The 88856-nt window shown below is 65.3% G+C and carries 81 protein-coding genes, 1 tRNA gene and 3 pseudogenes; 43 read left to right on the forward strand and 42 right to left on the reverse strand.

The features are described 5' to 3' along the window. Nucleotides 1-879 precede the first annotated feature (879 nt). Together GGR45_RS16165 and GGR45_RS16170 are read right to left on the reverse strand one after the other, a co-directional pair. Nucleotides 880-2319 carry a sensor histidine kinase gene (locus GGR45_RS16165; RefSeq protein WP_175312431.1) on the reverse strand — a complete coding sequence of 480 codons (1440 nt, stop codon included), beginning with the start codon at nt 2317-2319 and terminating at the stop codon, nt 880-882. Beyond that, a complete protein-coding gene (locus GGR45_RS16170) occupies nt 2309-2974 on the reverse strand; it encodes a response regulator (RefSeq protein ID WP_175312430.1) in 666 nt (221 codons plus the stop codon). Before GGR45_RS16170 ends, GGR45_RS16165 begins: the two co-directional genes overlap by 11 nt. A 100-nt stretch (nt 2975-3074) precedes the next feature. Between GGR45_RS16170 and GGR45_RS16175 the strand changes: the two genes are divergently transcribed. Genes GGR45_RS16175 through GGR45_RS16195 form a run of 5 tightly spaced genes read left to right on the forward strand, consistent with a single transcriptional unit; the run spans nt 3075 to nt 8322 of the window. Then, the gene (locus GGR45_RS16175) at nt 3075-4151 is read left to right on the forward strand and encodes an ABC transporter substrate-binding protein (RefSeq protein WP_175312429.1); all 1077 of its coding nucleotides are present in this window, start codon (nt 3075-3077) and stop codon (nt 4149-4151) included. Further along, nucleotides 4148-5644: an OprO/OprP family phosphate-selective porin gene (locus tag GGR45_RS16180; protein ID WP_415640713.1), complete on the forward strand. Its 1497-nt coding sequence runs from the start codon at nt 4148-4150 to the stop codon at nt 5642-5644. The genes GGR45_RS16175 and GGR45_RS16180 overlap by 4 nt, the downstream gene beginning before the upstream one ends. 33 nt (nt 5645-5677) lie before the next feature. Further along, entirely contained in the window at nt 5678-6979 is a 1302-nt protein-coding gene (locus GGR45_RS16185; protein ID WP_175312428.1) for a CitMHS family transporter, read from the forward strand. A 4-nt stretch (nt 6980-6983) separates the two neighbouring features. After that, on the forward strand, nt 6984-7628 hold the full coding sequence (locus GGR45_RS16190) for a YjbE family putative metal transport protein (protein ID WP_175312427.1): 645 nt from the start codon (nt 6984-6986) through the stop codon (nt 7626-7628). Between the two features lie 37 nt (nt 7629-7665). Then, nucleotides 7666-8322: an alpha/beta fold hydrolase gene (locus GGR45_RS16195; protein WP_175312426.1), complete on the forward strand. Its 657-nt coding sequence runs from the start codon at nt 7666-7668 to the stop codon at nt 8320-8322. A gap of 311 nt (nt 8323-8633) precedes the next feature. Here the strand turns inward: GGR45_RS16195 and GGR45_RS16200 are convergent, their stop codons facing one another. Together GGR45_RS16200 and GGR45_RS20050 are read right to left on the reverse strand one after the other, a co-directional pair. Further along, nucleotides 8634-9104, reverse strand: coding sequence for a J domain-containing protein (locus GGR45_RS16200; RefSeq protein ID WP_175312425.1), 471 nt, complete (start codon nt 9102-9104; stop codon nt 8634-8636). Between the two features lie 174 nt (nt 9105-9278). Further along, nucleotides 9279-9911 (reverse strand): annotated as a pseudogene (locus GGR45_RS20050) (integrase core domain-containing protein); the annotation flags it as partial. A 236-nt stretch (nt 9912-10147) separates the two neighbouring features. On the opposite strand from GGR45_RS20050, the gene GGR45_RS16210 reads away from it, so the two are divergent. From GGR45_RS16210 to GGR45_RS16270, 13 genes are all read left to right on the forward strand, one after another. Then, nucleotides 10148-11146 carry a thiamine pyrophosphate-dependent dehydrogenase E1 component subunit alpha gene (locus tag GGR45_RS16210; RefSeq protein WP_217498044.1) on the forward strand — a complete coding sequence of 333 codons (999 nt, stop codon included), beginning with the start codon at nt 10148-10150 and terminating at the stop codon, nt 11144-11146. A gap of 15 nt (nt 11147-11161) precedes the next feature. Beyond that, nucleotides 11162-12190, forward strand: a complete 1029-nt coding sequence (locus tag GGR45_RS16215; RefSeq protein ID WP_175312424.1) for an alpha-ketoacid dehydrogenase subunit beta — start codon at nt 11162-11164, stop codon at nt 12188-12190. A 4-nt stretch (nt 12191-12194) separates the two neighbouring features. Then, nucleotides 12195-12434 (forward strand): biotin/lipoyl-containing protein, encoded by a 240-nt coding sequence (locus GGR45_RS16220; RefSeq protein WP_175312423.1) that lies wholly within the window; start codon nt 12195-12197, stop codon nt 12432-12434. A gap of 4 nt (nt 12435-12438) precedes the next feature. After that, nucleotides 12439-13104, forward strand: coding sequence for a 2-oxo acid dehydrogenase subunit E2 (locus GGR45_RS16225; RefSeq protein ID WP_175312422.1), 666 nt, complete (start codon nt 12439-12441; stop codon nt 13102-13104). A 202-nt stretch (nt 13105-13306) separates the two neighbouring features. Next, nucleotides 13307-13942 carry a TetR/AcrR family transcriptional regulator gene (locus GGR45_RS16230; protein WP_175312421.1) on the forward strand — a complete coding sequence of 212 codons (636 nt, stop codon included), beginning with the start codon at nt 13307-13309 and terminating at the stop codon, nt 13940-13942. A 267-nt stretch (nt 13943-14209) separates the two neighbouring features. Beyond that, nucleotides 14210-15310 carry a zinc-dependent alcohol dehydrogenase gene (locus GGR45_RS16235; RefSeq protein ID WP_175312420.1) on the forward strand — a complete coding sequence of 367 codons (1101 nt, stop codon included), beginning with the start codon at nt 14210-14212 and terminating at the stop codon, nt 15308-15310. Between the two features lie 201 nt (nt 15311-15511). Next, the gene (locus tag GGR45_RS16240; protein ID WP_175312419.1) at nt 15512-17041 is read left to right on the forward strand and encodes a carbohydrate porin; all 1530 of its coding nucleotides are present in this window, start codon (nt 15512-15514) and stop codon (nt 17039-17041) included. A gap of 89 nt (nt 17042-17130) precedes the next feature. Next, nucleotides 17131-17898: an SDR family oxidoreductase gene (locus GGR45_RS16245; RefSeq protein ID WP_175312418.1), complete on the forward strand. Its 768-nt coding sequence runs from the start codon at nt 17131-17133 to the stop codon at nt 17896-17898. Nucleotides 17899-17916: 18 nt separating this feature from the next. Then, nucleotides 17917-19083 (forward strand): epoxide hydrolase family protein, encoded by a 1167-nt coding sequence (locus GGR45_RS16250; RefSeq protein WP_175312417.1) that lies wholly within the window; start codon nt 17917-17919, stop codon nt 19081-19083. A 599-nt stretch (nt 19084-19682) separates the two neighbouring features. After that, nucleotides 19683-20117 carry a pyridoxamine 5'-phosphate oxidase family protein gene (locus GGR45_RS16255; protein WP_175312416.1) on the forward strand — a complete coding sequence of 145 codons (435 nt, stop codon included), beginning with the start codon at nt 19683-19685 and terminating at the stop codon, nt 20115-20117. A gap of 28 nt (nt 20118-20145) precedes the next feature. Further along, entirely contained in the window at nt 20146-21138 is a 993-nt protein-coding gene (locus GGR45_RS16260; RefSeq protein WP_246358272.1) for an SDR family oxidoreductase, read from the forward strand. Between the two features lie 112 nt (nt 21139-21250). After that, a complete protein-coding gene (locus GGR45_RS16265) occupies nt 21251-23296 on the forward strand; it encodes a M13 family metallopeptidase (protein ID WP_175312415.1) in 2046 nt (681 codons plus the stop codon). Between the two features lie 404 nt (nt 23297-23700). Further along, nucleotides 23701-26094, forward strand: coding sequence for a TonB-dependent receptor plug domain-containing protein (locus GGR45_RS16270; protein WP_175312439.1), 2394 nt, complete (start codon nt 23701-23703; stop codon nt 26092-26094). A 43-nt stretch (nt 26095-26137) separates the two neighbouring features. Here GGR45_RS16270 and GGR45_RS16275 read toward each other — a convergent pair whose 3' ends face one another. Next, nucleotides 26138-27361 (reverse strand): histidine-type phosphatase, encoded by a 1224-nt coding sequence (locus GGR45_RS16275; RefSeq protein ID WP_175312414.1) that lies wholly within the window; start codon nt 27359-27361, stop codon nt 26138-26140. Nucleotides 27362-27502: 141 nt separating this feature from the next. Between GGR45_RS16275 and GGR45_RS16280 the strand changes: the two genes are divergently transcribed. Beyond that, nucleotides 27503-29311 (forward strand): DUF885 domain-containing protein, encoded by a 1809-nt coding sequence (locus GGR45_RS16280; protein ID WP_246358273.1) that lies wholly within the window; start codon nt 27503-27505, stop codon nt 29309-29311. Nucleotides 29312-29317: 6 nt separating this feature from the next. Here the strand turns inward: GGR45_RS16280 and GGR45_RS16285 are convergent, their stop codons facing one another. The 9 genes from GGR45_RS16285 to GGR45_RS16325 form a co-directional block, all read right to left on the reverse strand. Continuing rightward, the gene (locus GGR45_RS16285) at nt 29318-31057 is read right to left on the reverse strand and encodes a chloride channel protein (RefSeq protein ID WP_175312413.1); all 1740 of its coding nucleotides are present in this window, start codon (nt 31055-31057) and stop codon (nt 29318-29320) included. A 149-nt stretch (nt 31058-31206) separates the two neighbouring features. Beyond that, nucleotides 31207-31527, reverse strand: a complete 321-nt coding sequence (locus GGR45_RS16290; protein WP_175312412.1) for a hypothetical protein — start codon at nt 31525-31527, stop codon at nt 31207-31209. A gap of 133 nt (nt 31528-31660) precedes the next feature. After that, on the reverse strand, nt 31661-32083 hold the full coding sequence (locus GGR45_RS16295; RefSeq protein WP_175312411.1) for a c-type cytochrome: 423 nt from the start codon (nt 32081-32083) through the stop codon (nt 31661-31663). Further along, nucleotides 32076-32948, reverse strand: a complete 873-nt coding sequence (locus GGR45_RS16300; RefSeq protein WP_175312410.1) for a cytochrome c oxidase assembly protein — start codon at nt 32946-32948, stop codon at nt 32076-32078. Before GGR45_RS16300 ends, GGR45_RS16295 begins: the two co-directional genes overlap by 8 nt. Beyond that, on the reverse strand, nt 32936-33244 hold the full coding sequence (locus GGR45_RS16305; protein ID WP_175312409.1) for a hypothetical protein: 309 nt from the start codon (nt 33242-33244) through the stop codon (nt 32936-32938). The genes GGR45_RS16300 and GGR45_RS16305 overlap by 13 nt, the downstream gene beginning before the upstream one ends. Further along, nucleotides 33241-33861 (reverse strand): cytochrome c oxidase subunit 3, encoded by a 621-nt coding sequence (locus GGR45_RS16310; protein WP_175312408.1) that lies wholly within the window; start codon nt 33859-33861, stop codon nt 33241-33243. The genes GGR45_RS16305 and GGR45_RS16310 overlap by 4 nt, the downstream gene beginning before the upstream one ends. Further along, nucleotides 33858-35732, reverse strand: coding sequence for a cbb3-type cytochrome c oxidase subunit I (locus tag GGR45_RS16315; protein ID WP_175312407.1), 1875 nt, complete (start codon nt 35730-35732; stop codon nt 33858-33860). Before GGR45_RS16315 ends, GGR45_RS16310 begins: the two co-directional genes overlap by 4 nt. Continuing rightward, nucleotides 35729-36691, reverse strand: a complete 963-nt coding sequence (locus tag GGR45_RS16320; RefSeq protein ID WP_217498042.1) for a cytochrome c oxidase subunit II — start codon at nt 36689-36691, stop codon at nt 35729-35731. The genes GGR45_RS16315 and GGR45_RS16320 overlap by 4 nt, the downstream gene beginning before the upstream one ends. Continuing rightward, nucleotides 36688-37194 (reverse strand): c-type cytochrome, encoded by a 507-nt coding sequence (locus GGR45_RS16325; RefSeq protein ID WP_175312406.1) that lies wholly within the window; start codon nt 37192-37194, stop codon nt 36688-36690. Before GGR45_RS16325 ends, GGR45_RS16320 begins: the two co-directional genes overlap by 4 nt. Before the next feature lie 214 nt (nt 37195-37408). Between GGR45_RS16325 and GGR45_RS16330 the strand changes: the two genes are divergently transcribed. From GGR45_RS16330 to GGR45_RS16380, 11 genes are all read left to right on the forward strand, one after another. Beyond that, nucleotides 37409-37690 carry a hypothetical protein gene (locus GGR45_RS16330; protein WP_175312364.1) on the forward strand — a complete coding sequence of 94 codons (282 nt, stop codon included), beginning with the start codon at nt 37409-37411 and terminating at the stop codon, nt 37688-37690. A gap of 17 nt (nt 37691-37707) precedes the next feature. After that, entirely contained in the window at nt 37708-38091 is a 384-nt protein-coding gene (locus GGR45_RS16335) for a DUF4267 domain-containing protein (RefSeq protein WP_175312405.1), read from the forward strand. A 140-nt stretch (nt 38092-38231) separates the two neighbouring features. Continuing rightward, nucleotides 38232-38684, forward strand: a complete 453-nt coding sequence (locus tag GGR45_RS16340) for a MarR family winged helix-turn-helix transcriptional regulator (protein WP_175312404.1) — start codon at nt 38232-38234, stop codon at nt 38682-38684. A gap of 4 nt (nt 38685-38688) precedes the next feature. Further along, a complete protein-coding gene (locus GGR45_RS16345; protein WP_175312403.1) occupies nt 38689-40698 on the forward strand; it encodes an FUSC family protein in 2010 nt (669 codons plus the stop codon). Then, on the forward strand, nt 40698-40919 hold the full coding sequence (locus GGR45_RS16350) for a DUF1656 domain-containing protein (protein WP_175312402.1): 222 nt from the start codon (nt 40698-40700) through the stop codon (nt 40917-40919). The genes GGR45_RS16345 and GGR45_RS16350 overlap by 1 nt, the downstream gene beginning before the upstream one ends. Before the next feature lie 4 nt (nt 40920-40923). Further along, nucleotides 40924-41817: an efflux RND transporter periplasmic adaptor subunit gene (locus tag GGR45_RS16355; protein WP_217498050.1), complete on the forward strand. Its 894-nt coding sequence runs from the start codon at nt 40924-40926 to the stop codon at nt 41815-41817. Further along, complete coding sequence (locus GGR45_RS16360) at nt 41814-43238, forward strand: efflux transporter outer membrane subunit (RefSeq protein ID WP_175312400.1); 1425 nt, start codon at nt 41814-41816, stop codon at nt 43236-43238. The genes GGR45_RS16355 and GGR45_RS16360 overlap by 4 nt, the downstream gene beginning before the upstream one ends. 933 nt (nt 43239-44171) lie before the next feature. Continuing rightward, nucleotides 44172-44444: a PadR family transcriptional regulator gene (locus GGR45_RS16365; protein WP_175312399.1), complete on the forward strand. Its 273-nt coding sequence runs from the start codon at nt 44172-44174 to the stop codon at nt 44442-44444. Beyond that, nucleotides 44441-45079, forward strand: coding sequence for a hypothetical protein (locus GGR45_RS16370; protein ID WP_246358274.1), 639 nt, complete (start codon nt 44441-44443; stop codon nt 45077-45079). Before GGR45_RS16365 ends, GGR45_RS16370 begins: the two co-directional genes overlap by 4 nt. Nucleotides 45080-45224: 145 nt before the next feature. Continuing rightward, nucleotides 45225-45752, forward strand: coding sequence for a hypothetical protein (locus GGR45_RS16375; protein WP_246358275.1), 528 nt, complete (start codon nt 45225-45227; stop codon nt 45750-45752). 153 nt (nt 45753-45905) lie between these two features. Then, nucleotides 45906-46250 carry a UrcA family protein gene (locus GGR45_RS16380; protein ID WP_175312434.1) on the forward strand — a complete coding sequence of 115 codons (345 nt, stop codon included), beginning with the start codon at nt 45906-45908 and terminating at the stop codon, nt 46248-46250. Nucleotides 46251-46349: 99 nt separating this feature from the next. Here the strand turns inward: GGR45_RS16380 and GGR45_RS16385 are convergent, their stop codons facing one another. The 7 genes from GGR45_RS16385 to GGR45_RS16415 all read right to left on the reverse strand — a co-directional run bounded on the left by GGR45_RS16385 (nt 46350) and on the right by GGR45_RS16415 (nt 55610). Then, a complete protein-coding gene (locus tag GGR45_RS16385; RefSeq protein WP_175312398.1) occupies nt 46350-46994 on the reverse strand; it encodes a hypothetical protein in 645 nt (214 codons plus the stop codon). Continuing rightward, entirely contained in the window at nt 46991-47338 is a 348-nt protein-coding gene (locus tag GGR45_RS16390) for a thioredoxin family protein (RefSeq protein WP_175312397.1), read from the reverse strand. Before GGR45_RS16390 ends, GGR45_RS16385 begins: the two co-directional genes overlap by 4 nt. A 54-nt stretch (nt 47339-47392) precedes the next feature. Next, a complete protein-coding gene (locus tag GGR45_RS16395) occupies nt 47393-48838 on the reverse strand; it encodes a metallopeptidase TldD-related protein (RefSeq protein ID WP_175312396.1) in 1446 nt (481 codons plus the stop codon). Beyond that, nucleotides 48835-50187, reverse strand: a complete 1353-nt coding sequence (locus tag GGR45_RS16400) for a TldD/PmbA family protein (RefSeq protein WP_175312395.1) — start codon at nt 50185-50187, stop codon at nt 48835-48837. The genes GGR45_RS16395 and GGR45_RS16400 overlap by 4 nt, the downstream gene beginning before the upstream one ends. Beyond that, nucleotides 50184-51968 (reverse strand): ABC transporter ATP-binding protein/permease, encoded by a 1785-nt coding sequence (locus GGR45_RS16405; RefSeq protein ID WP_175312394.1) that lies wholly within the window; start codon nt 51966-51968, stop codon nt 50184-50186. The genes GGR45_RS16400 and GGR45_RS16405 overlap by 4 nt, the downstream gene beginning before the upstream one ends. A 17-nt stretch (nt 51969-51985) precedes the next feature. Further along, nucleotides 51986-54319: a TonB-dependent siderophore receptor gene (locus GGR45_RS16410; protein ID WP_175312393.1), complete on the reverse strand. Its 2334-nt coding sequence runs from the start codon at nt 54317-54319 to the stop codon at nt 51986-51988. Between the two features lie 286 nt (nt 54320-54605). After that, nucleotides 54606-55610, reverse strand: coding sequence for a LysR family transcriptional regulator (locus GGR45_RS16415; RefSeq protein WP_246358276.1), 1005 nt, complete (start codon nt 55608-55610; stop codon nt 54606-54608). 104 nt (nt 55611-55714) lie between these two features. Here GGR45_RS16415 and GGR45_RS16420 point away from each other — a divergent pair. After that, nucleotides 55715-55964 (forward strand): annotated as a pseudogene (locus GGR45_RS16420) (hypothetical protein); the annotation flags it as partial. Nucleotides 55965-56091: 127 nt separating this feature from the next. On the opposite strand, the gene GGR45_RS16425 reads toward GGR45_RS16420, so the two are convergent. Then, nucleotides 56092-57087 carry a CE1 family esterase gene (locus GGR45_RS16425; protein WP_175312391.1) on the reverse strand — a complete coding sequence of 332 codons (996 nt, stop codon included), beginning with the start codon at nt 57085-57087 and terminating at the stop codon, nt 56092-56094. A gap of 91 nt (nt 57088-57178) precedes the next feature. Between GGR45_RS16425 and GGR45_RS16430 the strand changes: the two genes are divergently transcribed. Continuing rightward, nucleotides 57179-57781, forward strand: a complete 603-nt coding sequence (locus GGR45_RS16430) for a TetR/AcrR family transcriptional regulator (RefSeq protein ID WP_175312390.1) — start codon at nt 57179-57181, stop codon at nt 57779-57781. Nucleotides 57782-58347: 566 nt separating this feature from the next. Here GGR45_RS16430 and arsB read toward each other — a convergent pair. The 6 genes from arsB to GGR45_RS16460 form a co-directional block, all read right to left on the reverse strand. Then, entirely contained in the window at nt 58348-59427 is a 1080-nt protein-coding gene (gene arsB / locus GGR45_RS16435) for an ACR3 family arsenite efflux transporter (RefSeq protein WP_175312389.1), read from the reverse strand. Between the two features lie 3 nt (nt 59428-59430). Further along, nucleotides 59431-59859: an arsenate reductase (glutaredoxin) gene (gene arsC, locus GGR45_RS16440; protein WP_175312388.1), complete on the reverse strand. Its 429-nt coding sequence runs from the start codon at nt 59857-59859 to the stop codon at nt 59431-59433. An 11-nt stretch (nt 59860-59870) separates the two neighbouring features. Further along, entirely contained in the window at nt 59871-60203 is a 333-nt protein-coding gene (locus tag GGR45_RS16445; RefSeq protein WP_175312387.1) for an ArsR/SmtB family transcription factor, read from the reverse strand. A 43-nt stretch (nt 60204-60246) separates the two neighbouring features. Then, on the reverse strand, nt 60247-60516 hold the full coding sequence (locus GGR45_RS16450) for a hypothetical protein (protein WP_175312386.1): 270 nt from the start codon (nt 60514-60516) through the stop codon (nt 60247-60249). A gap of 485 nt (nt 60517-61001) precedes the next feature. Beyond that, nucleotides 61002-61076, reverse strand: a tRNA-Gln gene (locus GGR45_RS16455). A gap of 64 nt (nt 61077-61140) precedes the next feature. Then, on the reverse strand, nt 61141-62238 hold the full coding sequence (locus tag GGR45_RS16460) for a branched-chain amino acid aminotransferase (RefSeq protein ID WP_217498046.1): 1098 nt from the start codon (nt 62236-62238) through the stop codon (nt 61141-61143). 57 nt (nt 62239-62295) lie between these two features. Between GGR45_RS16460 and GGR45_RS16465 the strand changes: the two genes are divergently transcribed. Next, complete coding sequence (locus GGR45_RS16465) at nt 62296-62793, forward strand: MarR family transcriptional regulator (RefSeq protein ID WP_175312384.1); 498 nt, start codon at nt 62296-62298, stop codon at nt 62791-62793. Nucleotides 62794-62936: 143 nt separating this feature from the next. On the opposite strand, the gene proC is transcribed toward GGR45_RS16465, so the two are convergent. The 5 genes from proC to GGR45_RS16490 all read right to left on the reverse strand — a co-directional run bounded on the left by proC (nt 62937) and on the right by GGR45_RS16490 (nt 66042). Beyond that, nucleotides 62937-63737, reverse strand: coding sequence for a pyrroline-5-carboxylate reductase (gene proC, locus GGR45_RS16470; RefSeq protein ID WP_285138824.1), 801 nt, complete (start codon nt 63735-63737; stop codon nt 62937-62939). Next, nucleotides 63734-64237, reverse strand: a complete 504-nt coding sequence (locus GGR45_RS16475) for a type III secretion system chaperone family protein (protein ID WP_175312383.1) — start codon at nt 64235-64237, stop codon at nt 63734-63736. The genes proC and GGR45_RS16475 overlap by 4 nt, the downstream gene beginning before the upstream one ends. Nucleotides 64238-64375: 138 nt before the next feature. Then, a complete protein-coding gene (locus GGR45_RS16480) occupies nt 64376-64645 on the reverse strand; it encodes an accessory factor UbiK family protein (RefSeq protein ID WP_175312382.1) in 270 nt (89 codons plus the stop codon). 20 nt (nt 64646-64665) lie between these two features. After that, nucleotides 64666-65184 (reverse strand): TspO/MBR family protein, encoded by a 519-nt coding sequence (locus GGR45_RS16485; RefSeq protein ID WP_175312381.1) that lies wholly within the window; start codon nt 65182-65184, stop codon nt 64666-64668. A gap of 123 nt (nt 65185-65307) precedes the next feature. Then, nucleotides 65308-66042 carry a TlyA family RNA methyltransferase gene (locus GGR45_RS16490; RefSeq protein WP_175312380.1) on the reverse strand — a complete coding sequence of 245 codons (735 nt, stop codon included), beginning with the start codon at nt 66040-66042 and terminating at the stop codon, nt 65308-65310. Nucleotides 66043-66205: 163 nt separating this feature from the next. On the opposite strand from GGR45_RS16490, the gene GGR45_RS16495 reads away from it, so the two are divergent. After that, on the forward strand, nt 66206-66886 hold the full coding sequence (locus tag GGR45_RS16495) for an RBBP9/YdeN family alpha/beta hydrolase (protein WP_175312379.1): 681 nt from the start codon (nt 66206-66208) through the stop codon (nt 66884-66886). 64 nt (nt 66887-66950) lie between these two features. Here GGR45_RS16495 and GGR45_RS16500 read toward each other — a convergent pair whose 3' ends face one another. The 3 genes from GGR45_RS16500 to GGR45_RS19735 are packed head-to-tail and all read right to left on the reverse strand — an operon-like array spanning nt 66951 to nt 69262. Next, complete coding sequence (locus GGR45_RS16500; RefSeq protein ID WP_175312363.1) at nt 66951-67118, reverse strand: hypothetical protein; 168 nt, start codon at nt 67116-67118, stop codon at nt 66951-66953. Further along, on the reverse strand, nt 67115-69040 hold the full coding sequence (gene dxs, locus GGR45_RS16505; RefSeq protein ID WP_175312378.1) for a 1-deoxy-D-xylulose-5-phosphate synthase: 1926 nt from the start codon (nt 69038-69040) through the stop codon (nt 67115-67117). The genes GGR45_RS16500 and dxs overlap by 4 nt, the downstream gene beginning before the upstream one ends. Nucleotides 69041-69058: 18 nt before the next feature. Further along, nucleotides 69059-69262 carry a hypothetical protein gene (locus tag GGR45_RS19735; RefSeq protein WP_246358277.1) on the reverse strand — a complete coding sequence of 68 codons (204 nt, stop codon included), beginning with the start codon at nt 69260-69262 and terminating at the stop codon, nt 69059-69061. On the opposite strand from GGR45_RS19735, the pseudogene GGR45_RS16510 reads away from it, so the two are divergent. Beyond that, nucleotides 69189-69664 (forward strand): annotated as a pseudogene (locus GGR45_RS16510) (GNAT family N-acetyltransferase). The gene GGR45_RS19735 and the pseudogene GGR45_RS16510 overlap by 74 nt on opposite strands. Here GGR45_RS16510 and GGR45_RS16515 read toward each other — a convergent pair. The 4 genes from GGR45_RS16515 to GGR45_RS16530 form a co-directional block, all read right to left on the reverse strand. Continuing rightward, nucleotides 69661-70371 carry a hypothetical protein gene (locus tag GGR45_RS16515; protein ID WP_175312377.1) on the reverse strand — a complete coding sequence of 237 codons (711 nt, stop codon included), beginning with the start codon at nt 70369-70371 and terminating at the stop codon, nt 69661-69663. The pseudogene GGR45_RS16510 and the gene GGR45_RS16515 overlap by 4 nt on opposite strands. Nucleotides 70372-70485: 114 nt before the next feature. Beyond that, complete coding sequence (locus GGR45_RS16520; RefSeq protein ID WP_175312376.1) at nt 70486-70797, reverse strand: hypothetical protein; 312 nt, start codon at nt 70795-70797, stop codon at nt 70486-70488. Between the two features lie 156 nt (nt 70798-70953). After that, complete coding sequence (locus GGR45_RS16525) at nt 70954-71547, reverse strand: hypothetical protein (RefSeq protein WP_175312375.1); 594 nt, start codon at nt 71545-71547, stop codon at nt 70954-70956. A gap of 109 nt (nt 71548-71656) precedes the next feature. Further along, nucleotides 71657-73468, reverse strand: a complete 1812-nt coding sequence (locus tag GGR45_RS16530) for a DUF885 domain-containing protein (RefSeq protein ID WP_175312374.1) — start codon at nt 73466-73468, stop codon at nt 71657-71659. A 194-nt stretch (nt 73469-73662) separates the two neighbouring features. On the opposite strand from GGR45_RS16530, the gene GGR45_RS16535 reads away from it, so the two are divergent. The 3 genes from GGR45_RS16535 to GGR45_RS16545 are packed head-to-tail and all read left to right on the forward strand — an operon-like array spanning nt 73663 to nt 77473. Next, a complete protein-coding gene (locus GGR45_RS16535; RefSeq protein WP_175312373.1) occupies nt 73663-75171 on the forward strand; it encodes a DUF4153 domain-containing protein in 1509 nt (502 codons plus the stop codon). Nucleotides 75172-75182: 11 nt separating this feature from the next. After that, a complete protein-coding gene (locus GGR45_RS16540; RefSeq protein WP_175312372.1) occupies nt 75183-75890 on the forward strand; it encodes a response regulator transcription factor in 708 nt (235 codons plus the stop codon). Then, nucleotides 75887-77473 (forward strand): sensor histidine kinase, encoded by a 1587-nt coding sequence (locus GGR45_RS16545; RefSeq protein ID WP_175312371.1) that lies wholly within the window; start codon nt 75887-75889, stop codon nt 77471-77473. The genes GGR45_RS16540 and GGR45_RS16545 overlap by 4 nt, the downstream gene beginning before the upstream one ends. On the opposite strand, the gene GGR45_RS16550 is transcribed toward GGR45_RS16545, so the two are convergent. Beyond that, nucleotides 77464-79077, reverse strand: a complete 1614-nt coding sequence (locus GGR45_RS16550; RefSeq protein ID WP_175312370.1) for a DUF5597 domain-containing protein — start codon at nt 79075-79077, stop codon at nt 77464-77466. The two genes, GGR45_RS16545 and GGR45_RS16550, sit on opposite strands and share 10 nt — an antisense overlap. Nucleotides 79078-79136: 59 nt before the next feature. Beyond that, nucleotides 79137-80120, reverse strand: a complete 984-nt coding sequence (locus tag GGR45_RS16555; RefSeq protein ID WP_175312369.1) for a methyltransferase — start codon at nt 80118-80120, stop codon at nt 79137-79139. A 283-nt stretch (nt 80121-80403) separates the two neighbouring features. Between GGR45_RS16555 and paoA the strand changes: the two genes are divergently transcribed. From paoA to GGR45_RS16580, 5 genes are all read left to right on the forward strand, one after another. Next, nucleotides 80404-81042 carry an aldehyde dehydrogenase iron-sulfur subunit PaoA gene (paoA, locus tag GGR45_RS16560; protein ID WP_246358278.1) on the forward strand — a complete coding sequence of 213 codons (639 nt, stop codon included), beginning with the start codon at nt 80404-80406 and terminating at the stop codon, nt 81040-81042. Further along, nucleotides 81039-81989 (forward strand): FAD binding domain-containing protein, encoded by a 951-nt coding sequence (locus GGR45_RS16565; RefSeq protein ID WP_175312368.1) that lies wholly within the window; start codon nt 81039-81041, stop codon nt 81987-81989. Before paoA ends, GGR45_RS16565 begins: the two co-directional genes overlap by 4 nt. Continuing rightward, nucleotides 81986-84205, forward strand: coding sequence for an aldehyde oxidoreductase molybdenum-binding subunit PaoC (paoC, locus tag GGR45_RS16570; RefSeq protein ID WP_175312367.1), 2220 nt, complete (start codon nt 81986-81988; stop codon nt 84203-84205). Before GGR45_RS16565 ends, paoC begins: the two co-directional genes overlap by 4 nt. A 170-nt stretch (nt 84206-84375) precedes the next feature. Beyond that, nucleotides 84376-85737 (forward strand): cation:proton antiporter, encoded by a 1362-nt coding sequence (locus GGR45_RS16575; protein WP_175312366.1) that lies wholly within the window; start codon nt 84376-84378, stop codon nt 85735-85737. A 363-nt stretch (nt 85738-86100) separates the two neighbouring features. Next, nucleotides 86101-88614: a glycoside hydrolase family 9 protein gene (locus GGR45_RS16580; protein WP_175312365.1), complete on the forward strand. Its 2514-nt coding sequence runs from the start codon at nt 86101-86103 to the stop codon at nt 88612-88614. Nucleotides 88615-88856: the final 242 nt, after the last annotated feature.

Raw genomic sequence — 88856 nt, forward strand, 5'->3', positions numbered from 1 at the left:
CCGGTTCCGCTTCGCTCCACCTGCGCCCGGCAATGGCGGCGGAGACGACAATGCACTAACTATCTACCCGGACCACCCGGTGGGGGCTGCTCAGCCCACGATGCCGGTTAAAGCGAGAGTGTCCGATTGGTCGTCTGGAGTCACTATCTTCCCCGGCTTTATGGTCGACCCGCCGACGCCGCGGCGTGGAGGACGGTTTCCAATCGATTGTTAACGCTGTTCGCTGTCGGTCTGATTGTCCAGCATGATTAGGGACAAAAGGCAGCCTTGCATATCCCGGGGTTCTGCTCAGCTGTACACCATGCCGAAAAAACTTTGGCGCAAGATTGCGACTAAACGCTGGTACCCCACAAAGTTCCACAACTTGCCATAGGTTAGTTCTATTGCGGAAAGTATCGAAACTGACGCCGGTTGCGCGGACCCCCTTGTCTTTTCCAGCGCCTGGTTTGCAAAGCTGTGCCGGTCCCACGGAGATAAAAGCGCTCACGCCCGGCAGATGACCCGGACATTTGGTAGGCCAGTTCCCCCGTCCGAAGAAGTTCATGAAGGATATGTCCATCGCATCTCGACCGGCTGCGATGGTTTCGAGCCCCTCAACGGGAGCAGGACCGCTCGCGTTGACTAAGCGCCGATGGCCGCCGAGCCACACGTCGACGACAGTGTGGACGTCGTCAGGTTTGGGTTCCTAGGCGTAAGCTGCAGCCAGCCGCGCGGGGAAGGCCATTGACGCACTGTGGATCGAGAGGACCCGGATACGGTCACTCGGAATGCCCGTCCTGCATACCGAAGAATTTCATTCGGTCATCTTGCATGATCGCAGCCCTCTGCGCGTACCGTTCCCCACCTGGCTTTGGAGATCACGTGGGAGACGACAGTCGCTCAACAGAGCGGACCCACGGGTCCATTTGATTTGGTGAAGCCACCGGCGGCTGTTCGGGCTGCAGGTTCGAAGCCCAGCGTGATGCGCAGTCCGGGTCGGGTACTGACGATATCCAACGACGCATCAAGGCGCGACGCGGCAGAACGGACGATGGCGAGGCCGAGGCCGCTCCCCTCGCTGTCGCGCGCGCTTGAAAGGCGGGTGAAGCGTTCGCCCAGACGGACGAGCTCGGCATCGGGCAGGCCAGGCCCGTCATCAGCCACCACGATCCTGGCTCCCTCCCCTTCTTCGCATGATATGGTCAGCATCACCTGGCCACCGCGACGATTATAGCGGATCGCATTGTCGAGCAGGTTGGATAGGATTTCGAATATCAGGGTGCGGTGGCTGACGATCACGATGTCAGCGGGCGCATCGAGATGGATTTCCACCCCCGCTTCGATCGCCTGCGCGATCCGGCGGTTAATGACGGCGACCGCCACCTCGCGCAGGTCGACCCGCTCGCGCGGTGGCGCGACGCCTGCCTCTTCCGCCCGGGCCAGCGCCAGCAGCTGCGTCACCAGATGCTCCAGCCGGTCGGCGGCGTCCGCGATCTCGCCCAGCGCGGTCGGGCTGCCACGCCGGGCCAGTGCGACCTGCACCTTCAGCACCGCCAGTGGCGTGCGCATCTGGTGCGAGGCATCGGCGGTAAAGCGCCGCATGCCCGCCGTGGCGCTGTCCAGCCGGGCGAGCAGATGATTGAACGCATCGGCAAGCGGGCGAAGCTCGACCGGCAGCGGCCCGGTATCGAGCGGCGACAGATCCGGCGTCGCGCGTGTGTCTCGCGCCGCAACCGCCTCGCGCAGCCCCGCGAGCGGCCGCAGGCTCCAGGCAAGCGCCGGGCGGATCAGCAGCATGGCGACGCCCACCAGCAGTAACTCGCCCAGCACCAGTGCGATCACCAGCCGCCGTTGCAGCGCACGGCGACCATCGAGCGTCTCAGCCACCTGCACGATGACCGGCGCGTCTATGCGCGGCAGCGCCCGACGTACCTCGGCGATGCGAATCTCCTGATCGCGGTAGCGCGCGAAACGAAAGCGCGGCGTGTCCAGCGCCAGTTCGGCGATGTTCGGCGCGGATAGATCGGCGTAGCCGGTCAGCAGCCGGCGCCCTACCGCGATCCGATAATAGACATTGTCGCGCTCGCTATTCTCCAGCATCCCGAAGGCGGCGGCGGGCAGGTCCAGTGTCACCTCGCCACGTTCCACCTGCACCGTCTCGGCCACCGCGCCCAGCGCGCCGCCGAGCACGCGGTCATTAGTACGGCGAACCACGTCCGCGATGAGCGTCGCCCCCGCCAACCCCAGCAGCACCGCGATCGCCAGCATCGGCGCGAGCATTGCCGCGAACAGCCGATTGCGCAGCGCCAGCGCGCCGCCACGCGGAGGCTTAATGGGCATCGAGCATATAGCCGACTCCGCGCACGGTGCGGATCGCCGGGCCGTCGGGGGCCAACTTGCCGCGCAGCCGCGTGATGTTCACCTCGATTGCGTTGGGGCCGACCGGCTCGTCATAGCCGAACACCTCGGATTGCAGCGTCTCGCGCGGCACGATCTGCCCGGCGCGGGTTGCTAGCGCGTCGAGCACCGCCCATTCCCGACGACGCAAGTCTAGTGTCCGCTCCCCCACCCGCGCCACGCCGCGCGATCGGTCGAGGACCAGCGCTCCGACCGCCAATTCGGGCGTGGGGTCGCCGCCGCGCCGCCGCCCCAGCGCCCGGATGCGCGCCTCCAGCTCTTCCGGCGCGAAGGGCTTTCGCAGATAATCGTCCGCGCCCAGGTCGAGCCCGCGCACCCGATCGTCCAGCGCATCGCGCGCGGTTAGCATCATCACCGGCACCCGGTTGCCCTGCCGCCGCAGCGTCTGAAGCACCGAAAAACCGTCGATATCCGGCAGCCCGACATCCAGGACGATGAGCGCATAGGCTTCGTCCGCCGCTACGATCAGCGCGTCCTCGCCGGTCGCGACATGATCGACCGCATGGCCCGCCGCGCGCAGCAGCGCGACAATCCCGCGTGCCAGCGCCGCATCATCCTCGACGATCAGAATCCGCATGGCGCGGCGCCTCCGTGAAAGGCGGATGACAGCTTGGGGGGATAATCCATGGCATTGAGCTTACCCGAACTCAGAGGCGGGAAGCGAGAGGACCTGAACGATGCGAATGGTAATTCTGTCGATGCTGATGCTGGGTGCCTTCGTGCCCGCTCGCGCCGATGCGCAGCGCCCGACCGGTTATCCCCGCTCCTATGACGCGCTGGTCGCCAATGCGCGCGGCGAGCGCATGGTGCGCATCTATGGCAATGCCGATACCGCCGCGATGCAGCCGCTGATCGCGGCCTTTCGCCGCACCTATCCGGGCGTCCAGGTGCGTTATGACGATCTGGAATCGCGCATCATCTATGATCGCGTCGTCGCCGAGGCGCGGGGCAAGACACCAGGGGCCGATCTGGTCTGGTCGTCGGCGATGGACCTCCAGGCCAAGCTGATCAACGACGGCTATGCGCAAGGCTATCTCAGCCCCGAAAAGCCCGCGCTCCCCGCCACGGCGGTGTGGAAGAATATGGGTTACGGCGTCACCGCCGAGCCGGTCGCCTTCGTCGTCAACCGCCGCCTGATCCCCGCCGGACAAGTGCCGCGCACGCATGAGGCGTTCGAGCGATTGCTCCGCATCCGTCGCGGCGCCCTGATGGGCAAGGTCGCCACCTATGACCCCGCCCGGTCCAATGTCGGCTATCTCTATCTGACCGAGGATCATGCCATCACCCGCGATACCCGTTCGCTGGTGCAGGCTATCGCGGCGACCCGGCCGATGCTCTCGCGCACGACCGAGCCCATGCTGGATGCGGTGTCGGCGGGGCGGATCGCCATCGCGTACAACGTGGTCGGCCCCTATGCGCTGACCCGTGCGATGCGCGACCCGAATATCCGGGTCGTTTTCCCGCGCGATTATACGATCATCGCCTCGCGCGTGGCCTTCATCGCCCGCGACGCGCGGCATCCGGCGGCGGCGCGGCTGTTCCTCGACTTCCTGCTGTCGCGCACGGGGCAGACGCTGCTCTCGAAGCAATGGCTGCTGCCGGTGCGCGCCGACGTCCGGGCACCGCGCCTGTCGCGCGAACAGCAGCGTCCGATCCGCGTCGGGCCGCAGCTTCTCGTCAATCTCGATACGATCAAGCGCCGCCGTTTCCTGGCCGACTGGTGCACCACTCTTGCTCAAGAGGTCCCCAAATGATGACCCCGATCCGAACCGCCACCGCGCTGGTCGCCCTGCTGGCCACCACCCCCGCGCTCGCCCAGACACCGACCAACGACGACCTCGCCACGCTGGTCCGCCAGCAGGCCGCCGAGATCGCCGCCTTGCGTGCCCGGCTCGACCGGCTGGAAGGCACGGCAGCCGCCGCTCCCGCTCCGATTGCCGCCACGCCCCCTGCTCGGACCACGCCGCCTGTGCCGCAACTGGCGCAAAACGACACCATCGGCCGTGATACCGTCACCCGCCCCTTCGCGCCGCAGCTGGTGCCCCCCGGCCCCGCCGAGCGCGACGTCGCACAGGCACGGCAGGCCAATGCGGCGGGCGTGACGACCGAATGGGGCGCGGGCCTGCCGGTCTTCCACTCGGCGGACGGCATCTACACCTTCAAGCCGCGCGGACGTATCCTAACCGATGTCAGTTCGACCTTGGGATCGCGCTATGACGGGCGCAACATCACGACGACCGGCATGCGCGCGCTGCGCCTGGGTCTGGAAGGCGGGGTCGGCACCCATTTCTTCTACCAGTTCGAGTCCGACTTCTCCGAGAACGAGGTCGATATCGTCACTGCGTTCATCGGCTGGCGCAACCGCATCCGGCCGGGTCTGGATTACGACCTTCGCGCCGGCCACCTGTTCAACGATCGCAGCTTCGAGGGCTCGACCGGCTCGGATTCGACGCCGTTCATGGAGCGCACCGTCGTATCCACCGCGATCATTCCGCAACGCGGCTTCTACGGCGTCGGCATCATGCCACGCCTGTTCTGGAAGACCGGCCACGCCTCGCTGACCCTGACCGGTGACCGGATCGACGGCAACCAGGCGACCAATGACAGCCGCACCGTGCTCGCCCGCGCGCACTGGAACCCAATCAAGAGCGACGATTCGGTCCTGCACATCGGCGCCTGGGGTTTCGACGAGGCGCTGTCCTCGGCCGCGACCACGCTGACCCGCAACACGGTGATCGGCGGCCGCTTTAACGGCGCGCTGCGCGTGTCGACCGGCGCGCTGCTCGGCGGGCGAAGCACCACCGGCTATGGAGCCGAGCTGGGCGGCTATGTCGGCCCGGTCTGGGTCATGGCCGAGGCTGGCGAGCGCCGCGCGCGCCTGACCGGCGGACGTCCCGACTTCCTGAGCAAGGCGTGGAGCCTGTCAGGCGGCTGGTTCGTCACCGGTGACCTGCCCCCCTATAACCCGCGTCTCGGCAGCTTCGGCCAGCCGCGCGTCCTGAAGCCGATCTTCGAGGGCGGGCCGGGCGCGATCGAGCTGACCGCGCGCTATGAGAATCTCGATTACACCAGTCTGCTGACCGGCGGGCGCGGCTGGGCCGCAACCGCAGGTGTTAATTGGTATCTCAACAGCTTCACCCGGCTTCAGTTTAACTGGGTCCATTGGGACACCGATAACCGCGCAGGCGCCTTTACCGGCCCCGACAGCGGCGAGACGATCGGTACCCGCATCGCCGTCACCTTCTAAACGCTCATTCCCCTTTTCGCGGAGCATCCTTCGATGGATCTTGCCCTCCTCGGCTTCCTGATGGTCGCCACCTTCATGACGCTTATCATGACGAAGCGGATGACCCCGCTGGTCGCGCTGATCGTCGTGCCCACCGCCTTCGCGCTGCTCGCCGGCTTCGCCTCCGGCCTCGGCGACATGATGATCGACGGTATCAAGAACCTTGCGCCGACCGGTGTGATGCTGCTGTTCGCCATCCTGTTCTTCTCGATCATGACCGATACCGGGTTGTTCGATCCGCTGGTCAACCGGCTGCTGCGCATCGTGCACGGCGATCCGATGGCAATCCTGATCGGGACGGTGGTGCTGTGCGCGATCGTCAGCCTCGATGGCGACGGGTCGACGACCTATATCATCACCATCGCCGCGCTGCTGCCGCTCTACAAGCGGTATGACATGAACCGGCTGTACCTGTGCTGCCTCCTCATGAGCACCAGCGGCATCATGAACCTGACGCCCTGGGGCGGGCCGACCGCGCGCGCGGCCAGCGCGCTGAAGCTCGATCCCGCGACGCTGTTCCTGCCGCTGATCCCCGGCATGATCGCGGGTCTCGCCTTCCTCGTCGGCCTGGCAATCTGGTTCGGCCGCAAGGAGCGTCGCCGCATCGGTCACGTAAAGGCGAACGAGCCCAGCGCCTTCACCGGCATGGCCGTGTCGCAATTTCCCGAGGCGCGCCGCCCGCACCTGCGCTGGTTCAACGGCGCACTGACCCTGACGCTGATCGCCGGGCTGGTGTCGGGCATTCTGCCGCTGTCGGTGCTGATGATGCTGGCCTTCGCGGTCGCCATGATCGTCAACTATCCGCAGGTCGCCGAACAGAAGGAGCGGATCGCCGCCCACGCGGGCAACGTCCTGTCGGTCGTCTCGCTGATCTTCGCCGCCGGTATCTTCACCGGCATCCTGTCGGGCACCGGCATGGTCGGGGCGATGAGTAAGGAGGTCGTCGGCTTCATCCCGCCGGTCCTGGGGCCGTACATGGCGCCGATCACCGCGATGCTCAGCCTGCCCTTCACCTTCTTCATTTCGAACGACGCCTTCTATTTCGGAATGCTGCCGATCCTGGCCGAGGCGGGCGCGCATTATGGCGTGTCGCCGATGGCGATCGCCCGCGCCTCGCTGATGGGCCAGCCGGTTCATTTGCTCAGCCCGCTGGTGCCGTCTACCTATCTGCTGGTCAGCTTGGCGGGGATCGACCTGGCCGATCATCAACGCTTCACGCTCGTCCCCGCCGCCGCGGTGTGCGGGGTCATGACGCTGGTCGGGATAGCGGTGCTCGCCTTCCCGCTGATGGGCTGATCCGATGGACATCTGGCAACACATCGTCGCCGACTTTTCCGCAATCGGCACCCCCGCCGCACTTGCCGCCTTTGCCCAGGTCGTCATGATCGACGTCCTGCTGGCCGCCGACAACGCCATCGTCGTCGGCGCGCTGGCGGCGGGGCTGCCCCCGGCGATGCGGCGCAAGGTGATCCTGGTCGGTGTCGTCGCCGCGCTGGTCCTGCGCATCGGTTTCGCGCTGGTCGTGACGCAGTTGCTCCAGATCGTCGGGCTGGTGCTGGCGGGCGGATTGCTGCTGGTCTGGGTCGCGTGGAAGATGTGGCGCGAGCTGCGCGGCGGCGCGGATGAGGACGATCCGCTCGCGCATCAGGCCCCGCGCCGCTTCTGGGCCGCCGCCTGGGCGGTCGCGGTGGCGGACGTGTCGATGAGCCTCGACAATGTCCTGGCGGTCGCGGGCGCGGCGCGCGACCATCCGGGCATCCTCGCCATCGGCCTGATCCTGTCGGTCGCCTTGATGGGTCTTGCCGCCAATGTGCTGGCGCGCGTGATCGAGCGTTATCGCTGGCTGGCCTATGTCGGGCTACTCGTCATCCTGTGGGTTGCAGGCAAGATGATTTGGGAAGGCCTGACCGACCCGGCGCGTGGCATCCTGACCCTGTTCGCCTGACGCCTCCGCTCAACCTCAATCTTCGGGAAACATTGCCATGATCCGCAACGCGCCGCCCCTCGTCCTGCTGCCTGCCATGGGGTGTGACGGACAGCTCTGGGCTCGGCAGGTGGTCGACCTCAGTGACATCACTCATCCGATGCTGGGCGACCTGACCGTCGACGATACGCTGGAGGCGATGGCCACGCGCGTGCTGGCCCATGCCCCGCCGCGCTTCACGGTCGCCGGGGTCAGCCTGGGGGGTTATGTCGCGCTGGAGATCATCCGGCAGGCGCCCGACCGGGTGCAGCGGGTGGCCCTGTTCGGCACCCGTGCCTCGATGCAGACTCGCCCGCGTACCGTCGCCGAGCAGGGACTGCTCGCGACCGCACCCCATGCCGACCCGACACTGACCCCAATCATCAGCGGCCCCGTCCAGGCGATGGCCGAGCGCGTTGGCGCAGCGGTCTTCGAGCGCCAGCAGCGGGCCATGCTCGCTCGGCCGGATATAAGCTCGGCTATCGCCGCAGTGCGCGTGCCAACGCTGGTGGCGGTCGGCGAGCATGACCGCATCTGCCTGCCTGCGGACGCACGCGAATTATCCGACCATATCCCCGGTTCGCAGTTCCATGAAATCCGTAACTGCGGGCATCTGGCCCCGCTCGAGCGCCCCGGCCAGGTCACCCAACTTTTGCGGGACTGGCTGCAAGGTTGAAAAAGACGAGAATGAGCAACAAGGGTTGCTCGGGAAATCTGCACAGCGGGGATAGGTGGATCGCCGATCTGACGGCGGCGATGCTGGCTGGCCGAGTTGGCGCAGCAGTATGATGCCCACCCCAACCTTACTAATCAATGGCGGTGACGGCGGCTGGACGGTGCGGCGGATGTGCTCGGGGCGGATCCGCCAACCCCTTTTCCGCTGCCGAACTTCCGCCGCTCGTTCATCACCGCGTTATTGCCGCTTTAGGAAGCAAGCTGTGCAAATCCGAGCTTCATGCCCGACACGGTGCGGACGGCTTCGGCGGGTTATGGTACGCGGTGAACTGCCACGCTATGTCGAACCGTAGATGCCGAACCGGGCTCCTCGTAATACAGAACAAGGATGGTAGCTAACGGTGCGGCGGTAAGGATTAACAGAAAAAGACCGATCAGCCAGTCGTTGGTGTCTAGCGGCTGCGAGAAACTGCCGCTGGGCTGCATCGACGGTTTAGGTCGCATCGCGTGCCGCCCGGCTTTCCTTGGGTGAACCGGGCGATCCGCAGCAGCCTGATGAGCGGACGGCTTGAAATGTAAGCGATCATAGGCGGCGCGTGCGTCCTTTCTTCCTAAAACGGCATACGCCTCATTGATCTCTTTCGCGCGAGCAGAAACGTCAACACCATGATTGGCATCGGGGTGATATTGACGGAGCAGCGCCTTCCACGCGGAGTGGATAGTGTCGCGACTTGCCGTCGAGGGCACCCCGAGAACGGCATAATAGTCGGGTGATAAAGCCATCCGGTTGTCACCTGTCGCTAAAACGCAAAAAACGAACGTCCACCTGGCGGGCGATCGCAATCGGGCCTTCTCGGCGATCCAAAGGGCGACTTTTGGCACTAACCGTCAGATGGCTACCGTTTCCATACGCAAATTTCGCGCTTTCGACAAAACTGCAATCGCCTCCGCGCACGAGGTGTTCATTCCGGGCATCTGGATCGGGTTGACGATGAACCGGTCTGGCTCTGACGTCGAGAGCTTGGCGATGTATTCCCAGGGTGTGAGCCCGCTGAGCGTCTTGAGCCGGCAGGCAAAGTTGTAGGCGGCCATGAAGTCGGCGAGGTGCGTCCGCGGTTGGTCGTGGCTGTCATAGTGGAAGCGTTTGACGGTCGCTTGCTGGATAGTCCGGTTCATTCGTTCGACCTAACCGTTGGTCCATGGGTGGGGCGGCTTCGTCAGTCGGTGCCCGATACCGTTTGCCTCGCAGATCATGTCGAAGCGCATCTGCCGCGACCAGGCGGTGTTGCGACTACGTGGCTGCTCAGCGAACTGAATGCGATTGTCCGTCAGGATGGTGTGGATGCTGTAAGGCACAGCTTTCAGCAGATGTTGTCGGGCGGTCGGCCTTGTCGTCCAGCGGCAGCACTGTGTTCTGCCGGAACGTCCCAACCATTGCCTCCTCGACCTCGGACAGGGTGGTGGAGAAAGGGCTTTTGACACGGTCTTCAAATCCTCGACGGTTGCCCGCGTGCGCCACTTCGCATCCGTCTTCACATGGATCCCCATCTCACGGCTCAGCGTACCGTCCGCCTCATTCGGCCTCGCCAATCGGCGTCATCCTGGACCCCATCATCTTTCCCTTGCCGTCAATGATACCTTTGGGTATCAATAATGGGGTTCGGCCTGAAAATGGTCGAGCGGAGAGGAATGCACAGAGCGATGGACGTCCCGTTCCAGTTCGCGCCCGTTGGGCGTGGCGATCAGCGAAGCCTGCTCAATCCGAACTACGGCATCAGCGGATCGTCGGGGAATGGGTCGTCCTCCAGATGAAGGAAACCCGATCCATGGTGGAACTATCGCGTGAAGCGAAGATCGAGATGTTGAGACGGATGCTTCGCATTCGTATTTTCGACGAGGTCGCTTCCGAGCTTCAGGCCAAGGGTGAAATACCAGGCCCGCTTCATACGTCGATCGGTCAGGAGGCCGAGGTGGTTGGCGCGTGCATGGCGCTGTCCCGGCAAGACTATATGACCGGCAATCATCGATCCCATGGGCATCCGATCGGCAAGGGCGCACCACTCGGACCGCTGATGGCTGAGTTGCTGGGTAAGGAAACGGGCGTTTGCAAGGGGCGCGGCGGTTCGATGCATCTTGCCGATTTTGCAATCGGAAGCCTTGGCGAATCCGGTATCGTCGGGGCGGGCATGCCGATTGCGACCGGTGCGGCCCTCAGCGCCAAGTTGCGCGGCACCGACCAAGTCGCCCTGACATTCTTCGGCGATGGCGCATCTAATACAGGGCCGTTTCACGAGTCGCTCAATCTGGCGGCAATCTGGAAGTTGCCCGTCATCTTCCTGTGCGAGAACAACGGGTACGCCGTGGTGACACGCGCCAGTGATATGGTCGCGGTGGAGAACATCGCCGACCGCGCGACTGCTTACGCCATCCCCGGGGAGGTCGTTGACGGGCAGAATGTACTGAGCGTCCACGAAGCGACATCGCGTGCCGTCAAGCGGGCGCAATCGGGCGCGGGGCCGACCCTCCTGGACGTCAGGACGTATCGCTACCGTGATCATGCCGAGTTCGGCAAGATGGGTGACTCAGTCGCATCTTATCGTTCCAAGGAAGAGGTCGAGGCGGCACGCAAGCGCGACCCCATCGAGATGTTTGCCAAGATCCTCATCGAAGGCGAAGTCCTCGACGAAGACGGTGTCGCGTCCGTCCGCGCGCAGGTCATAAGCGAAGTGGACGAGGCCGTAGATTTCGCCCGGGCGAGCGCATTTCCGGACGTTTCGACGGCGTTTGATTTTCTGTTCGTCGACGCCGTCGCCCCCCGGCACTGAAAGGACAACATTTCCATGTCATCCATCCTATCCGACGAAGTCCATCAGGATTCGAGCAACAGCACGGTCAAGCAGACCTTTCTCGAGGCAACGGTCGCGACGATCGTCGAGGAAATGCGAGCGGATCCAACGGTATTCACCATGGGTCAAGATATACGCGGTGGAGTTTACGGCGCCTATCCTCTCGCAGAGTTCGGCGAACGCGTCAGAAGCCTGCCAATCTCTGAGGCAGCAAATGTCGGCGCGGCAATTGGCTCCGCGATGACGGGCATGCGCCCCGTTCTGGACATGACCATCGCCACCTTCCTGTATTCCGCGATGGACCAGATCGTGAATCAAGCGGCAAAAAGCCGCTTTCTGTTTGGAGGCCAGGCCCGGCTCCCGCTCGTCATCCGATGCACGATGTTCTACGGATCATCGCAGGCCGCGCACCATAACGACCGGGCCTACGCCATGTTCATGCATGTGCCGGGCCTCAAGATTGTGGTGCCGAGTTCTCCTGTAAACGCGAAGGGCCTGATGCGGGCAGCAATCAGGTCGAACGATCCCGTCCTGGTGTTCGAGGATTCGACGCTGTGGGGAACACGCGGGGACGTGCCGGTCGATCCAGATTTCATTATACCGCTGGGCGAGGCCGAGATCCGGCAGCGGGGGTCGGACGTTACCGTCATCGGTATTGGCCAGAGCTTGCGTACGGTCGATCAGGCCCTCAAGCTTCTCGGCAAGGATGGCATCTCGATCGAAGTGATCGACCCCCGGAGCCTGTGCCCCTTCGATTGGAAAACGGTGCTCGCTTCGGTGGACAAGACGCGCCGTGTCGTCGTCGTCGATAACGGACCCATGACATGCGGCGTTGCTGGCGAAATTCTAGCCACCGTTGCCGAACATTTTCACGGCCGCCTGCTGGCCCCGCCAAAGCGCGTCACCGCACCCGACATGCACCTGGCGTTCAGCCCGCAGTTGGAGAAGGCGCTGCTGCCAAGCCGGGAAGCCGTGGCTGAAGCCATCAAATCAACGTTTGAATATCGCGGGAAGGAAATTTGAAGCCATGGCACGTATCGAAGTGAAAATGCCCCAGTGGGGCATGGGCATGAACGAAGGCACCGTCACGAAATGGCTGAAGTCCGTGGGTGACGATATCCAGGTCGGCGAGGAGATCGTCGAGGTGGAAGCCGCAAAGGCGAATGGTGCAGTCGAAGCATCGGACGCAGGCCGGCTGGTCGAGATCGTCGCGCAGGAGGGCGAAGAGATACCGGTCGGCGACGTTCTCTGCATCATCGAGAGCTAGTCCCATGGCAGAAGAGATCAGCCCCGCGCCAAGGGAAACAAAGCTGCGGGGGATGCGGGGTGCCATCGCTAGTGCGATGAGCGCAAGTCTCCAGTCCGCTCCACAGCTCACGCTGCATACCGAATTCGAGGTCGGCGCGATGCTGGCGCTGCGTAAGACGCTGAGCGAAAAGGTCAGCATCAATACGCTGATCCTGACGGCTGTCGCCCGCGTTCTTGCCCGGCGGCCCGACATCAATGCAACTCTCGAAAACGGTACCATCCAGCATCGGGATAGGGTCAATCTCGGCTTTGCGGTGGCATTGGACGCTGGGCTGGTGGTGCCGGTCCTGCGGGACGCCCAGGAATTGAGCGCGGGTGAACTCGGCACGCGTGTGGCTCACCTGACCGAGCAGGCGCGGTCGGGGTCTTTGAACTTCAAGGACATGACCGACGGGACGTTCTCAGTCACCAATCTTGGCAGCTTCGGGATCGATGCGTTCACGCCGATCATCAACCTACCCCAGGTCGCGATCCTGGGGATCGGGCGGGTGCGCGGCGAGGTCATGACCGCATCGCTGACGATCGATCATCGTGCGATCGACGGCGTTCCCGGCGCTACGTTTCTGGCCGAGGTGGGCCGGGAACTTGCTAGCCCAGCACTACTGCTCGCCACGCCAGCTATGACGTGAACTTTTACGGGTTTGCCGATGATCGAGAGGCGGCGCCGGGCTTCGTACCGGTGCCGTTCCGGCTGGCCGCATTCGTTGACAGCCGGATGACCCCCATGCCACTGCTGCGGAACATCGCGGCGGCCATACCAATGGCAGACGCCAAACACCTCCGCCGGCCGTACACCATGTACCCGAGGGCAAAGCACAGCAGGGGCCATCTATGGGTATGAATGAGCGCCGTCGCACGTCGGGCAGGCCTACGAAGGAAGACGCCGAACGTCTCGATGTCATGGTCCTGGCGGCAGCAAGAGCCGCGTTCCTCGAATACGGATTTCAGGCCGCTTCGATGAGCGAGATCGCCAACCGGATCGGTGCGGCGAAACCCACGATCTACAAGCGCTACAAAAGCAAGGAAGCGTTGCTGATGGCGATGATCGATGTGGAAGTGGCAAAGCTGGAACGCTTCGTCCGGGACGCCACGCTCGCATCCCGTCCTACTCTGGACGCACTGAGGGTCGCGGCCCAGCTTCTGTTCGACTACACGTCGGTCCCCGACGAATTGGCATTTCGCAAGCTGTTATACGGTGAGGCAGCCACAAAGCCTTTCATTGCAGACCAGATGTCGCAATGGCGATTGGTCCTGGAGGCGCCGCTCGTTGCCTTGGTGTCCCAGTGCCAAGAAGCAGGCGAGATCGGCAAGGAATTCGCTGCCGAATTTCTGACCGATATCCTTATCGACCTGATCGCGACCCCACTCGATCGGATCGCTCTTGAGCCATGCTTGCCTGAGCCAGCGCATCTGGCCCAGCTGTTTGAGGGCCGTTGGCGGGCGTTCGAACGCATCGCCCGCGCCTGAGCCGTCGATAGGGCAATGTCCTGCCCTTCTCTCCTGACTACGAAATAGAGCGGGTGGCAGCGCCTCGCCGCGCCTTGCCATCTTCCGGCGCGGCATCATCTCGCCATTTAATAATACTGCCGGGTTGCATTTTGCAGTGGCAGCGCTAGTATTCCTGTGACTCGACGAGCCCCGCCGCGACCGTCGAGCGATAGCTGGCCCTTGTTTGTACCGGGCCAGATATCCCGATGAAGCCGAAAACGGCATTGCGGAATTAGGAGAAGAGGCATGAAGGCATTGGTAAGCCGGGGTGCGGGAAACTTCGTTATCGAGGAGCGACCCGAGCCGAAGCCCGGCGCGGGCGACCTGCTGTTACGGCCCGCCTACACAGGCGTGTGCTTTTCTGACAAACATTGCTACGAAGGCTTGGTGGGCGCGGGCAGTTACGCCGACGGACTGGTGATAGGCCATGAGGTCAGCGCTATTGTCCAGGCTGTCGGAGACGGCGTTGCCGATTGGAAGCCGGGGGACTTGGTCTCGGTGGATCCCAGGCGATATTGCGGGGAATGCCCGCAATGTCGGGGCGGTGCCATGCTCCTGTGTGAGCAGGCGCCCAGCTTCATGGGTATCGGCAATGGTCCCGATGGCGCTTTTGCCGATCTTTTCGTGTCACCGGCATATACGTGCCACCAATTGCCGGATCATGTGGGCATGATGGAGGCCGCACTGGCCGAGGCGATGTCCTGCGCCACGCGAGCGGTTCGCCTATCGGGCTTTTCGGTCCATGACGACGTCGTCGTCTTCGGCGCTGAGGATTACGGCCTGTTCGCCGTGGAATGGCTCAAACGCGGCGGCGCGCGCCAGATCGTGGTTGTCGACCCCGAGGAGGTCCGTCGTCGGGCGGCGCTCGCCCTTGGCGCGACCGCGGTGGTCGATCCTGAAGTCGAGAATGTCGAAGCGGCTATCCGGGATCATATGCCGCGCGGCGCCGACGTGTCGTTTGTCTGCATGGAAGACTATGTCCCGGCCGCTCAGAATTACCTGCGGCACGCTTATAACGTGAGCCGTATCCAGGGAACTGTCGTGATTCTGCGTGCGTATGGCGCGGCACCGTTCGGGAATATCGACCCTTTGTCGCCGTGGCTGAAGGAATTGACGCTGCGACACTTCGGCTTCTTCTTCGGAAGCGAACCGCTGCGGGGCGGTTGGGCGCGCGGTGACTGGCAAGCGTCGCTGGAGGGAATGGCCGCCGGGATGAAAAGCTCGCCGCCACCCGGCACCATCATTGTCGATTGGGAAGACCTCCGCAGCAAGGAGGATGTCGACGAGTTATTCCGTGGGTTGCCGCATTCAGCGACGAAAGCGGTGGTCCGGATCGGCGGCGGCTAGGGCAGCGCCAGATGCCCGGCTGACGCCCAGGGCGGACTCATGACAGCAGAGCTGGGGGATGACCGCGACTAGCCGAACTCGTCGGACGGCGTCGCATCACTGTGGCTCGCACCCTGCCCGAGGATTCCGCTCTCGCCGCCGCATTTCAAAGGGCGACCGCCATAGCACTGATACCGGAACATCCATCCCGGGGGGATCAAGATGAGCTTGAAATCCAGTTCGCAATGCCATCAGGCCGTCATTACGGCGCGCCTACGCAAGCAGCAACGCCATCGCCTGTCATACGGCGGCATTCTTGCACTCGCCGCCTGTTGGGTGAGCGTCCCCGCCACCGCACAGCAGGCGCCGGTGCCTCCGGTTGCCGCAAATAGCCCGTCGACCGATGTGAAGGTCGGCGTCACCGACTTGGCCAATCAACCTCCCGCACCCACCGCGCCCCAAACTCCCCCGGCGATGACGCCGGAAATGCAGGCGAAGCTTGCCAAGGTGACCTTCGGACGGGACCCTGCCCTCTACCAGCATTTCGACAGGTGGCGGGAAAAAGGCGTTACGACCCAGTTTCCAGGGTCGATCGATTCATTGCTCGGCGATGTCGGGGGATTTCGCAGCTGGCTGTCCGACCGCGACATCAGCTTCGAGGGGCAGGTCGGCCCCAATGCAGTCTACAACATTCTCGACAACGCCAAGGGGCTTCCCCGCGCGTACAATGGTCAGACGTTTACGCTGCCCCCGGCGGGCCTCCTGCTAAAGGCGCAATTCGGGCTGAGCTCGGCCGGGTTGCCGAACTCCTACATCGGTCTCGGCGTATCAGCGATCGGTTGGACGAACTTTCCGCAGATCAACGGCAAATCCGGGTCCACGCAGCTTCTCAACGCCTATTATGCCCAAACGATCGGCGATCGTCTGCTCGTAAAGGCGGGCTATTTTCCGCTGCTCTTCGATTTCGCCGGCGTCTTCACGGGGGGGAATCCGGTTCTGGCCTCCGGACTTTCGGGCTTGATACCGGTGCAGGCGGGCATGACATTACCAAGCTCGGTGACGCCCGCGTTCGAGCTCTCCTATGACCTCAAGAACAATCTTTACATCAAGGGGGCCGTCCAGCGCAGCCTGAACCCCGCGGGGCTTGTTGCTGCAACCTATTCCAACCCCCATTCCATCAAATTCCTGGAGAATAGCACCGGAGCAAAGGTGCTGATGGTCGGGGAAGTCGGTTATAACCGCCCCGCCTCGATGGGGACGCGACGGCTCTGGTTACGCACCGGCTATATTTACAACACGTCGGATTACGCGGTTTTCGGGTCGACCGATAAATCCGACAATCAGGCCTTCTACATCCTCGGCGACTATCAGACCCTGCAGCCTGATCCCATGCTGCCTTATCGGGGGCTCTATCTTGGGGCGTCCGCACAGGTGGCGGCCGAAAACGTCAATGTCATTAGCCAGAATTACGAGTTGCGCGCCTATTGGTTGGGTCCGACGGATGCCCGACCGACCGATGCCATCAGTCTAACAGCGTCGTTCAACAAGTATAGCCAAGACGCGCGCAGGCAATTTTCCGGGGTCGGTGTTAGAACTGAAAGCAACCAGTTTTCCATCGGCGCAAATTACGCCTACCATATTCGACCCGGCCTCTACGCCACGCCAAGCATCGCATATATCGTGCACCCCTCGTTTACAGGAAAATATGCCGACGCCTTGAATGTTGGAATGATGGCGACGCTTCTATTCTGAAATAACCCGACAAGATCAGCATATGGCCGGATTTTACGCATGCAATCATTCCAATATTCTAGGAATTACCTTCTGTAGGGATTATCATTATGTCCAGAACATATGTCGTAACCGGAAGCGCGTCAGGAATAGGTCAGGCCACTACGAATCTGCTGGTGAAATTGGGTCACACGGTCATTGGCGTCGACCGCAGTCACGCCAATATCGTTGCCGATCTTAGTACAGCTGATGGCCGGAAGGAACTGGTGGATGCTGTTGCGAAACTGACAGATACCGTCGATGGCCTGATCTGCGCGGCGGGGCTGGGCCTGGACGCGCCGGTGACGGCACAGGTCAACTATTATGGAACGCTGGCCACGCTGATCGGCCTACGGCCATTTCTTGCGAATTCGGCGGCGCCCCGCGCGGTCGTGCTTGCGAGCGTCGCAGTTCTTTTCGATGCCGACGCCGATCTCCTTGGTGCCTTCGAAGGATATGATGAAGCGGCAGCCATTGTCCGGGCCGAAGCGATAACCGACCAACCAGGGGCCATTTACAGCACTTCGAAGCGAGCTGTCGCGCGGTGGGTTAAACGTCACGCACCGACGTCCGAATGGGCGGGCGCAGGGATCGCCCTGAATGCGATCGCTCCAGGCATGGTGATGACGCCAATGATCTCCGAGCAGATCAAGTTGCCGGAGGTCCGGCGCGCCATGCTGGAACGCGTACCGATGCCCCTCAACGGCATCGCCGAAGCCGACGATATCGCACGCGCCTTGGCGTGGTTCGCCGGTCCGGAGAACACCCATATCACTGGTCAGATCATCTACATCGACGGCGGGGCGGAAGCCTCGCTGCGTGGCGTCGGCACGCTGTAATCGCCATAACCTCAAGGAATGGATCAAGACATGACAGACAGGGCGATCAAGCCTTTTACCGTGAATGTCAGCGATGCAGAAATCGATGACCTGAAGTCGAGGATCAGGAACACGCGGTGGCTAGACGATTTCGAAAATGAATCGTGGAAATACGGCATGCCGCAAAGCTACCTTCGGGAACTTGCGGACTATTGGGTTACGGAATATGACTGGAGAAAGCACGAGGCCGAAATAAACTCCTACGATCATTTTCGCGTCGTTATCGATGACGTTCCGATCCACTTTATCTGGGTCAAAGCCAAAAAGCCTTCCAGTGGCGCACTGATCCTTACCCATGGTTGGCCATGGACGTTCTGGGATTATAAAGGCGTCATTCCGCTTTTGTCCGATCCGGAAGAGGGACCCGCATATGACCTCGTCATACCGTCTCTGCCCGGCTTCGGCTACTCATCGCCGCTATGCAAGACGGGCCTCAACCCCACAACCACCGCCGACCTGTGGGCAAAGCTCATGACCATGTTGGGTTATGACAAATTCGGCGCGGTAGGCGGGGACTGGGGCGCGTTCGTCACGGCCAATCTCAACCACGCCCATGCCGATCGACTTTATGGCGCTTATCTGTCGCTTTCGGCGATACCGGGACTGGATTTCAGCAAGCTGACAGCTGAGGATTATGACGGGCCGGGCGAAGAAGGCTGGTACGAGCGATGGACCGCACGTATGGCAACGGCCTATGCGCACAGCATGGTCAACTCGGCGGCGCCACAGACTATCGGCTACGCCTTGAATGACTCCCCGCTAGGCCTTGCATCCTGGATTGTCGAACGCCGCCGCCTGTGGAGCGACTGGGAGCATGATTTCGAGGAGGTCTTGTCGAAAGACGTGCTGCTGACGGGCGTGTCGATCTATTGGTACACCCAGACCGTGGGCACTGCTGCCCGTTTTTACGAAGAAGCGCATCTCCACCCCTTCAAGCCACGCCACGACAGCAAGACCTTGCCTGCGCCCACTGCGTTCGGCATCTTTCCGCGAGACCTTCTGCTCCTGCCCCGTAAGCTGGCCGAGCAGCATGCGAACGTCGCGCGGTGGACGGTCATGCCAAAGGGTGGTCATTTTGCACCATCGGAACAGCCCGAACTGTTGGCAGCCGATGTAAGGGCATTTTTCGCCGAACAGATGGGCTAATGTACGCGCCCTATCCCTAGCCCCACCGATGGTCAGGCCATATCGGTCATCGGTGGGGGGCGCACTTTGATCCTGCACCCGTTTCACCAAATGGAATCCAACGGTTGGAGAAACGAGTGCCCGATGCTCACTTCCGGTAGCAGCCTGCAAAGATCGCCAAACTGCTACCGGTCGACTTATCGTTGTTATATCGCCTCTGCCCGGCCACCGACCATCAGTTTAAACCCGCCTCGCTTTTCTTGTGCTCAGAACCTTCACCGCAATCGAAAATGCAGTGGCCGTCTCGATCGCGGTTGGTTTGCAGGTGAACTGCCCCCCCCATTTCGACCGGACGGATTTGAGTCCAGAAGGAGGTTTGGGGCTTTCCCCCTGAACATAGGCTTATGTCCGTGCCCGCTTCGGCACCATGCGCGCCACCCTCGCGCACCGGTGTTCAGCAACCGTTTGAACCCGTTTGGTGAAACGGGGACCAGATCATTTGGGTATCGCGCATCATTCGCCCCGATGAACCCTATCGGCTTTCGCCCGTTACGTTTCGACGCAATCTCAGGTATTTGGCCTTTTGCCATCGCCTGCGACATTGCCGGGAGAATGACCGCATGGCGACGATGACGCTGCCGGAACTGGCAAAGAAGATGGCCAAGCTCGATTTCGCGATGCTGGCGACGCAAGGGAGCTCCGGCGCAATGACCGCGCGGCCGATGAGCAACAATGGCGATGTCGACTATGATGGCGACAGTTATTTCTTCGCCTATGGCCAGTCGCGCAAGGTCGCCGAAATCCAGGCGCAGCCGCTGGTGACGCTCAGCTATACCGGCCCGGCCGGAATGCTCGGCGGGCCGCCGCTGTTCGTGGCAATTGAGGGCCACGCCTCGCTGATCGCGGATCGCGCGCAGTTTGAGGCGCATTGGACCAAGGATCTGGACCGCTATTTCCCCGACGGGATCGATACGCCGGGCGTGGTGATGATCCGGATCCACGCCGAACGCATCCGCTATTGGAATGGCGATGACGAGGGCGAGATCGCCGCCTGAACCTCTTCCCTGTCGTGAAGGACTCGACATGACCGATATCGAAACCTCGCGTCGCGGCATTTTGGGCGGAGCCGCGCTGGGTCTGGCCGCCGGTGCGGCCCCTGGCGCCGCCCTGGCGCAATCGAGCGGCAGCGGCGTCCCCAGCCTGCGCGATCCGCGCTCCGCCTATACCCGCACCCCCTTTCCCGAGCAGCGCCAGCCCTGGCCCGCGCTCGCCAGCAAGATGACCCCGCGCCCCGATCATGGCGAGACAAGCTATCGCGGCTCGGGCAAGCTGACCGGACGCAAGGCATTGCTGACCGGCGGCGACAGCGGCATCGGGCGCGCCGCGGCCATCGCCTTTGCCCGTGAGGGCGCCGATGTCGCGATCAATTATCACCCCAGCGAGGAGCCCGACGCGCGTGAGGTCGCCGACCTGATCCGGCAGGCGGGGCGCAAGGCGGTGCTGCTGCCCGCCGACATCCGCACGCAAAAGGCCTGCGAGGAGGTGGTGCGCAAGGCGATCGCGCAGCTCGGCGGGCTCGACCTGCTGGTCAACAATGCCGCCTATCAGCAATCCAAGGCTGACATCTCCGAGATCAGCGACGAACAGTTCGTCCGCACCTATGAGACCAACGTCTTCCACGTCTTTCGCTTTTCCAAGGCGGCGATCCCGTCGATGCCGCCGGGATCGGTCATCATCAATACCATTTCCCAGAACAGCTATGACCCGGGCGAGGACCTGATCGACTATGCCTCGACCAAGGCGGCGATCCAGAATTTGACCCGCGGCATGGCCAAGCAGTTGGCCAAGAAGGGTATCCGCGTCAACGCCGTGTCGCCCGGCCCGGTCTGGACCCCGCTTCAGGTCGCGGGCGGGCAGTTGCCCGGCAAGATGCACGAGTTCGGCCAGGACACGTCGCTGGGCCGCGCGGGGCAACCCGCCGAACTGGCGTCGCTCTATGTCGCGCTGGCCTCGGGTGAAGCGACCTTCTCCACCGGCACCGCCGTCGGCGCACATGGAGGCACGGGCTTCCCATAAGCATCAAGGGGGGACGGCCGGGGATCATGACACCGAGTTCATGTTATGATCCTTGACTTGAGCGGCGCAACGGGTGCTCCATCGGGCATAGACTCCGGTTTTCAGGATCATCATGAAGCGCTTTGCCTTTGCCGTCGCCCTCCTCGCCTCCTCTGCCGCCATCGCCCAGACGGGTCTGTTGCCCGGCGTCGACAAGGCGCTGATCGACGACAGCGTCAAACCCGGCGACAATTTCAACGACTATGCCAATGGGACGTGGATCAAGACCGCGCAGATTCCGTCCGATCGTTCGTCGATCGGCGTCGGCCTGGATGTCTCGCTACGGGCAGAGGCGCGTACCGCCGCGATCATCAAGGGTGCGGCTTCGGCGAAGGGCGAACCGGGTAGCGACGAGCAGCGCATCGCCGATTACTATGCCGCCTATACCGATACCGCCGGGATCAAGGCGCGCGGGCTGAAGCCGATCCAGGGCGATCTGGCCGCCATTGCGGCGATCAAGGACAAACGCGACCTGTCGCGCGCGATCGGTGCGGCGATGCGGTCGGACACCGACCCCTTCAACAACAACAATTACGCCAGCACCAACGACCTGTTCGGCCTGTTCGTCAGCCAGGACATGAACCAGCCAACCCGCAACGTGCCGTATCTGATGCAGGGTGGGTTGGGCCTGCCCGACCGCGACTATTATCTGTCCGACAAGCCGGAAATGGCGGAGATACGCACCGCCTATCGCGCCTATCTGACCCAGCTGATGCAGCTGGCCGGACTGTCCGATCCCCAGGGCCGCGCCGACCGCGTCTTCGCGCTGGAGATGAAGATCGCCGCCGCGCAGACCGACATCATCGCCAGCCAGGATGCGCATAAGGGCAACAATCCCTGGACCCGTGCCGATTTCGACACCAAGGCGCCCGGCATCGACTGGAACGCTTTCTGGACAGCCTCGGGCGTGCCTGCCAGCCAGCGCGACTTCATCGCGTGGCAGCCGGACGCGATCACCAAGCTGTCGACACTGGTCGCCAGCGAGCCGCTGCAAAGCTGGCAGGACTGGCTGGCCTTCCACGCGATCAACCAGGTGACGGGTTCGCTGCCCAAGGCGATAGACGATGTATCCTTCGGCTTTTACGGCCGCACGTTGAACGGCACGCCCGCGCAGCAGCCGCGCGAGAAGCGGGGCATCTCCGCCGTCAACGGCGCGCTGGGCGAAGCGGTCGGGAAGATCTACGCCGCCCGCTATTTCCCGGCTTCGTCCAAGGTCGAAATCCAGAAGATGGTGAAGAACATCGTCGCCGCTTTCGACCGGCGCATCGCCGCGCTCGACTGGATGGCACCCGCGACCAAGAAGGAAGCGCGCGCCAAGCTGGCGGTGCTGAAGGTCGGCGTCGGTTATCCCGACCATTGGTGGAATTATCCGAAGTTCGAGGTCCGCGCCGACGATCCGGTCGGCAATGCCCAGCGCGCCAAGCTCGCCCTTTATCGCTATCACGTCGGCAAACTCGGCAAGCCGGTCGATCGCAGCGAATGGTGGATGACGCCGCAGACGGTGAACGCGGTCAACCTGCCGCTCCAGAACGCGCTGAACTTCCCCGCCGCGATCCTGGAGAGCCCCTATTTCGATCCGAAGTTCGACGCGGCCGCCAATTACGGCGCGATCGGATCGGTGATCGGGCATGAGATCAGCCACAGCTTCGACAATCTGGGGGCCGATTTCGACTCCACCGGGCGCCTGCACAATTGGTGGACGCCCGCCGACCTCAAGCGGTTCGAGGGCGCCGGTCAGGCCCTGGTCGCGCAATATAGCGCTTATGAGGCGCTACCCGGCCTCCACCTGAACGGCGAGCAGGAGCTGGGTGAGAATATCGCCGATGTCGCCGGGCTGACCGCCTCCTATGAAGCGTACAAGGCCTCGCTGGGCGGCAAGCCCGCGCCAGTCATCGACGGACTGAGCGGCGACCAGCGCTTCTTCCTGGCCTTTGCGCAGAGCTGGCGGACCAAGATGCGCGAGAAAGCGCTGCGGGCACGGATCGCGACCGATGTGCACGCCCCGGCGCCGTGGCGCGTGCTGACCGTGCGCAACCTCGACGCCTGGTACGGCCCGTTCAAGGTCCAGCCGGGTCAGAAGCTGTACCTGACGCCCGAACAGCGCGTCCACGTCTGGTAAGCGCCTGAGGTGGCCAATCTTCCCCTCTCCCCTCACCGAGGGGAGAGGGTTGCGCAGACTTGGTCTTTGCGAAAGCAAAGGCTTAGTCGGAGCTGGGTGAGGGGTGAGCGCTCGCCCAAGCGAGCGCGCGAGCCAAAGGCTCGCTCAACCCCTCACCCAAGCTGCGCTAGCCAGCAGAGCTGGCAAGCTTCGCTAACCCTCTCCCCTTTCCAGGGGAGAGGGAGTAAAAAACGCCAGCGCGATTACCATCCGTCATCGCCAAGCCAACCTTATCGCCCCCCAAGGAAGCCTTGCGCCCCAATTCCCAGCATCGGTGTAGAGATAGGAGCAACAAGGCTCATCTTGATAATAATAGGGGGAATGTACCTGTGCGCACGGCGCGATCCCTGCTGCTTGCCAGCTCCATGTTGCTGACGCCGCTGCTGGCGGCACCAGCTCTCGCCCAAGACACCACCGATGCATCCGCCGAGGCCGAACCGGCCGTCGCGACCGCGCAGAACGACATCGTCGTCACCGGCACCCGCGCCCAGGGGCGCAGCCGCCTTGACTCCGTCTCGCCGGTCGATGTGCTGAGCGGTCAGGCGCTGCGAGCACAGGGCACGACCGAGCTGGCCCAGGCGCTGTCGAGCGTCGCGCCCTCGATCGACTTCCCGCGTCAGGCGGCGGTCGACGGAACCGATGCGATCCGCCCGGCCACGCTGCGCGGCCTGTCGCCCGACCAGACGCTGGTGCTCATCAACGGCACCCGCGCGCATACCTCCGCGCTGCTCAACATCAACGGCTCGATCGGGCGCGGTGCCGCGGCGGCCGACTTGAACACCATCCCCACGGTCGCGCTCGACCGGGTCGAGGTGCTGCGCGACGGCGCTTCGGCGCAATATGGCTCGGACGCGATTGCGGGCGTGGTCAATCTGCGGCTGCGCGAGGCCCGCTCGGGCGGCGGGGCCAACGTGACCTTCGGGACCTTCGCCACCCAATATGACGCCGCGCGCACCTCGCGCTCTGTCCGGGACGGTGAATCCGTGTCGGTCAGCGGCTGGAAGGGCTTCGGCCTGGGCAGCGACGGCTTCCTCACCTTGTCGGGCGAATATGTCGCGCGCCAACCGACCAACCGCGCCGATATCGATCCGCGCGGCCCCGCGCCGCAGCGCATCCGCGCACGCTTCGGCGATCCGCAGATCGAGCAGGGCACGGTGTACCTCAACGCCGCGCTGCCGCTCGGCGACAGCGGCTGGACCGCCTATGCCAATGGTGGTTTCCAGCAGCGTGACAGCGAGAGCGCAGCCTTCCCGCGTGTCGCGGGCGCAAACAATGTGAATGCCGAAGCGGTGCGAGGCCTCTACCCCGACGGTTTCCTGCCGCTGATCGGCACGACTTCGCGCGACTATAACGCGACCGGCGGCGTGCGCGGCACGATCGGCGACTGGAATGCCGACCTGACCGTCAGCTATGGCCGCAACACGATCGATTTCGCGACGCTGAACTCGGCCAACTCGACCTATGGCAATGCGACGCTGCGCGACTTCGATGACGGTCGCCTGACCTATGACCAGCTCGTCACCGGGCTGGACCTGTCGCGCGAATATACGCTGGGTGCAGCGGTCTTCAACGTCGCGGCGGGGGCCGAATATCGGCGCGAAGGCTTCAAGATCAATGCGGGCCAGCCCGAAAGCTATAACCGCGCACCCGGCGCCGCCGCCAATCTGGCCTCGGGCGCGCAGGGCTTTGTCGGGTTCCGACCCGAGAACCAGGTCGACGCGCATCGCAGCAACGGCAGCCTGTATCTGGATGTCGAGGCCAAGCTGTGGGATCGCCTGACCCTGGGCGCGGCGGTGCGCGGCGAGAGCTATTCGGATTTCGGCGAAACCGCGACCGCCAAATTCTCGGCGCGTTATGATGTGGCACCCTGGCTGGCCTTCCGTGGCACGCTGTCGACCGGCTTCCGCGCGCCGTCACTGCAACAGCAATATTACACCTCGACCCAGACGCTGGTGACGAACGGCCAGATCCTGGAAACCGGCCTCTATCCGGTCAGCGACGACATTGCCCGGAAGCTGGGCGCGCTGCCGCTGGAGCCCGAAAAGTCGCGCAACTATTCGCTGGGCACCGTCGTGCGCTTCGGCGGGTTCAGCCTGACCGTCGACGGCTATCGTATCCGTATCCGCAACCAGATCGTGCTGTCGGAGAATATCCAATCCTCGGCCAGCCCGCAGGTCGCGGGCTTGCTGTCGCCGTTCGGCGTGCAGGCGGCGCGCTTCTTCATCAACGGCGTCCAGACCACGACCAAGGGCCTGGACATCGTCGCAGCCTATAACTGGCGCAGCGAGACGCTGGGCAGCTTCAACCTGAGCGCGGCGGCGAACATCAACGACCTGTCGGTCGACCGGGTGCCGACATCGACGGCCGCGCTGAACCCTGCGCCCAGCCTGTTCGCGCGCAACCGCATCCTGACCATCGAGCAGGGAACACCGCGCAACAAGATCGTGGGCTCGGTCGACTGGACCCGGCAGGCGGTGGGCGCGACGCTGCGCGCGGTCCATTATGGCGATGTGTTGCAACCCGGCTCGGTGGTCGCCAACGACCTCTATACCGGCCCGCGAACGATCGTCGATCTGGAAGGCCGTTACCGCTTCAACGACAATGTGTCGCTAGCGCTTGGGGCGTCGAACCTGTTCGACGTCTATCCCCGCACGACGCCCGCCGCGCTGAACAACAACGGCGTGACGGCCTTCCCCTACTACTCGCCCTTCGGCTTCAACGGACGGCAGCTTTACGGGCGGTTGAACCTGACCTGGTAATCACGAAGGGGGTGCCGTTCCGACAACGGCACCCCCTTTTGACTTAACGGGTCAGCTGCGCCTCAAACGCCTGCATCGTGCACAGCCCCACGACGCCCCGCGCCTTGCAGCCCGCGATTGGCAGCACCGCGACATAGGGGGCCTCCGCCGCCGGATCGGCCAGCTTGCGAAGCTGCTCGACCGTCTGCGCGCGATAGAGCGCACGGACATAGGCCTGTCCCTGCGCATCGACCAGTCGCTCCAGCACGATCGCCCCGCCCGGCGCGGGATCGTCTTCCGCCAGTCCCGGCACCTTCCAATGCAAATCGAGCAGCCCACCCAGGCTCGCGATATTGGTATCATGGCCCGAGATCATGGTCACGACCGGCCCCCGGTCCGTCTTCAGCCCCTGAGCGATCAACGGGGCAATCCCTGCCATATTGGCCTTGGCGACATAGCGCGGCCGAGCCAGCAGGCGAAATTCCTCGGCATGGAAGACGCCCAGCCGCTCGATATCGGCGGGCGTGGCGTGGCCCCAGCCGACCTCGGCCGTCGGCTTCCCCTCGGCATATTCCAGCAGCAGGATTTGCGCGGCGGTCGAGGCGCGGTCGACTGCGCCGGTCAGCTTGGGCCGCTTGTCCGGCTTGGCGGGCGCCAGGCCGGTCGGCTTCTGCCGCACGCCGCAGGTCGGCGCGGCGGGCGCGCAGAGGATTGCATCCAACCGCGCCAGTTCGGGTGCCAGCCGCTTGTCGAGCGCCGCAAGCCCCGCCTCGCCCCCTACCCCCGCCAGCACCGCCTCGCGTGCGTTGCCAGCATCGAAGGGCACGGCCCGCTCGTCGATCGGCGAGAAGATCGGGTCGGCCACATCCTGCGGTTTATGTTCGATCGCAACGGTGCAGCCCGGCGCCAGCGCCCCGGCATAAGCCTCGGCCGTGCGGATCGTGCGTTCATCGCTGTCGGCGACGATCCGGATCGCGGCACAACCCGAGCGCGGCAGCACGCCCGCCGCCGTCCAGATGCGACGGTCATAGCCGCCCAGCCGCTCCACGCCCACGCGCCCATGCGGGGTCAGATAGCCGGGCGCGACCGGCCAGCTCGGCCAGGGCTGGTTCGCGGTGCCCTCGGGCATGGGGGGCGATTTCGTCGGCGGGCGGACACCGTGCCGCATCAGCAGGACCACCCGGTCGAGCTTCAGCCCCGGCGGTGCGGCGGGCTCCTGTGCCGCTGCCGTTCCCGCCAGCAACAGGCCCAAGCCAGAGCCCCCCACAAGCCGCGCAAAACTTTTCATAAAATCCCCCCTCTCTCTTTCCCAGCGTCGGTAGGTCGGCTGGAAGTCAGGAAAGCGACACAGGCATGAACATTATGTGACAGTGCCAAGTCGCCCGCATCCCCGTTTGACGTGGGGACAGGCGCCGGTCATCCTGCGGGCATGACCAGTGTTTTCTCCCGTCGCGAAACCCTTGCAGGCATCACCGCCCTTTCCGCCACCGCCTCCGTCCGAGCGGGCACCCCCGCCAGTGATGCAGGGGCGCTGCTCGATCGCCTGGCTTGGCAGTTGCTCGAACTCTTGCCCGAGCGGGCGACCACGCTGGGGGTGGATACCGGCACCCATGCCGACCTGCGCCGCAGGCTGGAGGATCGCTCGCCCACCGGCATCTCGGCGCGCCAGCATTTCCTGACCGATGCGCTGAGACAGGTGGCGCAGGTGCCGCGCGCCGGGCTCGATCCCTCGACGCTGACCAGCCTTGCGGTGGTCGAAAGCGCGTTCCGGACTGCGCTCGACGGCATGGCGCTGCCATACGGGGTCGCGACCATCGGCGACTGGCGCAATACGCCCTATGCCGTCATCCAGAATGTCGGTGCATGGCTCGACGTGCCGCAGATGCTGGACGGCGACCAGCCGGTGCGCGACAAGACCGATGCGGAGGCCTATCTCGCGCGCCTCGCCGCCATGCCCGCGCAGCTGGACGGCGAGACGTTGCGCATCCGCCAGGCACGCGAGCAGGGGCTGGTGCCCCCGTCCTTCCTGCTCGACAAGACTATCAAGGGCATGGCCGCCACCATCGCCGAGGCCGCGAAGGCAGACGGCCCGCTGATCGGCCCACTCGCCCGCAAGACCAGCGCGATCCCGGGCGACTGGACGAATCGCGCTGCGCAGATCGTCCGGGCGGCGATCGTGCCCGCGCTTAAGCGGCAATTGGCCGAGTTGCAGGCCGAACGCGCGGTGGCGGTATCCGCGCCCGGCCTGAACGTCCGCCCCCACGGCCCCGAATGGTATGGCTGGGGCCTGCGCGCCGGGACCACGACGAAGCGCAGCGCCGCCGATCTCCACGCCATGGGCAAGGCAAGGCTCGCCGATCTCCAAGCCCAGATGGATGCGATCCTGCGCAAGCAAGGGTTGACCCAGGGCAGCGTCGCCGAGCGTGCCATCGCGTACCAGAAGCGGCCCGGCATCGGCTTTCCCGATGGCGATGAAGGACGGCGGCAGATCATCGCCTATATGCAGGGCCGGATCGATGCGATCCGCCCGCGCCTGCCCGATGCGTTCCGCCGTTTGGCGCGCGGCCATTTGGAAATCCGGCGTATGCCGCTGGCCCAGGAACCGGGCGCACCCGCCGCTTATGGCGGTCCCGGCACGATCGACGGCAGCGTACCGGGGAAAGTCTGGGTCAATTTGGGCGATCCGTCGATCCACAACCGCGTGACCATTCCCGACCTCGTCTATCATGAAGGGATTCCCGGTCATGTCTGGCAGGGCGAATATGCGCAGCGCCTGCCGCTGATCCGCTCCATCCTGGCGTTCAATGCCTATTCGGAAGGCTGGGCGCTCTATTCCGAACAGCTTGCCGACGAACTGGGCATGTACCGCGACGATCCCGCCGGTCGGCTGGGCTATCTGATGGGGCTGGCGTGGCGCGCGGTGCGGCTGATCGTCGATACCGGAATCCATGCGATCGGCTGGTCGCGCGATCAGGCGCTGGCCGAGTTCATCGCCGCCACCGGCCTGCCGCGCAGCAATGCCGAGAGCGAGGTGGATCGCTATTGCGCCTGGCCCGGCCAGGCCTGCGGCTACGAGGTCGGACGGGCCGAGATCGTATCGCAGCGGACCCGCGCCCAGAAGGCGCTCGGCCCCCGCTATGATCTGCGCGATTTCGACCAGGCGGTGGTCGATGGCGGCAACGTGCCGCTGAACGTCCTGGCCGAGAATGTGACCCGCTATATCGACGGCACGCGCTGAGCCGGGTCAGTCCTCGCCGAACAGCGCCCGCTGCGCCTTGTCCAGTTCCTCGGCATAGCGACGGCGGACATAGGGTTCGGACAACAGGCCCAGAACCGTCCGGTCCGCCTCGATCACCGCCATCTCATCGGCTCCGGCGGTGTCGAAGGCGCGCATGACCGCCTGCACATCGGTATCGGGCGACAGCGCCCGGTCCTGATGGATGGCGAGCGTCGCGATCGGCTCGGCCGGGTCGAGGCCGTCGACATAGGCGCGTGCGGTCTGGACGATCCCGGCATAATGGTCCTGGTCGTCGACCAGTACGACGCGGCTGGTCGAACCGAGGGGGAAGGCGCGGCGAAACTCGGCGATGCTCCACTTCGCGGGCGTGGCGCGATCGACCCGGCGCATCATCCTGCCCGCGGTCAGCGTGCGCATCCAGCCGACATCGCGCGCGCTTTTGATCGTCTCGCCGCGCAGATGAAGCCGCCAGGTCGAGAAGGAATAGCCAAACGTCTCGCGCACGATGGTCGTGGTGACGAGCGACGCCGCGATCGCGGCCCCCGCCAGCGAAAAGTCGTGCGTCGCCTCCAGAACCAGCATCGCCATGGTCATTGGCCCACCGACCACCGCCACCGCAAAGGCCGCCATACCGACCAGCGCGGCATTCCGCGGATCGACGACCGGCGATCCCGCTGCCCAACCGATCAGGTCGGCATAGATATGGCCGAGCAGGCTGCCGAGGAACAGCGAGGCGAAGAACAAGCCGCCGCGAAAGCCGAAGCCCAGCGATACGATCGAGGCGGCGCTCTTCATGACGAAAATCGCAGCCAGAAAGCTGAGCGGCAGAGCATATTCCAAGTCGAGATGCAGCGCGCCATGTCCCGCCGACAATACCTGCGGGCTCAGCCACGCGAGCGGGATCAACAGGAACCCGCCGACCACCGGCCGCCATGCCGCGCGAACCGGCAGGCGGCGGGTCAATGCTTCCATTTCGGCCACCGCACGCATCAGCGCGATGCCCAGCGCAGCGGCAACCGCACCCAGCCCGGCATAGACGATGTAGTGATGGGTCAGCACCAGCTCGCCTGCGACGGCGTTGAGCAGATAGGGCTGCGCCCCCAGCATCTGGGCGACGAGCACGCCGGTCAGCGTCGCGGCGGCGACGGGCGCGATGGCGGCAGGGGTATAGGCGCCGATGACGATCTCAAACGCGTAGAAGGCCCCCGCCAACGGCGCGCCGAACGCTCCCGCGATAGCCGCCCCCGTGCCCGCCCCGACCAGCACGCGCAGATCGCCGCGCCGTAGCCGGAGCCAGCCGCCGGTGATGGAGGCCAGTCCCGCGCCCAGCTGGGCATAGGCGGCCTCCAGTCCGACCGAAGCGCCAAAGCCGTTGGAGATGATGGTCTGCCCGGAAATCACCAGGCTGTCCGACCAGGACACGCGCCCGCCATGCAGCGCATTGGCCTCCACCGCGTCGACCAGTCGCCGCTTGCGCGCGCCCGTGACCCGCGAGAACAGGACCAGCACCAGTCCCCCCAGCGGCAAAGCGAGCAGCCCCCAAGCCGGAACTGCCGGGGTAGCGCTGAGCCGCTGATCACCGTCGAGGGCGAACAGCACACGGTGCAACCCCAGCGCGATCGCCCCCTGCGCGACGCTGAGCAATCCCGCCGCCGCCCCGATCGCGATGGCGAGCAGGACGAGACTGGCCTCGCTCGATCGGACCCGGTGGCGGAACCAGGATGGCGAGAGTCGGGGCAAAGACATGGCTACCGCTATGTCGGCAAATGGGCGAATTCGCCAGCGCCCTCGGCGGCTATCGTCCAACCGATCGCGATCAGGGCGCCCCGAGCGCCGCGCGGGCCGGGCCGCGCGGCGAGCGTCGGCGGCGGGGGGCCAGCCCCGTGGCGGACGGATCAATTTCCTTCGGCGTCGACCGTGAAGACGACCGGTCTGCCGCGCGACATCGGATCCCAGCCCGCCGCTATCGCAGAGCGTACGCACCGCGAGATGGTCGCGTCATCAAGCTGAAGCCTACCGCGCGGCAGCCCCTTCAAAAGCCGCTTCGGGGCGGGAAATTCGACCAGTGCCTCACGCTTGGCGTCCTGCTGGAGCAGGGAAATCGTCATTCCCTTCCACCCCTCGTCGTCCGACAGATGTGGCTCGCGCTGTAGGCGCCAGTCATAGGCGACGCCATCGACGTTCACGCTACCGGCCTGAATTTGGGACTTGGACATGGTCCGCCCCTAGCATGGTAATCGGACAGAGGCACTGGTCGCCATCGATCCGCTGGCGGGCGCGCGAACGGCCTCGACACGACCTCCGGACAGCGGCGGTATCGGATGGCCGACATCCTCCACCGATCATCGCCTAATCGAGGGTATAGAGATAGGCCGAGATCGATCGGGCCTCCGCCTCGCTCAGTCCCTGTTCCGGCATGGCGGTGCCGGGGCGCATCTGCCGGGGGTGCATCAGCCAGCGGATCATCGTCTCGGGATCGTTGGGCAAGCCGCCCGCAATGTGTCGGCGGGTCGCCATCTTCGACAATGGCGGCCCGACCATGCCGGATGCCCCGGTGATGCCAGGAATATCATGACAGCTTCCGCAGCCGCGCCGCGTGATGGCGGTGCGCCCGGCATCGACATGCCCGCCGGTGATGGCCTGGGCCTGGGTTCGGCTTCTGGCGCGGGCCTCGACATAAAGCGTCACGCCGCCGATGAAGGCGGCGAGCACCGCAAGGCCGATCAGCATGGCCAGCCAGGCCAGCGTCGGTGGGACAGAACGTCTAGCCATGGGCCGTCCTCAACAGACGTCGCATGACGATCAGCGCGGCCCCGGCATGAACCAGGCCGCCCGGAACCCACATCAGGAGTCCCGCCAATTGCTGATCCTCGGCGGGTGTCAGGCCCCAGGGGGCAAGGCCCAGCCTGGCATAGCCAGCATACCAGGGGCTGGTCGCGAAGGCCATCAAGGCCCCCAGCGCGCCCGAGACGATCGAGGTCGCGACCAAGCACAGCGCAGCGGTCCCGGCGGCCGTGTGACGGCCCAGCATCGCGCTCCAGAAGAACAGGGCGCTGACGAGGAACGACAGATGCTGCGCGGCGTGCCACCCGTCATGGGCGAGCGCCAGGTCGAACAGCGCGGGCGCGTGCCACAACCACAATGCCGCTGCCTGCACCAGCGTGGCGGTGAACGGCGCGGACAAGGTGCGCCATGGCACCGCCACGGCCGGCGACGCGACCAATCGACCGATCGCCCGCCGTCCCGCCGCCGGAAAGGCCCAGAGCATCACCGGCAGCGGCCGCGACAACACCAGCAACGGGGCGGCAACCAGCATGATCACCTCATGCTCGAACATATGCGCGGCAAAGGATCGCTCCCCCGCTTCGTGGAGGGGCGAGACCAGCGCGATGCCGAGGATCAGCCAGCCCGTGCCGAACAGACGCGCGTTCCGCCCCCATCGCTCCATGCCCTGCCCCGAACGCCTGGCCAGCCGCCGCCATCCGACCACGAAGAGCAGCAACGCGACGAGCAGCGGGACGATGATCCCGGGATCGAGCGTCCAGCCCGGCGGCTCATCATGCGGCTGTCCGGAGTCATGTGCCCAAGCCGGGGCGGCAAGGAGCGCGGGAACGACCGCACCGATCAGGCGACGCATGGCGGCACCCATAAGACAGCGAGCGTCTGAAACCCAATGGCGAGCGCGAAGAAGCCGGCCACCAGCATGGCCGACCGCGCAAGCCAGACATTTGAGAGCGAACTCCGCCGCGTCCGATACGGCCAGCCGAACCAAAGGGCGCCGAGGCAGACCGCGAGGCTGGCAGCCCCCCAGGCCACACCCAGCCCGGATCGCCCGCAATCGCTGTGCAACACCGCCGACAGACCCTGCTCGAACACGAACCAGGTGACAGGCGGCACCGCCAGGGCGGTCCAGGCGCGGGCGCCAAGCCTCATAGCGCCCGCGGCGCCCAATAGATCAGCGCATAAAGCGGCATCCAGGTCAGGACGACGAAGCTCCAGTAATTGGCATTGTCCTCCACATCCGAGAATTGGTCGTCGCCGATCTCATGAGTGAACAGCCAGACCGCCTGCACCGCGCATTCGGCCCATTCGGTCACGATATGCGTCGTGTGCAGAACCAGCAGCAACCACAACACCGAGCCATAGCCGTCACGATCCCACGACACGCCCAGATGCGCAAACTCGACCCCACGCAGCGCCATCAGGATCAGGCCGATCAGCACCATCCCAGCCACTCCCCAGCGCACCGCCGCCGCCTTCTTGGCGCGGGCGCAGCGCAGCACCCAGAGGTTCGGCACCGTGCTGAGCGCCAGCGCGGCGGTGAAGATGCCGCTCCACAAGAGCCCCGGCAGGGCGTCGCCCGCCGGCGGCCAGGTGGGGCTTTGCGTCATCAGATAGAGATAGGCTGCCGCCGCCAGCGCGAAGCCCGTCCCCTCAATCACCATGAAGCCGATATTGCCCCACCAGACCAGGTGCCGCGCGCCAATGGCACCCGACGGCAGGCTCGACACGTCCGCGACGACCTGGAATTCGCGGGGGGGCGTGGTCATGCGCCGCTCCTCCGCGGTCGCTGGGGCCAGAACCATCCGGTCAGGGCTGCGCCGATCGGCACCGCGCCGACCACAATGGCCCAGGGCGTGAAGATGCTGGCGATGAACATCGCGCTGACCGCCAGCGCCGACAGGAGCGGCCATATGGAGGGCGACGCGCTTTTCTGCCGATAGAGCGGATCGGCGTCGGTGACCGAGGTGATGAGGACCTCCCGCCGCGCGATCGCCACCCCGTCCGCGACACGCAGCGGACGACCGCCGTTCCACATTGGGGTCAGGCCGTCGACCATCGGCGTATAGGCCAGGTTCCACGAGGGCGCAGGCGCCTCGCCCGCCCATTCGAGCGTTGATCCGCCCCAGGGATCGCCGCCCGATGGCGCGCCCCGCCAATAGCTGACCAGCGCATTGGCGACAAACACCAGCCCGCCCGCCACCGCGACGACGCTGCCCAGGGTCGCGACCTGGTTCAGCCCCTCCCAGCCCATGCCCGCCGGATAGGTATAGACCCGGCGCGGCATTCCCATGAGGCCGAGCAGATGCATCGGGAAGAAACCCAGATTGAACCCGCCGACGATCAGCGCGAAGGCGATCCTCCCCCAGCGCTCCGACATCATCCGCCCCGTCGCCTTGGGGTACCAGTAGCAGAACGCGCCGAAGAGCGGGAACATTGCGCCGCCGACCAGCACATAATGGAAATGCGCCACGATGAAGTAGCTGTCGGTCAGCTGCAGATCGAGCGCCGCCGACGCCGTCATCACGCCCGATAGTCCGCCGATAACGAAGGTCGTGACGAACCCGATCACCCACAGCATCGGCGTCGCCAGCCAAGGCCGCCCGCTCCACATGGTCGCGATCCAGCAGAATATCTGGAGCCCTGCGGGCAGCGCGATCGCCATGCTGGCGGCCGTGTAGAAATTGTTGCCGAGGCGCGGAAGCCCGACCGCGAACATGTGGTGCACCCACAGACCAAAGGCGAGTGCACCGATCGACAGGATCGCCAGCACGATCACCGAATGGCCGAACAGCGGACGACGCGAAAACGTCTCGACGATCGCCGAGACGAAGCCGGTTGCGGGCACGAAGATGATGTACACCTCCGGATGGCCGAAAAACCAGAAAAGGTGCTGGAAGAGCAGTACGTCTCCGCCGCTGGCGGGCGAGAAGAAATGGGTGGAGACCAGCCGGTCGGCGATCAGCATCGACGTCACCAGCATGATCGCGGGCATCGACAGGATCGTCATGATCGACGCGACGAGCATGGCCCAAAGAAAGACGGGCATTCTGGCCAAAGTCATGCCGGGCGGGCGCATCTTCAGGATGGTCGCGGCGACGTTGACCGAAGCGGCGAGCGCGGCAACCTCGGTAAAGGTGATCATCTGCGCCCAGATGTCGGCCCGGTGGCCGGGCGCATAGGCCGGGCCGCTGAGCGGCGGATATTCGAACCAGCCGAGATCGGGGGTGATGTCCAGCGCATGGCTGATCCACAGCGTCAGCACCCCGCCCAGATACAGCCAGTAGCTGAAAGCCCCCAGCCGGGGAAAGGCCATGTTGCGTTGCCCCAGCATCAGCGGGACCAGCCATAGGGCCATGGCCTCCATCACCGGCACCGAGACAAGGAACAACATCGTCGACCCGTGCAGCGAGAAGCTTTCATTGTAGAGCTGCGGCCCCATCCGGACATTTTCGGGCGTCGACAGTTGCCACCGCATGTCGAGCGCCAGCATGCCTGCCAGGAACATCAACAGCAGCGCGGTTACGATATAGCGCGCCGCGATCCGCTTGTGATCGACCGTAGTCAGGAAACCCCATAGCCCCGGGGGATCGCGCCAGGTCAGCGACAGGCGGTCGAGCCGATCCTGATCGGGCCTCATTTCAGGCTCTCCATATAGGCGGCGAGCGCGTCGGCGTCAGGACCCGATAGGGGCACGGCCGGCATCGACGTGCCCGGCTTCAACGCCTGAGGCTGCGTGATCCATCCCTGCAGGTTGCCACGCGTCATGGTCAGCGTGCCCGCCGCGATCGACTTTCGCGACGCGAGATGTGTCAGGTCCGGCCCGACGCGCCCCGACGCCCCCGTTCCGCGAATGGCGTGGCAAACGGCGCAGGCGTTCGCGAATACCGCCGCGCCGCGCGAGGCCGGTGATGGGGCGGGCCGCGCCTGCTCCGTCAGCCAGGCCTCAAACGCAGCGACACTCTCCACCTTCACGTCGAGCGCCATATGGGCGTGCTGCGTCCCGCAAAACTCTGCGCATTGGCCGCGAAACCAGCCGACGCGACGGGGCGTCAGGTCGAGCACGTTGCGGCGGCCGGGGATCATGTCGAGCTTGCCCGCGACATTGGGCACCCAAAAGCTATGGATCACGTCTGCAGAGCCCAGAGCGACGCGCGTCGTCCGGTCCAGCGGCAGATGGAGTTCATTGGCGGTTTCGATCCATCGCCCGGTCGCGGGATCGCGATATTCGATCCGCCACCACCATTGATGCCCGGTGACGCGCACCATCATCGCGCCCTGCCTCCGCGAGGCGAATACGGCGCGGTCGGCCACGAAGCTGCCGACGATCAGGACGGTCAGGCCGATGACGATGACGATGGCTGCCCCCCAGAGACTGCGCTCCGGCACCTCTGCGGCCTGGCCCGCCGAACGGACGCGCCGCAGGCTCCAGCCCAGTCCGACGAGGACCAGCGCATAGATTCCGCCGCACACCGCCATCATGAGCAGGAACAGATTGTGCAACGCCGTCGCCTGATCGCCGCCGGGCGCCAGCGGCGACTGCACCCCCTGGCATCCGGCGAGCAAGAGCATGATAGCCACCACGCCGATCCGTGTCATTGCGGCCCCCGCCATGTCGCGGCTTGGGGTTCGGATCTTTGATCGAGCATCTGCCGCCGCCGTTTCTGAGGCGTGTGCCGCTCCAGGTCCCGTACATAGGCGGTCAATTGCCAGAGCTGTTCGTCGGGGATGCGCGTGGCGTAAGACCGATCGCCATGGCCATGTGCGATCGATGCGAAGACAGCTGGGAAGTCGGCCCCCCGCCGCAGCCCGTCGGCGAGGTCGCGTGTTCCGGGAGCGCCGTCGTGGTGGCAGCCGGCACAGCCATAATATTGAAAATATCGGCCGCCCTGCGCGATCTGCCACACATTGCCCTGGAACAGGGCGATGCGCGGGTCCTTCTTACCGACCGGCGCGGTTTGTGCCACGGTCGGTCCGATGTCACGCGCCTCCTTGCCGCACGCGCTGATCAGACAGGCCAAGACCATCACCCTCCCCGGCCGCCATTGCGCCACATGACCCTCCACCGCCTGGTCGGGCGACCCTAATCCGGATCGCGCCATGTGCCATAATCCATGTGAAGTGATGGCGGGGCCTATCCCTTTGAATCCGTTTATCTCTAAGGCAGCGCCCTAGCCGTATGGATGATCGAGCGAGTCGTCCCTTCGCCTTTCCTCATCGCCCCTGTGCTGATCTGTGATAGCCGGTTGATGCCCCGCCATTTCGGAACGACGCGATCTTGCCCCTGTTGTGTCTTCCAGCAGCAAGGAGCGAGCCATGAAAGCCGTCATATGGCATGACATCGGCGATATCCGCATACAGGAACCCACCGATGTGATCGGCGTGGAGGCGGAACATGCCCATGATGGTTCCGCCGCCGAACGGGCCGATAGCGATAAGGACGCGGATCAGCTCGACCAGATCGCTCCCGATTACCGAGACACCCCACCCTTCATGCCAGGAGACGCCCCGACTCAGGCGCTACGGTGGGCGGTAAAAGCCCTGGCCAAAGCGGGCACGCTGTCGATCATCGGCGTCTATCCGCCGGCGGCCGCCTGAGACAGGGATACCGCCTCATGAACCGCAAACGCGCCTTCCTGGTACTTACTGGCGTGCTGGCGGCTGTGTTCCTGCTGCTCGGTGGATTGTTCGTCTGTGCACCCGAAGCGGGGGCCGCTATTTACGGCGTGCCCGGTAACGATCGGAGCGCGCTGATCTATGTCCGCGCTGTCGCCATTCGCGATCTCGCATTGTCCGCCTATCTGATCGGGCTGGCTCGGGCCGAAAACATTCGGGCGTTGACGATCCTTTGCGCCGCAACGATCGTCATCCCTATCGGAGACATGGCGTTGCTGATGCTGTCAGGCACCGGCGGCGCCCCTCACTATTTTTTGCATATGAGCAGCCTGCTGTGCTTTGCGGCCACCGCGCTGTGGGGGCATCGCCTCACGAGGCGATAGATGGCAGAAAAGCTGATGCAAGACGGCTTCGTCGGGTTGCCGCGCCATGCGGCATCAGCGCGGCAAGGGAGGCGTGCCTGGAGCGCCCGGTTCAGAGACAATTTGCATTCATCTAGATAGATAGCTACCTATCTTCTTATATGTCTGATTCTCGAAGCCAGCTCGAACGCCGCTTGGCGACGGCGCTGATCCCCCTGGCGCGCAGCTACCGGCGGCATCTCGATCGAGCGTTGGCGGAGCTGTCACTTTCACACTCGTCCGCCCTCGCGGTGATGTTGCTAGGTCGCATGGAGGACGGCGTGCGCCAGGGCATGTTGGCGGAGCAGCTTGGCGTGGAAGGTCCATCGGTCGTACCGCTCGTCGACCAGATCGAACGGGCAGGACTGGCCGAGCGGCGCGCCGATGCGACCGACAAGCGCGCCAAGACGATCCACCTTACATCAGCCGGCCGCGCGCTCGCCGCACAGGCGGAGGTTCGCTCCACGGAAATCCGGGCTGCGCTCTTCGCCGGTGTCCCGGCCGGTGATCTGGCCATCGCGATCGGCGTGCTAGAGCGGCTTGGCCAGGCGATCGGCTCCTCCGAGACGGATTGAGCATATGCGCATCGGGGTGCGGGAGGCGGCGTTTTCCGTCAATTGCTTCGCGGCGGCGATGCTGGCGCTGGTCGTGTCGTTCCGGCTTGGGCTGGATCGGCCGTTCTGGGCGATGGCGACCGTATACATCACCAGCCAGCCGCTGAGCGGGGCGGTGCGCTCCAAGGCGGTGTTCCGCCTGATCGGCACCATCGTCGGGGCGAGCGCCACCGTGGTGCTCGTACCGTTGCTGGTCAACGCGCCGGTCTTGCTGTCGCTGGCGCTCGCGCTCTGGGTTGCGGGTTGCCAGTTCGTCTCGCTGCTCGACCGAACGCCCCGTTCCTACCTCTTCATGCTTGCCGGCTATACCGCCGCGATCGTCGGCTTTCCGAGCGTCACCCACCCGGAGGCGATTTTTCAGGTCGCCGTGCTCCGCGCGCAGGAGATCGGCATCGGCGTCACTTGCGCGGCCGTCATCCACGCCGTCTTCTGGCCGCGCAGCGTCACCACATTGCTACGGACGCGGCTTCAGGCTGTACTCGACGAGGCGGAAAGCTGGATTGCCGACTCGCTCGCCCCCGAGAAGCTGGCACGTACGGATGCCAAGCGACGCCGCCTCGCCGCCGACGTCACGGAACTGCATGTGATGGCCACGCATGTGCCGTTCGATACCGCGACGCAGCGGCCGACCAAAGCCGTGCTCGCGGCGCTGCAGGACCGGTTCGTACTGCTTATTCCCCTCGTGTCCGCCGTCGAGGACCGCATCCGCAGCGTTGCGGCAATAGACGCCATCCCTGCCCCCGTGGCTGCGCTGGTCGACGATGTCCGCCGCTGGTCCCGTGCGCCGGACAGCGCCACGCCGGCCGCCCTCGCCGCGCGCTGCGAGGCGCTGTCCGCCGACCAACCCATGCGGACTTGGGCAGACCTGCTGATCGTCAATCTGCTCGACCGCCTCGGTGAGTTGGTCACGGCGCTGGACACGACCCGGCATGTTGCCGCGCAGGTGACGGCGCCCGACGCGCCGATGCCGGAGCATGTCCGCTCCCTGCTGCGCGAGCGGCAGCGGCGGCCGCTTCACCGAGACTATGCCCTGGCGCTGTTATCCGCCGTCGCGACGGCGATCGCGATCCTGGGCTGCTGCGCCTTCTGGATCGTCACCTCCTGGCCGGAAGGGGCGGTCGCGGCGATGATCGCTGCGGTCGTATGCTGTTTCTTTGCGACGATGGACGATCCGGTTCCGGCCCAACGAGGATTCCTGATCTGGACCGCCGTGTCGCTGCCGCTGACGGCGCTTTACCTCTTCGCGCTTCTTCCGCTGGTGCACAGCTTTGAAATGCTGGCGCTGGTGCTGGCACCGGCGCTGCTGATTTCCGGCGCGCTGCTTGCGTTGCCGCATTGGTATGGCCGGATGATGCCAATGATCCTCGGCCTGGCGGGTGGCCTTGCATTGACCAACACCTTCTCCGCCGACGCGGTAGGTTTCTTCAATGGTGGCATCGCCCAGCTCATCGGGGTGGCGGCCGCGATCCTCGCAACCCGGCTCTTTCGCAGTCTCGGCGCCGGAACCGGCATTCGTCGGCTGCGTCGCGCGGGCTGGCGCGAACTCGCCGATCTCGCGTCCCGCCCATCCAGCCTCGCGATCGCGACGTGGAGGAGCCGGATGTTCGACCGGGTGGGACTGCTCGCCGCGCGCGTGGGCGATATCGACCGGGCGGATCGGGATGTCGGGATGGCGGCGTTGCGCGAATTGCGGGTGGGCATGAATGTGGCCCAGCTCGCACCCGAACGGGTCGGCGACACCCCGGAAATCGCGGCATTGCGGTCGGACATCGCAGCATATTTCCGCACCTGCGCCATCGAAGGGGCAGCGGTACCGGCCCCCACGCTGCGTGTACGGATCGATGCGGCCATCGCGTCCGCGATCGACCTGCCCATCTCGGAATCCCGATCGAACGAGCTCATCGCGCTGACCGGGCTGCGGCGGAACTTCTTTCCGCACGCGCCCGCCTGGGAAACGCAGAAGGAGGCGGCGTGATGGGAGAAGTCGATCTGGCCGGGGTTTACGTCCACCCGCTGCTGATCGCCGCCATTCTGGCGTTCGTTGCCGCGGAGGCCGTCGGCTGGCTGCTCGGACGCCTGCGCCTCTATCGCTTTGTCTGGCATCGCGGCCTGTTCGACGTGGCACTCATCATTCTCTTTTGGGCTGGCTTCGCCTCGCTCCTCAACGGCGGCAATGTCGCTGCCCTTTTCGGTTAGAAAAATGAACAAGACTGCATTTCTGCGCGTCGCCGTGACGCTGATGGTCGTGGTCCTTGCCGGTCTCGCGGGGCAACGCCTGTGGGCTCATTACGAGGAGGATCCATGGACCCGCGACGGGCGCGTCCGGGCCGATGTGGTCCAGGTGGCACCCGACGTGTCTGGGTTGATCACCAGGGTCCTTGTTCGCGACAATCAGCAGGTGGCCAGCGGCGCGCCGCTGTTCGAAGTCGACCGGCCACGGTACCAGCTGGCCGTGGCGCAGGCGCAGGCGGCCGTCGCGGCCCAGCAGGTGCAGCTCGCCCAGGCTCGGCGCGAGGCAAGGCGCAACCAGTCATTGGGCGATCTCGTTGCCGGAGAAGTTCGGGAACAGAGCCTGGCCAAAGTCGCCCAACTCGACGCGTCTCTGGCGCAAGCGCGGACCGCCCTGGACACCGCCCGCCTTAACCTCGCCCGGACGGTGGTTCGCGCGAGCGTGGCGGGGACAGTGACCAACCTGGACTTGCGCCCCGGCGACTACGCCACCGCTGGCCATCCGGAATTTGCGATCATCGACAGAAGCTCGCTCCATATCATCGGCTATTTCGAGGAAACGAAGCTGGCCCGTATCCATGTCGGCGATCCGGTGCAGGTGCGCCTGATGGGCGATGCGAGCATGATTGCAGGGCATGTCCAAAGCATCGCTGGCGGCATCGAGGACCGCGATCGCAATTCCGGCGCAAACCTGCTGGCCAATGTGAATCCGACCTTCAGCTGGGTCCGGCTCGCGCAGCGCATCCCCGTCCGCGTCGCCATCGATCGGTTGCCCGCCGGGACCGAGCTGGTGGTCGGCCGCACGGCGACCGTCGAGGTGCTGCCGCCAGCGAAGCCGAGCCATATGCCGGGAGCACGGGCATGACGCTCTACCGGCTTGTCCCTTCCATCATGGCGACACTGCTCGCGGGCTGCACCGTGGCGGGTCCCAATTATCATAGGCCCGCCACAGCCATCGCGGAACGTCCCAGTGCGACGGGTGCCTTTGTCAGCGGCACCGGCGCCGCGTTCACGCCCACCCCGCTGCCGGACCACTGGTGGAAGCTATACAGCGATCCGGCTCTCGACCGACTGGTCGAGGACGCACTCGCGCACAATACCGATCTGCGCATCGCCAGTGCTAACATCGCACGGGCGAACGCCGCGCTTGGTCTTGCCGAGGAAGCCCGCAAGCCGGGGACACAGCTCGAGGCCGCGCCCGGCTATGCCCAGCCATCGGCAGAGGAGCAATTGCGGCCCGGCGCCCCCCTCCCCTCCGCCTTGGTCTATTCGGTGGGGGCGGGCATTTCCTACCAAGTCGACCTTGCGGGGCAGGTCAGGCGCGCCGTCGAAGCGGCCGGGGCGGACGTCGCGGCGACCCAGGCGGCCTATGACGCGACCCGCGCCACCGTGGTGGCGGATACGACCCGCGCCTATCTGGATGCCTGCGCGGCTGGCCGGGAGATCGACGTCGCGCAGCAGGCGGTGGCGTTGCAATCGCGCACGACCACCCTGACGCAGCGGCTGATCCATGCCGGACGGGGCATCTCGCTGGACGCGACCAGGTCGCGGGCGCAGGAGGAACAGGTCCGCGCCACTTTGCCGAGCTTGCGTGGTGCCAGGCAGATCGCGCTGTTCCGTCTGGCGACGCTGACCGGTCGCCCGCCTGGCGAATTCGATCGTACAGTCGCGGCCTGTACGCATGAGCCCCATCTCGACCGGGCGATTCCGATCGGTGACGGCGCCGCCCTGCTGCGGCGACGTCCGGATGTGCGCCGCGCCGAGCTGGAACTGCACGCGGCCACGGCCAGGATCGGGGTCGCGGAGGCGGAACTCTATCCACGCATCGTCCTTGGGGCGTCGGCAGGATCGGCGGGCCTGCTGCGCAGTGCGTTGAGCAGCGACACCTATAAATTTTCGCTGGGTCCGCTGATCCGCTGGGAATTCCCCAACCGCGAGCGCGTGCGTGCGCGCATTGCCAGCGCTCAGGCGGACGCCGATGCCGCCTATGCGAAATTCGATGGGACGGTGCTCGGCGCCTTGCGCGAGACCGAAACCGCGCTGACCGTGTACGCACGTGACCTTGATCGCCGCACGGCACTGAACGCTGCCCGCGACCAGTCCGCCCGCGCAGCGAGCGATGCGGAGCGGCTGTTCAGGGCCGGGCGCACGGGCTTCCTGCCCGTCCTCGATGCACAGCGCACGCTGATCAATGCCGAACAGACATTGGCCGCTGCAGACAGCCGCCTGGCAGCGGATCAGGTACAGCTTTTCCTCGCCTTGGGAGGCGGCTGGCAGGCTTATTGATGCGACCCGTGGGGCAGATGAATACCGGCGAAGCAATCGACGATTTTCTTTTTTCGATGCCGTTTCGCCCTGTTTATGATCATCGCGGCGATGACATTCTCCGTTCGCACGAAGCCAGCCTTCACAGGCTTGGCTTGGTGCATGTCGATCTAATTCTTGTGCACGACATCGGGCGAAGGGCGCTCGGCGACCGTCAGTGGAAATATTGGAAGCACCTTACCAAAGGCGGCGGCCTCCGCGCCCTGAGCACGCTGCGCGACACTTGTTTTGCCAAGGGAACCCCGGTGTTGCTGGGTAGGCCATCCAATAGGGGCATTGCAATTTGCACTGGGCCATCCCGCCATATCCCATGTCGTCGCAGGCTTTCGCGGCCCCCATCGGGTCGGGCAAGGTGTCGACGCGATAGACCATCGCATTCCAGGCGATTTTGGGCAGAGCTACGCGACAGGCACCGAGCGGCTCGCGCCGGGGGGACGGCAAGGGGCTGTTTCGCGGACTGCCTGGCTGCCGTCCAAGATCACCGGTTCACGTTGCGGCCGATGACGTAAAGGCGCCTTGGCTATATGGTTTCCAATTTGATCCGGTGAAATCAAGCTGCGCCGGAGGCCAGTGCCGCCCTACCCCATGATAAGCCACCGATTTCGCGTCACCATCGAACCCGACCGCCAGCGAGTTCCACGGCGAGGCCAATCATAGCGAGTAGAAATAGACCCCGCGCTCCAGCGTGATGCGTCGGGACTAGACGTGGTCAGGCCCGGACAACCCATTGCCGACCATCTATCGTCCCCTTGCGGTTTCCCCGAACCAGTCACGCATTCATCGGAGAACGGCGAACATCGATGCGGGCCACAGGATAGCCGCGGACAGGCTTGACTCTTAAATCTACATATGTTGCTATGACTCATGGCTCGCAACAGACAACCTTCGAAGCAAATGCGCCTCGTTCTGGCAATCCTTGCGGAGCAGCGGGGCGAATGGCGTCATGGCTATGATCTGATGAAGGCGGCAGGGCTGCTGTCGGGCACATTATATCCTCTCCTGATGAGGATGACCGACAATGGGCTGGTCGAGGCGGAATGGCGCGAGCCTGCGCAGCAGGGGCGTCCGCCGCGCCATGTCTACCGATTGACCGCCGCGGGTTTCGCGCTGGCGATCGAGCTGACCCGTGAGAGCGCCCCTCTATCCGGCAAGGAGATGCTGGCATGACGATATTCCTGGCTCGGTTGCTCATGACGCTCGCATCGACGAGCATGGGTGATGACCGCCGCGACTGGTCGCTCGCAATGCAGGCGGAATATGAGGTTGCTGCAGCCGACGGGCAGGCGCTGTCCTTCGCATCCGGCTGCCTGGTTGCCGCCTGGCGAGAGCTGCTAGCGAGCCCACAGGGGCGCTTTACCCTGACTAACTACGCCGCAGCGCTCGGGATCATGCTGCCGATGGCTGCGCTACAGATCGGATGCGCGGTTTTCGGCCTGCCTTATCTCTATCCCGGCGAGCATGGCCTGCCCGGCGCGATGCTGGTCGGCGGCTCGCACGAAACATTGCTACGCAGCATCTATCTGGGCGCCGTTCCTACGCTGGCGCTGATCCAACTGATAACGGGGATCGGACATGTCCGGCTGGCGTGGCTGCTGGTGGAGCGCGATTGGCCCGGCGCGATACGGTGGGCTTTGTGGACGCTGGCCGGAGCGACCGCCCTCGTCATCTTCATGAGCGTGCTTTTCCTCGATGCCCAGCAAGCGTTGCTGCAAGCCGCGATTGTCGGCCTCGAGGTGGCCGCTATCGCGATCGGCATCACGCGACACGCCGAGATAGCGGCCGTACGTAACCCTACCGGCTGAACCCCTTCACTCGCATGATACCAAAGCCGACCTGCACATTCTCCGGGGACGTTCCTCGGGGCGGGCTGGCTCACGCCTAACCGAATCCGATTACTTCTCATCCCCGCGCCAGGACCTGGGCCTGGCCCCATCAAGGAGAGGTTGCATGTTCTATCTGCCTGTACGCCCACTGGCGCTCCTCCTGTCCGCGGCCATGAGCGTCGCTGCGCTTCATGGTGAAGCGATGGCACAGGCGACGGGTGTTTCCCCGCAGGGTGTCCCACCGTCGTCGTTCCTCGGGCGCTGGGAACTCGATCTGACCCGGATGCCCGACAGCTACGGCCCACCGCCCAAGCGCGTCGTTTACGATTTTCAGGTCCTTGCGAGCGGCAAGTGGCGCACCACCATCGATATTACCGCGCCCAACGACAGCGTGCGCCACATGATGGTGGAGTATAGGCCCGACGGTACGTTCGCGCCCGGCGGGGGCGACACCAGCGAGGCGGACAGCGCCGCGATCATGGTCCCGACGCCGAACGTGCTCGTCATGAACCTGGCTAAGAACAAGAGGCTGGGGTCCGTGCGCGTCTACACGGTGTCGGCCGATGGCAAGGAGATGATCGAATCCGCTGCCGCGATCAACCCGCTGGGGGAGCCGTTCGTCCGCAACTTCCACTATAAGCGCGTGCCCTGACGTTCGGATCGGCTGCGGCCGATCGCCCCAAGGTAGAGGCAAGGAGCCCACCGCCCGCCCAACGGCCGCGCGCGGCCCGCCCAGCTCACCGCCCGCCCGCGTGCCGACCACGCCACGGTCGTGGCCGCCCATCGCCCGGAGAAGGTTATGAAAATGCCCCTTTTGTCGCTTCCTCTATTGCTGTCCGCGTGCGCAACGGCGGGCGCCGTTGCCACATCGCCTCCAGACCTGATCGTCGCCTATCGGGATCTTGCGCTGGATACGACTGCGGGACGCGCTGAACTCGTCCGTCGCACCGAACGGGCCGTACGATATTTCTGCGCGGCGTATGACCCTGAGGACGAAACCGCGATATTCGACGTACGGCTGGCGAGCACCCGGCTTTGTCCTGGTGCTGCGGCGCGCATGTTAAGGAGAAAAATGCCTGCCTCGGTCCGCAGAGCCTATCGCGCAGGCGTCGAAGCTATTCAGAACCTTCCGCGCCCTCCGAAGCAATGACCCCACTCTCCCATCCATCGCGTTATTGACCATTGTCCTCATGGCCGCCGTCATCTTCTTGCCGTGATATACGCGTTCCTGGCCGTCGATTGAGCGAACTCACCGATCATCGCCGTCGTCGTTTTGATATTCATAGATCCGAGTCGCACCGGCCAGCCAGGCGACGACCTCGGCGCGAAAGCTGCCATAGGCGGCATTGGCGGCGGTCAGATTGAGGGAGAAGCGTTTCTCCAGAACGGGGTCTTCTTGCGTGAACAGCTCCGGTATCTCCTCGCGGGCCGGGCGTGTCATACCGTCCCCGTCCGCGATCCTGCCGAGGATGGCATGCGCCGCCTGCTCGTCTTCGGATGTCCAGCCGCTCGCGGTGGAGGCCTGCCGTGCCCGCAATTGGCAGATGGCCTGCATCATCTCGACAAGACCGGCTTGTCCCGTGGCGAGCGGCCAGGCCGCCGCTTCCGCGACCTGGCCGTAAGCCTGAACCTCGACATCCGTGTCGTCGCCCAGCAAGACCGCGGCACGGCGCAGGCGCCGCCAGACGGCGCCGTCCGCCTGCGCCTCGCGATGCGCGGCGAGCAGGCCGTCCATCACCTCGCGCACCGCCTCGGGCCATGGCTGGATCGCCGTCAGCATCCAACAGGCCAGACGGGTCGTGTCGTCGGTCCCGTCCGGAACGAAGACGGGATCCTTCACCTGCAAAGCGCGACGCAGCGTCGCCATCGCCAGAGAGGTCGGCGCGCCGCTCACTGCCCAACCCTGCCCCGCTCCAGCGCATCGTCGATCATCATCGCCAGCCGCGTCCGGGTAAGGCTGCCGACATGGCGATCGATCACCGTGTCGCCACGGCGCGTGACCAGCGTGGGCACGCCACGCACTGCAAACGCCTGAGCAAGCTCCGGTGATGCCTCAATGTCGATCCGGGCGACGACCAGGTCGTCGGCATAGACCTGCGCGATATCCTCGATTGCGGGCGCCATCGCCTTGCAGGGGCCGCACCACGTCGCGCTGAACACCAGAAGCTGGAGACGATCACGCGCTGCGGCGTCGATCGACGCCAGCGACGTGCCGGAATTAGACTGGATCATGGTCATGCTTATTCTCTTTTTTCGGTAAGGGGGCGGTCGATCGCTGAGAAGGGAGCGTGGTCAGGACGCGCCGCCGACCATCATCGCATCGATGCGGATCGTCGGCTGGCCGACGCCGACGTCCAGATACTGGCCATCCTTGCTGCAACTCGCGACGCCATCGTCGAGCGCGAGATCGTTGCCGACCATCGAGATCTGCTTCAGCGCTTCGTGGCCGACGCCGATCAGCGTCGCGCCCTCGACCGGCGCGGTGATGCGGCCATTCTCGATCAGCCAGGCCTGGGTGGTAGTGAAGTTGAACCGGCCGCTGACGATGTCGACCTGCCCGCCCCCGAATGCCGTGGCGTAGATGCCATCCTTGACGGAGGCGACCACGTCGGCGGGGGTGTGGTCGCCCGGCAACAGGAAAGTGTTGGTCATGCGCGGCATCGGCAGATGCGCATAGGATTGCCGTCGTCCGTTGCCGGTCGGGCGCGCGTTCATCAGCCCGGCATTGAGCCGGTCCTGCATCAGGCCGGCCAGGACGCCGTCTTCGATCAGCGTCGTCCGCATCGCCCCGGAACCCTCGTCGTCCACGCCCAGCGAGCCGATCAGGCCGGGCAGACCGCCATCATCGACCACGGTCACACCCGGCGCCGCGATCCGTTCGCCGATCCGCCCGGTGAAGGCCGACTGGTTCTTACGATGGTGATCGCCCTCCAGCCCGTGGCCGATCGCCTCGTGGAACAGCACACCGGGATAGCCGGGGCCGAGCACGACCGGCATCATGCCAGACGGCGCGGGCCGCGCGTCGAGGTTGGTGCAGGCCATCGCCACGGCCTGAACGACCAGCGCGTCGAGGCGTGCCTCGGTCACACCCTCAATGCCATGGCGCCCGCCCAGTCCCGTCTGGCCCTGGGCGCGGCGGCCGCCGCTCTCCGCGACCACGGTCACGAACAGCTGCATCGTGGGGCGCACGTCGCCCGCGATCCGACCATCGAGATCGGCGACCAGCATCGTCTGATCCATGATCCGCAGGAACCCGTCCACCCGCGCCACGCGCGGGTCGGCAGCGCGCGCCACCGCATCGATCCGCTCCAGCAACCCGATCCACGGCGCGGCGCTGCCCGGCATATTGAGCATGATCGGCGGATAAAGATCATGCACCGGCGGGGTGCCGGAGATCGGCACCGCGACCTCGCCGCCGCTGCCGCCATCGAGCGCGCGAACGGCATCGGCCAGCGTCGCGAGCGCAGCCGCGCTCATGTCAGCGGAATGCGCGAAGGCGACCTGTCCCCCGCGCGCCGCCCGCGCGCCAACGCCCTGCGTGATCTGATATGATCCTCCCGCGACGCGTCCGTCCTCCAACCGGAAGGTGCGCGAGCGTTTGGCCTCGAGGAACAGATCGGCGAGGTCCGTACCCGCGCTCGCCAATCTGCCAAGGGTGCGCGACAGGTCGAAGAGGTCGAGCCCCGCGGGACCAAAAATGCGCGCGGTGGCGGCGTCCGTCGTTATATTGGTGTTCATGCCGCTCCTCCGATCTGCATTGCGTCGATCAGGATCGAGCCTGTGGAAAAGGCGCCGCGCCGCTCGACATCGTCGCCGACCGCGACGATCCCGTTCAGCATGTCGCGTAAATTGCCGCCTACGGTGACATCGGCGACGGCGTGGACCGGGATTCCCTCCTCTACCCAAGTGCCCGCGACCGCATGGGTCCAGTTGCCCGTCACCGGATCGATCGCCCCGCCTTCGAGACGGCGGACGATCAGTCCCCGTCCCATGCGTTGACACAATTCGGCGAATGACCCCCGATCGGTTCGGCTGGTCAGCGTCAGGTTCCACGGGCCATCGGCATTGCCGGTCGAGCGCATGCCCAGCCGCCCGGCCGAGCGCGTGCCGAGGAACAGTCCCTTGACCGTTCCGGCGCTGAGGATCGCGCGGCGGCTGCCGGCGATGCCTTCCCGATCGAACCCGCCGCTGGCAACGCCGAACGGCTCGAACGGATCTTCGTGAAGGTCAAGGTGCGGCGCCGCGACCGTCCGGCCCAGCGCATCGGGCAGGAAGGTCGCACGCCGCTGCTGCGGATTGCCCGAAAGGGCGTTGACCAGGCTGCCGATCAGCGCCGTGGCGACACTCGCCTCGAACAACACTGGCGCCATCTGACCGGGGACCGCGCGCGCGCCGAGTTGACCCGTCGCCCGCGCCACGGCGCGATCCGCCAGCGCATGCGCGGACATCAGCCGGTCGAAGCGCCGGTCGAAGCTGTCGGCGCTGTCGTTGACTGCGCCATCCGCGTCGCGCGCCAGCGCAACCAGCCAGAGTCCGTGATGGGAGTAACTCTGACCGCGACAGAAGCCGGCGCTCGTCGCCAGCGCATGGACGCCCTCGCTGGAGGAGACGCCCGACGTCACCGTCTCGACCCTAACCCCCGGACGCGAAGCGGCGCGCAGCATTGCATCGCCCTCCATCGCCGTCGCGCGCAGGCTTGCGACGTCGCATCCCGACGGCGCATCGATTGGCGGCAACGGCGTGTCGACGGCCATATCGGCCAGCGCCGGCGGCAGAGCATCAGGATCCTCCCCGACCAGGGCGGCTATGGCATAGGCTTCTTCCACCGCCTCGGTGATCGCATGCTCATCGAGCGCCGCGGTGCTTGCCGTGCCCGCTCGCGCCCCGCGATAGACGGTGATGGTCAGTCCCTGCCCCGCATCGCGCAGCGCGGCGTCGGTGGCCCCGTCGCGCCCCGTCACCCGCACGCCCGCCTGGGCGCTGGCGGAAGCGACGGCATGATCCGCTCCGATCCGACGCGCGACCTCTATGGCCTGGGCGGCGACGTCCGCCATGCTGGCGACATCAGTGGCGAGCAGGCGGATCATGCGTGTGGCTCCAGCGGCACCGCCAGGGCGCGACCATCGGCGATCACCAGCGCATGGTCGTGATAGGCGTGCAACCGCTCGTCGTGGACGACGCTGATGATCGTGACCCCGGCCAGATGCCGGCCGAGCAGGTCGTGAAAATGCTGCGTGTTCGCTGGATCGAGCGCGCTCGTCGCCTCGTCCAGGATCAGCAGGTCCGGCTTTTGGAGCAGGATGCGCATCAGCGCGATCCGTTGCTGCTCGCCGGGCGATAGCTCCTCGGACCACATGCGCAGCGCGTGCATGTCGTCCGCTAAGTGCGAAAGATACATCGTGTCGAGCAGCGCGGCGATCACCGCATCGTCATGATCCTCCGGCGCGTCGGGGAAGCAGATCGCCGCCTTCAGCGTGCCGAGCGGAAGGTATAGACGCTGCGGCACGAACATCGTGGTGCTGCTGTCCGCCAGCGCCACCTGCCCTGTCCCATCGGGCCAAAGCCCCGCGAGCGCGCGCAGCAGCGTGCTCTTGCCCGCGCCCGACGGACCCCGGATCACCCAGCGCTCGCCCTGCCGCACTTGCCAGTCGCCGATCTCGACCAACGGTTCGCCGTGCGGTCGCCGGATGACGAGCCCTTGGGTCGCGACGGCGATCCCGGCGGCCGTACCCGCACCGGCGGAAATGCCTGCCGGCCGCTCGTGAGCGATCGCATCGTCCAACGCCTTGAGTCGGTTGAGGTACGAAATCTGGGTCGCCACCCGGGGATAAAGATGCACGAAGAAGCCGAGCTGCGGCACGAGCTGCTGAAAGGCGTCACGGCCACCCATCACCTGGCCGAACGTGATCGCGCCCGCAAAATAGCGCGGCACGAGGATGAACAGGGGGATGATGGAACCAAGCCGATCGTACAAACCGTTGGCGGCGTTCAACCCGATCATCGACCGAATGACCGAACGTGACGTGAGATAGACGTTCTGTACGGCAATACGCAGCGAAAAGCGCTCCGTTGGGACAGCATCGGCCAGCCCGATCTGCGGGGCATTGCGGCGCACGTGGATCAGGTTGGACCTCAGGTCCGCCTCACGATGCTGCCACCCCATCATCGCGCGGATATATGGCTTGCCCAGCAGGACCATGACGACGCTGCTCACCAGCACATAAAGCGTCGCGTAAACGATCGTCCCTCCGGGAATCGACACTTCCCGTCCAAACAGCGCGAAGCGGATCGGTGCGGAGGTTTCCAACAGGATCATGATCGACGAAGCTGCCGATACGAGGGAATAGACGAGGCTAGTCAGGATCGTCAGCGCGCCGGCATCTGGGTCGGCGACGAACCTGATGTCGTCGGCAATGCGCTGATCAGGATTGTCGATCATGCGCAATCGCTCGATCTCTGCATAGCGGTTCCGCGACAACCAGCGGTTCAGATAGGTTTCGGTCAGATGGATGCGCCAGCGCAGGCACAGCATCCGGCGGACGTACGGCTCGAAGACGACAAAGACCATCTGCAGTGCCAGGATGCCGATGAACGCGGTGAGCAGCGACGCGAACCCCGCGACATCGCGGTTTTCGATTCCGTCGAAAAATCGCTGCTGCCACCGGTTCATCATCACGAACAACCAAGCGCCCGCGAACTGAAACGCCATAAGGACGATCAGCGCCCCCCAAGCGAACTTCCAGTCCTTCGACGTCCAGTAATCGCGCAGCAAACCGAAGGCGTGCCGCCACCGCTCGGCCGCAGGCTGCGGACGGGCGAGGCCCGTTTCGCGACGGGATTCACCGGTGGGAACGGGCTGTGGCAGCATCGATCAAAGAGCCTTCATCAACGGAAACGATAGCCGACGGTCAGCCGCCAGGTGCGCGCTTCGCCGAGCGGGACATAGGTGGTGGCGATCGTCGGCTGGTAGTTCGACCGATCGAACAGGTTGCGCACGCCCAGGTTGAGGTCGAGCTTGCCGATGGTCAGGAAGCCGTTGAGGTCGGTCTGCACCGCAGGACCAATCCAGTATTTGCCGGCCATGTCGATCGCCGCGCTGGAGCGTCCATAGACGCCTGCGCCCAGCCCTGCGGTGATGTCATCGGCGATGCTGTGGCGATAGGAGGCGTAAGCACTATACTGGTCGCGCGGTTGCAGCACGACGGTGCTGCCTAGATTGCGGTTTCCCTGCGTCAGCAGCGAATAGTCCGTGCGCGTGAACGCACCGCTGATCGTCAGCCCCTTCAGCGGCTCGCCCTGGACACTGACATCCACGCCCTGCGCCAGCTGTGCCGGCAGATTGATGAAATAGTTCCGGTTGGTCGGGTCCGGAACCTTGTAGTTGCTCTGGCTGAGCCGGAACCACGACGCGTTCACCAACACGCGTTTGTCGAACAGATCGAGCTTGATCCCGGTTTCGGCATTGCGCGTGCGCGTGTCGGGCAACAGATGGAGTGCGCGGTCGAGCTGGAAGCTTGGAATGAAGCCATAGGCGAGTGAGCCATAGACCGACAGCGCGTCCGTTACCTCCACCACCGCGCCGAAGCTGGGGGTCGTCGCGCCGTTGGACGTGTATCTGTTAATGCGGTTCCGGTTGGTCCGGTAATCGCGGATGGTGGTCGTGCTGTCCGACGCGGTGTGACGCACGCTCGCCATCAGGGCGATCTTCCAATATTTCGCCAGATACTGCGCGTAATAGGCGGTCTGCTTGCCGACGACTTTGTTGGAGAAGCTGAAATTGGTAGCCAGCGGCGGCAGCGGAGGCTGTTTGGTGACGTAATCATATGGCTGCATGGTGCCGTCATTCGCACCATCCGCGGTGGTGTCGAAGTTGGTCGACATCCCGCCCATGATCAGCTTGTGCTCCACCGGGCCTGTCTTCAGCGCGACGCGAACGTAGCCGTCGACCGCGTTGTTGGCGCTGCGCTGATTCACGCCACTGCTGTCTACCAGCAGCAGCCCGGGCGCGAGTTGGACGAACGGCGAGTACTGGCTGAGGAAGAAGGTGGCGTCCTGATGCTGCCAATGGCCCACCACGGTCAGCCAACTGCCCAGTTCCTGCCGTGCCTGCAGGTCGTAGATCGTACTGGTCGTCTGCGAGAATTGGTTCCTGTCGCCGATCAGCGGCACGCCATCGGCAATCGGCACCGGCGCCTTCTTCGTCGTGTCATACAGCGTGTAGGGCACCATGCCGAAGATCTGGTTGCCGACGGTGATGCTGGCGATGATGTCGGTACCGTTCTTCTTGTAGCGGATGGAGGGCGCGAACAGATAATCTTCGTTGCCGCGATAGCCTCCGAAGTTCCGGTCGGCGGTCGCCGCAGTCGCGATGATGCGGGCGGTCACGCTGTCGTCGGCGGAGATCGAGCGGTTGGCATCGACCGTGCCGCGCACTGCGCCGAACGAGCCGATCTCGCTCGAGACGTACAACCGCTCGTCGGCGCTCGGCTTCTTAGTGACGATGTTGACCGTGCCACCCAGACTGTCGCCACCCAGCAAAATGGCGTCAGGGCCTTTCAGCACCTCCAGCCGCTCGACATTGGCAATCGGCTGCGTGCTGCCAGCGGCAAAGGTGCTGGTGGACGGGGTGGGCAGGCCGTTGACCGCGCCGCCCGTAGACAGTCCACGCACGGTATAACCTACCCCGCCCTGCACCGTCGCCGCGTTCACGGTCACGCCGCCCGCATTGCGCAACGCATCGGGCAGGCTTTGCGCCTGTTGCTCGGCGAGCAGCTTGGCGGAAAGCACCTGCACGTTGCGCGGCTGATCGCGTAGCGATTCGCCGGTTCGCGTCGAGGTGGTCGTGCTGCGTACCATGACGCTGGTTTCGGCCTCGTCGCGACGCGCAACGACGACGATGTCGTTGATGACCAGAATGTGGCCACTGGCCTCCCGAGTGACGGCCAGCCGCATGCCGCGCGTCGCCTGCCGGACTACGCTCAGCACATCGCGCGCCTCGCGCACCGGTGCGGCGGTCAGCCCGCGGATCGCATCGGGATCGGCGTCGATCGTTGCACCGGTCTGCTGACGGATCTGCGCCAGTGCATCCTCCAGCGGCATGGCGGGCAGCGAGATGCGCTGGCCCTGCGCCAGTGCGGCCTGGGGCACGGCCCAGGCGAGCATCGGCACCAAGGCAACGGCCGCGACCCGAATCCCCAAGTCTGCTCGACGACGAATCATGAATACCCCCCCTTCCCCGCGTCGCAGCTAAGCGCACCCATGCCCTTGCAGACACAGTGTCGGATGCGCGTCGCCCCCTGCGAGGCATCACAGCCATGACTAAAAGCCCCGCCAGCCGGCGGAACGGTCGATCGTCGTCGAACCTGGTCCGTCGACGGCTCATTCTGCGGTGTCGAGGCCGGTCGACGATTGTCACGGAGCCTTAGCTCCGGTGCGATCCTGTCCCTCGACGAGCCGAAACCTGCGCCCAACTCGAGGCATCATCAAATTGTAATTGGTTATGCCGCTATAATCCCAGATCGATGGGCTTGCCGATGCCGTCGGCACCGCGTTTCAGCTCGGCGACCAGCCAGCGGATGACTGGTTCCTTATCGCGATAGGGCTGCCACTGGGCGACGATCCTCGTCGACTGCTGACGAAACGCCAGATCGAGGATCACGACTGGCAGACACGCCGCCTGATGCTGCGCGAACCAGTTGCTCGTGGTGGCGATCAGGTCCGATCCGATCACCAGCGTTGGCAACATGGAATGCAGTCCGGTTCGTACCACGACGCGGCGACGCGCGAGCGGCGATTCGGCGTCGAAATCGCCCAGGATCGCGCGCTCCATGTCCTCATGCACGGCCGCATGCGGTGCGGCACAATATTCCGCCGCATCGACTCGGCGTCCCGCGAACGGGTGCGCCGCACACACCAGCGCCGCCGCCTGGTGATCGAGCAGCGCCGCGGTGCACAGATCCCGGTCGGCCATCGCCTCCGGCACGATGGCGACGTCGACGCCCGCATCGAACAGACGCCGGGCCGAGCCATGCGCGAATGGCACCATCTTCAATTCGACGCCCGGCGCCACGGCGCGCAGCCGCGGCACGATGCGACTAAAGAACATCAACTCGACGACTTCAGGCGCGGTCAGGGTGATGGTCTGCCGAGCTGTCGCGGGATCAAAGTCCAAAGTGAGGTTGAACGTATCGTCGACCTCACGCAGCAGCCGCCCGACCCGCTGACGGAGCGCCTCGCCCAATGCCGTCAGCTGCCGTCTCTCGGTAAACAGGACCAGCTCATCGCCGAAGTGCTCGCGCAGCTGGCGCAGCTTGACGCTCATCGCAGGCTGACTGATTGCGATCGAACGGGCTGCCGCGGTCAGGGACGGTGAATGAAGCAATGCGTCGAGCGAGTAGAGCAGGTTGATGTTTAGCCGACGCAGCCGGCTGCGGCCTTCGATCTGCGACGTCCGCTCGCCTGCCTCGTCCAACAATCCCCCCCATGCATCCGGCCTTCGGACATCAGCCATGTTCGCGCTTTTGACAAGGACCAACCGCAGACCGAGATTGCGGCTGAGTTGGGCATCGTGCCCCCGATGCTGCGCCGCTGGCCGGGCAAGCAGCAGGGGAGCCGGGCTTCGTCGAGCGGCTGATGCGTCCGCATCGTATTCGCGCGCTGGCCGGCCGCCGGTTCCGGCCCTGCACGACCATGTGCGAACGGAACTGCGGCTGGCGGCGCTGACGATGGCCACCCAGCGGCAACGACCAGTGCGCGGTCTCATCTGCCAATCCGGCCATGGGTCCCAATATGCGGCCAGTGCCGGTGGGCGACGCAGGCTGAAGCCAGGCAAGCCCTGGGTGGATATATCAAGGGCTACTATAATTGAAACCCCGTGCATTCGGCTATCGGCGATCTCTCCCCCAACAGGCCGGGCAGCGCATGAGGGGATAACCCAGCGTGTCCGCCAAAACGGGGGACGATGACCATGCACCGTCCCCAGCCGCGCGGACTCAGCGTGTATGGGCCTGAAAGAAAGACCAGATGACATCGGTCGCATCGATCGGTGCTGGGCCGGAGTCGCCACCGGCTGTCCCACCGCCACCAAACCGGACGAACCACGCCCGACCGCCAGTCGATCCGGGCCAGTCATGCCCACCCTGCGGCAGATCATAGAAAACGACCTCGGCATCATCGCGACAACCGCTGCTGCGCTCGGTCGTATACCCCTTCTGCTGCGTCACCACCGGCGCCCCGGTGCAGCCGTTCGCACCACGCCAGAAATCGACCGCATAGCGCACCGGCTTGAACGGGATCGTCTGCGCCCTAGCGACAAAGCCGGTTCGGCTCATCCCACCGGTGAAGCCGACGACCGCGTCCTGCTCGCCATGGATGACCAACATCGGCACCGGCGTGCGCGCGGCGCTTTCGTTGCCGAACATCGCGCCGGATACCACCGCCGCCGCCGCGATCCTGTCGCCCAGCGCGATGGCGACACGATGTGTCAGCATTCCCCCGTTCGAGAATCCCGTGATGTAGATGCGGCGCGGGTCGATCGCCGCCTTCCTTGACACGTCGTCGATTACCGCGCGGACGAAGGCGACATCGTCGACGCCCTTCGCCACCGCCTCACCGCAGCAACCGCTGGCGTTCCAGGTGCCCACCCTGTCGCTGCGCCCGATCCCCTTGGGCGCCGCGATCACCAGCCCGGCGGCGCGCGCCTTGTCCGCCCAACGCGGGATCATCGTGTCCGGGCTGCCGCCGCCGCCGTGCAGCACGATCACCAGCGGCACCGGCGCCGCGCCGCGATGGGCGTCGAGCAACAGGTAGCTGCGATCGAGCGCGCCGACCCGTATCGTCTGCGACACCGCGCCCGCCGCGCCGGTCTTGCCGGAGCGCGCCGCGCGTATCTCACGCAGTCGGTCCAGCAACCGGGGCTGCGCATCTGCCGCGCCGACGACCGTCGCGGCGATCAACGAAAAGGTCATGGCCGTTCCGAGCAATCGCATGGCATCTTTCCCCTTTTTCAGCATCCGATCAGACGATGTTACCATATAGTAACACCTTGTTCCTGTCCCGTGTATGAATATCTGTCGCATCATGGCCGGTACTTATGCTGAGATGATCGACGAGCACCGGATCAACCGGCGGGCGATGCTGCTGGGACAGGCTGCGGATGCGCTCGATGTGCACGGCTTGCGCAGCGTCACCATCGACGCGATCGCCGAACATGCGGGCGTCGCCAAGGTCGTGCTCTACCGCTATTTCAAGTCGAAGGACGGGCTGATCGATGCGGTGTTGGCCGAAATGGTCGAAGCGCTGCTGGGGGTCGACGCCATGCCGGTCGAAAGCTGGGGTGAGCGCCTGCCCCATACGCTGGCGCTGGCCCGGCAAAAGCGTGCGGCCTTGCGGGTGTTGCTGCGCCAGGCCCCCCATGACCCGCGCTTCGGGCGCCATGTCGACCATCTGCACGCTGTCCTCGCTGAGCGCACCATCTGCCGCATCCGCGCGGTGCTGGGCGAACCGGTGGCCATGGCCGGCGATCCGGCCATGTTGGCACAGATCGTGTCGAGCTTCCTGCTGGACGCCTATCTCACCTGGGTCGACGCAGGCGACCCGGCGCGCGACCAGGAGTTCCTCGACTGGCTCGTCGCGAGCATACGAGGGATGACGCTCCGGTGGTGGAAGGGATCGGACGAGTAGCGGCCACTTGCACGGCTATTACAATTTACCGCCATGGGCTTCTCGAAATGCGACCCGACGGGGAACGTCTTGGCCGTCTTGCTCGCCGTTCCCAGTCAGGAATGCTCTCATGCCCACCTCCGCCCCCTTGCGGTCATCAGGGTGATCATGGCCGCGCGGTTCGTACCTCGGTAACTCGTTCAACCATGGCGCGTTCTTCCGCGTGGGATCGGCTGGCGCACCGTCTTTGCCGGGACCGCCGGCGTGGGTGCGATCGCGATGTTGTGTGCGCGTCTTGCACGGCCGGCGCTTCCCGCGACCGGGGCGGCGACATGCGGGCCGGATTGCGCTCGCAGATGCGGGTGATGGACGCCGCGTCGGACGCGCCGAACCTCGCCTCCGTGATGAACATCGACGCGTTCAACCTGGGTAACGCCATCGGCGCGGCGCTAGGGCGGCGGGGTGATCGGGGCGGGGTTGGGTTTGCCGGCGGCATCGCTGGCAGGCGTGGCAATGGTGGCTTTGGCGCGGCTAATGTGTTGGCGCTGCGGCGTCAGCCAGACGTTCCGCGAGGCTTAGCATGCCCCTCATATATCCGCGGGCATGCCTCGCTCATACCAGCCTTGCGACCGCTTCACGATGGCGACAACCGACAGCATGACCGGCACCTCGACCAGCACACCGACGACCGTCGCCAACGCTGCGCCAGAGTTCAACCCAAACAGCGAGATTGCGGCGGCGACGGCCAGCTCGAAGAAGTTCGATGCGCCGATCAACGCCGCCGGAGCCGCCACGCACCACGCGACGCCGAACCGCCGCGACAGCCAATAGGCAAGGCCCGCATTGAGATAGACCTGGATGAGGATTGGCACTGCGAGCAAACCGATCACCAGCGGCTGCGCGACGATCGCCCCGCCCTGGAAGCCGAACAGCAGCACCAGCGTCGCCAGCAGCGATACCAACGACACCGGACCGAGGCGGCCGAGCAGTCGATCAAGCGCGATCTCTCCCCCTTGGGCCAGCACGACGCGCCGCACGACCTGCGCTACCACCACCGGGACGATGATATAGAGCACGACCGAGATCAGGAGCGTGTCCCACGGCACCGTCACCGAGGCGACGCCGAGCAGCAGGCCGACCAGCGGCGCGAACAGGAACACCATGATGACGTCGTTCAACGCAACCTGGCTGAGCGTATAGGTCGGCTCGCCGTCGCACAGGTTCGACCAGACGAACACCATCGCGGTACAGGGCGCGGCGGCCAGCAGGATCAGGCCCGCAATATAGGATGATCCTTCCCCGGCGGGCAGCAGCGGCGCGAACAGCCAGCCGATGAACAGCGCCCCCAGTGCCGCCATCGAAAAGGGCTTTACCGCCCAGTTGATGAACAGCGTGACCCCCACGCCCTTCCAGTGCTGGCGGACCGATCCGAGCGCGCCGAAGTCGATCTTGAGCAGCATGGGTACGATCATCAGCCAGATCAGGACCGCGACGATCAGGTTGACACGTGCGACCTCGGCAGCGGCAACGCGCGCGAACAGGCCGGGCAGCAGATGCCCCAGGCCGATGCCAGCTACGATGCAAAGCCCGACCCAGAGCGAAAGATAGCGCTCGAACCGCCCCATGGCAGGGCGCGGCGGCGCGGCCCCGGTGACAATGCTCGACATGATTCAGCTTACCCGCTGACCGGCGGCATTCACGACCTGCTCGCCATCTTCCTTGGCAAACGCCCCTTGCTGGGCGACCGGAAGCAGATCGAGCACGGCTTCGGATGGACGGCACAGCTTCACGCCCAAGGGCGACACGACGAGCGGCCGGTTGATGAGGATCGGATGCGCCATCATCGCATCTACCAGCGCCGCATCGGACAGCGACGTGTCGCCCAGACCCAGCTGGGCATAGGGCGTGTCCTTCTCGCGGAGCAGATCGCGCGGCGTCATATCGGCACGGGCGATCAGTTGCACCAGCAGCGCACGCGAGGGCGGCGACTTCAGATACTCGACGACATGCGGCTCGATGCCCGCATTGCGAATCATCGCCAGCGCATTGCGCGACGTCCCGCATTCGGGATTGTGATAGATGACGACATCGACGGCCACGGCCGGTCCTTTCAGCAGCAAGGGGTAAGTTCGGCGACCAGCGGCGCACACAGCTCGGCACGGCCGCCGCAGCAATCCTTGACGAGGAACAGGGTCAGCGCGCGCAGCCCATCCAGATCGGCGCGGTAGACGATTGAGCGGCTGTGGCGCTCGGAGCGGACAAGACCGGCGCGGGCGAGGATCCCCAGATGCGCCGACATGGTGTTCTGCGGCACGTCGAGACGCCGGGCGATCTCCCCTGCCGCTAGACCGGCTGGTTCGTGACCGACCAGCAGGCGAAACACGTCAAGCCGTGTTCCCTGGGCGAGAGCGCCAAGCGCAGAGACAGCCGAATCGTTATCCATATATCCAGCATAGCAGATATGTTGGTCGGCAGCAGGGTGCGTTTCACGTCACGAGAGAAATTCGGAGGGTCGTTACGACCCGCAGATCGGCAAAGCGCTTCGCTGCCTCGACCGGCTTGCCGTGCATCCACTCCTCGGGATACCGGGACCGCTCGATATCGCCCGTAGGATATCTCGTTAGCGGGCGGGGCGCAGCTGGTGATGGCGGTGGCAAGGACACCGCCACTTCGATCGGCTGCACAAATGTGCGCAACGGCTGCTCCGCATGAGCGTAAACGTCGCGATCGGTCGGATAGAGGGCGAGTTCGACCACCCAACGTAGACGGTCATCGATCGCGAAACCGGCCGCCGCAAGGTGTCAGTCGATCTCTTGCCGGCGGATCGACTGACACCTTGCTCTAGCGCAGCGAGACGACGGTTTGCAGATCGGCGATACGCTGCGCGTTCCAGCCTTCCGCGTCGAGCGTCTGCTCGTCGGGCTCGAATGACATGTGCCCACCCTGCGAGGTCAGCGCTGGAGATAGCCCACAAAGGCCCGACCCGTGGGCAGATGATGCTCGCCATCGGAGGACGTCGCGCGCTGTTCGGCGCAAACCTCGGCCAGACGCTCTTCTTACGAGGACCTTATGGAACGAAGAATGAACCCCGCGCCACCAGAAGATGTGGCCGCAGCGATAGGCATGCTGGAGCGAGGCAAGGACGTGCTTTCCTCCGCACACCCCATTGGCACAGTCGACTGTACACACCGGGGCATCGGGACCGGGGTTAGCCAGTTCGATCAACAACTCGGATGCAAATTGGCTGGGGCGGCAGGATTCGAACCTGCGTATGACGGTACCAAAAACCGTTGCCTTACCGCTTGGCGACGCCCCAGTGGAGAGGCGCGCCTTATACCCGGCGCGCCGTTCTTGAAAAGCCCCTATTCCGGGGAAAATCGTCAGCCCAAGCGGCGCATCCAGCCGTGCGGGTCGGGGGCTTGGCCGCGCTGGATCGATACCAGCTGTTCGCGCAAGGACATGGTCAGCTGGCCCGGGCCGCCGCTGCCGATGGTGAAGCGGCCCGCAGGTTCCGCGACGCTGCCGATCGGGGTGACGACGGCGGCGGTGCCGCAGGCGAAGGCCTCGACCAGGCGACCGCTGGCAGCGTCGGCGCGCCACTGGTCGATCGCATAGGGCTCCTCACGCACGGTCAGGCCTTGGGCGCGCGCGATGGTGAGGATCGAATCGCGGGTGATGCCGGGCAGGATCGTGCCGGTCAGCGGCGGCGTCACGAGCGATCCGTCGTCGAACACGAAGAAGACGTTCATGCCGCCGAGTTCCTCCACCCAGCGGCGCTCGACCGCGTCGAGGAAGACCACCTGGTCGCAGCCATTGGCGATCGCTTCCTTCTGCGCCAGCAAGCTGGCGGCATAATTGCCACCGCATTTGGCCGCGCCCGTGCCGCCGGGGGCCGCGCGGGTATAGCCCTGGCTCACCCAGATCGAGACCGCAGGCGCACCACCCTTGAAATAGGCGCCGACCGACGAGGCGATGACCATATAGAGATATTCGGCCGAGGGCTTCACCCCCAGGAACACCTCGCTGGCGAACATGAAGGGACGCAGATACAGCGCGCCACCATCCTGTTCGGGAATCCAGTCACGCTCGACCTCGACAAGCCGCTCGACCGATTCCAGGAAGAGGTTTTCAGGCAGCTCGGGCATCGCCATGCGCCGCGCCGAGTCTTGGAAGCGGCGGGCATTCGCCTCGGGCCGGAACAGCGCGGCGCCGCCATCGGCCAGGCGATAAGCCTTCATGCCCTCGAAAATTTCCTGCGCATAATGCAGGACCGAAGCGGCCGGATCGAGCTGAAGCGGCGCGCGCGCGGTGATCTGCGCATCGTGCCAGCCCTTTTCGTCGCTATAGCGGATCAGCGCCATGTGATCGGTGAACACCCGGCCGAATCCCGGATCGACCAGACGCGCCGCCCGTTCGCTCGCCGCGACCGGGGCCGCAGAGGGATCAAACCGAAACGTCAGGGCTTGGGGCACTTCCATCGTCATCTCTCTGTTTTGGGTTGCCGTGGCCTAGGGCGTGTGAGTAGACGGGTCAACATGGCTGCCTCGAACCAGTCCGCATCGGCACAGTTTCTCCGCGAACCAGAGCTCCGCAGGGGTATGGAATTGCTGTACTTCGGCAATAGCCATCTTGTGCGCTCCATCGATCGCGGTCTCGCCGCGCAGGGGTTGGGCCGTGCCCATCACCGCGCGCTCTATTTCATTGCCCGCAAGCCCGACATGACGGTCAGCGAGTTGCTGTCACTGCTCGCCATCACCAAACAGTCGCTGGGCCGTGTGCTCAACGAGCTGGCGACGCGCGACCTGCTCGAAACGCGTCCGGGCGATCGCGACCGGCGCCAACGGCTTCTCCGGCTGACACCGGCGGGGGCGGCGATGGAGGCCGAATTGTTCGACGCGCTGCGCGAAAAGCTGTCCAAGGCCTATGCGCGGGCCGGGCAGCAGGCGGTGACGGGGTTCTGGACCGTGCTGGAGGGGTTCATCCCGGAGAATGAACGCGCCCGGATCGAGGATTTGCGGTCCAACGACGGCTGACTTTTGTCCGCGCGAAGACGCTACGGCGCGAAGAGAAAGAATTTTTGCGCGCCAAGGCTAAAGGAACACGGAGCTACGCTCGTCGCCCCTCTGCGCGTCCGGACGGACCACGATCTTCTTCGCGGCTTCGCGCAAACGCAAATTCAGCGTCGCGCGGCGGCCGCCATTTCGCGATTGCGCCGTTCGGAAGCGGTCAGCGTTTCGGCCATGAGCCGCTTGAGCGCATCATCCGCATCCAGCACGTTCAGCCCTTCGCGGGTGGAACCGCCAGGGCTGGCGACCCGATCCGCCAACACGGCGGGCGGAGCATCCGCTCCGATCGCCATCGCCCCTGCCCCGTCGACCGTGGCCAGCGCCAGTTGCTGCGCCAGTTCAGGTGCCAGCCCCAGCCCGACCCCGGCCTGGGCCAGCGCGTCGATGAAGCGGAACACGAAAGCAGGCCCGCATCCCGCCAGCGCGGTGACGGCGTCGAAGCGCGCCTCGTCGTCCACCCAAGGGGCAAGGCCCAGTGGGCGGGCCAGCGCCTCGGCGGCATCGCGGACGGCCGCATCGGTGGAACGGGTGTAGAGCGCCGTCACCCCCTGCCCGATCGCGACCGGCAAATTGGGCATCATCCGCACGACCGCGCCGGCCGGAATACGACTGGCCAGCGCCTGTTCCTCGACCCCGGCCAGGATCGACAATAGGATTGCGGGGTTAAGATGCGCCAAAGTCGGTGCGATGTCGTCGAGCTGCTGCGGCTTGAACCCCAGCATCAGGATTGCAGGCGTCTCATCGACCGGCAGCGCGGTCAGCGAGCGGACGCCATCGGGCGCGCGCGTACCGCTTCGAGTAACGACCGTGACTTGCACGGGGTCCAGCCCTTCGGCCAGCCAGCGGCGGAGCATCGCGCCCGCCATGTTGCCGCATCCGATCAGCCAGATCGGCCCGGAAGGAAAACTCACGCTTCGCCCTGGGTTTCGATCAGCGCGGCGGCCAGCGCCTCGCGTGGCGTCTTGCCACCCCACAGAACGAACTGGAATACCGGGTAGAAGCGCTCGCACTCCTCGATCGCCGATTCGACCAGCAATTCGGTCGCAGAGAGCGAGATGGTGCCATCCTCGCCGCCATCGACCATCGCGGCGTGACGATAGAGCAGGATACCGCTGTTGGACCATAGCTCGAAATGGCCGATCCAAAGCTGTTCGTTGACCAGCGCCAGCGCCTCATAGATGCTGGCGCGGCGGTCTTCGGTTACCTTGATATCAGGAAAAGCCAGGAACTGTAGGACGCTGTCGTCATCCCGCCACAGCGCGCGAAGCTCATAGCTCGCCCAACTTCCCTTGACCGTCGCGACGATCTCCTCGTCGTGGCGTTCATGCTCCCACCCATGGGCGGCGAAATACGCCTCCAGCATGTCGATGGGGGCCGATTCTTCGGCTTCATGATCGGTCGATTCAAGCATCACAGGCCCTTGCGAACAAACCCAGACCGACGCAGGTTGCACCGCGCGGGGCCGGGCGGCAAGCCGCCAGATGCCGAAATCTGTGGATAGCTGTCCGACCACGCGGGCCGAACAGGCTCCATTCAGATATCAGGACGATCAGGATTCCGCCCCGGTTGTGGTCCCGCCCAGCCGCGCTTCCAGCGCGTCCAGGCGCGCCTTCAACGCATCTGCTTCGTCGCGCGCGGCGACGGCCATCGCCTTGGCAACCTCGAACTCTTCGCGGCTGACAAAGTCGAGCCCACCGATCCACTCGCGCGCGCGAGACCGGGCGCTGGCCTCCGCCTCACGGCCCATGCCCGCCACGGTTCCCGCCAGACCGTTCATCACCTTGGCGAAATCGTCGAACAGCTTGTTGTCGGCCTGCATATCAAATCCCCAAAATCGTTTCAGAGCATTTGGGAGGTCTGCGCCCCCGGCACAAGCCTTTCCGCATCCGGATTGAGCTGTCCGATCCGCCAGTTGAGCACGCCGGCAAAGGACAGCCACACCAAATAGGGTAGCATCAGCCATGCCGCGCCCTTGCGGATCCGAGAAAAGACGACGGTGGTGGCGATCGACAACAGCAGGATGGCAATGATGACGAACAGCGCCAGGCCGACCTTATGGGCACCGAAGAACAAGGGGGTCCAGGCAAGATTGAGCACGAACTGGCCGACGAACAACCCGATCGCCGCGCCGCGCCCCTTGGCCCCACGCGCATGGACGATCATCGCCAGCGCCAATCCGATCAGGATATAGAGCGTCGTCCAGGCCACCGGAAACACCCAGCCCGGCGGGGTCAGCTCCGGCTTGGCGAGCGCACGATACCAGCCATTGTCGGCTCCCGACGGAACCGAGCGACCCGAGCCGAAGCCCAGCAGCAGGATCAGCGGAACGATCACGATCGCCCAGCGCAGGAATGACATGCGCAACTGCCCTTTCGACGCGATCGTCCCCACTCGTTCCTCTTTCGCCATGATGCCCGTCGATCTGCCCCACTGCTCGAAGACAGTAAACGGAAAGGTCAACGTTGTTTGCCCCTTTCCCGTTCAAATTCGGGATGCGGCCACCAAAAACTCGATATTTCCCTCTGGCCCGGTGATCGGGCTCTGCGTCACGCCCGCCACCTGCCAGCCGCTGTCGGTCAACCATGCGTCCACCTGGTCGCAGACGCGTCGGTGCACCGCCGGATCACGGACCACGCCGCCCTTGCCCACTTCCTCGCGCCCGGCCTCGAACTGCGGCTTGATGAGCGCGAGCAGCCGTGCGCCGGGTTTGGCGAAGCGCATGGGGCGTTCCAGCACCTTGGCCAGTCCGATGAAGCTGGCGTCGCAGACGATGATGTCGACCGGTTCGGGGATATGCGCCTCGGTCAGGATGCGCGCGCTGGTCTGTTCATGGACGATGACGCGCGGGTCCTGGCGGAGCGACCAGGCGAGCTGGTTGGTGCCGCTGTCGACCGCATAGACGCGAGCGGCGCCCTTTTGCAGCAGCACGTCGGTAAAGCCGCCGGTCGAACTGCCGACATCGATCGCGACCGCGTTCGTGACGTCCCAGCCGAAATGCTCCAGCCCATGCGCCAGCTTGATCCCGCCGCGCGACACCCAGGGATGATCGCGCCCGCGCACATCGAGCTCGGCGTCTTCGGCAAGTTGCTGACCGGGCTTGGCGATCTTCGTTTCTCCCGAAAAGACGAGGCCGGCCATCACCAGGGCCTGCGCGCGGGACCGCGATTCCACGAGTCCGCGATCCACGAGCATCTGGTCGACACGCTGTTTGGCCATCCCTCGGCCCTACCCGCCGCCTCCGCCCGTCGCAAGCCACCATCCGCCGAGCGCATCGCCTATTGCCTATTAGATTGGTAGGAATATGTTGAGGTCATGGAGCGGGAGTCGGTCGGGCGTCGCGTCCGCCTCGCGACCCTCTCCGCTATCGAGGAGATGCCATATGGGTTCGTTCGCATCCTATGAGGCCCGCAAGCCAACGGTCCTCACCGTCCCCGGTCTCGGCGGTTCGGGCCGCTCGCACTGGCAATCGCTGTGGGAAGAGGCGCGGCCCGACACGGTCCGTGTCGAACTCGGCATGTGGTCGACCCCGCATCGCAACGCCTGGGTCACACGGCTGGACCAGGCGATCCGGCAGGCGCAGGCGCCGGTGATCCTGGCGGCGCATTCGCTCGGCTGTCTGGCCGTCGCGTGGTGGGCGGAGCTGTCGCCGCAACCCTATGGCTGGCCGGTGGCAGGCGCGCTGTTGGTCGCCCCGGCCGATGTCGACCGGCCTGATGCGCCCGAGGCTTTAAAGGCATTCGCGCCTTCGCCGCGCACGCCCCTGCCCTTCCCGTCCATTCTGGTCGCCAGCCAGGACGATCCGTGGATCTCGATCGACCGCGCGCACAGCCTGGCGGTCGATTGGGGCAGCCATTTCGTCGATGCCGGGCCGCAAGGGCATATCAACGCGGCGAGCGGTCTCGGCTGGTGGCAGGAGGGGCAGGAACTGCTCGGCCGGGTGATCGCGGCGAGCGGGACGGACCGGCCGTCGCCATCAGGCCCGCTGTCGCCCAGCGAAGCAAGGGCCGTACTGGCGGTCAATGCGACCGACGCGGCGCAGGCGCATTATCTGGGGCGGTGAGGCAAGCGGGGTTCGCGGCGAATGTCGAGGCGTGCGCTTCGACTTCGCTCAGCGCGAACGGGGTTCAGGCTGAACGGGCCTGATGGTTTTCCCCGGCCTCGGTCGCTTCCCGCTCCGCCTTCGCCGCCGCCGTGGCGGCCTTCATCCGCCGCCACATGCGGACGTTCACCCCGACCATCATGACCACCGCCAGCGTCGTGAAGACGATGACGGCGGTCCAGCCACGGATCACGCGCGCGCGCCTTCGGTGACGTGGCTGCTGTTGTGGCGCAGCGCCTTCAGCACCGTGTCGACGATCGCGTCGGCGTCCAGCCCGGCCTCGGCATATTGCACCTCGGGCTTGTCCTGATCCTGGAAGAGATCGGGCAGCCGCATGGTGCGCAGCTTGAGGCCGCCATCAATCAGCCCCTCGTCCGACGCCATGGTCAGGACATGCGCACCCAGGCCACCGATCGCATTCTCCTCGATCGTCACCGCCACCTCATGGGTGGTCAGCATTCGACGGATCAGCGCCTCGTCGAGCGGCTTGGCGAAGCGCAGGTCGGCGACCGAAGTCGACAGCCCCTTGGCCTCCAGCGTATCGGCGGCACGCAGCGCCTCGGCCAGGCGGGTGCCGAGCGAGAGGATCGCGACCTTCTTGCCTTCGCGCACGACGCGCCCCTTGCCGATCTCCAGCAGTTGCGGCGTCTCGGGCAGCGCGACGCCGACGCCGTTGCCGCGCGGATAGCGCACCGCAATCGGCCCGGAGTCATGGTTGACGCAGGTATGGACCATATGGACCAGTTCGGCCTCGTCGGCGGCGGCCATCACCACCATGTTGGGCAGGCTGGCAAGATAGGTGACGTCGAACGAGCCCGCATGGGTCGCCCCGTCCGCACCGACCAGGCCCGCCCGATCGATCGCGAAGCGGACCGGCAGGTTCTGGATCGCGACGTCATGCACCACCTGGTCATAGGCGCGCTGGAGGAAGGTCGAATAGATCGCGCAGAAGGGCCGCATACCCTGCGCCGCCAGACCGGCGGCAAAGGTGACGGCATGTTGCTCGGCGATGCCGACGTCGAAGAAACGCGCCGGATGGGCCTTGGCGAATTTGTCGAGCCCGGTTCCCGATGGCATGGCGGCGGTAATGGCGCAGATGCGCGGATCGCTTTCCGCCTCCTTCGCCAGCGTTTCGCCAAAGACATTCTGATAGGCGGGTGGCCCCGGAGGCGCCTTGGCCTGCGCGCCGGTGATGACGTCGAACTTCTGGACGCCATGATATTTGTCCGCCGCCGCCTCGGCCGGGGCATAGCCCTTGCCCTTCTTGGTGACGACATGGATCAGGATCGGCCCCTGCTCGGCGTCGCGGACATTCTCGAGCACCGGGATCAGATGGTCGAGATTATGCCCATCGATCGGGCCGACATAATAAAAGCCGAGCTCCTCGAACAGCGTGCCCCCCATGGTCATGCCGCGCGCAAACTCGTCGGTCTTCTGCGCCGCCTTCTGGATCGGGCGCGGGAAGCGCCGGGCCAGCTTCTTGAGCACATCGCGCACGCCCAGAAATTCGCGGCTGGACACCATGCGCGACAGATAGGCCGACAGGCCGCCCACCGGCGGTGCGATCGACATGTCGTTGTCGTTGAGGATGACGATCAGGCGATTGCCCGCCTGTTCCGCATTGTTCATCGCCTCATAGGCCATGCCTGCGGACATCGCGCCGTCGCCGATCACCGCGATGCCCTTGCCCGGCGTGCCCGCCAGCTTGTTGGCGACCGCGAAGCCGAGTGCCGCAGAAATCGACGTCGAGCTGTGTGCCGCGCCGAAGGGGTCGTATTCACTTTCCGAACGCTTGGTGAAGCCCGACAGGCCGCCGCCCTGCCGGATGGTGCGGATGCGGTCGCGCCGCCCGGTCAGGATCTTGTGCGGATAGCATTGATGCCCGACGTCCCAGATCAGCCGGTCGTCGGGCGTGTTGAAGACATAGTGGAGCGCGACCGTCAACTCGACGACACCAAGCCCGGAGCCCAGATGGCCGCCGGTGGTGCCGACGGCCGAGATCGTCTCGGTCCGCAATTCATCGGCGAGCTGCCGCAATTGCTCGGGGGCCAGGCGACGCAGGTCGTCGGGATTGTGGACCGTGTCGAGCAGCGGGGTCTGAGGAATGTCTGCCATCCGACCGGCTTATCGCAGCTAATCGGTGGTGTCGATTGCAACTGTTCGACCCGACGTCATTGACGTCTGCGTAAAAATGTCCCGAAGAAGCGCGATGTTTAACTTTCGCTGGGCCGACACCGCCGACATTCCCGCCATCGCCCTATTGATGGACCGGGCGATTTCCGTACTGCAAAAGGGCTTTCTTTCTGCTGCCGAGATCACGGCCAGCCGTTCGGTCATGGGCCTGGATACACAGCTGATCGCCGACGGCACCTATTTGCTGGCCGAGCAGGACGGGCGGCTGGCGGGCAGCGGCGGATGGAGCGCGCGAGCTACGCTTATGGCGGTGACCATAGCCACGCCTTGCGCGACGCGGCGCTGCTCGACCCTGCCAAGGACCCCGCCCGCATCAGGGCCATGTATGTCGACCCGGATTTCGCGCGACAGGGACCGGGCCGCGCCATTCTTACGCGGTGCGAAGCGGCAGCCCGGGCAGCGGGCTTCGCGTCGGTCGAGATGATGGCGACCCTGGCGGGCGAGCCGCTTTACCGCGCCTGCGGCTATACCCCGATCGAATCGATCCGATCCGCACCCGTCGACGGTGTGCACGTCCCCCTGATCCGGATGGGCAAGCCACTTTAACCGGGCAGCTGCGTCCTCAAGCGAGGGAAGACCTCTTCGATCGGCTTGGTGTCGGGCAGGATATAGACATAGCCGCCCTTGCGACGGAATGTCGGCCGCAACTGCCGCGCATAAAATGCCTGGGGGACGTTGATACAGCCAAAGGTGATGCGGTTGTCGTCCGGTGTCGGCGACAGCATCCGCTCGCGGCGCTTCTCGCGCGCGCCCGCATCCTTCGGGATCGGATGCAGCGCCACCGATGTCGTATAATCGACCCACAGCACCCGCTGCCCCGCCACCGGAAGGCCGAACTTGGCCAGATACCGTCCGGCGGGCGTGGTCTTTTCGGCCGGACCCAGCGACGCCAGCGTCTTGGTGCCGACACCGGGGCTCGCCTCGTCGCCCGGCATGATGCCGATCAGGACCGGCACCGCCGCCTGCTGCGTGCCGTCGGGCGCGAACAGGAACAGGGTCGCGTTGACCTTGTCGACCACCGCCCAGGGCAGGCCGCGATTGTCATGCATTCCGGAAACCCACCCGATCACGCGCTGCGCCGCCGGGGACGGGGTCAGGACCGGCTCGGGCGCGACGACGGGCGCGGGTTTTGCCTTGGCTTTGGATTTGGATGGAGCCTTGCGGATGGTCTTGGGCGGCGCGGGGGGGCGCGCATCGGCGACCACAGGGACCATCAGGGCAAGGCCCGCCAGCGACAGGATCAGGGGCTTCATCGGGGCAGGCATGTCATCGGTGCAAAATACTCAGGCAAAAGGCCGGCCCCTCCCCCGGCGAGGGGAAGAGACCGGCACGTCATTCAGCGAATATCGCCGTTCAGGCCGCTGCCATCAGTGGCGAGGACGCCGCGCAGGCTTCTGTTCCTGCACGGTCAGACGCTGTTCCACACCATCGACGCGACCGCCCAGCTGGTCGAGCCTTTGGCCATTTTGCTGCGCCTGGCCCGACGCGGCCTGCGCCTCGGCCAGCGCCGCCTTGGCGGTGCCGTCGGTTTGCTGGAGCCGCGATTCGAGCGAATCGACGCGCTGGCTTACCGGGGCGATTTGCTCCCGTACAAAGGATTTCGTCGCACAGCCGCCAAGACTGACGGCACCCGCCAGCGCTACCACGGCCAGGAGAGATTTAGATGCATAAGCCGACATAACAGTTCATCCAGTCGTTAACCAACCGCAACAACGAAGCCGAGCGGAAAAAGTTCGACAATCCTGTTTCTGTTCGGCCGTGCTGGTTTTTCGGCCAAGCGTTTACTGTAACACTATTTGGGCGCAGGCCTATTGTGTTAAGATGCCGTTCAGGCTTCAGCGTTTGCGAGCCGCCCCCTTGGCAAACGGATCGCGTGGAATACCGTCTGCCCCATCATCCGAACGGGTCCCTTTGATCGGCTCAGCCTTTCGAGCCGAGACGCAGTCGCGCAGCGCGGCTATCGCCGCTCCGCTGCCCGCCAGCGACAGACGCTCGACCGGTACGTCTCCCCGTGCAATGTTCAGCGTCTGCGACCGGGCGAGATAGGTCGGGAAGGGCTTTTCGAAGCTGGTGACGAAACCCTGCTTGTCATCCGACGAAAGGCCGACCGCGAAATGCTTCGGATAGCCGCCATTGGTCAGCTTGAAGTCAAGCGCGAGCCGCTCCCTGGGCTTGATCGACCAATTGGCGTTCAGCACCGTCAGATGGTTCGATCCGTCGCGGTCGAGCCCGAGTAGCAGCGTCGTGTCGCCGGGCCGGTCATAGATACGCGTCAGGAAGCACCCGCCGCCATCCTCGCTGATCGCCAGCGTCCAGTCCCCGACCTTGCGCGGCAGCGTGTCCTTTTCAGCGGCCGCAGCCCCGGTCGACGCTTGCATGGCGGCCAGACACAGCGACGAAAGCGCAAACGGGATACGTGACAACTTCATAGACTTCTTCCTCCGCCTGCGACCCTATCCGCCCCGGCGGCGATTGGCCAAGCCTTAGGCGTGTCGTGACATCGCCATCCCCCGCCATGCTGGCGAGGTCGGGAAGGTCCTACGCCATTCGCTCGCGCACTACCCGCTCCAACACGTCGAGCGGCATCGCACCCAGCGTCAGGACGCGGTGGAATGCCTTGGGGTCCCATTTCGCCCCCGCCTTGGCCTTCGCCTCGTCGCGCAGGCGTGTCCAGACGGTGTGACCAATCTTGTAACTACAGGCCTGTCCAGGCCAGACGGTGTAGCGGTCGATCTCCCCCTGGCTGCGGCCGCGCGCGATGCCGGTCGTGGCGATCAGATAGTCGGTCGCCTTCTCGCGGCTCCAGCGTTTGGCGTGCATGCCCGAATCGACGACGAGGCGCGTGGCCCGGAACAGCAGCGACTGCAGATAGCCGACTTGGCCCAGAGGATTGCTCTCATACATCCCCATCTCGTCGGCCAGCTGTTCCGAATACAGCGCCCATCCCTCCGAATAGCCTGAATAGAAGCCGCGCCGACGGATCAGCGGAATGTCCTGGCTCTCCAGCGCCGACATGACCTGAAGGTGATGGCCGGGCACCGCTTCATGATAGGTCAGCGTCGCCAGGCCGAATTTGGGCCGGTCGAACGTATCGCGCAGATTGATGAAATAAATGGCAGGCCGCGCGCCGTCGAGCGAGGCGGATTGGTAATAGCCGCCCGGCGCGCCCGCCTGGATCGCTTCGGGCACGCGGCGGATTTCGACCGGCGCCTTGGGCAGCACCGCAAATTGTTCGGGCAGACGGCGGGTCATCGCGGCGACCTGTGCGCGCAGTTGTTCGAGCAACGCCTCGCGTCCCGCATCGGTGTTGGGATAAAGCTGGTCCGGCCGTCGATTGAGCGCGACGAGCCGCTCGCCGACGCTGCCCTGCGCCATACCTTGCGCCTTCAATATGCCGTCGATCCGCGCGCCGATCTCTGCCACCTGCGCCAGCCCGAGCCGGTGGATCTCATCGCCGGTCATCTCGGTCGTGGTCGCGGCGGCCGCGGCGGCGGTGTAATAGGCCTCTCCGTCCGGCAACCGCCAGACGCCCGCGTCATGGACCGCCCGGCCCCGCAATTCGGTGACCAGCGCCCGCTGCCGGTCGAGCGCGGGGAAGACCCGCTCGGCCATCAGGCGCGCGACCCGCTGGGCGCGTTCCGGGGGCAGATTGGCGCCTTTCAACTTGGCGGCAAGGTCGATTGCAGGACCGGTCGCCTCCGGCGCCTTGTCGCGCACCGCCGCCAGCTGTTTAAGCGTGGTGTCGAGGATATAGTCGGGGGCAAAGACGCCCTTGCCGGCATCTTCGCGCTGGCGCTCGGTCTCGGCATCGATCGCCGGGCCGAACGCCTCGACCCGCGCGACATAGGCGTCGGCGTCGGTGGCGTCGGTGATCCGATGCTGTCCTTCCAGAAAGTCGGGTACGTCGCGATACGCGCCCGACAACTGGCTCAATACATAAGGGGCATAGCGGCCCGCGCTCGACCCATAGGAAAAGCGTTCACCCGCGATCACTCGGTCCAGCCCATAGGCGAGGATGTCGTAATCGAGCCGCGCGCCCTGCCCCAGGGCCTCGCGCGGAATGGTCGCAAGCAGCGCGCGCTCCCGCTTCGCCCGGGCAAACTCGCGCCGCTCGCCTGCCCGCGAGACATCGCCCAGCCGGGCCTTCAGATGCGCACGCGGCCCAGTGTCGAGCCCGAGCGAGGTCGCCTGCTCCGGACTGTCCTCGAGCCGCGCATAGAAGAAGCGATCCAGCATCGCCCGCAATTCCGCATCGCGTGCCCCTGCGCCTTGCGCGACCTTGGCCCAGGACGGCGTGGCGGCCGTCGCCGCAACAAGGCTGGCGGAGGCGAGGAACTGGCGACGCTGCATGAACACTCCCGACGTCATCTCATGATGGACTTTCACGCTAAGCCGTTGATCCGGGCCTGCAAAGCGATTTGTCGATCGGCGCGCGCATACCCTTCTGCACGGTTTCTGCACCGATATCGCGCGTGAAACGCGCCGGACCGACCGGCGTCCCTCCACCGATGCCGTCCATAGCGGCCCGATCGAGGGAGACCGGCATGAACGGCAAGACATCAGGATCATTCACCTTTGGTTTCAAGCTGATCGGCGCCGCCGCGTTGATCGGTTTGGCGCACATATTCTTCTATGGCGAAGAGCCGGGCTGGACGCTGGGCGGCTTCGCGCTGGCTTGGATCGTCATCCTGCTACTCACTCGGCGCGATCTGCGCGACAGCCGGTCGGCACGGGGGGCGCTGGCCATGGCAACGCTGTTCGGATCGTTGCTGGTCGACGATCCCGGCCCGCTCAAGGCGCTGATGGTCCTGATCGCGATCGGCATGGCGACGCTGCTGCCGCTGCGCCGCTATGACGATGCGATCCACGCAGCGGGGCGGCTGCTCGTCCACGGAGCGCTCAGCCTGGTCGCGCCGCTTCGCGATGCGGCGCGACTGTCCCGGATCAGGAGAGGTCGCAGCGGGCCGAAGCTGGCGGCGGTCGCCGCGATGCTGGTCGTGCCCGTGGGCGGGAGCGCGCTGTTCCTCGCCTTGTTCGCGCAGGCCAATCCGCTGATCGACGACGCCTTTGCCGCCATCCGCATTCCCGATTTGTCCGCCCTGCTGTACCGGCTGCTGTTCTCGCTGCCCTTCCTGCTGCTCATCTGGTCCAGCCTGCGGCCACGAAAGACCCTGCTAGCCCCCGGATCGGTGACGTGGGACGCCGCCCCCCTGCTCCCCCGGCTGGCGCGCGCGACGCTGATCCTGTCGCTCGTCACCTTCAACCTGATCTTCGCGGTGCAAAACGGACTCGACATCGCCTTTCTGTGGAGCGGTGCGCCGCTGCCCCAGGGGATGACGCTGGCGGACTATGCCCATCGCGGCGCCTATGCCCTGATCGTGACCGCACTGCTGGCGGGCGGCTTCGTCCTCTATGCCGCCGAATCGGAAGATGCGGTGCTGCGCCGGCTTATCACCATTTGGGTTGCACAGAATGTCCTGCTGATCGCCTCCAGCATCCTCCGGACCATCGACTATATCGCTGTCTATTCGCTGACCCCGTGGCGGATCGCGGCGCTGGCCTGGATGGGGCTGGTCGCGGTCGGACTGGTGCTGATCCTTTGGCGGATGTGGCGCGGGCGGTCGGCGCGCTGGCTGGTCAACGCCAATGCGCTGGCGGCGGGCGTCGTGCTGACCGCCGGATGCGCGAGCGACCTGGGAGCGATCGCGGCAAGCTGGAACGTTGCTCATGCCCGCAGCGCCGCCGATATCGACCTGTGCCATCTGGAACGCACGGGGCCATCGGCCCTGCTACCGCTGATCGCCTTGGAGCGTCGCGCCGCCGATCCTGCCCTGCGCGAACGGATCGGCTATGTGATCGACATCGTTGCGGCCGACCTGATACGTGCCCAGGCCGACTGGCATAGCTGGACCTGGCAGGGCGCGCGGCGCCTGGCCGCGGCGCAAAGCCGGATTGGAACGCAGGTCCGGTCGCGACAGCAGCGCCGATGCGGCGGCGAAGCTTTCCTGCCCCAAGCTGCCCCCAACCCGTTGACGGAAGCGCCCCGGCCGTGATCCTGTGTCCCATGCCCCGCACGATCCTGGTCGCCGATGACGACCCCAATATCCGGCAACTGCTCGTCTTCGCGCTCGGCAAGGCGGGGCTCGACACGATCGAGGCGGGCGACGGAGAGGCCGCCCTCGCCGAGGTTGCCGCGCACCATCCGGACCTCGTCGTACTGGACATCAACATGCCGCGCATGGACGGACTGGAGGTCTGTCGCCGCCTGCGCAGCCAGGGCGAGACGCCGATCCTGTTCCTGTCGTCGCGCGATGACGAGATCGACCGGGTGCTGGGGATCGAACTGGGCGCGGACGATTATGTCGTGAAGCCCTTTTCCCCGCGCGAGGTGGTGGCGCGGGTCATGGCGATCCTGCGCCGTACCCATGCCCATCCACCGAGCGTGGAAAATGCCGGGACGGCGATCCGCCACGCCGCTCTCAGCCTCGACATCGAAGGGTGGCAGGCCCGCTGGGCGGAAATCGCGGTGCCGCTGACCGTCACCGAATTTTCGATCCTGCGCACCTTGGCAGTCATGCCGGGCAAGGTGTTCAGCCGCGACGCGATCATCGATCGGCTGCACGGACCGGGCTTTGCCGTGACCGACCGGACGATCGACAGTCATATCCGCAACCTGCGCGCCAAATTTGCCGAACATGGCGGCACCGACGTGATCGAGACGCGCGCCGGGATCGGCTATCGGCTGGGGGCGTGCACCGGCGAGGCGGCGTGATCGCTATCCTGAAAGAATGGCTCAAGCGCCGCTGGCCGCGCCTGAGCTTACGCACCTATCTGTTCGCCAGCTTCTTCCTGGTCGCCGCCTTGCCGGGCGTGGGAGCGGTGGGCCTGCGCGTCTATGAGAACACGCTGGTCCGCCAGACCGAGGCCGAGCTGGTCGCCCAGGGAGCCGCGCTCGCCGCCAGCGCTGCGGCCCTGTGGCCGGATGCGCCGCCGGGGCGGGGCGTGATCCATAGGCCCGACCAGGCGTCGGGGCCTTATGGCATGGCGGCGATCACCGCGGTCGACCTCAGCGCCACGCCGATCCTACCCGAACGTCCCCTGCCCCGCGCGGCGCCGACCGCCATCGGCGACGCGCAGGACGCCGCCATACGGCTAGCCCCCGTCCTCGCGGCCACGCGGCAAGCGACACTGGCCTCGATCATCCTGCTCGATCGGGACGGGCGGATCGTAAGCGGCTCGGTCCGACGGGGCAGCTATGCCGCGCTGCCCGAGGTCGCCGCCGCGCTGACCGGCACTCCGCGCACCGTGCTTCGCCGCGATGGGCGGTACAAGGCGATCTACCGCTTCGACTGGCTATCACGGGCGGCGGCCACGCGGGTCCATTACGCCCGACCGATCCTGGTGAACGGCCGGGTGGTCGGTGTGCTGCTGCTGTCGCGCTCGGCGCGGTCGCTGTTCGTCGGGCTGTACCAGGACTGGGGCAAGATCGCCATCGGCGTGCTGGCGATCCTGGGCACGCTGATCATGCTGTCGGGCCTATTGTCGCGCGGTATCGCCCGACCGATCGAGGAATTGCAGGGCGCCGCGCGCGATGTCGCCGCCGGGCGCGGTACGGTTCCCGCCATACCGGCGACGGCCGCAATCGAAATCCAGGATCTGTATCGCGACTTCGCCGCCATGGCGCAGGCGATCGAGGCGCGTTCCCTCTACCTGCGTAACTTTGCCCATGCGGTCAGCCACGAGTTCAAGACGCCGTTGACCGGCATTCGCGGCGCAATCGAGCTGTTGCAGGATCATGGGGCGGCAATGTCGGCGGAGGAACGCGACCGCTTCCTCGCCAATGCCGATGCCGATGCAGGGCGGCTGACGCTGCTCGTCTCGCGGCTGCTCGATCTCGCGCGGGCCGACATGACCGTCGCGGCAGTGGAAGGGTCCTGCGACGTGGTCGCCACCGCCCACAAGCTCGCCGATGCGCACCGAAGCCGCCGCATCGCCATTCGGGTGGAGGCGGAAACACCCACCATCGCTGCCCAGATCGCGCCTGAGACGCTGGAGGCGGTGCTGACCACCCTGATCGAAAACGGTGTCCAGGCGGGCGCGGATGCGATCACCCTGTATGTCGAGGCGGGCGATCCCATCGTCGTCACCGTTGCGGACAATGGCGGCGGCATCCCGCCCGGCGACCGGGCCCGGATATTCGAGCCCTTCTTTACCTCGCGCCGAACGAGCGGCGGCACCGGCCTTGGCCTATCGATCGCCCGCGCGCTGCTGGCGGGATCGGGAGGCACGCTGACGCTGGCCGAGGCGGTGCAGGGAACCGCGATGCGACTAACCCTGCCGCCCGTTCAGCGATAACGGCCCATCACGACCTTCAGCACGACTGGCCGGTCGATCAGGTTGATGCCGTAATCCGTCTGATCGCCATTCCACATCCGATCCATCACCCAGCGGCCGTCCGTGAAATGCCCCTGCTCGACCCGCACGATCATCGCCTTGGGGTCGGGGGTCGCAGATTCGAAACGGACGCGGACATGGTCGCCGGTCATCAGGAACGCGTCGCGCGACAACTGGACGACCGCGACGCCGCCGACCGGCTCGGCCTTCCACGGCGCAGGCTCGGCCTTGAGCCAGCTCCAGCTCTTCTCGCCAAACTGCCACTGGCCGAACTCCGCGCGGATACGCCAGTCGCCCAGCACGGTTTCCCGGTCGCTGCCGTCATCGGGCCTGGCGGTGCCCCAACTCGGATGCTCGAACGCCGCCTGCGCCCAGTCGCGCATCACGCTCTCGACCGCGCCATAAGGCCGGGCGAAAGCGTCAAGCGTGGGGTCGTCCAGCGCCTTGGCCCCCAGCGGATAGTTGAAGAAGCCCGTGTCATCCATGCCGAACGGCGCAAAGCCGATCGCCCCGCGCCCCAGCGCCTCATAGAAATAACGCGCGAACTCGCGGGCATTGCCGATCTCGGGCACGAGCAGCGGATTGTCAGGCCGGGCATAGGCGTTCAGGTACGCCACCACATTGGCGCTCGCCCGGTCATAAATATCGGGCGCCTCGGCATCGATCGAGGGCGCGGCGACCTTCCAGATGTCGAGCACGTCCTGCTGCGGCCCACCGCTCGCGACGCCGTCGGGGTCAGGCACGTTGGACGGCCCCGCGAGCGCCGCATTGACGTACATCGGCAACGGCTTCACGGCCTTGCCCGCCGCAGCGATCTCATCGATGTAGCGCGCGGTGTACCAGGTGTTGAACGCGCGGTCGGCCTGCGCGCCGAAGACCGCCGCCCAAGTGCCGCGCGGCTTGCCGAGCCTGCGGGTCAGCGCCTCGGGCACGGCTGCGTCGAACAGCTTTTGCGCCGCCGCCGAATAGTCGCGTGGGTTGCGATAGCTGCCGACCTCATTCTCCGGCTGGACCATGATGACCGTGTTCTGCGGATCATGCTCCTTGAGGTACGTCATCAACCGCACGAAGGCGCGCTTGTCCGCCTCCAGCGTGGTGCGCGCCATCGGGGTCAGCGCGTAATGATCCTTGCCGTCGCGCGTCTTCATCCGGGGAAAGCGGCGATTGTCGAGCTTGACCCAGTCGGGGGTATAGCCGGGCGAGGTGTTCTTCCAGGTCGCGAACCAGAGCAGCACAACGCGTTTGTCATGCGCGCGCGCCTGATCGAGCAGCGTCTGGACGAACGAGAAGTCGAACCGCCCCTCCTCCGGCTCGATCTGTTGCCAGGCGACAGGAATTTCGATGGTATTGGCATGGATGCGGTCGAGCATCGGCCACAGCTGCGGCAGCGCGGCGACGTAGTTGCTGCTATTGTTGACCTGCGCGCCCAGCATCAGAAAGGGCCGACCATCGACGATCAGCGCGTGGCGGCCGCCCTTGCTGACGATCTGCGGCACCGTCGTCGGCTGGGCAGGCAGCGGGCTCGCCAGCCCGAGCGCCATGACCGCCCATCCCGTTCCCCGCATGACATCTCCCCCGCGCCTTCCTTACGTCATCCTACCCGTGCACAGGATCGAAGCATACATCAACGGGCGACGTCGCGTTCGATCATCAGGCCGATGGCGGCAATCCGCTCGACGTCTTCATAGCCGGGCTGGTCAAGGTCCTCGCTGAAGATATCAGGGTCGAGCTCGACATAGCGCATCGTCAGTCCCCGTTGGGGTAGGCAGCGACGCAGTTCCTCCAGCAACACGTCGCGCCCGCCGACGATCGACGCGCCGGTGTGCAGGACCAATCGCCCGCCCGGCGTCAGCAGGCCAACGCCCTGCACCACCCAGTCGAGCGAGAGCCGCGCGCCATACAGGTCGCCGCCATCGCGATAAGCGCGGCGATCGGTGTCGATCATGAAGGGCGGATGGGTGACGATCAGGTCGAACTGTCGCTCGATCGCCTTCGGCTCGCGCGCCTCGACGGTGTCATGGGTGATCCCGGCCTGTTCGGCATTGATGCTTGCCAGGAACAGCGCCTTGGGGTTGATGTCCGCCAGCGTCAGCTGCGCTTCCGCCAGTGCGCTCGCCGCCGAAATGCCGCCCACTCCGGCCCCGGCGCCATAATCCAGAACGGTGCGAGCACCAGGCTTCACCTGCTCCGCGATCCAGCGCGCGAACCGATAACTGTCGGGGCCGAGGAACACCGCATCCGCCTGCGTCGTGGGATAGGCGGAATGGAGAAAAAGCCGTGGCCCCACCCGCGACACCCGCAGCGTGGGCATCCAGCGATCCGCCGATACGGGCTCGATCGCCCCGGCGGCTTTCAGCGCGTCGAACATCTCCGGGTCGATCACGTCGCGGGCGAAAGCCAGGCCCCAGCCCAGCACATCGCGTAAATTCCCTGCGGCCTGCCGATCGGGGCGCTTGACGACGCGCGCATGGGTCGCAGGCGTCGCTGTCACGAACTGATATTCCCGATCCTCCAACAGCCGGAGCAGCCCAAGCAGTGCGGGACGACGCGCAGCGTCGTACCAGCCCTCCCGGCCGTGCGACAGAACCTGGTCAAAAGCCTGCTTCAACATACTGATCCCGAGCCATTTTCCTTATAGAATCATATGAATGAGCAGCAAATCGGGTTCCCGCTTCTGATCTGGATCGAGAAGCTTTGTGAAGGGCCGCGCACGCTCCACAAGTTCGCACTTAACTCAGGATGTTTTGGCCCGCGACCAAATGGGCTTACGTGCGTTACGCAAGGGACAAGTCAGCCAGCGGTGCCGGGGCCAGCACACCCCGTCACTCGCAACCGGGATAGCATCCGGCGGCCGAACAGGGGTCTGGACAGGGTGCAAGGGAGCCGGGACATTGGCGGACAGCATTGAATTTACCGTGTCGCGACGCGGCATGATCGTCGGGGGCGCGGCCACCGCGATGGCAGCCTCGGCCCCGGCCGAGGCACAGACCAGGAAGAGCACCATGCCCGCCGACCCTCCCGCCATGCCCGTCACGCTGAAGGTCAACGGCAAGGCGCACGCGCTGTCGCTGGACCCGCGCACCACGCTGCTGGACACGCTGCGCGAACATCTCCACCTGACCGGAACCAAGAAGGGTTGCGACCACGGGCAGTGCGGGGCGTGCACCGTGCTGGTCAACGGACAGCGGATCAACAGCTGCCTCAGCCTGGCGCTTCAGCATGACGGCGACAGCATCACCACGATCGAGGGGCTCGGCACGCCCGACAAGCTGCACCCCATGCAGGCCGCGTTTGTCCGTCATGACGGTTATCAGTGCGGCTATTGCACGCCGGGCCAGATTTGCTCGGCGGTGGCGGTGCTCGACGAGATCAAGCGCGGCGTGCCCAGCCATGTCCAGGCCGACCTTAACGCTCGGCCGCAAGCCTCCGGCATCGAGATGCGCGAGCGGATGAGCGGCAATATCTGCCGCTGCGGCGCCTATTCCAACATCGCCGACGCTATGGCCGAAGTTGCGGGAGCCAAGGCATGAAGCCCTTCACCTATGAGCGCGCGCGCGACGCGGTCGCAGCCGCGCGTGCGGCGACCCGGCCCGGCGCGAAGTTCCTGGCGGGCGGCACCAACCTGCTCGACCTCATGAAGATCGAGGTCGAGACGCCGACCCACCTGATCGACGTGCAGGATCTGAAGCTCGACCGGATCGAGAAGACTAGGGAAGGCGGCCTGCGCATCGGCGCGTTCGTCACCAACACCGCACTTGCCGCCGACGAGCGCGTGCGACGCGATTACGGCGTCCTCTCCCGTGCCATCGTGGCGGGGGCGAGCGGTCAGTTGCGCAACAAGGCGACCACGGCGGGCAATCTGCTCCAACGGACTCGCTGCCCCTATTTCTACGACACCAATATGGCCTGCAACAAGCGCAAGCCCGGCAGCGGGTGCAGCGCGATCGGCGGCTATTCACGACAACTCGCCGTCGTGGGGTCGAGCGACCATTGCATCGCCACCAACCCCAGCGACATGAACGTCGCGATGCGGGTGCTGGACGCGGTCGTCGAGACGGTGAACCCGGAAGGGCGGACCCGCGCCATTCCGATTGCCGCTTTCCATCGCCTGCCCGGCAACACGCCGCATATCGAGACAACGCTGGAGCCGGGCGAACTCATTACCGCCGTCACCCTGCCCCGCCCCGTCGGCGGCACCCATGTCTATGAAAAGGTGCGCGACCGGGCGTCCTATGCCTTTGCGCTCGTCTCGGTGGCGGCGGTCGTTCAGAAGGACGGCTCGGGCCGCGTTGCGGTCGGTGGCGTCGCGCACAAGCCCTGGCGGGTCGAGGCGGCGGAGGCTGCGATGCCGAATGGCGCCAAGGCAGTGACGGCGACGTTGCTCGCCGATGCCCGCCCTACCCGAGACAATGAATTCAAGGTGCCGCTCGTCGAACGGACGCTGGCGGCAGCCATCAGCCAGGCGAGGACCGCATGAAATTCACCGAACCAGCCGGCGCCAACCCCATCGACCGCATGACCGTGGTGGGTCGTCCGCAGGACCGTATCGACGGCCCGCGCAAGACCACCGGTACCGCGCCTTATGCCTATGAACGCCATGCCGAGGCTCCCAACGCCGCCTATGGCTGGATCATCGGCGCGGCGATCGCCAAGGGGCGTATCCGGTCGATGAACCTCGACGATGCACGCGGCGCGCCGGGCGTGCTGGGCATCGTTACCGCCGTCGAGGCGGGCAAACTGAACAAGGGCGATTTCAACACGGTCAAGCTGCTCGGCGGGCCGGAGGTCGACCATTATCATCAGGCGGTCGCCATCGTCGTTGCCGAGAGCTTCGAGCAGGCGCGTGCCGCCGCCGGGCTGGTAAGGATCGATTATGACCGCGCCAAAGGCCAATATGACCTGGCAGAAGGGCTGAAGACCGCGCCCTTGACCGGGGGCGATAGCAACGAGGGCAGCAAGGCCCCCGCCGCCGACCGAACCGGCAAGTTCGAAAGCGCGTTCAACGCGGCGCCGGTCCAGCTCGACGCGACCTACACCACGCCCGACCATAGCCATGCGATGATGGAGCCCTTCGCCTCTCTGGCGATCTGGGACGGCGACCAACTGACCGTCTGGACCTCCAACCAGATGATCGCCTGGGGACGCGGGGATCTCGCCAAGACGCTGGGAATGCCCAAGGAAAACGTTCGGCTCATCTCGCCCTATGTCGGCGGTGGTTTCGGGGGTAAGCTGTTCCTGCGCGCCGATGCCGTCATGGCGGCGCTGGGCGCGAAGGCGGTGGGGCGGCCGGTCAAGATCGCGATGCAGCGGCCGTTGATGGCCAACAACGCCACGCACCGCCCCGCGACCGTGCAACGTATCCGCATCGGCGCGAGCAAGGACGGGACGATCCAGGCGATCGCGCACGAAAGCGGATCAGGCGATCAGCCCGGCGGCGGCCCCGAGACGGCGGTGAACCAGACCAAGCTGCTCTATGCGGGACCCAACCGTCTGACTGCGATGCGGCTGGCGGTGCTGAACCTGCCCGAGGGCAATGCGATGCGCGCGCCGGGCGAAGCCCCGGGGATGATGGCGCTGGAAATCGCGATGGACGAGACGGCCGAAAAGCTGGGCATGGACCCCATCGCCTTTCGCGTGAAGAACGACACCCAGGTCGATCCCGAAAAGCCCGATCGCCATTTCTCGCAACGCCAGCTCGTCCGCTGCCTGGAAGAGGGGGCGCAACGTTTCGGTTGGGCGCAGCGCAATGCCAAGCCCGCACAAGTTCGCGACGGTCGCTGGCTGGTCGGCATGGGCGTCGCCGCCGCCTTCCGCAATCACATCAACATGAAGTCGGGCGCGCGGGTCACGTTGAACAAGGACGGCCGGGTCGTGGTCGAGACCGACATGACCGATATCGGCACCGGCAGCTATACGATCATCGCGCAGACCGCCGCCGAGATGATGGGCGTGCCAATGGGTGCGGTCGATGTCCGGCTGGGCGACAGCGACTATCCGGTGTCGGCGGGATCGGGCGGCCAGTTCGGCGCGGCCAATGCGACGGCGGGTGTCTATGCCGCCTGCGTCAAGCTGCGCGAAGCAGTGGCGCAGCGGCTGGGCTTCAACTCGGCCGATCTCACCTTTGCGGATGGCCAGGTGACGGGCGGCAACCGATCGGTGAGCCTGCGCGACGCCGCCGCCTCCGGCCCGCTGACCGCCGAAGACCGGATCGAGTTCGGCGATCTGGGCAAGACCTATCAGCTATCGACCTTCGGCGCGCATTTCGTGGAGGTCGGGGTCGATGCCTATACCGGCGTCACGCGCCTCCGCCGGATGCTCGCAGTCTGCGCGGCGGGGCGTATCCTGAACCCCAAGGCGGCGCGCAGCCAGGTGATCGGGGCGATGACCATGGGGGTCGGCTCGGCGTTGATGGAGGAGCTGGCGGTCGACAAGCGGTTCGGATTCTTCGTCAATCATGACCTGGCGGGCTATGAAGTGCCGGTCCATGCCGACATCCCGCATCAGGAGGTGATCTTCCTGGAGGAAGCCGATGACAAGGCCAATCCGATGAAAGCCAAGGGCGTGGGCGAGCTCGGCCTGTGCGGCGTCGGCGCGGCGGTGGCGAATGCGGTCTATAACGCGACGGGCGTGCGCATCCGCGATTATCCGCTGACGCTCGAAAAGCATCTCGATCGGCTGCCCGCCATCGCCTGAGTCCCGCTCTCCCCCTTCCCCCGGCTTCGCGCCTGACGACGTGGCGGCCGGGGTTAATTTGCCATGGGCGTAGCGGAATCCACAGGACTTCCTGAAAATCCTGTTGCAAGACAGGGCTCTTGTGGCGCTGGCCGAACCAGAGCGCTTGGGCATTTAGGGGTGGGGTGCCGATGAACGACGCGATCGACAGTTTCTGGAAGACCTTTGGCGGCATCCTGTCGCCGCATGGTCCGGCCAGCGTCGGGGCCGCCGCGACCTATGCGCCCGGCGATTATAGCATCCATTTCTTCCTGCAGCTGGCCGTGATCCTGTTCGCCTGCCGCATCGTCAGCTGGGCGGGCCAGCGTTTCCTGGGCCAGCCCCCGGTAGTAGGCGAGATGATTGCCGGGGTCGTGCTGGGTCCGTCATTGCTCGGCCTGTTCCTTCCCGAATGGCAGAGTGCGATCTTTCCCAAGGAAACCCGCAATGTCCTCTATGCCGGGGCGCAGCTCGGCGTCGCTCTCTACATGTTTCTGGTGGGGCTGACCCTCAGGCTCGACCATTTCCGGTCCAAGGCGCGCAGCGCGATGGCGGTGTCGGCGTCAGGCGTCATCGCACCATTCCTGATCGCGGCGGCCATCACGCCGCTGCTGTTGCAGGTGCCCGGCCTGTTCACCGCCGGGATCAGCCGGACCAATGCCACGCTGTTCATGGGCGCGTGCATCGCGCTGACCGCCTTTCCGATGCTCGCCCGGATCATCAATGAGCGGGGACTGGCCGATAGTCCGCTCGGCACATTGTCGCTGGCCGCCGGAGCGTTCGACGACGCCGCCTCATGGTGCGTGCTGGCGATCGTGCTGGCGACCTTTGGCGGGGGCAGCGGCGTGGCGATCCTGGCGATCGGCGGCGCGTTCCTCTATGTCGGCTTCCTCATCCTCTGCGGTCGCCGCCTGCTCGCGCCGCTCGGCCGCGCGGTCGAAGCGCGGGGCGAGATGAGCACGACGGTGCTCGCGATCACGTTGATGGCCTTCTGCCTGTCCGCCTTCATCATGGACGCGATCGGGGTTCACGGCATATTCGGAGGCTTCATCCTGGGCGTGTTCATGCCCCGGGGCCTGTTCGTCAGCGAGTTGAAGAAGAAGGTCGAGCCGCTGGCGGTCGTTCTGCTGCTGCCGATGTTCTTTACCTATTCGGGGCTGAACACGCGGATGGACATGGTCAATTCGGCTTCCCTGCTGCTCATCGCGCTCGGCATTCTGGCCGCCTCGATCGCCGCCAAGTTCGGCGCCTGCTACCTCGCCGCGCGGGCGTGTGGGGAGGATAACCGCACCGCCATGGGGATTGGCGCCCTGATGAACTCGCGCGGCCTGATGGAACTCATCATCATCAATATCGGGCTGCAAAAGGGCATTATCGGCCCCACCCTGTTCTCGATGCTGGTGCTGATGGCGATCGTCACCACAATGATGGCGAGCCCCCTGTTCGAATATGTCTATGGCCGCAAGGCGCGGGTCCTGGGTGAGATGGAAACATTGAACGGCGCCGCGGCCTGATTCCATGGTCGGGCCGGGCGGCCCGATCACCGACACATCCATCATGAGCATGAAATGGGCGGCGCAGACGGCAGAAGCGGTCCGCGCCGTTCCCGTGTTTGCCATCGGCACAGCATGTGAGCGTTATACAGCAATCCCTCTTCCACGCCGCCACGGTCAGAACCCCGGCCCGCGCTCCGGAAAGTTGATGCAAGACAAAGCCTAATTTTTTCGTTGTTTAATCCGAAAAGCTGGCACAAATTGGCGCCAAGGCGAAAGCGGAAACCGCTTCGCCCCGCGTTCCGGACATGACGTCGGCCCGACCCAGCTCGCCGCCATGTCCTTCGTCAAAAATGATAGCGCTATCTATTAGGAGGAGGGGTTATGCTGAAACATATGGGTGTCATCTTATTGGCATCGGCGAGCATCATGGCGGCGGCGTGCGCCGCACAGGCCCAAACGGCCGCGAACGGCACCGCATCGATTCTGGCCGTCACCCCGGCCGAGACGCTCGAGCGTCAGGGCCTGACCGTGATGGTCGACCAGAATCAGTTCAGCCCGATCTTTTTTGACGAGAAGAACGCCGGCATCCAGATCGTCCTTCATGGGGAGCGAATTGCGACCGATGGCGCGGTGCGGCTCAATCGCACGCCCGAACAATGGGATCCCGTCCCCGCCTTTGTCAGCCGGACGCGCGGGGCCGAGCCCAATCAAGTCGTGGTACGTTCCACCTATAAAGACCAGAATCTCAGCTACCGCGTGAAGGTCACGGCGGAGGGCGACGGCTTTCGCATCGCGGTTGATCTCGACCAGCCGCTGCCCGCCGCGCTGGCGGGTAAGGCCGGGTTCAACCTCGATTTCCTGCCGACCAGCTATTTCGGCAAGACCTATCTGATGGACGCCGCGCCCGGCCTGTTCCCGCGCCACGCGACAGGCCCGATGGCCAAGGACGGATCAGGCGATCCGGTGCCGCTGGCCTCGGGCGGCAAGTCGATCACCCTGTCGCCCGAAGACCCGTTGACCCGGGTGACCATCACGTCGGATGCGGGCGCGCTGGAGCTGTATGACGCGCGCAACCGAGCGCAGAATGGCTGGTTCGTCGTCCGCTCGCTGATCGCGGCCGGCGCCAAGGAGAATGCGGTCGTCTGGCATGTCCACCCCAATGTCGTGAAGGACTGGGTGCGTGCGCCGGTCGTCTCGTTCAACCAGGCGGGCTATACACCGGGTCGCGCCAAGATCGCGCTGATCGAAACCGATCCGCATGGCACCGCGCCGAAGGAAGCGGAGCTGGTCCGGCTGGCGGCCGATGGTACCCGCCAGTCCGTGCTGCGCGCCGCCGTTGCTCCGCGCGGCCGCTGGATGCGGTATAATTACGCCGCTTTCGACTTCTCGCAGGTGCGCGAGCCCGGCGTCTATGCGATCGCCTATGGCGGTCAGTTGACGAACCCGTTTCGCATCGCGGCCGACGCCTATGACCGCATCTGGCAGACCTCGCTCGACACCTTCATCGCCGAGCAGATGGACCATGTCGGCATTCGCGAGCAATATCGCGTCTGGTCCGCCCCCTCCCACCTCGACGATGCGCGCCAGGCGCCGCCCAACCATGTCCATTTCGACGGGTACAAGATGGGGCCGAACCTCGACTCGCCGTTCAAGCCGGGCGAGCATATCCCCGGTCTGAATGTCGGCGGCTTCCAGGATGCGGGCGATTACGACATCCAGACGCCACAAAACGCCGCCGTGGTCCGAGATCTTGTCTGGGGTCGCGAGCTCTATGGCCTGGACTGGGACGAAACGAGCGTAGACGAGGCCGCCCGCGCGGTCGAAATCCGCAAGCCCGACGGCAAACAGGATTCGGTCCAGCAGATCCGCCACGGCGTCCTGCAACTGCTCGCCCAGTACAAGGTGTTCGGCCATGCGATCGTTGGCATCATCGATCCGGCCCAGCGCCAATATGCGCATCTGGGCGATGCGGGCTCACAGACCGACAATCTGACCTATGACGCCGCGCTGGGTGCGACCGAGCGCAAGGGCGGATCGTCGGGCGCGCAGGACGATCGCTGGGCCTTCACCACCGACCTTCCCGCCAACAATCTGGCGGTCGCGGGCGCGCTCGCCGCCGCCTCGCGGTCGCTGGCGGACAGCGATCCGGCAATGGCAGCCGAGGCCTGGGACGCGGCCAAAGTGCTGTGGGGACGGTTCCAGAAGGGGCCGATCAAGTCAGGCGACGGACGCGACGATTCCGGTTCGCCCTGGTCGGCGGACGGCGCCAATGTCGGTGCGACGGTGGAAATGCTGATCACCAGCAAGGGCGAGCGCGTCTATGCCGATCGCCTGCGCAAGCTGATGCCGGTCATCTCGAAGAGCTTCGCCTGGGTCGGGGCCTCGGCGGTGCGGGCCATCCCGTTCATGGATGCCAAATACCGCGCCGCCCTGGTCCCGCTGGTTCGCCAGGCCAAGACGAAGATGGATGCCGAGGCCGCCAAAAACCCGTTCGGCGTGCCGATCAGCGAGGGCAGCTGGGCCGGATCGCATCAGGTCGTCGAGTTTGGATCAACCGCCTTCCTGATGCACAAGGCGTTCCCGGAGATCATCGGCACCGACTATACGCTGAATGCGATCGACTATGTGCTGGGGCGGCATCCGGCCAACAACCTGTCGCTCGTCTCGACGGTGGGCACCGCGTCAAAGCTGATCGGCTATGGCCACAACCGCGCGGATTATGGCTTCATCCCCGGCGGGCTTGTGCCGGGCGTGCTGATCGTGAAGCCCGACTTTCCCGAGCTGAAGACCGACTGGCCGTTCCTGTGGTTCGAGAACGAATACACGGTCGCGACCACCTCGGCCTATATCCTGGCCGCCAATGCCGCGATCGAGGCGACGAAGGAAAACCGTTAATCCGCGGCGGGGCGAAGCTGCTCGGCTTTGCCCCGCCAGTCCGCAATAATCCCAGCCCCCAATAATCAGGCGCAGGGTCGCCATGATGCGGGGCGGGACGGCGTTGCCGCCGCCTGTACGGCGGCATCCCAGGCCAGGGATGCGAACGCTAGGGTCAGGACTCGTTGATCAAAGCCAGAAGATGATGGTGGCAGCGAGGGCGACGGCGGAGAAGAAGGCGGTTGGGCACCGATCGTAGCGGG

Origin of the sequence: Sphingomonas zeae (assembly GCF_014197135.1) — a bacterium.
Lineage (GTDB): Bacteria > Pseudomonadota > Alphaproteobacteria > Sphingomonadales > Sphingomonadaceae > Sphingomonas > Sphingomonas zeae.

Coding starts and splice junctions, on each gene's coding strand:
- GGR45_RS16220 (WP_175312423.1), top strand. CDS start 12,195: ATGGCACGTATCGAAGTGAAAATGCCCCAGTGGGGCATGGGCATGAAC.
- GGR45_RS16345 (WP_175312403.1), top strand. CDS start 38,689: ATGCGCATCGGGGTGCGGGAGGCGGCGTTTTCCGTCAATTGCTTCGCG.
- GGR45_RS16210 (WP_217498044.1), top strand. CDS start 10,148: ATGGTGGAACTATCGCGTGAAGCGAAGATCGAGATGTTGAGACGGATG.
- GGR45_RS16305 (WP_175312409.1), bottom strand. CDS start 33,244: ATGAGGCTTGGCGCCCGCGCCTGGACCGCCCTGGCGGTGCCGCCTGTC.
- GGR45_RS16480 (WP_175312382.1), bottom strand. CDS start 64,645: ATGCAGGCCGACAACAAGCTGTTCGACGATTTCGCCAAGGTGATGAAC.
- GGR45_RS16395 (WP_175312396.1), bottom strand. CDS start 48,838: ATGAACACCAATATAACGACGGACGCCGCCACCGCGCGCATTTTTGGT.
- GGR45_RS16405 (WP_175312394.1), bottom strand. CDS start 51,968: ATGCTGCCACAGCCCGTTCCCACCGGTGAATCCCGTCGCGAAACGGGC.
- GGR45_RS16260 (WP_246358272.1), top strand. CDS start 20,146: ATGACCGATATCGAAACCTCGCGTCGCGGCATTTTGGGCGGAGCCGCG.
- arsB (WP_175312389.1), bottom strand. CDS start 59,427: ATGTCGAGCATTGTCACCGGGGCCGCGCCGCCGCGCCCTGCCATGGGG.
- GGR45_RS16240 (WP_175312419.1), top strand. CDS start 15,512: ATGAGCTTGAAATCCAGTTCGCAATGCCATCAGGCCGTCATTACGGCG.
- GGR45_RS16180 (WP_415640713.1), top strand. CDS start 4,148: ATGATGACCCCGATCCGAACCGCCACCGCGCTGGTCGCCCTGCTGGCC.
- GGR45_RS16430 (WP_175312390.1), top strand. CDS start 57,179: ATGGCCGGTACTTATGCTGAGATGATCGACGAGCACCGGATCAACCGG.
- GGR45_RS16525 (WP_175312375.1), bottom strand. CDS start 71,547: ATGAAGTTGTCACGTATCCCGTTTGCGCTTTCGTCGCTGTGTCTGGCC.
- GGR45_RS16550 (WP_175312370.1), bottom strand. CDS start 79,077: ATGCGGGGAACGGGATGGGCGGTCATGGCGCTCGGGCTGGCGAGCCCG.
- GGR45_RS16290 (WP_175312412.1), bottom strand. CDS start 31,527: ATGTCCAAGTCCCAAATTCAGGCCGGTAGCGTGAACGTCGATGGCGTC.
- paoC (WP_175312367.1), top strand. CDS start 81,986: ATGAAATTCACCGAACCAGCCGGCGCCAACCCCATCGACCGCATGACC.
- GGR45_RS16580 (WP_175312365.1), top strand. CDS start 86,101: ATGCTGAAACATATGGGTGTCATCTTATTGGCATCGGCGAGCATCATG.
- GGR45_RS16355 (WP_217498050.1), top strand. CDS start 40,924: ATGAACAAGACTGCATTTCTGCGCGTCGCCGTGACGCTGATGGTCGTG.
- GGR45_RS16390 (WP_175312397.1), bottom strand. CDS start 47,338: ATGACCATGATCCAGTCTAATTCCGGCACGTCGCTGGCGTCGATCGAC.
- GGR45_RS16335 (WP_175312405.1), top strand. CDS start 37,708: ATGAACCGCAAACGCGCCTTCCTGGTACTTACTGGCGTGCTGGCGGCT.
- GGR45_RS16215 (WP_175312424.1), top strand. CDS start 11,162: ATGTCATCCATCCTATCCGACGAAGTCCATCAGGATTCGAGCAACAGC.
- GGR45_RS16485 (WP_175312381.1), bottom strand. CDS start 65,184: ATGTCATTCCTGCGCTGGGCGATCGTGATCGTTCCGCTGATCCTGCTG.
- GGR45_RS16340 (WP_175312404.1), top strand. CDS start 38,232: ATGTCTGATTCTCGAAGCCAGCTCGAACGCCGCTTGGCGACGGCGCTG.
- GGR45_RS16255 (WP_175312416.1), top strand. CDS start 19,683: ATGGCGACGATGACGCTGCCGGAACTGGCAAAGAAGATGGCCAAGCTC.
- GGR45_RS16300 (WP_175312410.1), bottom strand. CDS start 32,948: ATGCGTCGCCTGATCGGTGCGGTCGTTCCCGCGCTCCTTGCCGCCCCG.
- GGR45_RS16370 (WP_246358274.1), top strand. CDS start 44,441: ATGACGATATTCCTGGCTCGGTTGCTCATGACGCTCGCATCGACGAGC.
- GGR45_RS16280 (WP_246358273.1), top strand. CDS start 27,503: ATGACCAGTGTTTTCTCCCGTCGCGAAACCCTTGCAGGCATCACCGCC.
- GGR45_RS16250 (WP_175312417.1), top strand. CDS start 17,917: ATGGATCAAGACATGACAGACAGGGCGATCAAGCCTTTTACCGTGAAT.
- GGR45_RS16270 (WP_175312439.1), top strand. CDS start 23,701: ATGTTGCTGACGCCGCTGCTGGCGGCACCAGCTCTCGCCCAAGACACC.
- GGR45_RS16495 (WP_175312379.1), top strand. CDS start 66,206: ATGGGTTCGTTCGCATCCTATGAGGCCCGCAAGCCAACGGTCCTCACC.
- GGR45_RS16295 (WP_175312411.1), bottom strand. CDS start 32,083: ATGGCTAGACGTTCTGTCCCACCGACGCTGGCCTGGCTGGCCATGCTG.
- GGR45_RS16535 (WP_175312373.1), top strand. CDS start 73,663: ATGAACGGCAAGACATCAGGATCATTCACCTTTGGTTTCAAGCTGATC.
- GGR45_RS16520 (WP_175312376.1), bottom strand. CDS start 70,797: ATGTCGGCTTATGCATCTAAATCTCTCCTGGCCGTGGTAGCGCTGGCG.
- GGR45_RS16230 (WP_175312421.1), top strand. CDS start 13,307: ATGGGTATGAATGAGCGCCGTCGCACGTCGGGCAGGCCTACGAAGGAA.
- GGR45_RS16330 (WP_175312364.1), top strand. CDS start 37,409: ATGAAAGCCGTCATATGGCATGACATCGGCGATATCCGCATACAGGAA.
- GGR45_RS16315 (WP_175312407.1), bottom strand. CDS start 35,732: ATGAGGCCCGATCAGGATCGGCTCGACCGCCTGTCGCTGACCTGGCGC.
- GGR45_RS16410 (WP_175312393.1), bottom strand. CDS start 54,319: ATGATTCGTCGTCGAGCAGACTTGGGGATTCGGGTCGCGGCCGTTGCC.
- GGR45_RS16375 (WP_246358275.1), top strand. CDS start 45,225: ATGTTCTATCTGCCTGTACGCCCACTGGCGCTCCTCCTGTCCGCGGCC.
- GGR45_RS16325 (WP_175312406.1), bottom strand. CDS start 37,194: ATGGCGCGATCCGGATTAGGGTCGCCCGACCAGGCGGTGGAGGGTCAT.
- GGR45_RS16320 (WP_217498042.1), bottom strand. CDS start 36,691: ATGACACGGATCGGCGTGGTGGCTATCATGCTCTTGCTCGCCGGATGC.
- GGR45_RS16400 (WP_175312395.1), bottom strand. CDS start 50,187: ATGATCCGCCTGCTCGCCACTGATGTCGCCAGCATGGCGGACGTCGCC.
- GGR45_RS16200 (WP_175312425.1), bottom strand. CDS start 9,104: ATGGCTTTATCACCCGACTATTATGCCGTTCTCGGGGTGCCCTCGACG.
- GGR45_RS16175 (WP_175312429.1), top strand. CDS start 3,075: ATGCGAATGGTAATTCTGTCGATGCTGATGCTGGGTGCCTTCGTGCCC.
- GGR45_RS16445 (WP_175312387.1), bottom strand. CDS start 60,203: ATGGATAACGATTCGGCTGTCTCTGCGCTTGGCGCTCTCGCCCAGGGA.
- GGR45_RS16165 (WP_175312431.1), bottom strand. CDS start 2,319: ATGCCCATTAAGCCTCCGCGTGGCGGCGCGCTGGCGCTGCGCAATCGG.
- GGR45_RS16460 (WP_217498046.1), bottom strand. CDS start 62,238: ATGGAAGTGCCCCAAGCCCTGACGTTTCGGTTTGATCCCTCTGCGGCC.
- GGR45_RS16380 (WP_175312434.1), top strand. CDS start 45,906: ATGCCCCTTTTGTCGCTTCCTCTATTGCTGTCCGCGTGCGCAACGGCG.
- GGR45_RS16190 (WP_175312427.1), top strand. CDS start 6,984: ATGGACATCTGGCAACACATCGTCGCCGACTTTTCCGCAATCGGCACC.
- GGR45_RS16540 (WP_175312372.1), top strand. CDS start 75,183: ATGCCCCGCACGATCCTGGTCGCCGATGACGACCCCAATATCCGGCAA.
- GGR45_RS16425 (WP_175312391.1), bottom strand. CDS start 57,087: ATGCGATTGCTCGGAACGGCCATGACCTTTTCGTTGATCGCCGCGACG.
- GGR45_RS16285 (WP_175312413.1), bottom strand. CDS start 31,057: ATGTCTTTGCCCCGACTCTCGCCATCCTGGTTCCGCCACCGGGTCCGA.
- GGR45_RS16365 (WP_175312399.1), top strand. CDS start 44,172: ATGCGCCTCGTTCTGGCAATCCTTGCGGAGCAGCGGGGCGAATGGCGT.
- GGR45_RS16310 (WP_175312408.1), bottom strand. CDS start 33,861: ATGACCACGCCCCCCCGCGAATTCCAGGTCGTCGCGGACGTGTCGAGC.
- GGR45_RS16415 (WP_246358276.1), bottom strand. CDS start 55,610: ATGGCTGATGTCCGAAGGCCGGATGCATGGGGGGGATTGTTGGACGAG.
- GGR45_RS16515 (WP_175312377.1), bottom strand. CDS start 70,371: ATGAAGCCCCTGATCCTGTCGCTGGCGGGCCTTGCCCTGATGGTCCCT.
- GGR45_RS16530 (WP_175312374.1), bottom strand. CDS start 73,468: ATGCAGCGTCGCCAGTTCCTCGCCTCCGCCAGCCTTGTTGCGGCGACG.
- GGR45_RS16170 (WP_175312430.1), bottom strand. CDS start 2,974: ATGCGGATTCTGATCGTCGAGGATGATGCGGCGCTGGCACGCGGGATT.
- GGR45_RS16235 (WP_175312420.1), top strand. CDS start 14,210: ATGAAGGCATTGGTAAGCCGGGGTGCGGGAAACTTCGTTATCGAGGAG.
- GGR45_RS16490 (WP_175312380.1), bottom strand. CDS start 66,042: ATGGCCAAACAGCGTGTCGACCAGATGCTCGTGGATCGCGGACTCGTG.
- GGR45_RS16275 (WP_175312414.1), bottom strand. CDS start 27,361: ATGAAAAGTTTTGCGCGGCTTGTGGGGGGCTCTGGCTTGGGCCTGTTG.
- GGR45_RS16360 (WP_175312400.1), top strand. CDS start 41,814: ATGACGCTCTACCGGCTTGTCCCTTCCATCATGGCGACACTGCTCGCG.
- GGR45_RS16475 (WP_175312383.1), bottom strand. CDS start 64,237: ATGCTTGAATCGACCGATCATGAAGCCGAAGAATCGGCCCCCATCGAC.
- GGR45_RS16225 (WP_175312422.1), top strand. CDS start 12,439: ATGGCAGAAGAGATCAGCCCCGCGCCAAGGGAAACAAAGCTGCGGGGG.
- GGR45_RS16575 (WP_175312366.1), top strand. CDS start 84,376: ATGAACGACGCGATCGACAGTTTCTGGAAGACCTTTGGCGGCATCCTG.
- GGR45_RS16195 (WP_175312426.1), top strand. CDS start 7,666: ATGATCCGCAACGCGCCGCCCCTCGTCCTGCTGCCTGCCATGGGGTGT.
- GGR45_RS19735 (WP_246358277.1), bottom strand. CDS start 69,262: ATGACCGAACGGCTGGCCGTGATCTCGGCAGCAGAAAGAAAGCCCTTT.
- GGR45_RS16350 (WP_175312402.1), top strand. CDS start 40,698: ATGGGAGAAGTCGATCTGGCCGGGGTTTACGTCCACCCGCTGCTGATC.
- dxs (WP_175312378.1), bottom strand. CDS start 69,040: ATGGCAGACATTCCTCAGACCCCGCTGCTCGACACGGTCCACAATCCC.
- GGR45_RS16465 (WP_175312384.1), top strand. CDS start 62,296: ATGGCTGCCTCGAACCAGTCCGCATCGGCACAGTTTCTCCGCGAACCA.
- GGR45_RS16265 (WP_175312415.1), top strand. CDS start 21,251: ATGAAGCGCTTTGCCTTTGCCGTCGCCCTCCTCGCCTCCTCTGCCGCC.
- GGR45_RS16185 (WP_175312428.1), top strand. CDS start 5,678: ATGGATCTTGCCCTCCTCGGCTTCCTGATGGTCGCCACCTTCATGACG.
- GGR45_RS16245 (WP_175312418.1), top strand. CDS start 17,131: ATGTCCAGAACATATGTCGTAACCGGAAGCGCGTCAGGAATAGGTCAG.
- GGR45_RS16565 (WP_175312368.1), top strand. CDS start 81,039: ATGAAGCCCTTCACCTATGAGCGCGCGCGCGACGCGGTCGCAGCCGCG.